Origin of the sequence: Leucothrix arctica (genome assembly GCF_003172895.1) — a bacterium.
Lineage (GTDB): Bacteria > Pseudomonadota > Gammaproteobacteria > Thiotrichales > Thiotrichaceae > Leucothrix > Leucothrix arctica.
Genome location: NZ_QGKL01000009.1, coordinates 57,672 through 171,527, shown reverse-complemented (window position 1 = coordinate 171,527; position 113,856 = coordinate 57,672). Strand labels below are relative to the sequence as shown.

The 113,856-nt window shown below is 42.6% G+C and carries 96 protein-coding genes and 7 tRNA genes (1 of these 103 cut by a window edge); 65 read left to right on the top strand and 38 right to left on the bottom strand.

What is annotated here, in order from left to right:
• A partial coding sequence (locus DKT75_RS02390) for an immunoglobulin-like domain-containing protein (RefSeq protein ID WP_146201308.1) occupies window positions 1–7,302 on the top strand: 7,302 nt, incomplete at its 5' end.
• Between the two features lie 147 nt (window positions 7,303–7,449).
• Here the strand turns inward: DKT75_RS02390 and moaC are convergent.
• Entirely contained in the window at window positions 7,450–7,929 is a 480-nt protein-coding gene (moaC, locus tag DKT75_RS02385) for a cyclic pyranopterin monophosphate synthase MoaC (RefSeq protein WP_109821830.1), read from the bottom strand.
• Window positions 7,930–8,060: 131 nt separating this feature from the next.
• Between moaC and nhaD the strand changes: the two genes are divergently transcribed.
• Both nhaD and DKT75_RS02375 read left to right on the top strand, forming a co-directional pair.
• Window positions 8,061–9,446, top strand: a complete 1,386-nt coding sequence (gene nhaD, locus DKT75_RS02380; protein ID WP_109821837.1) for a sodium:proton antiporter NhaD — start codon at window positions 8,061–8,063, stop codon at window positions 9,444–9,446.
• A gap of 16 nt (window positions 9,447–9,462) precedes the next feature.
• Window positions 9,463–10,185, top strand: coding sequence for a ComF family protein (locus DKT75_RS02375; protein ID WP_109821829.1), 723 nt, complete (start codon window positions 9,463–9,465; stop codon window positions 10,183–10,185).
• Window positions 10,186–10,188: 3 nt separating this feature from the next.
• On the opposite strand, the gene DKT75_RS02370 is transcribed toward DKT75_RS02375, so the two are convergent.
• The 13 genes from DKT75_RS02370 to DKT75_RS02310 form a co-directional block, all read right to left on the bottom strand.
• Window positions 10,189–11,208: an esterase-like activity of phytase family protein gene (locus DKT75_RS02370; RefSeq protein WP_109821828.1), complete on the bottom strand. Its 1,020-nt coding sequence runs from the start codon at window positions 11,206–11,208 to the stop codon at window positions 10,189–10,191.
• 9 nt (window positions 11,209–11,217) lie between these two features.
• The gene (locus DKT75_RS02365; protein ID WP_109821827.1) at window positions 11,218–11,940 is read right to left on the bottom strand and encodes an anti-sigma factor; all 723 of its coding nucleotides are present in this window, start codon (window positions 11,938–11,940) and stop codon (window positions 11,218–11,220) included.
• Window positions 11,928–12,470, bottom strand: a complete 543-nt coding sequence (locus DKT75_RS02360) for a sigma-70 family RNA polymerase sigma factor (protein WP_109821826.1) — start codon at window positions 12,468–12,470, stop codon at window positions 11,928–11,930. Before DKT75_RS02360 ends, DKT75_RS02365 begins: the two co-directional genes overlap by 13 nt.
• A 142-nt stretch (window positions 12,471–12,612) precedes the next feature.
• Window positions 12,613–14,763: a polyribonucleotide nucleotidyltransferase gene (pnp, locus tag DKT75_RS02355; RefSeq protein ID WP_109821825.1), complete on the bottom strand. Its 2,151-nt coding sequence runs from the start codon at window positions 14,761–14,763 to the stop codon at window positions 12,613–12,615.
• Between the two features lie 236 nt (window positions 14,764–14,999).
• Window positions 15,000–15,269 carry a 30S ribosomal protein S15 gene (gene rpsO / locus DKT75_RS02350; RefSeq protein ID WP_109821824.1) on the bottom strand — a complete coding sequence of 90 codons (270 nt, stop codon included), beginning with the start codon at window positions 15,267–15,269 and terminating at the stop codon, window positions 15,000–15,002.
• A gap of 149 nt (window positions 15,270–15,418) precedes the next feature.
• Entirely contained in the window at window positions 15,419–16,327 is a 909-nt protein-coding gene (gene truB, locus DKT75_RS02345; RefSeq protein WP_109821823.1) for a tRNA pseudouridine(55) synthase TruB, read from the bottom strand.
• Window positions 16,328–16,711, bottom strand: a complete 384-nt coding sequence (gene rbfA / locus DKT75_RS02340) for a 30S ribosome-binding factor RbfA (protein ID WP_109821822.1) — start codon at window positions 16,709–16,711, stop codon at window positions 16,328–16,330.
• A complete protein-coding gene (infB, locus tag DKT75_RS02335; protein WP_109821821.1) occupies window positions 16,712–19,699 on the bottom strand; it encodes a translation initiation factor IF-2 in 2,988 nt (995 codons plus the stop codon).
• 20 nt (window positions 19,700–19,719) lie between these two features.
• A complete protein-coding gene (gene nusA, locus DKT75_RS02330) occupies window positions 19,720–21,258 on the bottom strand; it encodes a transcription termination factor NusA (RefSeq protein WP_109821820.1) in 1,539 nt (512 codons plus the stop codon).
• Window positions 21,259–21,300: 42 nt separating this feature from the next.
• Window positions 21,301–21,744, bottom strand: coding sequence for a ribosome maturation factor RimP (gene rimP / locus DKT75_RS02325; protein WP_109821819.1), 444 nt, complete (start codon window positions 21,742–21,744; stop codon window positions 21,301–21,303).
• 127 nt (window positions 21,745–21,871) lie between these two features.
• Window positions 21,872–21,948 (bottom strand) — tRNA-Met (locus DKT75_RS02320).
• 80 nt (window positions 21,949–22,028) lie between these two features.
• A complete protein-coding gene (locus DKT75_RS02315) occupies window positions 22,029–24,407 on the bottom strand; it encodes a protein-disulfide reductase DsbD (RefSeq protein WP_109821818.1) in 2,379 nt (792 codons plus the stop codon).
• Window positions 24,408–24,658: 251 nt separating this feature from the next.
• Complete coding sequence (locus DKT75_RS02310) at window positions 24,659–24,979, bottom strand: H-NS histone family protein (protein WP_109821817.1); 321 nt, start codon at window positions 24,977–24,979, stop codon at window positions 24,659–24,661.
• Between the two features lie 248 nt (window positions 24,980–25,227).
• On the opposite strand from DKT75_RS02310, the gene DKT75_RS02305 reads away from it, so the two are divergent.
• The 6 genes from DKT75_RS02305 to DKT75_RS02280 all read left to right on the top strand — a co-directional run bounded on the left by DKT75_RS02305 (window position 25,228) and on the right by DKT75_RS02280 (window position 31,518).
• Window positions 25,228–27,186 carry a putative bifunctional diguanylate cyclase/phosphodiesterase gene (locus DKT75_RS02305; protein ID WP_109821816.1) on the top strand — a complete coding sequence of 653 codons (1,959 nt, stop codon included), beginning with the start codon at window positions 25,228–25,230 and terminating at the stop codon, window positions 27,184–27,186.
• Between the two features lie 86 nt (window positions 27,187–27,272).
• Window positions 27,273–27,749 carry an FxsA family protein gene (locus tag DKT75_RS02300; RefSeq protein ID WP_211665115.1) on the top strand — a complete coding sequence of 159 codons (477 nt, stop codon included), beginning with the start codon at window positions 27,273–27,275 and terminating at the stop codon, window positions 27,747–27,749.
• A gap of 122 nt (window positions 27,750–27,871) precedes the next feature.
• Window positions 27,872–28,162, top strand: coding sequence for a co-chaperone GroES (groES, locus tag DKT75_RS02295; protein ID WP_109821815.1), 291 nt, complete (start codon window positions 27,872–27,874; stop codon window positions 28,160–28,162).
• Between the two features lie 47 nt (window positions 28,163–28,209).
• The gene (gene groL, locus DKT75_RS02290) at window positions 28,210–29,865 is read left to right on the top strand and encodes a chaperonin GroEL (protein WP_109821814.1); all 1,656 of its coding nucleotides are present in this window, start codon (window positions 28,210–28,212) and stop codon (window positions 29,863–29,865) included.
• A 201-nt stretch (window positions 29,866–30,066) separates the two neighbouring features.
• Entirely contained in the window at window positions 30,067–30,327 is a 261-nt protein-coding gene (gene rpsT, locus DKT75_RS02285) for a 30S ribosomal protein S20 (protein WP_109821813.1), read from the top strand.
• Window positions 30,328–30,489: 162 nt separating this feature from the next.
• Entirely contained in the window at window positions 30,490–31,518 is a 1,029-nt protein-coding gene (locus DKT75_RS02280; protein WP_109821812.1) for a zinc-binding metallopeptidase family protein, read from the top strand.
• Between the two features lie 70 nt (window positions 31,519–31,588).
• On the opposite strand, the gene DKT75_RS02275 is transcribed toward DKT75_RS02280, so the two are convergent.
• The 5 genes from DKT75_RS02275 to DKT75_RS02255 all read right to left on the bottom strand — a co-directional run bounded on the left by DKT75_RS02275 (window position 31,589) and on the right by DKT75_RS02255 (window position 37,990).
• Window positions 31,589–33,298: a proline--tRNA ligase gene (locus DKT75_RS02275; RefSeq protein ID WP_109821811.1), complete on the bottom strand. Its 1,710-nt coding sequence runs from the start codon at window positions 33,296–33,298 to the stop codon at window positions 31,589–31,591.
• 107 nt (window positions 33,299–33,405) lie between these two features.
• Window positions 33,406–33,855, bottom strand: coding sequence for a DUF4124 domain-containing protein (locus DKT75_RS02270; RefSeq protein WP_158278781.1), 450 nt, complete (start codon window positions 33,853–33,855; stop codon window positions 33,406–33,408).
• Window positions 33,856–34,058: 203 nt separating this feature from the next.
• A complete protein-coding gene (locus DKT75_RS02265) occupies window positions 34,059–35,741 on the bottom strand; it encodes a helix-hairpin-helix domain-containing protein (protein WP_109821809.1) in 1,683 nt (560 codons plus the stop codon).
• A 199-nt stretch (window positions 35,742–35,940) separates the two neighbouring features.
• The gene (locus DKT75_RS02260) at window positions 35,941–37,236 is read right to left on the bottom strand and encodes an OmpA family protein (protein WP_109821808.1); all 1,296 of its coding nucleotides are present in this window, start codon (window positions 37,234–37,236) and stop codon (window positions 35,941–35,943) included.
• Window positions 37,237–37,486: 250 nt separating this feature from the next.
• Window positions 37,487–37,990 (bottom strand): paraquat-inducible protein A, encoded by a 504-nt coding sequence (locus DKT75_RS02255; RefSeq protein WP_109821807.1) that lies wholly within the window; start codon window positions 37,988–37,990, stop codon window positions 37,487–37,489.
• A 317-nt stretch (window positions 37,991–38,307) separates the two neighbouring features.
• On the opposite strand from DKT75_RS02255, the gene DKT75_RS02250 reads away from it, so the two are divergent.
• The 5 genes from DKT75_RS02250 (at window position 38,308) to cobC (ending at window position 45,011) form a co-directional block, all read left to right on the top strand.
• Window positions 38,308–39,234 (top strand): hypothetical protein, encoded by a 927-nt coding sequence (locus tag DKT75_RS02250; protein WP_146201307.1) that lies wholly within the window; start codon window positions 38,308–38,310, stop codon window positions 39,232–39,234.
• 262 nt (window positions 39,235–39,496) lie between these two features.
• A complete protein-coding gene (gene carA / locus DKT75_RS02245; RefSeq protein WP_109821835.1) occupies window positions 39,497–40,633 on the top strand; it encodes a glutamine-hydrolyzing carbamoyl-phosphate synthase small subunit in 1,137 nt (378 codons plus the stop codon).
• A gap of 6 nt (window positions 40,634–40,639) precedes the next feature.
• The gene (gene carB, locus DKT75_RS02240) at window positions 40,640–43,867 is read left to right on the top strand and encodes a carbamoyl-phosphate synthase large subunit (protein ID WP_109821805.1); all 3,228 of its coding nucleotides are present in this window, start codon (window positions 40,640–40,642) and stop codon (window positions 43,865–43,867) included.
• On the top strand, window positions 43,867–44,346 hold the full coding sequence (gene greA / locus DKT75_RS02235; protein WP_109821804.1) for a transcription elongation factor GreA: 480 nt from the start codon (window positions 43,867–43,869) through the stop codon (window positions 44,344–44,346). Before carB ends, greA begins: the two co-directional genes overlap by 1 nt.
• 83 nt (window positions 44,347–44,429) lie before the next feature.
• Entirely contained in the window at window positions 44,430–45,011 is a 582-nt protein-coding gene (cobC, locus tag DKT75_RS02230; protein ID WP_158278780.1) for an alpha-ribazole phosphatase, read from the top strand.
• 6 nt (window positions 45,012–45,017) lie between these two features.
• Here the strand turns inward: cobC and DKT75_RS02225 are convergent, their stop codons facing one another.
• Complete coding sequence (locus DKT75_RS02225; protein ID WP_109821802.1) at window positions 45,018–46,079, bottom strand: glycosyltransferase family 4 protein; 1,062 nt, start codon at window positions 46,077–46,079, stop codon at window positions 45,018–45,020.
• A gap of 187 nt (window positions 46,080–46,266) precedes the next feature.
• On the opposite strand from DKT75_RS02225, the gene DKT75_RS02220 reads away from it, so the two are divergent.
• The 8 genes from DKT75_RS02220 to DKT75_RS02185 all read left to right on the top strand — a co-directional run bounded on the left by DKT75_RS02220 (window position 46,267) and on the right by DKT75_RS02185 (window position 57,124).
• Window positions 46,267–47,295, top strand: coding sequence for a Fe(3+) ABC transporter substrate-binding protein (locus DKT75_RS02220; protein ID WP_109821801.1), 1,029 nt, complete (start codon window positions 46,267–46,269; stop codon window positions 47,293–47,295).
• Between the two features lie 81 nt (window positions 47,296–47,376).
• Window positions 47,377–49,008 (top strand): ABC transporter permease, encoded by a 1,632-nt coding sequence (locus DKT75_RS02215; RefSeq protein ID WP_109821834.1) that lies wholly within the window; start codon window positions 47,377–47,379, stop codon window positions 49,006–49,008.
• Window positions 49,005–50,045, top strand: a complete 1,041-nt coding sequence (locus DKT75_RS02210) for an ABC transporter ATP-binding protein (RefSeq protein ID WP_109821800.1) — start codon at window positions 49,005–49,007, stop codon at window positions 50,043–50,045. The genes DKT75_RS02215 and DKT75_RS02210 overlap by 4 nt, the downstream gene beginning before the upstream one ends.
• Before the next feature lie 119 nt (window positions 50,046–50,164).
• Window positions 50,165–52,834 (top strand): DNA gyrase subunit A, encoded by a 2,670-nt coding sequence (gene gyrA, locus DKT75_RS02205; protein WP_109821799.1) that lies wholly within the window; start codon window positions 50,165–50,167, stop codon window positions 52,832–52,834.
• A gap of 27 nt (window positions 52,835–52,861) precedes the next feature.
• Complete coding sequence (gene serC / locus DKT75_RS02200; protein WP_109821798.1) at window positions 52,862–53,947, top strand: 3-phosphoserine/phosphohydroxythreonine transaminase; 1,086 nt, start codon at window positions 52,862–52,864, stop codon at window positions 53,945–53,947.
• Window positions 53,944–55,071 (top strand): prephenate dehydratase, encoded by a 1,128-nt coding sequence (pheA, locus tag DKT75_RS02195; RefSeq protein ID WP_109821797.1) that lies wholly within the window; start codon window positions 53,944–53,946, stop codon window positions 55,069–55,071. The genes serC and pheA overlap by 4 nt, the downstream gene beginning before the upstream one ends.
• Window positions 55,072–55,080: 9 nt before the next feature.
• Window positions 55,081–55,947: a prephenate dehydrogenase gene (locus tag DKT75_RS02190; protein ID WP_109821796.1), complete on the top strand. Its 867-nt coding sequence runs from the start codon at window positions 55,081–55,083 to the stop codon at window positions 55,945–55,947.
• Between the two features lie 181 nt (window positions 55,948–56,128).
• A complete protein-coding gene (locus DKT75_RS02185; protein WP_146201306.1) occupies window positions 56,129–57,124 on the top strand; it encodes a hypothetical protein in 996 nt (331 codons plus the stop codon).
• A 140-nt stretch (window positions 57,125–57,264) separates the two neighbouring features.
• Here DKT75_RS02185 and secF read toward each other — a convergent pair whose 3' ends face one another.
• From secF to efp, 5 genes are all read right to left on the bottom strand, one after another.
• A complete protein-coding gene (gene secF, locus DKT75_RS02180; RefSeq protein ID WP_109821794.1) occupies window positions 57,265–58,200 on the bottom strand; it encodes a protein translocase subunit SecF in 936 nt (311 codons plus the stop codon).
• Between the two features lie 6 nt (window positions 58,201–58,206).
• Window positions 58,207–60,075, bottom strand: a complete 1,869-nt coding sequence (secD, locus tag DKT75_RS02175; RefSeq protein WP_109821793.1) for a protein translocase subunit SecD — start codon at window positions 60,073–60,075, stop codon at window positions 58,207–58,209.
• 68 nt (window positions 60,076–60,143) lie between these two features.
• A complete protein-coding gene (yajC, locus tag DKT75_RS02170; RefSeq protein WP_109821792.1) occupies window positions 60,144–60,473 on the bottom strand; it encodes a preprotein translocase subunit YajC in 330 nt (109 codons plus the stop codon).
• 101 nt (window positions 60,474–60,574) lie between these two features.
• The gene (gene epmA / locus DKT75_RS02165) at window positions 60,575–61,522 is read right to left on the bottom strand and encodes an EF-P lysine aminoacylase EpmA (RefSeq protein ID WP_109821791.1); all 948 of its coding nucleotides are present in this window, start codon (window positions 61,520–61,522) and stop codon (window positions 60,575–60,577) included.
• 5 nt (window positions 61,523–61,527) lie between these two features.
• A complete protein-coding gene (gene efp, locus DKT75_RS02160; RefSeq protein WP_109821790.1) occupies window positions 61,528–62,100 on the bottom strand; it encodes an elongation factor P in 573 nt (190 codons plus the stop codon).
• Between the two features lie 179 nt (window positions 62,101–62,279).
• On the opposite strand from efp, the gene DKT75_RS02155 reads away from it, so the two are divergent.
• From DKT75_RS02155 to aroE, 7 genes are all read left to right on the top strand, one after another.
• Window positions 62,280–63,971 carry a hypothetical protein gene (locus tag DKT75_RS02155; RefSeq protein WP_109821789.1) on the top strand — a complete coding sequence of 564 codons (1,692 nt, stop codon included), beginning with the start codon at window positions 62,280–62,282 and terminating at the stop codon, window positions 63,969–63,971.
• 79 nt (window positions 63,972–64,050) lie between these two features.
• Entirely contained in the window at window positions 64,051–65,673 is a 1,623-nt protein-coding gene (locus tag DKT75_RS02150) for an EAL domain-containing protein (RefSeq protein WP_109821788.1), read from the top strand.
• A gap of 83 nt (window positions 65,674–65,756) precedes the next feature.
• Window positions 65,757–67,337: a glucosamine inositolphosphorylceramide transferase family protein gene (locus DKT75_RS02145; RefSeq protein ID WP_109821787.1), complete on the top strand. Its 1,581-nt coding sequence runs from the start codon at window positions 65,757–65,759 to the stop codon at window positions 67,335–67,337.
• Window positions 67,337–68,515, top strand: a complete 1,179-nt coding sequence (locus DKT75_RS02140; protein ID WP_109821786.1) for a GNAT family N-acetyltransferase — start codon at window positions 67,337–67,339, stop codon at window positions 68,513–68,515. Before DKT75_RS02145 ends, DKT75_RS02140 begins: the two co-directional genes overlap by 1 nt.
• A 3-nt stretch (window positions 68,516–68,518) precedes the next feature.
• Window positions 68,519–69,649, top strand: a complete 1,131-nt coding sequence (locus tag DKT75_RS02135) for a glycosyltransferase (protein WP_109821785.1) — start codon at window positions 68,519–68,521, stop codon at window positions 69,647–69,649.
• An 82-nt stretch (window positions 69,650–69,731) separates the two neighbouring features.
• Window positions 69,732–70,745, top strand: coding sequence for a porphobilinogen synthase (hemB, locus tag DKT75_RS02130; protein WP_109821784.1), 1,014 nt, complete (start codon window positions 69,732–69,734; stop codon window positions 70,743–70,745).
• Entirely contained in the window at window positions 70,742–71,566 is an 825-nt protein-coding gene (gene aroE / locus DKT75_RS02125; RefSeq protein ID WP_109821783.1) for a shikimate dehydrogenase, read from the top strand. The genes hemB and aroE overlap by 4 nt, the downstream gene beginning before the upstream one ends.
• Before the next feature lie 9 nt (window positions 71,567–71,575).
• Here aroE and DKT75_RS02120 read toward each other — a convergent pair whose 3' ends face one another.
• Together DKT75_RS02120 and DKT75_RS21785 are read right to left on the bottom strand one after the other, a co-directional pair.
• Window positions 71,576–73,261 (bottom strand): hypothetical protein, encoded by a 1,686-nt coding sequence (locus DKT75_RS02120; protein WP_109821782.1) that lies wholly within the window; start codon window positions 73,259–73,261, stop codon window positions 71,576–71,578.
• Window positions 73,262–73,368: 107 nt separating this feature from the next.
• Window positions 73,369–75,984, bottom strand: coding sequence for a sugar-binding protein (locus tag DKT75_RS21785; protein ID WP_158278779.1), 2,616 nt, complete (start codon window positions 75,982–75,984; stop codon window positions 73,369–73,371).
• Between the two features lie 338 nt (window positions 75,985–76,322).
• On the opposite strand from DKT75_RS21785, the gene DKT75_RS02110 reads away from it, so the two are divergent.
• From DKT75_RS02110 to DKT75_RS02080, 7 genes are all read left to right on the top strand, one after another.
• Window positions 76,323–76,398: transfer RNA gene (locus DKT75_RS02110), tRNA-Ala, on the top strand.
• 34 nt (window positions 76,399–76,432) lie between these two features.
• Window positions 76,433–76,654, top strand: coding sequence for a hypothetical protein (locus tag DKT75_RS02105; RefSeq protein WP_109821781.1), 222 nt, complete (start codon window positions 76,433–76,435; stop codon window positions 76,652–76,654).
• An 11-nt stretch (window positions 76,655–76,665) separates the two neighbouring features.
• Window positions 76,666–76,740, top strand: a tRNA-Glu gene (locus DKT75_RS02100).
• A 31-nt stretch (window positions 76,741–76,771) separates the two neighbouring features.
• Window positions 76,772–76,847 (top strand) — tRNA-Glu (locus DKT75_RS02095).
• Window positions 76,848–76,867: 20 nt separating this feature from the next.
• Window positions 76,868–76,942, top strand: a tRNA-Glu gene (locus DKT75_RS02090).
• 27 nt (window positions 76,943–76,969) lie between these two features.
• Window positions 76,970–77,044 (top strand) — tRNA-Glu (locus tag DKT75_RS02085).
• Between the two features lie 27 nt (window positions 77,045–77,071).
• Window positions 77,072–77,146 (top strand) — tRNA-Glu (locus DKT75_RS02080).
• 52 nt (window positions 77,147–77,198) lie between these two features.
• On the opposite strand, the gene DKT75_RS02075 is transcribed toward DKT75_RS02080, so the two are convergent.
• The 7 genes from DKT75_RS02075 to nadB form a co-directional block, all read right to left on the bottom strand.
• Window positions 77,199–78,650 (bottom strand): ATP-binding protein, encoded by a 1,452-nt coding sequence (locus tag DKT75_RS02075; protein WP_158278778.1) that lies wholly within the window; start codon window positions 78,648–78,650, stop codon window positions 77,199–77,201.
• 95 nt (window positions 78,651–78,745) lie between these two features.
• Complete coding sequence (locus tag DKT75_RS02070; RefSeq protein WP_109821779.1) at window positions 78,746–79,429, bottom strand: response regulator transcription factor; 684 nt, start codon at window positions 79,427–79,429, stop codon at window positions 78,746–78,748.
• A 127-nt stretch (window positions 79,430–79,556) separates the two neighbouring features.
• Window positions 79,557–79,856, bottom strand: coding sequence for a hypothetical protein (locus DKT75_RS02065; RefSeq protein WP_109821778.1), 300 nt, complete (start codon window positions 79,854–79,856; stop codon window positions 79,557–79,559).
• A gap of 335 nt (window positions 79,857–80,191) precedes the next feature.
• On the bottom strand, window positions 80,192–80,797 hold the full coding sequence (locus tag DKT75_RS02060; protein ID WP_109821777.1) for a DUF1287 domain-containing protein: 606 nt from the start codon (window positions 80,795–80,797) through the stop codon (window positions 80,192–80,194).
• Entirely contained in the window at window positions 80,767–81,954 is a 1,188-nt protein-coding gene (locus DKT75_RS02055; protein WP_109821776.1) for a cupin domain-containing protein, read from the bottom strand. The genes DKT75_RS02060 and DKT75_RS02055 overlap by 31 nt, the downstream gene beginning before the upstream one ends.
• An 8-nt stretch (window positions 81,955–81,962) precedes the next feature.
• A complete protein-coding gene (gene purB, locus DKT75_RS02050) occupies window positions 81,963–83,330 on the bottom strand; it encodes an adenylosuccinate lyase (protein WP_109821775.1) in 1,368 nt (455 codons plus the stop codon).
• 102 nt (window positions 83,331–83,432) lie between these two features.
• Window positions 83,433–85,046 (bottom strand): L-aspartate oxidase, encoded by a 1,614-nt coding sequence (nadB, locus tag DKT75_RS02045; protein WP_109821774.1) that lies wholly within the window; start codon window positions 85,044–85,046, stop codon window positions 83,433–83,435.
• A 345-nt stretch (window positions 85,047–85,391) separates the two neighbouring features.
• Here nadB and rpoE point away from each other — a divergent pair, with 345 nt between their 5' ends.
• The 18 genes from rpoE (at window position 85,392) to folK (ending at window position 100,418) form a co-directional block, all read left to right on the top strand.
• Window positions 85,392–85,964: an RNA polymerase sigma factor RpoE gene (gene rpoE, locus DKT75_RS02040; protein WP_109821773.1), complete on the top strand. Its 573-nt coding sequence runs from the start codon at window positions 85,392–85,394 to the stop codon at window positions 85,962–85,964.
• Between the two features lie 34 nt (window positions 85,965–85,998).
• On the top strand, window positions 85,999–86,625 hold the full coding sequence (locus DKT75_RS02035; RefSeq protein ID WP_109821772.1) for a sigma-E factor negative regulatory protein: 627 nt from the start codon (window positions 85,999–86,001) through the stop codon (window positions 86,623–86,625).
• 2 nt (window positions 86,626–86,627) lie between these two features.
• Window positions 86,628–87,521 (top strand): MucB/RseB C-terminal domain-containing protein, encoded by an 894-nt coding sequence (locus DKT75_RS02030; protein ID WP_109821771.1) that lies wholly within the window; start codon window positions 86,628–86,630, stop codon window positions 87,519–87,521.
• 30 nt (window positions 87,522–87,551) lie between these two features.
• Window positions 87,552–88,028 carry a SoxR reducing system RseC family protein gene (locus DKT75_RS02025; RefSeq protein ID WP_158278777.1) on the top strand — a complete coding sequence of 159 codons (477 nt, stop codon included), beginning with the start codon at window positions 87,552–87,554 and terminating at the stop codon, window positions 88,026–88,028.
• An 84-nt stretch (window positions 88,029–88,112) separates the two neighbouring features.
• Entirely contained in the window at window positions 88,113–89,537 is a 1,425-nt protein-coding gene (locus DKT75_RS02020; RefSeq protein WP_109821769.1) for a Do family serine endopeptidase, read from the top strand.
• A complete protein-coding gene (locus tag DKT75_RS02015; RefSeq protein WP_146201305.1) occupies window positions 89,537–89,791 on the top strand; it encodes a glutaredoxin family protein in 255 nt (84 codons plus the stop codon). The genes DKT75_RS02020 and DKT75_RS02015 overlap by 1 nt, the downstream gene beginning before the upstream one ends.
• Window positions 89,778–91,583: a translation elongation factor 4 gene (lepA, locus tag DKT75_RS02010; protein ID WP_109821767.1), complete on the top strand. Its 1,806-nt coding sequence runs from the start codon at window positions 89,778–89,780 to the stop codon at window positions 91,581–91,583. The genes DKT75_RS02015 and lepA overlap by 14 nt, the downstream gene beginning before the upstream one ends.
• A 1-nt stretch (window position 91,584) precedes the next feature.
• A complete protein-coding gene (gene lepB / locus DKT75_RS02005; RefSeq protein ID WP_109821766.1) occupies window positions 91,585–92,379 on the top strand; it encodes a signal peptidase I in 795 nt (264 codons plus the stop codon).
• A 103-nt stretch (window positions 92,380–92,482) separates the two neighbouring features.
• Window positions 92,483–92,902, top strand: a complete 420-nt coding sequence (locus DKT75_RS02000) for a DUF4845 domain-containing protein (protein WP_109821765.1) — start codon at window positions 92,483–92,485, stop codon at window positions 92,900–92,902.
• Window positions 92,903–92,949: 47 nt separating this feature from the next.
• Entirely contained in the window at window positions 92,950–93,621 is a 672-nt protein-coding gene (gene rnc / locus DKT75_RS01995; protein ID WP_109821764.1) for a ribonuclease III, read from the top strand.
• A complete protein-coding gene (gene era, locus DKT75_RS01990; protein WP_109821763.1) occupies window positions 93,618–94,511 on the top strand; it encodes a GTPase Era in 894 nt (297 codons plus the stop codon). Before rnc ends, era begins: the two co-directional genes overlap by 4 nt.
• Complete coding sequence (recO, locus tag DKT75_RS01985; protein WP_109821762.1) at window positions 94,511–95,203, top strand: DNA repair protein RecO; 693 nt, start codon at window positions 94,511–94,513, stop codon at window positions 95,201–95,203. The genes era and recO overlap by 1 nt, the downstream gene beginning before the upstream one ends.
• 79 nt (window positions 95,204–95,282) lie before the next feature.
• A complete protein-coding gene (acpS, locus tag DKT75_RS01980) occupies window positions 95,283–95,660 on the top strand; it encodes a holo-ACP synthase (protein WP_109821761.1) in 378 nt (125 codons plus the stop codon).
• A 2-nt stretch (window positions 95,661–95,662) separates the two neighbouring features.
• Window positions 95,663–96,556, top strand: a complete 894-nt coding sequence (gene cysM, locus DKT75_RS01975; protein WP_109821760.1) for a cysteine synthase CysM — start codon at window positions 95,663–95,665, stop codon at window positions 96,554–96,556.
• Window positions 96,553–97,293: a hypothetical protein gene (locus DKT75_RS01970; protein WP_109821759.1), complete on the top strand. Its 741-nt coding sequence runs from the start codon at window positions 96,553–96,555 to the stop codon at window positions 97,291–97,293. Before cysM ends, DKT75_RS01970 begins: the two co-directional genes overlap by 4 nt.
• Before the next feature lie 15 nt (window positions 97,294–97,308).
• Window positions 97,309–99,531, top strand: coding sequence for a DNA topoisomerase IV subunit A (gene parC / locus DKT75_RS01965; protein WP_109821758.1), 2,223 nt, complete (start codon window positions 97,309–97,311; stop codon window positions 99,529–99,531).
• A gap of 36 nt (window positions 99,532–99,567) precedes the next feature.
• Window positions 99,568–99,933, top strand: a complete 366-nt coding sequence (folB, locus tag DKT75_RS01960) for a dihydroneopterin aldolase (RefSeq protein WP_109821757.1) — start codon at window positions 99,568–99,570, stop codon at window positions 99,931–99,933.
• Window positions 99,930–100,418, top strand: coding sequence for a 2-amino-4-hydroxy-6-hydroxymethyldihydropteridine diphosphokinase (gene folK, locus DKT75_RS01955; RefSeq protein ID WP_109821756.1), 489 nt, complete (start codon window positions 99,930–99,932; stop codon window positions 100,416–100,418). Before folB ends, folK begins: the two co-directional genes overlap by 4 nt.
• Here the strand turns inward: folK and DKT75_RS01950 are convergent.
• The 3 genes from DKT75_RS01950 to DKT75_RS01940 are packed head-to-tail and all read right to left on the bottom strand — an operon-like array spanning window position 100,415 to window position 102,093.
• Complete coding sequence (locus DKT75_RS01950; protein WP_109821755.1) at window positions 100,415–100,594, bottom strand: DUF2970 domain-containing protein; 180 nt, start codon at window positions 100,592–100,594, stop codon at window positions 100,415–100,417. The genes folK and DKT75_RS01950 overlap by 4 nt on opposite strands.
• 11 nt (window positions 100,595–100,605) lie before the next feature.
• Entirely contained in the window at window positions 100,606–101,505 is a 900-nt protein-coding gene (gene cyoE, locus DKT75_RS01945; RefSeq protein WP_109821754.1) for a heme o synthase, read from the bottom strand.
• A 3-nt stretch (window positions 101,506–101,508) separates the two neighbouring features.
• A complete protein-coding gene (locus tag DKT75_RS01940; protein ID WP_109821753.1) occupies window positions 101,509–102,093 on the bottom strand; it encodes a hypothetical protein in 585 nt (194 codons plus the stop codon).
• Window positions 102,094–102,774: 681 nt separating this feature from the next.
• On the opposite strand from DKT75_RS01940, the gene coxB reads away from it, so the two are divergent.
• The 7 genes from coxB (at window position 102,775) to DKT75_RS01905 (ending at window position 109,006) form a co-directional block, all read left to right on the top strand.
• Window positions 102,775–103,917, top strand: coding sequence for a cytochrome c oxidase subunit II (gene coxB / locus DKT75_RS01935; protein ID WP_109821752.1), 1,143 nt, complete (start codon window positions 102,775–102,777; stop codon window positions 103,915–103,917).
• Between the two features lie 12 nt (window positions 103,918–103,929).
• Complete coding sequence (ctaD, locus tag DKT75_RS01930) at window positions 103,930–105,576, top strand: cytochrome c oxidase subunit I (RefSeq protein WP_109821751.1); 1,647 nt, start codon at window positions 103,930–103,932, stop codon at window positions 105,574–105,576.
• Between the two features lie 119 nt (window positions 105,577–105,695).
• Window positions 105,696–106,232: a cytochrome c oxidase assembly protein gene (locus DKT75_RS01925; RefSeq protein ID WP_109821750.1), complete on the top strand. Its 537-nt coding sequence runs from the start codon at window positions 105,696–105,698 to the stop codon at window positions 106,230–106,232.
• Window positions 106,233–106,264: 32 nt separating this feature from the next.
• On the top strand, window positions 106,265–107,140 hold the full coding sequence (locus DKT75_RS01920) for a cytochrome c oxidase subunit 3 (protein WP_109821749.1): 876 nt from the start codon (window positions 106,265–106,267) through the stop codon (window positions 107,138–107,140).
• A gap of 91 nt (window positions 107,141–107,231) precedes the next feature.
• Entirely contained in the window at window positions 107,232–107,435 is a 204-nt protein-coding gene (locus DKT75_RS01915; RefSeq protein WP_211665114.1) for a twin transmembrane helix small protein, read from the top strand.
• On the top strand, window positions 107,422–108,159 hold the full coding sequence (locus tag DKT75_RS01910) for an SURF1 family protein (RefSeq protein WP_109821748.1): 738 nt from the start codon (window positions 107,422–107,424) through the stop codon (window positions 108,157–108,159). Before DKT75_RS01915 ends, DKT75_RS01910 begins: the two co-directional genes overlap by 14 nt.
• Window positions 108,160–108,205: 46 nt before the next feature.
• Window positions 108,206–109,006, top strand: coding sequence for a c-type cytochrome (locus tag DKT75_RS01905; RefSeq protein ID WP_109821747.1), 801 nt, complete (start codon window positions 108,206–108,208; stop codon window positions 109,004–109,006).
• A gap of 320 nt (window positions 109,007–109,326) precedes the next feature.
• Here the strand turns inward: DKT75_RS01905 and DKT75_RS01900 are convergent, their stop codons facing one another.
• On the bottom strand, window positions 109,327–110,142 hold the full coding sequence (locus DKT75_RS01900; protein WP_109821746.1) for a DUF2189 domain-containing protein: 816 nt from the start codon (window positions 110,140–110,142) through the stop codon (window positions 109,327–109,329).
• Between the two features lie 347 nt (window positions 110,143–110,489).
• On the opposite strand from DKT75_RS01900, the gene petA reads away from it, so the two are divergent.
• From petA to DKT75_RS01880, 4 genes are all read left to right on the top strand, one after another.
• A complete protein-coding gene (gene petA / locus DKT75_RS01895; protein ID WP_109821745.1) occupies window positions 110,490–111,083 on the top strand; it encodes a ubiquinol-cytochrome c reductase iron-sulfur subunit in 594 nt (197 codons plus the stop codon).
• Complete coding sequence (locus DKT75_RS01890) at window positions 111,083–112,471, top strand: cytochrome b (protein WP_109821744.1); 1,389 nt, start codon at window positions 111,083–111,085, stop codon at window positions 112,469–112,471. Before petA ends, DKT75_RS01890 begins: the two co-directional genes overlap by 1 nt.
• Window positions 112,468–113,232, top strand: coding sequence for a cytochrome c1 (locus DKT75_RS01885; RefSeq protein ID WP_109821743.1), 765 nt, complete (start codon window positions 112,468–112,470; stop codon window positions 113,230–113,232). The genes DKT75_RS01890 and DKT75_RS01885 overlap by 4 nt, the downstream gene beginning before the upstream one ends.
• Window positions 113,233–113,312: 80 nt before the next feature.
• Window positions 113,313–113,856, top strand: partial view of a glutathione S-transferase N-terminal domain-containing protein gene (locus DKT75_RS01880; protein WP_109821742.1) — the 5' portion only. Its footprint extends 86 nt past the window's final position; the window shows 544 of its 630 coding nt (coding positions 1–544); the start codon lies at window positions 113,313–113,315; the stop codon falls past the right edge of the window.

Here is a 113,856-nt window from a genome sequence, read left to right as displayed (position 1 = left end):
GAAGTAACTGTTGAGGTAACAGACACGGTTGATACCAATACTGTGGGTAGTTACGAAGTCACTTATGTGGCAATAGATGCTGCAGGGAATGTGACAACTCCAGTAACACGTACTGTACTAGTCACCGATCAAACAGCGCCAGTGATTAGCTTAGTTGGTGAAACGCCACTGACTATTGCACACGGCAGTGTGTATACCGATGCAGGTGCAACAGCTACGGATAACGTTGATACTGAAGTAACTGTTGAGGTAACAAACACGGTTGATACCAATACTGTGGGTAGTTACGAAGTCATTTATGCGGCAAAAGATGCTGTAGGGAATGTGGCAATTTCAGTAACACGTACTGTACTTGTCACCGATCAAACAGAGCCAGTGATTAGCTTAGTCGGTGAAACGCCACTGACCATTGCGCATGGCAGTGTGTATAACGATGCAGGTGCAACAGCTACGGATAACGTTGATACTGAAGTAACTGTTGAGGTAACAGACACGGTTGATACCAATACTGTGGGTAGTTACGAAGTCACTTATGCGGCAATAGATGCTGCAGGGAATGTGGCAACTCCAGTAACACGTACTGTACTAGTCACCGATCAAACAGCGCCAACTATTACACTTCTGGGCGAATCTACAGTGACAGTTGGATATGCCTCGTATTATAACGATGAAGGCGTATCGGTTGTTGATGCCGTCGATGAGTACTTAGAAGCAGAAGTTGAAGGCAACTATGTTGATACCTACAACTTAGGAAGTTATACCGTAACTTACAGTGCTAGAGATGCTGCGGGCAATAGTGCCGAGGCCATATCTAGGACTGTAATTGTTGCCGATATACAAGCACCTGAGATTGAGCTTTATGGTGAAACTGAAGTTAACGTAACACTCAATACTGCTTATATCGATGAAGGTTATAATGCATGGGATGATTTAGATTATTCAGTAGAGGTGGTTGTTACTGGGGAAGTTGATACATCAGAATTAGGAGATTATGAGCTAGTTTATAGTGCCTCTGATAATGCAGGAAATATCTCTGAGCTTACTCGAACAGTTTCCGTTATAGATGACCGTTTAGTCCTCAATTTACCAGAAACTTATTACCACTTTTCTGAGCCTAGTTACATTACTGAGATGGTTGTTGGTTTAGCTGCAATTAATCACCGCTCTGGTAATTTAGAAAGAGGTGAGATTGATTATTATGATAATGACTATGTAATTTCGATACCAAGCCGATTAGTGGATGGAGCCTTCGTTAATGAAGATGAGGTTAATTCATTAGTACTTTCAGAAGATGGTAAGTCAGTTGTCATAGAAGATCTTATTGAAATGAGTCTGTCAAATCAGACAGATATTGAAGGTAAGGCATTTGTGCATGGCATGGACTATCGTCAAATGGTAATGCCAGAAAATGCAAAAGAATACACTGCTAATTATCGATTAATCCAAGACTTGTATGTACTTAATTCGCAAGTTTACGACTATGATTTATCTGTTGGATATACAAGTTTTGATGAGCTTATCGTAAATAATTGTGAAAACAATTCTGCTCAAGGCTTTATATACTTAGATAACGGTTGGAGTGTTCGGTTTAACTGTGACGATGCCTCTCAACAATTTGGTGAGTTAATTGGCTATGATCCATTGCAAGCTTATGACTCAACAACGAATGAAGATATCGGTGTTGTGGTTGGTCAGTGGGAACGATTCATTTTGCCAGATTCTGATGTTGAGGCACTAGCGCTATCTCTCGACTCAGAGTATCAATCGATTAGTGAAATTCAGCGTACACCTATCTTTGTTGTGAAGGATGGTGATGTATGGTCTGGGTATAAGCAAAATGCAGATACTCCCTTTACTGAAAGCCTGCAATACCTTAATGATACTGCTTACCAAGCATTACTTGAAGCTTCTGCAAGTACACCGCCACCAGTAATCGAACTGACTGGGCCAGGCGAGATCAATATTAGCCGCGGTGGTATTTATACAGAGTTTGGTGCAACAGCAGTTGATAACGAGGGGGAGGCAGTTACGCCAGTCGTGACAGGAATAGTAGATACTGCAATTAACGGTACTTACATCATTACTTACGAGGCTCAAGATTCTGAAGGTAATGTGTCTGTCCCTGTAAATCGTACGATCTATGTTGTTGAAAATGCAGGACCTACTGTTTTCCTACTAGGCGGTGGATATCTAGATATTCCAGAAGGTGATAGTTTTGTTGATCCAGGAGTTACCGCATTAGATGGTTTTGGCCAGCCTTTACCTGTTGTCGTTGAAGGTACTGTCGATACCGATACAATTGGAGAATATTTCCTAAACTATTATGTTGAAGATGAGCAAAGTAATCAGTCCTCAAGTGTTTATCGCTATGTAAACGTTACAGATAAAACACCACCTGTTATTCAATTGATAGGCGATGCTAGTGTTACCGTTGCTCATGGCAGTACGTATATAGATGAAGGAGTCACTGTTACAGATAACGTAGATGGTGATGATGTTTACTGGTACTCAGATGATTACGTAGATACCTACAGCGTGGGTACTTCTGTAGTTACTTATTATGCTTATGATTACGCAGGTAATTATGCTGAGGAGGTCACACGTACTGTTGAAGTGGTTGATCAAACACCGCCTGAGTTTATGGTGGTTGGCGAAGAGGTTCAGCAAGTTACGTTAAATACTGTTTTCACAGATCTAGGCGTTGCTCCCAGCGACAATGTAGATGACAACGTTGAGTACACAGTTGAAGGTGAAGTGAATACGTCTGTTGCAGGTGATTATGAGTTGATATACACCGCAACTGATAGTGCTGGAAATACTGCTGAATTTACACGTACGGTTACTGTTGTTGATGATCGCTTGGCGCTTAATTTGCCTGAAACGTTCTATAAGTTTTATGTGCCAAATTATATGACTGAAATGACATTGGGGGTTGATGAAGTCTCATGCCGCTCTGGTGATTTAGATAGTGGGGTCATTAATTATTATGAAGATGACTATGTACTACACATACCTAATAGATTTATAGGTGGTGTATTTGTTGAAAATGATGGCGTACAACCGTTGCTAATTGCAGAAGATGGTAAGTCCGTTATTATCGAAAACCTTATTGAACTTAGTTTATCTAATGAGACAGATATTGAAGGTACAACGTTCAAGCATGGTAATGATTATCGTCCGATGACTATGCCAGCAGCTGCAAAAGAGTTCACTGCTAACTATCGTTTGACTCAAGATCTATATGCACTTAGTTCTCAGTACTACAACTATGACAACTCGGTTGATTCTTATGAGCCTTACACTAGCTTTGAGGAGCTTATTTCAGGCCATTGTGAGAATGAGTCAGTATTAAGTGAGATTTATTTACGTAATAGCATTCGTGTTAGCTTTGATTGTAATGATGTGAATGCAGAATCTGGTGATTTGATTGGTTCTGATCCATATGACTCAGAGCTAGGTACTTCTATTGTTGGACAATGGGAGGAAATTGTACTGCCTGACTCAGATGTGAGTGCTCTATTGTTTATAATAGATCCAGATTACCTTTATTCAAATGAAGGAGATACTCAGCACCTATTTACTCTGAAAGACGCTGTCGTATGGAGAGGTTATAAGCAAAACGCAGGTACAGACTTTAAGGATAGTGATCAGTATCTTAATGAAGTAGCTTATCAAGCCTTATTAGAAGCATCAGCAAGTACGCCACCGCCAGTCATAAAGCTTATTGGTCCTAGTGATATATATGTCAGTCGCGGAGGTGCCTATACTGAGTTTGGTGCGACAGCAGTCGACTCTGAAGGTGTTGCAGTGACGCCGGTAGTGAGTGGCACTGTTGATATAGACACCGATGGAACTTACGTCATAACTTATGAAGCTCAAGACTCAGATGGGAATGTATCTATACCTGTAGAGCGTTATGTTTATGTTGAAGATAACGCGACATCCACTGTTTTCCTTTTAGGAGAGCGTTACATAGATATTCCAGAAGGTGGTAGTTTTGTTGACCCAGGTATAACTGCACTTGATGGCTTTGGTCAGCCACTGTCTGTTGTCGTTGAGGGTACAGTTGATGTCAATACAATTGGCGAATACTACTTAAACTACTACACGTTGGATGATCAGGGTAATCAGTCTTATGCTGAATATCGTTATGTTAGTGTTTCGGACAAAACACCACCCGTTATTCAGTTAATTGGTGATAGCACTGTGACTGTCGCTTATGGCGATAGTTACGTCGATCAAGGTGTTACGGTTACGGATAATGTAGATGGCGATGATGTTTATTGGTATGCAAACGAGTATGTTGATACCTACAATGTTGGAACATACTTTGTTGAGTACTATGCCTATGATGACGCAGGAAACGAAGCCGAAGTTATCAAACGAACAGTTGAGGTAGTTGATCAAAAGTCTCCAGAGATTACCTTAAATGGAGAGGCTGTTCAGCAAGTTTCATTGAATACTGCTTATGTAGACCCCGGTGCCGTTGTGTTTGATGTCGTAGATGACTACATTGACCACACGGTAAGTGGTGAGGTGAATACCTCTATCCTTGGTGATTACGAGTTGGTTTACAGCGCTATTGATAGTGCTGGAAATACCGCGACAGCTACTCGAACTGTCTCCGTTATTGACGATCGCTTGGCACTGAATCTGCCTGAAACTTATTACCACTTCTCTCCACCAGCTTATATGACGGAAATGGTGTTTGGGGTGGATATCCTTTCACTTCGTTCAGGAGACTTAGAGCGAGGTATTATCAATTACTATGACGATAGCTATGCGCTTAATATTCCAGATAATCGATTGGTTGATGGTGTGTTCTCTGAGAACTACTATGAGTTTGAAGACAATAGCATGCCATTGGTGCTGTCTGACGATGGTAAATCCGTTGTGGTGGAAGACCTCGTTGAGATCAGTATTTCAAATGAAACTGATATAGAGGGTTCTACTTGGGAGCATGGTTATGACTATCGCCCAATGGTTATGCCATTTGGTGCGAAGGAATACACAGCTAACTACCGTCTTACACAAGATATTTATGTCCTTCAGTCCCAGTACTATGGTTATAACTACAATGATGGTACGTATGGATACCTCACAAGCTTTAATGAGTTAGTATCAGGAAACTGTGTTGAAGGGGCGTCGATTGATAACTTGTCGTTAATTGATGGCTGGACAGCACGCTTTAATTGCGATGATGCGGAGCAGCAATCAGGGGACTTAGTTGGTACCGATACTTGGGATTGGGACTCAGACGAGAGTAGTCAGACTATTGGTCGTTGGGAAAAGGTAACTTTACCTGACTCTAATATTCAGGCAATCGTCCTCACTATTGACCCTGCTTACTTAGGCTCGAATGAAGTTGTTCGTTCACCAATGTTTATTGAACAAGATGGTCAGCTTTACGAAGGCTACAAGCAGACTGCTGGTTCTGCTTTGAAAAGCAGCGAAGTGTATTTAAACGATACTGCTTATCAAGCGCTACTAGAAGCTTCTGCAAGTACACCGCCACCAGTAATTGAGCTGATTGGTCCGAGTGATATGAGCATTAGTTTGGGTGGTGTTTACACCGAGTTTGGTGCTAAAGCCGTCGATGTCAATGGTGTTGATGTAACAGTGAACGAAAGCGGTATGATTGATACTAGCTTGGAGGGGACGTACGTCATTACCTATGAGGCGCAAGATGCTGAAGGGAATGTATCGATTCCAGTCGAACGTCGTGTGTCTGTGGTTGAAAATGCAGACCCGACAGCCTTCTTAGTAGGGGATCGTAACCTAGATGTTTCACCTGGTGAGAGTTTTGTAGACCCTGGCGTTATTGTACTTGATGGTTATGGACAGCCCATGACGGTTATTGTTGAAGGAGAGGTTGATACTAGTACCCCTGGTGAGTACTACATCACATATTATGCCGAAGATGAGCAAGGTCTCTATTACTTTGAAGAATACCGTTATGTGTATGTCGCTGATAGTACACCACCAGTTATTGAGCTAATTGGTGATAGTACAGTAACTGTTGCATATGGCGGCACTTACGTTGACCAAGGTGTCACAGTGACTGACAACATAGACGGTGATGATGTGTATTGGGATGTAGATGATTATGTTGATACTTATAACGTCGGTACTTACGAGGTCACTTACTATGCTTATGATAATGCTGGTAATGAAGCTTTAGAGGTTGTTAGAATTGTTGAAGTAGTTGATGAGACACCTCCTGTTATTACTTTGTTTGGTGAGCCTACTCAGCAAGTAACACTGAACTCTGTATACGTAGATGCTGGTGTAGAGGTAAGTGATAATTTAGACGGGTCTATTGAATTAGTTAAAGAAGGATCTGTTAATACTTCTATTTCAGGTGAGTATATCCTTACTTATACCGCTACGGATGGCAGTGATAACGTTGCAATGGAAACCAGAACTGTCACAGTTGTTGATGTAAGAGTTGCCTTTGACTTACCGGCCACGTTATATAATTACACCAAACCTGACTCTGTCCAGAAGTTGGTTTTAAGTGCTAATAGTATAGCTAAGAAGTCTGGGGTATTTGATTCTGAAGCTGGAGGTACTATTAACTATTCTCCTTCAGCAATGTTTAATATGTCGGGCCGCTTTGAAAATGGAGCTTTTGTAGATGCCGCGGAGTATGACTTAGAATTATCTTTGGATAGTAAAACTTTAATAATCGATGAGACTTTTTCTGTGACACAAACCTCATCAGATTTATCCGGAGAGACCTACCTTTACGGTTCTGACCCAGACAATGATTTGTTGACCATGCCAAGTGGTGCTAAGCAGTTTGATCTAAAAGTATTGCTACTTAAGGATATATATCAAATACATGGTCAGTTTTTTAGTTACTCGGAATTAGTAACAACATATTCTAGCTTGGAAGGTTTTCTGTCTGGTGAGTGCGAAGGCTCCTCTATGAATTGGCATATAGGTAGTACAAACCATTTACAAGAGATTACATTTGAGTGCGGTCAGGAGAGTCAAGCGTCAGGTACTCTAGTTGGTCGAGATAGCACATATAACAACTTACCAGATGTTGGGACTTGGGAGATTGCAAAGTTACCTAATTCTGATATCGAAGCACTTTTTGTCTCTATCGACCCAACTTTTATCTCAGACACAGATAATGCGTCTAATCGACAGCAAATATTTGCTCTCATGGATGGAGAAGTTAAACAGGCAGTTAGATGGTATTCAGAGGCAGTTCTTGATTATGAAGAGGTTTATATAAACAATATAGCTTATGATGCAGTCTTAACTAGTGAAGGCTTGCATGATACACAATAAGTATTTGTTTAAATTTTAATTATACAGAAGCCATTTTCTACTAGTTTGTTGATGCTTTAAGAACACTTCCCCATTTATTCTTGGGGAAGTGTATATCGTCAGCTTTGTATAGACTTTACTTAAGAGAGGTAGAGTTCTATTCTGATTTTAGGAGGCAACTTTCCAATCCCCAGATTTCCCACCTTTCTTCTCAATCACCTGCACCCCCTCAATCCGCATACCCTTATCCACCGCCTTGCACATGTCATAAATAGTCAGTAACGTAACTTGCACAGCAGTCAGCGCTTCCATCTCCACGCCAGTCTGTCCACGCGTCTCAACTGTAGCCGTACAAAGCACTGCTGGTGGCTCATCTTGTATTTCTAAATCTACCCCAACTTTAGTCAGCGCCAACGGGTGACAAAGCGGCACCAAATCAGCCGTTTTCTTAGCCCCCATAATCCCCGCAATACGCGCAATTCCTAAAACATCGCCTTTTTTGTTAGTACCCTGTTTTATATGTTCTAGTGTATTAGATAGCATCTCAATTCGCCCAACACTGACAGCTACACGGTGCGTGACAGATTTATCGCCAACATCGACCATGTGCGCTTCGCCTTGCTGGTTGAAGTGATTTAAAGTATCCATTTTATCTCTCAGTTTTTAGTAGGTTGCATGATAAACTCCGCGCACTTTTTTGTTCAACGGGTTATCGAATAATAACCTAAACTGAGATTTTTATTGTGTTTAGCTATTCTAAAATAACACTATTTATTGCCATGCTTTTAGCGACGATGTCGTCTGCATTTGCATCAAGTAGTGCACCACTCATTCCTCAAGATTTAACAGCATTACCACTAAGCTGGGTTGCTGTTGGTATCTTTGTTATTGCTTACACGCTGGTTATTCTTGAGGATGTGATTCATCTTCGTAAGTCTAAGCCCGTGATTGTTGCTGCAGGTATTATTTGGGTCATCGTTGCGATTGCCTATGCAGGTATTGGTCAGACTGAGCAGGTTGATGCGTTCTTAGGTCATAACATGTTGGAGTATGCATACTTATTGCTATTCCTACTGGTGGCAATGACTTACATCAACACGATGGAAGAGCGTGGTGTATTTGACGCGTTACGTGGTTGGTTGATTTCTAAAGGCTTTACGCTTCGTGGTATTTTTTGGATTACGGGCGTTCTAGCGTTCGTTATTTCACCACTAGCAGATAACCTGACAACAGCGTTGCTAATGGCTGCCGTAGTTATCTCGGTTGCGGGTGGCCGTGCGGCTATTCTTGCGGATGAGACAACTAAGAAATTTGCGGTCCTTGCCTGTGTAAATATCGTTGTTGCGGCCAATGCGGGTGGTGCGTTTAGCCCATTTGGTGACATCACTACATTGATGGTCTGGCAGGCAGGTAAAGTAAGTTTCGGTGGTTTCATCGGTCTACTACCTTCGGCGCTAGTGAACTGGTTAATCCCTGCAATCATTATGTCGTTCTTCCTACCTAACGGGAAGCCAGAACCTAAGAAAGAAGAAACACGCCTTAAGTATGGTGCGTTTGTTGTAGTTGGTTTATTCATCTTCACCATCTTCTTAGCAGTTTCTTACCATAACTTCTTCCACCTTCCTCCAATGCTTGGAATGATGACCGGACTAGGTTTACTTCAACTTTATGGGCATCACCTAAAAAACAGTGAAAAATCGGCTGTTGATGATAACCGAGTAGGCCGCTTTGATATTTACAACCAGTTACAACGCTCAGAGTGGGACACATTGATGTTCTTCTACGGCGTAATATTATGTGTTGGTGGTCTCGGTGCATTGGGTTACTTAGCGCAGGTGTCTGGTTTACTTTATGGCGTATTAGGTGCTTCAACAGCTAACGTATTAGTCGGCGTACTATCAGCGATTGTCGATAACATTCCGGTGATGTTCGCGGTATTAAGTATGAACCCCGACCTATCTCACGGTCAGTGGTTGCTAGTGACATTAACAGCAGGTGTGGGTGGTTCTTTGCTATCTGTTGGTTCTGCTGCGGGTGTGGCGCTAATGGGGCAGGCTCGTGGTATTTATACGTTTATGTCTCACCTAAAGTGGGCATGGGCTGTGGCACTTGGATACGTTGCTAGTATCTATGTGCATATGTATATTTACGACTTAACGTTTTAAGTTGTAGGACTAAACAATGAAGGTGACGATAAGCATACGTGATTCATTACAACGCTTGTTTACGCCTTCTTGTTTATTGTGTGATGCCAGCTGCTCGGAGACGGGTAATGCTGGCATTTCTTTGTGTATGGGTTGTCAACAGGACTTACCTTGGATTTTGCATAGCTGTAACGGCTGTGCGTTACCGATTGAAAGTACCGAACTAGATTATTGTAGTGCTTGCCAACAATCACCATGGCTGAGTGATCAGGTGATTTGTTTTGTGCATTATGCTTCACCTGTTGACTACCTAATAAAGAAAATGAAGTTTGGTCATAAGCTCAGTGCGGCAAAAGTATTGGGTCGGTTAATGGCACAACAAATAGTTCAGGGTGACTTTGAATTACCCGATGCGATACTGCCTGTTCCATTGCATAAGAAGCGACTGAGGTCACGTGGTTTTAACCAGGCGCAAGAGTTGTATCGTGAGATTAATAAGACTGTCGCTATCCCACTTTTGAAGGGTGTAGAAAGAACTATTTATACGGAGGCGCAGACCTTAGTAAAAGGTGATGAGCGCGCTAAGAATCTAAGAGGCGTCTTTTCAGTGAAGTTGGGTTCAACAGTGCCGAAGCATGTTGTCATCTTGGATGATGTAGTAACAACCGGCGCCACCAGTAATGAGTTATCAAAAGTACTGAAAGCAGCCGGTGTTGAGAAAGTGACGGTGTGGGCTGTTGCCCGAGCGACACCGAATTAAGCGTTATTGCACCACTTCAAACATAACCATAATGGATTGTTGTAGTGGGCTTTTATTGTCATCTGAAACCATCAAATAACGGTTACCAGTAAGCTTAGTTAAACCTTCAAAGTTATCAACGTTCCAGCCTTTGGTACTATCAAATATCGCAATATCTTTTACAGCACACAGGTTTTTCTTGTTGCATTTATTAAGCTGTATTTGTCTTAAACTAATAATTAGCGGACTAAAGATTCCGGAGAAGGCGCGTTCCAAGACTAAAATGTCACCATTTTCCAAAACTTCTAAGGCAGTCACCGAGCTTTCTTTCGCGTTATTAGGGGTAAAATTCCATTCTTTACCGTGTTGAGAGTATAAGGTTTGGATTTTTTTTGAGTTTGCCTTGAGTGGTAACTCTGCTGCGGTAATGACGCCATAACGAGGATGTATGGTGACACTCTCTAGTGCTTTATTATTATTACGGTAGCTTTTCTTCTTGGTGAGTTTTTTAGGTATTTTGACGTCTCCAAGGTACTCACCCTTGGTGTTGTAGCGATCTATGCGGCTACTACCTTCAAATGAGATAATGAGCTCTGCGTCATTCTTGTTGCCGTTTTTATGGTTTTTGATACTCAAACCTTCAGGGTCTTTTTTAGAGCCTTTTAATGGTTTTTTGTTTTTCCCAAGTAGTTTTACCGCATTAGTGATTTTTGCTTGCCTCAACATTCCTTGATTAAGCGTTAGCTTAAGTGTGTAAAGGTAACCATCATCAGAGATGCCGTAGAGAGTCTGTGTGTCATTGTCCCAAGCTAGGTCAGAGACTTCCACAACAGGCAGGCCGTTAACTTTGGCGCCGCTGAGGGCAATGCTACCCATGAGTTTAATATCCATGTAGCGATCGCCTGAAAGGCTATCGGGAGGGAAGTTTACACGGTAGGAGTTTGACTCTGCGGTCGTGGCACAACTGGCTAAAACGAGTGTGCTACATAGTAAAATACCTGCACGAATTTGTGACAGGTATTTTAAAGTTGTTTTGCTCATCATATTTTATTTTTACTTTTCAGAAATAGGGCTTAACTGTCCTCTTAACGTTACGATGTTTTTACGAGATTTGCTATCACTAAGATTACTTGGCTCAGGGCTAATTTCTAATATGCCAATAGTTTGCATATGCTCCCACTGATTAGCATTAATCTTGATAATCGTCTGACCTGTTTTAGATACTTCACCCATCATGCGAGGCTCACCACCATTTTTAGGATGGCACCAAAGTTTCAAAACTTTCCCATCTTCAAGTGGGATGTCTTTAACCATGTCCACAGACACGGACAAATCATCATGTGTGATGCGTGTAATGGCAACGGGTGTATTTTCAAAATCTTCAAGTACTGCAGCGTAAGCAACTGCATCTGGACTAGTGGATAGGGGGTTTACAATCATAAAGGTAGTAACGAGTAGCGCTGCTAAAGCATACGCATAGCCGTTTGAAAGCCAACCAAACCATGACTTTTTAGCGACGTTTCTAGCAGGTGCATCGACTTGAATATTTTCTTCAATATTTTTCCATACTTGATCAGATGGTTTCTCACCTGGAAGTAGTTCAGCTAAGTTGCCAAACTTACTCTCATAGGCATTAGTCGTTGCCTCAAGATAAAAGTGCTGATTCTTGAGTGCTTCAAAGCGCAATCGTGCACGACCATGCAATGTGCCAGCGGCATAAGCCATGGCTAATCTTTCAAAGATTTCAGGGTTTTGGTATCTATTTAGCTTAGACATGGTTTAAGAGACTCCAGCCCACGTCGGATCCACGCTTTCACGGTTCCAAGTGGTTTATTTAGTTTTACGGATAATTCTTGGTGTGTATGTCCGTAATAGTATGAAAGCAATATACATTCTCGTTGAGCAGGTTGTAATTGCTTTAGGCACTCGCGTAGCCTTTGCATTTCTTGGCTCAGATCTTCCTGATGGTCAGGCTCTAAATCATCAGACGCAAAATCTAAACCTTCATATTGTACATTCGTTTCAGCGGCTTTTAGTTTCAAGCTACGTAATTTGTCCAATGACGTGTTACGTGTCACGGTTGCCATCCAGGTAAATGCTTTACCTTTTTGTGAGTTATAAGTGCCAGCTTTTTGCCAGATTTTGATGAATGCCTCTTGGAGTACGTCTTCAGCTAACTCAGGTTTTTGAAGCAAGCGTAATGCTAAGCTATAAAGCTTGGGCGAGGCTTCTTGATATAGCTTTTTAAATGCGCGCTGATCTTGCTCTGCGCATAATTCAAGTAATTCAGCGAAGTTATCTTCCATCCGAAATATCCAAGGGAGTAGTTTATTAGTATTGCTAGTATTAACGTAGTGTAATGCTTTTTAGATGCAAAAAAAAAGGCCTCTAACTAAAGAAGCCTTTTTTCAAGCTTACCCTAAAGTAAGCTTTTGGGCTGTTATGAGATTACTCAGCAGCTGGTGTTTCTTCAGTCTTTACTTCTTCTGCAGCAGGCGCCGCATCTTCAGTGCCAACTTCTTTCATGCTTAGACGCATACGACCTTGACGATCGATTTCTAGCAACTTAACACGAACAGTCTGACCTTCTTTCAGGTGAGCATTAACGTCTTCAACACGCTCATCACTGATTTGTGAGATGTGTACTAGACCGTCTTTACCAGGAAGAATTGTTACGAATGCACCGAAGTCCATAATCTTCGCAACTTTACCTTCGTAGATCTTGCCAACTTCAGCTTCAGCAGTGATCGCTTCGATCATAGCCTTCGCCTTGTTACCAGCAACACCGTCAATAGCAGCAATCTGAATAGTACCGTCATCGCTGATATCAATCTGTGCGCCAGTCTGCTCAGTGATGCTACGAATAGTCTCTCCACCTTTACCGATAACTTCACGGATCTTGTCAGGATTGATCTTCATAGTCACATAGCGAGGAGCGTACTCAGAAAGCTCTTCACGCGGCTTAGAGATTGCATTCTCCATCTCATCTAGGATGTGTAGACGAGCACCGTGTGCTTGAGTGAGTGCAGCTTGCATGATCTCTTTAGTGATACCAGTGATCTTGATATCCATCTGAAGTGCATTGATACCTTCGCGTGTACCAGCAACTTTAAAGTCCATGTCGCCAAGGTGATCTTCGTCGCCCAAGATGTCAGTTAAGACAGCGTACTTGTCGCCTTCCTTAACTAGACCCATTGCGATACCAGCAACAGGTGCCTTGATTGGAACACCAGCGTCCATCAATGCAAGCGATGAACCACAAACAGAAGCCATTGAGCTTGAACCGTTTGATTCTGTGATCTCAGAAACAACACGTACTGTGTACGGGAAGTCTTCTTGCTTAGGCATAACCGCTAAAACACCACGCTTAGCTAAACGGCCGTGACCGATTTCGCGACGCTTAGGTGAACCAACAAAACCAGTCTCACCAACACAATAAGGAGGGAAGTTGTAGTGGAATAAGAAGTGATCTTTGTACTCACCGCTAAGTGCGTCAATGATCTGTGCATCACGTGCAGTACCCAGTGTTGTAACAACCAACGCCTGAGTCTCACCACGTGTGAATAGTGCAGAACCGTGTGTACGAGGTAGAACACCAACACGTACTTCGATAGCACGTACAGTTGTAGTGTCACGACCATCAATACGAGGCTCGCCAGCGATTACACGACCACGAACAACTTTCTTCTCAAGACCTTTAAATGCGTCTTTGATAGCGTCAACGGAAGGTGCATCTTCGCCAGAACCTTCTGGAGCCAAAGTCTCAATGATCTTACTAAGTGATGCAGCAACCTTGTCCTGACGGTCCATCTTGTCAGCAGTTTGGAATGCAGCAGCAACGTCAGCTTCACCGATTTCAGCAACTTTACTTTCTAATGCAGTGTCTTTTACTGGAGCAGTCCAGTCCCAAGCTTCGTTACCTACTTCAGTAGCGAACTCTTTGATTGCTGCAACAGCGTTTTGCATTTGCTCGTGACCAAACACAACAGCGCCTAGCATAACTTCTTCAGAAAGCTCTTGAGCTTCTGATTCAACCATTAGTACTGCGTCATCTGTACCCGCAACCATAAGCTCAAGCTTAGATGTTTCTAGTTGAGTCTTAGTTGGGTTAAGTACGTATGCGCCGTCAATGAAACCAACTTTTGCTGCACCAATTGGGCCAGCGAATGGGATACCAGAAGCAGCAAGTGCAGCTGATGTACCAAGCATTGCAGGAATCGCAGGATCAACTTCTGGGTTGATAGATACGATTGTTACAATAACCTGAACTTCATTCATGAAGCCTGCAGGGAAAAGAGGGCGGATAGGACGATCGATCAGACGTGCTGTCAATGTCTCCGCTTCACTTGGACGGCCTTCACGCTTGAAGAAACCACCAGGGATCTTACCAGCAGCGTATACTTTTTCTTGGTAATTAACTGTCAGTGGGAAAAAGTCGCGACCAGAGTCTGCTTTCTTTTTACCAACGACACTTACTAATGCTACCGTGCCGCCCATATCAACTTTTACAGCAGCGCTTGCTTGACGAGCGATCTCGCCCATTTCTAGTTCTACAGTATGCTCACCATACTGGAATGTTGTATTTACAACAGAAAACATAATTTTTCCTTTCTAATTAGAGCCACCGGCAGGCTGTTCAAAAACAGTCGGTGTAAGATTTACTTGTTGCCCAAACGCTTTTGAACAACCTTCCTGCGTGACAATTTATCTTGCGAATGTGGGGTTACAGCTTTCGCTTCTGTTGCTCTTTATTTATAGCTTTTAAGAGCAATGAGGGAGTTCAGTAATAGCCCAATCAAAAACACCGCCGTGAAGCGGTGTTTCTTGGAATCGATTTAGCGACGTAGACCTAGACGCTTGATCAAAACTTGGTAACGGCCAGAATCTTTGCCGTTTAGGTAGTCCAGCAATTTACGACGCTGGTTTACCATTCTTAGCAAACCACGACGTGAGTGGTGGTCATGCTTGTGCTCTTTGAAGTGTTCAGTAAGGTGCTTGATGTTTGCTGTTAGCAAAGCAACCTGAACTTCACAAGAACCAGTATCACCTTCTTTTACTGCGTAGTCAGCAACGATAGCTGCTTTAATTTCTGCATTTAAAGACATTGTCTTTTATTTCCATACATTGATTCACATGTGTGAATCTATTGATAATCCCAATGCCGAGAGTTAATTACGATGAATTAATACCAAGCGAAGGGTCAAGCGGCGCATCATATCACGCTTTGGTAGCCGCGATAAATAGTGATGAACCTTTAATCTGTTCTCATTAGTCGTTTTCCGGCAAGTGTGCCTGACTCATGACGTTGGCCTATTCCTAAAAAGCGCCCATCTGGGTAGTAAAGTCTTATACCTTCAGCTTCAGGAACGTCTTCTCTCTCTACACGAAGTCCATTACGCAAGCGTATAGCTTCCTCTTCTACAAGGTCTATTCTCGGGTAGTGTGGTATCGCTGAATCTATTGGAAGTAGGGTATCGTTGATTTCGCCCTTTTCAGCAAGTGCTTCAAGTTCTTCCAGCGTATAGATTGGTTGACCGGTAAATGGCGTGACTTCTGTGCGACGTAAGTCATTCAGATGCGAGCCACAGCCCATTGCTTCACCAATATCTTCTAATAAGGTACGGATATAAGTACCTTTGCTGCATCTGACATCTAAAGTAATGGTGTCTGCGGTAAATGCTAGCAAGGTTATATTATAGATAGTGACAGTACGAAGTTTGCGTTCGATCGTTATGCCTTGGCGGGCTAATTTATAAAGCGGAACGCCTTCATGTTTCAATGCTGAATACATGGGTGGAGTTTGCTCTATATCGCCGCGAAACTGCTTAAGGATAGATTCAATGTAGGTTTCATCAAGTGCTGGAACATCTCTGTTCTCAACAATGTCGCCTTCTAAGTCGCCAGTGGTACGCGTAACACCCAATTGAGCGGTAGTGACGTAGCGTTTATCTGAACTGAGGAGGAAGGCGGAAACTTTGGTCGCTTCGCCAAAGCAAATAGGAAGTACACCGGTAGCTAAAGGGTCTAGGCTACCAGTGTGTCCTGCTTTCTGTGCTTGGAAAATCCGCTTTGTTTTCTGAAGTGCTATATTTGAACTTAAGCCTAGTGGCTTATCGATCAATACAATCCCATCAAGGGGATTTCCTTTTCTAGGTTTTGGCATTTAGTCTGTAGAGTCTTCTTTTGTGTCAGCAGTAACATCAGATGCTACTGCTTTATCGATGAGGTGAGAAAGCTGGTTAGCTTTTAGCTCAGTATCATCATAAATAAACTTCAAAGAAGGGGTTGCGCGTAATTTCACTGCGCGACCCAATTCACGACGCAAAAAGCCAGCTGCGCGATTTAATGCTATTTCACACTCTTTGCTATCTTCAGCTTGGAGCATGTCAAAATACACTTTTGCCTGCGCTAAATCTTTAGTGACTTTAACATCTAGAATCCCAACCATGCCGACCCGAGGGTCTTTGACATGGTTGCGAATCAATAATGCTAATTCACGTTTGATCTGCTCCGCGATGCGGTCAGTACGGGAATAATCTGCTGGCATTTACTTTTCCAGTGTTCGTTCGATGATAGTACGCGTGTAGATTTCGATTTGGTCGCCTTCTTGGACGTCATCGTAGTTCTTCACACCGATACCACATTCAGTACCCATACGTACGTCATTAACATCTTCTTGATGGCGACGTAGAGACTCTAGCTCGCCTTCGAAGATAACAACGTTGTCACGTAGGACACGAATTGGGTTACCTTTCTTAACAACACCTTCAGTAACCAAACAACCAGCAATCGCACCGAATCCAGAGCCTTTAAAGACACCCTTAACTTCAGCAAGACCTGTCATCTCTTCACGAAGCTCAGGCTTCAATAGGCCACTTAGTGCATCACGTACATCGTCGATTAGCTCATAGATAATGCTGTAGTAGCGAAGTTCGATACCAGCTTCAGAGGCAATACGTCGAGCACTTACATCAGCACGTACGTTGAAGCCCATCACGACTGCATCAGCTGCCTGTGCCAGTGCGATATCAGTTTCACTGATTCCACCTACACCCGACGATACAATCTTAACAACAACTTCATCCGTAGAAAGCTTATTAAGAGAGTCTCTTAGTGCTTCCAAACTACCGTGTACATCAGTCTTAAGCAGAACGTTCAATGCAGACTTTTCACCGTCACGCATCTTAGAGAACATCTCATCAAGCTTAGCTGCTTGTTGAGCGGCAAAACGAGTTTCACGTTCTTTATTGTGACGCTTCTCAGCAATTTCACGTGCTTTACGCTCGTTGCCCATTACCATTACTGGCTCACCAGCAGAAGGTGTGCCTGAAAGACCTAGTATTTCTACCGGAATAGAAGGGCCTACCTCTTCAACAGGTTTGCCGTCTTCATTAATCATTGCACGAATACGACCGTACTCAGCACCCGCAAGTAGCATGTCACCACGCTTCAAAGTACCTTGCTGAACAAGAACGGTAGATACTGCACCACGTCCTTTTTCTAAACGAGATTCAATAACTAGACCTTGTGCAGGACCATCTGTACGTGCTTTTAGCTCTTGTAGTTCAGCGACTAAAAGAATTGCTTCTAGTAGTTCTGGAACGCCTTGACCTGTTTTAGCAGAAACGTTGCAGAAGATATCTTCGCCACCCCAGTCTTCGCCAATTACGCCGAAGTTAGATAGTTCAGTCTTAACCTTTTCAGGATCAGCACCTTCTTTATCAATCTTATTGATTGCTACGATCAAAGGAACCCCTGAAGCACGTGTGTGCTCAATTGCTTCTTTAGTCTGTGGCATAACGCCATCATCAGCTGCAACTACTAAGATAACGATGTCAGTCGCTTTAGCGCCACGAGCACGCATAGCGGTAAATGCCGCGTGACCAGGTGTATCTAGGAATGACACGATACCGTTGTCAGTTTCAACGTGGTAAGCACCAATATGCTGTGTGATTCCACCTGCTTCACCAGATGCAACACGTGTTGTACGGATGTAATCAAGTAATGATGTTTTACCGTGGTCAACATGACCCATGATAGTTACAACCGGAGGACGAGCGTGTAGTTCGAAATCGCCAAGGTTCTCGATCAAGTCAGCAACTTGTGATTCCTCATCGATAGCTTTAACCGGAACACCTTTGTGACCCATCTCCTCAACAATTAATATTGCTGTGTCTTGGTCAAGTGCTTGGTTGATAGTAGCCATTACGCCCATACCCATCATCGCACGGATGATGTCTGCACCTTTAACAGCAAGCTGTAGTGCTAGTTCAGATACAACAATTGTTTCTGGAATTTCAACTTCACGTATAACTGGTGCAGTCGGTTTCTCGAAACCATGCTCTGTAGACTGGTCAACTGTTGGTTCGTTGCGACGTTGTCCACGTCGGCCTTTACCACCTTTACGGTTTGCTCCACCACGACCACCATTACCACCTTTAATATTTAGTGGTGCAGAGTTTGCGCGACCTTGGAATGGTTTTTTCTTAGCCTTTTCAGCAGGTTTTGCAGGTGTAGCTGGTTTTGCAGGTGCCGCCTTAGCTGCAGCAGGCTTAGCCGCTTCAACTGGTTTTACTGGCGTAGGTGCAACAACTGGCTTGGGCTTAACACGAGATGGACGCTTTTTAAATATAGCAGCTGCTTCGGCACGTGCTTTTGCTGCAACAGCGGCGCGACGAAGTTTAGGATCTTTTGGTAAACCATTTGCGTCAAGCTGATCTTCAGGCTTTGACTTGTTTACTGTCAGTGTTGGTTTTGCTGGAGTATCAGTTGTACTCTCAGTCTTGTCATCAGCTTTAACGTCCACTTTTTCCTCAGATACTTTCGCTTTGGCAGGGGTAGCCTCTAATGGCTTTTCCTCTGTAGGTTTTATGTCCGCTGCTGGCGTTGGCTTAGCTTTTTCTGCTGGCTTTTCAGTTTTCTTTTCAACTGGTTTAGTCGCAACAGGTACTTCGACAACTTTTTCTGGGCTAGGAGTAGCTTCTTTAGCGGGAAGGGGGGTATCAACCGCTTTTGGCGCTTCAGCGACAACTTCAGTTTCTTTTATTGCTTCTTTAGCAGGCGCCGCTTTCTTAGCCGCTTTCTCACGACTAGCGATAACAGCTTGCTCACGAACTTTACGCTCTGCTTCCAATTCTTTACCTAACTCTTCAGCGCGGCTAGTGCCAGCGTTTGTTGGCTCAGCGCTTTCAACTGCTGGTGCATCTGTCGCAATAGGTGCGGCAGTTGTATTCTTGCGAAGAATTGTTTTCTTACGACGAACTTCAACATTTACAGTGCGAGAATCTTTACCCGCGCCGCCTAATTTTAGTTCGTTGTTAGAGCGTTTCTTTAAAGTAATCTTTCCTGTCTTTTGAGTATCTTCAACAGTACCAGTACTTGTTCTGATGTGCTCTAGTAAATCTAATTTTTGTCGGTCAGTAATGCTGTCATCTGCGCCTTTAACGTGAATGCCTGCATCCTGCATCTGCTGCAACAAAGTTTCGACTGGAGCTCCGACCATTTCGGATAGTTTCTTTACTGTAATTTCTGACATATTCTATTTCTCCTGTCGCCTTAAACATCTGACTCAGACTGGTTAGAGGCAGTGCCTGTTTTGTCGCTGTCCGAAGCAGTTTCATCAGCAAACCACGGTGCACGAGCGGTCATGATTAACTCAGCCGCTAGTGTTTCGTCGATGCCTTCGATGACGGTTAACTCGTCAGTAGCCTGCTCGGCTAAATCTTCCATGGTACAAATGCCTGAATTCGCTAGTTTATTAGCAAGTTCTTCGTTCATCCCATCCATTTCTAATAGATCTTTTGCTGGTTTACCGTTGCCACCTGATATTGCTAGGGTCAGTAGGGCGTTACGAGCACGACTTCTTAGTTCTTCAATAATGTCTTCATCAAACTCTTCGATTTGGCTCATTTCCTCAACAGGAACATAAGCAACTTCGTCGAGTGTGGTAAAGCCTTCTTCATGCAGAATAATTGCAACTTCTTCGTCAACATCTAACTGTTCAGCGAATAGCTCAATGATTGCTGCTGTTTCTTGAGCCGCTTTACTTTCTGCATCGTCTTCACTCATTACATTGAGCGTCCAGCCTGTTAGCTCACTTGCTAAGCGTACATTTTGTCCGCCTTTACCAATGGCTTGAGATAGCTTCTCAGGATCAACACCAATGTCCATGCTGTTCTGATCTTCATCTACAACAATAGACGTAACCGTCGCAGGCTGCATTGCGTTGATAGTGAAGCGAGCAACGTCATCATCCCAAGGGATAATATCAACACGCTCATTACTTAACTCATTAGTCACTGTCTGGATACGTGAGCCACGCATACCAACGCAAGCACCGATTGGATCCAAGTTTGGCACGTTTGCACGTACTGCAATTTTCGCTCGTGATCCTGGGTCGCGTGCTGCACCCATGATGTCTATCAATTCCTGACCAATTTCTGGCACTTCTAGCTTCAAAAGCTCGATTAGGAATTTATTATCTGTTCTGCTGACGATCATTTGAGGGCCGCGAATATCTTCACGAATCTCTTTTAGCAGACCACGCATACGGTCACCAACACGTGCATTCTCACGAGGAATCATTTCTTCACGAGGGATAATCGCTTCAGCGTTATCACCCATGTCTAAAACGATGCCACGACGATCTGTACGCTTAACAGTACCAAGTACTAGTTGGCCGATACGATCCATAAAGGCTTCAACAACCTTTTCACGCTCAGCTTGACGAACACGCTGTACGATAACCTGCTTAGCAGTTTGCGCTGCAATACGACCAAATTCAACAGAATCAATCTGTTCTTCAATGAAATCACCGATCTCAGCATCTAAGCCTTTGTCCTTAGCATAGCTAAGAAGGATCTGGCGTTCAGTTGATTCGAATTCTGGATCTTCATCGTCGATAACCTGCCAGCGACGGAATGTTTGATACTCTCCAGACTCACGGTCTATCGTAACGCGAACATCGAATTCCATGCCGTAACGCTTGCGAGTAGCTGTAGCAAGTGCCGTTTCTACTGCATCGAAAATAATTTCAGGGTCAACGTTTTTCTCATTTGAGACTGCGTCAACAACATACAATATTTCTTTGCTCATGAGTCCTTCCTTATAAATTTAGTGGGCATCATTTTCATCACCTTATGCCATCACCAATCTGGCCCGATCTATAACATCGAATGGTATTTCAAACGATTCATTGTCAACATCAACTGTGACATGAGTATCGTGAACTGATACCAGAGAGCCTCTAAAATTGCGTCGTCCATCAATAGGTGTACGAGTTCTAACTTTAAGGTCTTCACCAATGTAAGCTTCGTATTGATCTTTCGAGAATAGAACACGGTCTATACCCGGAGATGATACTTCTAATATATAGGCAACAGGGATCAAATCGTCAACATCAAGAGCAGCACCAACTTGGCGACTTACTTGAGTGCAGTTATCGATTGATACGCCGCCTTCATTTTCGATAAAGATACGCAGCAGGGCACTTTCAGTCTGAGGGCGGTATTCATAGCCCCATAATTGAAAGCCTAAGCCCTCAACAACTGATGTGATTAATTGGTCTAATTGTTCTTGCATGTGTGTCTTTATCCCATAAAGCAGATAATAAAAAAGCCCCGATAACGGGGCCTTTTTATTCTTGTGTAAGCACCCAATGTAGCTAAGCGCTTACAACGAATGTTCTTGAAATCGCTCATTCAAAAATTGGTAGCGGGGGTAGGATTCGAACCTACGACCTTCGGGTTATGAGCCCGACGAGCTGCCTGACTGCTCCACCCCGCACCAGAATGAGCGCAGATTATAGTTGGGGAGGTATCTATATGCAAGATGAATTGAATATATATTTTCCCTAGTCATATAAGCTACAAGCTACTCAAAAACTGCTGAATGTGCTGTTTGAAGGGTTGAAGCTTCATTTCGCCACTAATTCGATAGTCTTTCATTTCTTCGCCATTTTTGTCATAAAAAACTACATGAGGAGGGCCAAAGACGTTAAGAGACTTTAGGAGTTCACCGTCTTCTGCGGTCATGTCTGTTACATCAGCTTGTAGTAGTACAGTATCTTCCAGTGACGTCACAATCGACATGTCACTAAACACACTATGTTCCATCTCTCGGCAAGGCAAACACCAGTAAGCATAAAAATCCAACATGACTGCTTTATTGTTTGACTTGGCTTTTTCTATCTGGCTATTTAAGTCCACCAAACTCGTGATTCTTTGAAATTTGAGTCCTTCGGTAGCCTGGCTCTCATTAGTGCTGCTTGCTCCTTGTCCTGTTGATAGTAAGCCTGATAACGGTGAGAAATAGCTTTTACTTCCAGCTGCTGCGCCTACAATTAAAATGACTCCGAATAGTAGTGCAACAACGCCGCTACTTTTCCATAATCGTTTCCAGCCTGTGGATTGCTCATTTAGCGTATCAGTTGCGCCTAAGTAAATAGCGCTACCAATTAATAGCATGCCCGACAGGAGAAGCGTGAATTGAGGTGCGATAACTCTGTCGAGCATCCAAATCGCCAATGCGAGCATCATTACACCAAAGACGTGTTTAACGGTTTCCATCCATGCGCCAGCACGGGGAAGTATGCTACCAGCAGAGAAGCCAATGACTAATAAGGGCGCACCCATACCCATACCTAACATAAAGAGCGATAGGCCACCTAAGACGACATCCTTTGTATCAGCAATATAGGCAAGTGCCGCAATTAGTGGTGCAGTTACGCAAGGGCCAACTATTAGGGCTGATAAAATACCCATAATACCTGCGCCGAATAAGCTACCACTGCGTTGAGTATTGCTAAGGTTATTTAATCGGTTTTGTATGGCGCTAGGCATTTGTAATTCATAGAAACCAAACATTGAGAATGAAAGTACTACGAATAACATAGCGAAAACACTAATCACCCAAGGGTTTTGTAGTGTGGCTGTTAAGTTGGCACCAGTATAGCCCGCGATGACACCTGCAACTGCGTAGGTTAATGCCATGGGGATTACGTAAGCCAGTGATAGCGCAAATGAGCGACCTCTAGTAAGGCTTTCACCTTGACCAGTGATAATACCTGAAAGAATAGGAATCATCGGGAATACGCAAGGCGTGAAGGTCAATAATAATCCACCTAAAAAGAAAGCGCCGACTACAGTCCAGATGCTTTGATTCTTTAGAATATCACCTAACACACTTTGTTCTGAAACAGGTCCCGAAGGAGTAACTTCACTTATTAGTGATGTTTTGACTGAAGTTAAGCTTTCATCCGTGGAGGTATCGGCTGTATCTTCAGGTGATATTAAATCTTTATCGCTAGGTTCGAAACTAGAAAAATCTACGGTCTGTGTTTTTGTTTGTTCTGGGTAGCAGATCCCAGTTAATTTTGAGCAGCCTTGGTATTTAACTTCGATGTCTAATATTTCTTGGTAACCACGAACAGGTACTACTACATCAAAATCTTTTTCGTAGGTAACGACATCACCAAAGTAAACATCATTAAATGCTTTGCCTTCCGGTAAAGATGGCTTACCAAGTTTAATGTCAGCATCTGTGTTAATTATTTTAAAAGCTACTTTATGCTGATAAATATAATGACCGGGTGTCACATTCCATCTGGCATTTATAGTATTGCTATCAGTCGCAATCACATCGAGTGCAAATGCTTCATCTGGATGAAGTGGTTGGCTTGAATCGTTTTCAAGCGCTGTACTTCCAGAAATAGAGCTTATGCCACCAGTGCTTCCTAACCCTAATTGCTGGGCTAGACTAATAGGGCGCTTGCTAACGCTGCTAGTAATACTTTTTTCAATTTGTTGTGTATCGACTTCTGGTAGGTCGACAGTTACTGTGCGCTTTTGCGGAGGATAGCAAAGACCTATGTCAGCACAGCCTTGTGACTTACTTAGTAGAGTAAGTGTCGATGGTGTGATGGCTGCATGAGTAAGCGGTAGATCGAAAGCGACCGTATCTCGGTATATTTGAACCTCACCGAACGTAGGGTCCTGCTTTGTTTTGCCCGCAGGCTTTGAAAATATTCCTATCGTCGAATCGTCAGTCTCGCTTATGAAGTCGATTTTATCTTTATATAGGTAGTAGCCATCTTCAATCGTCCAAGTCGCACGAATGGTGTTGGCGTTAATGACTTCAGTAGATAGCTTGAATGCTTCGCTAGGGCGAAGGAGAGAGTCTTGAGCTGAAGCTGTGACGGCGCAGGTAATTGTTATTATAAGCGCTGAGAATAAGGCTTTTATCATGATCCGCTAGGTCCAGTTACATTTAAAGAATTCAACGTTTGTTATCTGAATTTATAAGATAAAGAAACGTATTGTTACAACCCTGTCTTACGGCGCTAGCGATGACTTGGATGCTAGTCTGTTGTTATTTATTGTTGTAAGAATGGATTATAAAGAATGTGGTATTAAGTAGCTATAGCGAATCAGTCTTTTTGGGATTAGCTACCGGTCTTAAAAATATTGTTATACCGGTAGCTATATAAGGTTTTATGTTAGTCGATTGCTAGGTCGTCTAATGTAAGACCTGCTTCAAGTGCAGCGATTATCCACAGTGGCTTACGGCCACGTCCTGACCAAGTTAGGTTGTCATCTTCAGGGTTTTGGTACTTAGCTGCTGCTTTTTTTGTAGGCTTGGTTTTGGACTTGTCTAGGATTTCTTCTAGACTGTATCCAGATTCTTCGGCTAATTTATGCATTTTCTCACGCAAATCTTTTTTCAAAGATTTATCGCGCTTTTTTATTTCTAATGGAATTTCTTTCATTATATTTAATAAATCGGATTTACTTAACGTGTCGTAATCAATTGTGCTCATCTTAATCTCACCTTAATAATTAATTAATATCATTTACCGATAAACCCGTATTTAAGTCAAGTAATCAAATATAAATTTGATTAAATAAAAGTTTATATTAATTTATTGTCTTTAAGTTGGCCTGAAATCATTTCGTTTGGCTTTTAAAAGGTTGAGCGCTGTTCGTCGGGTAGTCATAAAAAGTGGTGGTCATTGTAAGTTTTCATGTGTAATTATTAAGGCAATAAAAAAAATAATAAAGTGACGATATGAAAGTCAGTAATGTACCAGTAGGGCAGAGTAATACCATTCCTGTGATGACGTTAGTACTGCTTGTAACCCTGAGTCTAATGCTCGCAGGGCTGCAGTTGTTTAATGTAGCTGATTTAGCAGGAATTCAAGTCTACTTACCAATGATTCAGACTGTATTATTGTTAATTGCAGTCACTCTTGGTGTTGTTTTCTACAAGATAAAGACCCAGTCGCTCGAAAGTCAAGATGTTTTGGGTTTAACCCATGGCGCTTCTCAATTGTCATTTAAAAATACAGAAGCTGTATTGGGGGCAACGGTTGGTGGTGTGATTAGGGTTAATCGCCAATATGAAGCGGAGTATCTTAGTGAGGCTGCCTGTACTTTGACTGGCTGGAATGTTGATGATGCGACAGGTCTTTCTATTGAGAGTGTTGTTTCTTTGCAAGGGCTTCGTGCAGAAGGTTCTTTGCGACAAATTATTGCGGACCAGTTTTTAAATGCAGAGAGTGTATTTGATCTTCACGATGTGAAAATGCTGACGAAAAATTCCGACTCCAAATATGTAAGGTTGAAAACTGTGCCAGTGCAGAGTGGTTCTGGTGAAATTGATTATGTCGCGCTAGTTATTCAAGATGTTACTGATGATCGTGCAGCGATGGAGGATCTTTATCAACAGGCTTCAAGAGATTCAATGACGGGTCTTCTTAACCGTAAAAGCTTTCAAGAAAACTTAAAAGAAGTACTTGCTAGTGGCCAAGAAACCAAAGCAGTAAATGTACTATGTTATTTAGATCTAGATCACTTTAAGACGGTTAATGATGTTTGTGGTCATGCTGCTGGTGATGAATTACTCAAGCAAGTCGCTGACTTATTTTCTAGGCGTGTTCGTAGTACTGATAAGCTAGCCAGAACAGGAGGTGATGAATTTGCGATTTTATTAGTTGGTTGCGGTATACAGCGAGCTCAAAAAGTTTTAGAACGTATATTGCAGGACGTACAGGCTTATCGATTTACGTGGAACCAAAATACTTTTCAAGTAGGTGTAAGTATTGGTGTTATAGAATTTGACTCATCGTCACGTGTGACTGATATGGGTAGGTTGATGCTTCAGGCAGATGAAGCTTGTTATATGGCTAAGAAACTTGGTCGTAATCAGTTGTATATTCAAGATGATAAAGAGGTCTCTTCTGAGGCGGAGAAAGAGAAAAGTACCGATTGGGAGGGGATTCTAAATAGTGCGTTAAAGCATGATGGCTTCTCTTTATATGTACAGCCTATCGTTCCTTTGCAGGGTGTTGATGGTAGTGAGGACTGTCAGTATGAAGTGTTGATTCGCATGCCTCATGAGGGCGAAGTGCTATCTCCTGGTAGCTTTATGCCAGCTGCACAACGCTTAGGACTAATGGGGAGTGTTGATCGTTGGGTTGTGGAGAAAGCGGTTAAAAATATCGCTAGTGGTAACTTTACGTCTAACAAAAAACAAATTTTCACTATTAACCTATCTGCAGATAGCGTGAGTGATGATTCATTTACTGACTACCTTCAAGCAGTCTTAACAGATAATACCGTTCCTGCCTCTATGTTGTGCTTCGAGGTTTCTGAGTCTGTAGTGCTTGCTAATTTCATGAAGGCTCAGGTTTTATTTAATGACTTGGTTGAAATTGGCGCGAGTGGTTCGCTAGATGATTTCGGAAGTGGGATTTCATCATTAAGCTATTTAAGAGATTTACCGGTGAGTTACCTAAAGATTGATGGTGCATTTATTCGTAGTATGAGTAAAAACCGTATTGATGCAGCGATGGTTGATGCTGTGAATAAGGTGGGGCAGGTGATGAATCTTAAGACCATTGCTGAGTCTGTTGAAGACGATATCACTAAGCAGTTATTGAAGCGTATGGGTGTTGATTATGCTCAAGGTTATCATTGTGGTAAGCCGCTAGCATTTGAAAATATTTACCTTTCTGAAGCAAGTTAATATCTAGCTTTTGACTAGTCGTACTTGAATTTGAGAAGTCTGTAGTTATTATCTTAGGATTATCTGCAGACTTTTAGGTTTCCTCCGTGCGCACATTTCCCATATTTGCTTTTCTGTTTCTTGTTGTTCCAATTATTGAAATTTTCCTTCTAATACAGGTTGGGTCAGTTATTGGCGCATGGTGGACTATCTTATGTGTGGTTGGGACTGCTGTTGTTGGTGCTTACTTACTTCGCCAGCAAGGTTTGTCTACGCTTGCTCGCTTTCAAAAAAACATGTCTAGTGGTGTCGTGCCTGCTAAAGAGATACTTGAAGGTATCGCTTTATTAATTGGTGGTGCTTTACTAATGACGCCTGGCTTCTTCACAGACATGGTGGGTTTCCTCTGCCTGATTCCTTTCACTAGAACTATTATTGTTAATAAAGTGCTTTCTCGATCATCATTTTTTGTCGGCGGTATGGGTGGGTTTTCTGGCAGCGCTTCTCAGAATCGGTCACCTGATGGCGATATTATTGATGCTGAATATACGCACAAGGCAGATCAAAAAATAGGGAAAGACTAAAATTTTACTTTTCGTCACTTGAAGTTAGAGTATCTCGTCCCTATTATTAGCAGTCATAGACATAGAGTGCTAATTAACACTCTTTTGTTTAACTTAAAAACCTAACAATTTGGAGTGTGAACATGAATATTCGTCCTTTACATGATCGCGTAGTAGTTCGCCGTACAGAAGAAGAACGTACTACAGCAAGCGGTATCATTATCCCTGATAGCGCAACAGAAAAGCCAAACCGCGGTGAAGTAATTGCTGCCGGAAATGGCAAAATCACTGATTCCGGTGATGTGCGTGCGATGGATGTAAAAGTTGGTGATCAGATTCTATTCGGCCAATATGCAGGTACTACCGTTAAAGTTGATGGTGAAGAGCTTCTTATGATGAAAGAAGATGACATCCTTGCGGTAATAGAAGCATAAAATTGACCCCTACTACTTAAAATTAAAGAATTTCTAAGGTATATAGCATGAGTGCAAAAGAAGTACGTTTTGGTGATGATGCGCGTTCACGTATGGTGAATGGTGTAAATATTCTAGCTAACGCTGTAAAGGTAACACTAGGTCCTAAGGGTCGTAATGTTGTTTTGGATAAAGCGTTTGGTGCTCCAACAGTAACTAAAGATGGTGTTTCAGTTGCTAAAGAAATCGAACTAGAAGACAAGTTCGAGAACATGGGCGCACAGATGGTTAAAGAGGTTTCTTCACAAACTTCTGATACTGCTGGTGATGGTACAACTACTGCTACAGTTTTGGCTCAAGCTATCGTTCGCGAAGGCATGAAGTCTGTTGCTGCGGGCATGAACCCAATGGATCTTAAGCGCGGTATCGACAAAGCCGTTATTGTTGCTGTTGAATCATTGAAAGAGCAGTCAAAGCCTTGTACAGATTCTGCTGCAATCGCACAAGTTGGAACGATCTCTGCCAACTCTGATGAGACTATCGGTGGCATCATTGCTGAAGCAATGGATAAGGTTGGTAAAGAAGGTGTTATTACTGTTGAGGAAGGTACTTCTCTACAGGATGAGCTAGGTGTAGTTGAAGGAATGCAGTTTGACCGTGGTTACCTGTCTCCTTACTTCATCAACAATCAACAAAGTATGGCTGCTGAGCAAGAAGCTCCTTTCATCTTGTTGCATGATAAGAAAATTTCAAACATTCGTGACCTGCTACCTACATTGGAAGCTGTTGCAAAGGCAAGTCGTCCATTGTTGATCATTGCTGAAGATATTGAAGGCGAAGCGTTAGCAACTCTAGTTGTTAACAATATGCGTGGTATCGTTAAAGTAACTGCTGTTAAGGCACCTGGTTTTGGTGATCGCCGTAAGGCGATGCTAGAAGATATCGCTGTATTAACTGGCGGTAAGGTAATTTCTGAAGAAGTTGGTTTGAGTCTTGAAGCTGTAACTTTGGAAGATCTTGGTCAAGCTAAGCGTATTACTGTTACTAAAGATGACACAACTATCATTGACGGTGCTGGTGTTGCTGCTGATATTAAGGCTCGCGTTGACCAAATTCGCGGTCAAGCTGAATTGTCTACTTCTGACTATGATACTGAAAAGTTACAAGAGCGTGTTGCTAAGCTTGCCGGTGGTGTTGCAGTAATCAAAGTTGGTGCTGCTACTGAAGTTGAGATGAAAGAGAAGAAAGCGCGCGTTGAAGATGCGCTTCATGCTACTCGTGCAGCTGTTGAAGAAGGTGTTGTACCGGGTGGTGGTGTAGCTTTGGTTCGTGCGCTTAACTCTTTAGCTAAGCTTAAAGGTGAGAATCATGATCAAGATATGGGTATCAGTATCCTACGTCGTGCAATGGAAGAGCCTTTGCGTCAAATCTGCACGAACGCAGGTGACGAGGCTTCTGTTGTCCTGAATGCTGTTAAAGGTGGTGAAGGTAGTTTTGGTTACAACGCACGTACTTCAGAGTATGGCGATATGATTGAAATGGGTATCTTAGATCCAACTAAAGTAACTCGCGCAGCATTGCAAAATGCAGCATCAGTTGCTAGTTTGATTATTACTACTGAAGCGATGATCGCTGATGCTCCTGCTTCAGAAGGTGTAGCTGGTGGCGGAATGCCAGACATGGGTGGAATGGGCGGCATGGGTGGAATGGGCGGCATGATGTAATTGCTGCTCGTCTATCTGATGAGTCAAAGCCAGTTACTTAGGTAGCTGGCTAGTTTTTATGGGTACCGATTAGGGCTATATATAGCTCAATCGGTACTTGAGTTTGTGGCGCGTTAAAAAAATGAAGAATCACCTTGCCGAGTTAATCGATATGCGGCACAATACGCGTCTTATTTAGGAAGTCCGGTTCGGAGATTAGCTTTGCCTAACATTAAATCAGCGAAAAAACGTGTACGTCTTTCAGAAGATCGTCGTATTCACAAGAAACATTACATGACTACAATGCGCACACAGATTAAGCGTGTTATTTCTGCTATAGATGCAGGCGACAAAGAAGCGGCAGTTGCTGCTTATGCTGTTGCAGTTCCTGAGATTGACTCTGGTGTAACTAAGGGTTTGATCCACAAGAATAAAGCAGCTCGTCATAAGAGTCGTTTGAATTCTCGTATTCGCGCACTTTAATTAGTCGTGTGAGTTCAAAAAAAGCCGGCTTCTAGCCGGTTTTTTTGTGCCAGCGATAAACATAAAATTAAACAGTTGGTTATCTCTTTGTATATATTATGTGCCTAAAATAGCATTGAGGTATCATAGAAAAAATGACGTTTGATAAAGGATGTTGCATTCATGTTAGATAGAATGATTGCCCGCTTGTTGGATTGGCTGATCGCCACTTTAATAGTGTGTCTGCTGCTGTGGTTTTTTATTACTCAGCCGTTGCTACCTACAGCAGTATCTAATGACCTGCCTGAGGTTAGTGAAACAAACCTACGAAATCACTTAACAAACTTGAAAAACATTGAGTCTACTAGGGAAGTATCCAAAAGTACTTCGCTGACAGCGGACGATTATATATTTAACTACTTCTCTCGGTTAGGAGAACCTTCGTTACAAGGTTTTGCTACCGCAACAGGAAGATATAATAATGTTCGTCTTAGGTTGGGGCCGAAGACTAAAGAAAGGATTGTAATTGGTGTAAGGTATTTGGTGTTACCAGGAGCCATTAAAAGACAGAGTAATAATAGTGGCCTAGCGGTAATGTTAGAGACGGCGCGACTGTTCTCCAAGGAAGTTGGTGAATTACCTATGTCGGTAGAGTTTGTCGCTTATGGTGACTCAAATGCTGATACTGCAGGTGCAGGTAGTTTTCATCACGCTAAGGCGCTCAGTAACGCAAAGATACCTGTTAGAGTAATGCTTGAGCTTCAAAGTGTCGGTTATTATCGTAAGGTAAGTGACTCACAATCGTACCCATTCTCGTTTATGGCTGTCTTATATCCTGATAAAGGTAACTTTATTGCGCTTTCGAGTCGTTTAAATGATTTCATGAAGCTGCGCTCTGTGAAGCATAGCTTTAGTAGTGTTCCCGACTTATTGGTTGAGTCATTTAGTACGCCTGAGAATATCTCTGTCGTCAGTGGTGTTGACCATATCAATTATTGGCTAAATGACTATTCTGCTATTCAGATAGGGGATTTACTGCCCTTGAGAGTAGAAGGTGGTGAAAATGAGCTGGTGATGGATTATGAGCGAATGTCTCAAGTGGTAAAGGCTCTTTACCAAGTAGCTGTTAGTCAAGAAGTAGCAACAGATAATAAAAATGAAGGTTACTTTAGTGGTGTCGTTGCCGGTATATCCGGTTTCTTCGGAGGATAATGGTCTTTATAAGGTTCTTAAGATCAAAAAAAAGCAGCCTTTAAAGGCTGCTTTTTAATTTCGGCAATTATTAACTACTCAGTTTATTCTTTATGAAGTTAATAGCATCTTCAAGTTCTACGCTTTCAGCGTCGGCAGCAGTACGAGATTTATACTCGAGTTTTTGTTCCTTTAAGCCGCGGTCTGAAATGACGATTCTGTGTGGTATACCAATTAACTCAAGATCAGCAAACATTGCGCCCGGGCGAATATTGCGGTCATCTAGAAGTACTTCGATATTTAGATCACGAAGCTCTTGATATAGCTTATCAGCTACGGCTTTAACTTCAGCGGACTTGTTATAATTCAAAGGCGCTAGGGCGACCTGAAAAGGCGCCATTGCTGCTGGCCAAATAATACCGTTCTCATCGTTATTCTGCTCTATGCAAGAGGCTACGATACGAGATACACCAATACCATAACAACCCATTGTCATTACTTGGCTCTTACCGTTTTCATTTAGTACTTTTGCATTCATTGATTCTGAATACTTGGTGCCTAACTGGAAGATATGGCCTACTTCGATACCACGACGAATCTGCAGTGTGCCTTTGCCGTCTGGGCTCGGGTCACCATTAATTACATTTCTTATATCCTGAAACTCTGGTTCAGGAAGGTCACGCACCCAATTAACACCTTTAAGATGAACGCCTTCCTTATTAGCGCCACAAACAAAGTCTGCCATAGGTTGTGTTGCATAGTCTGCGATAATGCGTAACTCGAGGCCTACAGGTCCAAGTGAGCCAGGTTTACTTCCTGTAACAGCTTCTATTTTTTCTTCAGTAGCAAATGTTAATGGTACGATCACGCCATCAATTTTTTCTGCTTTGATCTCGTTAAGATTATGATCACCACGAATCAATAAAACAACGGTACTATCGTCTTCACCTTCAACAATTAACGTTTTAATTTGTTGAGTAGCAGGGATATCCATTACCTGAGCAAGATCATCGATGGTCTTGATGTTAGGAGTATCAAAGCTTTCCATAGTTTGACTAGCTTCAGGTCTAACTAGTGTACTTGGTAGGGTTGCTGCCTTTTCGATATTAGCGGCATAGTCACTGCTATCTGAAAATGCAATATCATCTTCGCCAGACTCAGCCAGTACATGGAACTCGTGAGAAGCATTACCACCAATTGAGCCATTGTCAGCTTCTACAGGGCGGAAGTTTAATCCAAGTCGAGTAAATACTTTTTGATAAGCCGCAAACATGTCCTCATAGGTTGACTGAAGGCACTCAGGTGTCAAGTGGAATGAGTATGCATCTTTCATTAAAAACTCACGTGAACGCATCACACCAAAGCGAGGGCGAACTTCATCACGGAATTTTGTTTGAATTTGAAAGTAATTAACAGGTAGTTGCTTGTAACTACTTACTTCTGTACGAATGTAGTCAGTTATAACTTCTTCGTGAGTAGGGCCAAAGCAAAATTCACGATTATTGCGGTCTGAAATACGAAGTAACTCTGGGCCATATTCGTCCCAGCGACCAGATTCATGCCATAGGTCAGCAGGCTGTACGGCAGGCATTGAAATTTCTACCGCGCCAGCATTGTTCATTTCTTCTCGAACAACGTTCTCAACCTTTCTCAATACACGAAGTCCTAGTGGTCCCCAAGTGTATAGTCCAGATGCAAGGCGTTTGATCATGCCCGCTTTAAGCATGAGTTGGTGGCTGATTACTTCTGCGTCAGCAGGTGTGTCACGCAGTGTCGAAATAGGGAACTGGGATACTTTCATAAGAGTCTGTAGGCTTCTTAAAGTTGATTTAGCAGAGCAGTATACTGCTAAATCAACGGTGCAGAAAGTGCCCTATATGAATGTATCTATAACGGTGCCTAGTTAGCTTAAATATCTTTACAGTTTTTGTCTAAGTCACTCTGGTACTTATTCATACGTTCGTCTATCTGTGTACTAGACAGAGCAGAAGGTTTTCCTTCAATAACGATATTAACGTTTTTGTTGTTTTGAAGTGTGGTGATATTATTTTTTAAGTTAGTACAGTATTTTATTCTTGCTGCAGACCGATCATTTTTATAAGGGTCATTTACCTTTTTAGTGTTCTTTGCAGGTTTCGCAGTATCTGTCGTTGATTTGTAGGTAGTTGTCGGTTGGACCTTGCCGATATTGGCTTTTATTTTATCACCAATTAACTGAGCTTTTTTTGGGTCTTCTTTTGGAGGGGTGGATGAGTAATGTACTTTACCTTCTTTGTCTGTCCATTTATAAATTTCAGCGCTTAGCGTCTGGCTAAAGCCTATCGTTACAAGGAGAAGAGGCAGTATAATTTTTCTCATTTTCAGTACCATGCTTATTGTAATTATTAATGTCAAAACCGTTGGGGATAGGTAATGACTTATTACTCAAATTTTAGCATGCCTTGAGGTTTAAAGTAGGGCCAGACTTGTCAGTTCGTCGTTTTTGTTGTTTTAAACTAACCACTTATCCATAAAAAAGCCCCCGACGTATCGGAGGCTTTGTTTACTTATATGGTGGTATCTTAAGAGCGGCCAGTCATAAAGTGGATGTAGTCTTGAAGCTTTTTCCATTCACCACGGTCAGCAAGTCCAGCTTGATAAGGCCAAGTTTCGGGCTCATGAAGTCGGTAATCAGGTCCAGCAGCGTCGATGATTTCTTTTAGTGTATCTCTATCACTCTCTTTAAGTTGAGCGTAAGTAGTGATACCCGCTTTGTTTAGCAAGCTTTCAAAGAATGGTCCGATACCTTCAATTTTCTTCAAATCATCTTTATTAGTCACTTCTTCAACAGCAGGTGTTGCTGTTGCAGCTGTGCCAGATAGAAAAGACTGATACTCCGCTAATTTGCCCCAATTTTGGCTGGCACAAAGTTTAGCTTGATGAGGCCAACTTGCCGGCTCTGCAGCACTGATAGAAGCTTTGTCTGAGTCGCTAAGGTAGCTTTTCAGAGTGTCACTATCTGTGCTTTCTAGAGCCTGGAATGAATTAATTCCGTGAGTAGAAAGTAGGGTTGCAGTATCTGCATCGATGCCACTAATGCGCGTCAAATCATCTGTTGAGCTACTTAAGCTTGCTTTCGGCGTTTTAATAGCAGCTTCAAGTTCAGTACTTCGAGGCAAATCAGGAGGAGTAAGTGTTGTACTTTCAACGACATCACCTTTATCAGTGACCTTGTCTTTAAGGGACGAAGCGCTTGTACTCAATGTGTCTACACCTGATGTAACACCATCAACAGCTTTGTCTTTTAGTGAGCCAGCACCAGCGGCAATAGCGCTTAAACCTGCTGTGGCAGCACCAAAACCTTTGCCTAGTCCACTTTTTCCAGCTTCAATACCAGCATCTAGTTTATCTTTGACATCAAGGTCTGGTAAGTCCATGTCTGGAAGGCTATCCATTGCCTTGTCTTTAAGTGATCCAGCACCAGCTGTTATGCCGCCTAAGCCAGATTTAACGGTATCAAGTCCTGCATCGATTCCGCCTTTCCCAAGATCCACTCCTGCATCTAGTTTTCCTTTAAGATCAAGGTCTGGAAGTTCCATGTCTGAAACACTGTCCATTGCTTTATCTTTAAGTGAACCAATGCCACCAGTTACGTTATCTAGGCCGGCTTTAGCAGCGTCAAGGCCGGTATCTAGCTTGCCTTTAAGATCAATATCCGGCAACTCGACATCAGGAATGCTATCGACAGCTTTGTCTTTCATTGCACTAGCGCCAGCCGCAATACCACCTAGTCCAACGGCAGCAGCGCCAAGGCCTTTCTTTAACCCGCCTTTACCCAAGTCCATGCCCGCACTTAGTTTCCCTTTCAGGTCAGGCTCTGGCATGTTTAAGTCGGGTAAATCTATTCTCGGTCTGTTTGCCGCAGCATCAAAATCAAGTTCATCAACGCTTAGATCACTTGTTTCGATTGTTGGAATAGAAGCATCGAGTGTGTCTTTAGTTAATCCATGTTCAGGGTCATAAAGGCGTTCGCGACTACTCGCTGATAGGCCTGAACGTTCCTGAGGTTGCGAAGCTTGCTGGCTAATGTCAGCTGATACACCAGTCGTCATTCCTTTTAGTTCAGCGTTTTCAGCTGTTTCAAGGTTACGACCGCCAAATAGCTTTTTAATAATCCAGCAAAATAACCAACCTAGTAAAAAAGCTGCTAGTAACATCAGCAAGATTTCTAGAGTGGCATCCATAAGTGTGTAATCTGTAGGCATTATTGGATTTCCTTCAGTTTACTAGAACGTTTACGAGAGCTAAGTGCCCAACAAAAAAGGCAACCTAGTAGGAAGGCGCCGCCAAGCATTATTAATAACGCTAGGCTGGCATCCTTTAGTTCGTGTGTCATTGTTACAGCGTGTTCAAACATTTTTTATCCTCAAGCACGATAATCTTTGAAATACATCATGTGGTCGCTTATTTTTTAACGGTTGGTATCAGCTCTACGCGTCGGTTTTGATGGCGGCCAGCTTCTGTTTTGTTACTAGCGATAGGTTGTGTCTCACCCATTGAAGCAACATCTATTTGAGCTGATTTAGCACCAAGCTTAACCATTAAGTCTTTGATCTCGATTGCTCGTTTAAGACCTAAGTTAAGGTTACTCTTTGCTTTACCGATACTATCCGTATGTCCTGTTAGCACAATGCTATTGCTTGGGCTTTGATTTAGCCAAAGTGATACTTCTTCAAAGTACTCTTTAGCAGCACCAGACAAGCGTGGGTTTGCAGAACGGAATGGGAAGTACAAGCGACTCTTCTGAATAGGGATATCCATATCAGCAGGGCTGTCATCCGCACTTTCCACGGTATCAATCGTTACTTCGTCTTTAGCATCACCTTGTTCAGGTGTCGCAGGAGTAGCGGTATCAGTAATATCGGTGGTACTCGGAGTGTCGTTGCTGTCATCCACTAGATCTAAAATACCATCACCATCAGTATCCATAGGCTGATCTAAATCTTTACCTACTTCTTCTTTGTCACTGATGCCATCACCGTCACTGTCCACAGATAATGGGTCACTGCTGAGCTTAGACTCAAGTAATGTTGGAAGGCCATCATCATCATCATCACTGTCTAGCGCGTCGATAGTGCCGTCGTTATCAGTATCAATGGGTTGGCTAATATTAGAGCCGATTTCAATACCATCTGAAATGCCGTCAGCATCACTATCTGGATTCATTGGGTCAGTACCCAGCTTTCCACTTACTTCAGTTGGGTCATCTAAACCATCAGCATCACTATCTACTGATAATGGATCGGTACCGTTTTTCAACTCGTCTACACTTAGTAGCGTGTCGTTATCATCATCATCATCTAATGCATTAATGATGCCGTCACCATCGGTGTCGGTTGGATTCTGTAAGTCAGTACCAAGTTCTTCATTATCTTTTATGCCATCAGAGTCGCTGTCGTCGTTGCTAGGGTCTGTTCCTAGGCTACGCTCATCTTCGTCTGATATTGCATCGTTATCTTGGTCGATAAAGTCTGTTGCGGCAACTTGTTGGTCATCTTCCTTAGGGGTGTTAGCGCCAGCAGCGACAACTATTCCTGTAGCGGCAGCAGTGGTTATCGCTGCGCCCTTAGCACGTTCGGCCGCGCTTGTGAATGTACCATTAGTGCGGCAAAAGCCTTTGATCATGCAGGTGTAGTACCACCAGCTACCAAAAGCCCAAACTGCAGCTAATAGCAACAGTAGCAATGCTTTTTTTATCATGACTTATATTATCTCCTGTGATGTTTCGATCTGCACCCGTCCCGGGGTGGCTATTTAAAGATGTTTTAGAGTCTTTATTGTCGAGTCTCGCGACTTGTATTCCAGTGAATCATACGATATTAACTGATTCAGAAAAACTTAAAGGTATGTATTTGTTGTAATCAACACATGCCATTTATCACTTAGTGGTTGCTATGACAAAAAGGTCCGCTAAATTTACGTGATTAGTTGAAATTTATTCAATTTGTATTCACTCTGCCTTTTTGTGGGTCAAGCTGTAAATCCAAAAGCTTAATATCATTGTCAACATTACCGATGCCGTAAAAATATAAAGACCATAATGCACTTCTACCTTAGCGAGTGCGCCGAGCTTCACGGATACAAGTAAAAGGGCGACGACGAACACATCTAGCATAGACCACTTCCCAAGGGTCTCAATAAGCGAAAGCGACTTGTCTAAGAATGAGCCTGTTTTATATTCAACATTAGTGATCAGCAGCAAGCTAATGATTTTGATGACAGGTATACACAGGCTAAAAATGGCAATAACAAAAAATAGTAACCACTCCTTATCTATATAAAGTGTTTGTATTGTTGATATCAGGGAGATGGTGTTTTCAATAAAATATAGCTTTTGAAGTGTAATCAAAGGTGCAGTGACACCAATGACTAGCGCGACAAGGCTACATAATAGAAGTAAGTTGATTGCAATACCTTGTGCGGTAAATCGTCTTATTAGTGATGAATTTGTCATGCTTGTTTTTTGATGCTCTCTCTATTTAATAGCAAATTTTTCTCTATTCTAGCAAATACAGCACAGTACGGCTCCGTTGCTCTTTATCTGATGAGATTAACGAGACATAAATCTTAATATTACCGCTTGTCGATTCTTTGCATACGCTTAGTTTCGATAATTAATCCTGTTTTCCTACCCAGCATTCAGTTGTGTTATTTCGTCAGGGTGGGAGTGGGACTTTTACATTACCTGCTCTAATCTATTTCCAATAGTTCAATGACTTAGTCAGCATGCTTTTACTGGTGTGGCTACGATATTACGAAATAGGTGCTAGGTTGAAAGTAAATATAAAAAATATATTAATAGGTCTGCTAGTAGTGGGCTTCTTTGGGTTGCTATATGCCATTTTAGGTTCAAAGCCTGAGATGGTTGCGGATAGTAATCTCCGAGTAGTGGAACCACCTCTACGCTCACCAAGTGCAGTATTGCAAAGTGCTAACTTAGGTAAGGTCGATTCAATACCTGCTCCTGAGTTAAACAACGAAGTGCTGTTGTATGAGGGGGAAGAATTTGTAACTGATAATTCAGTTCAAGAAGTTGAGCCTGAATCATTAGTAGAGTCGGCGCCAGTGAATGAGTCGGCGACTTTGGCCGACGTTGCTGAAGAGGACGAGTATTTAAGTCCGATCCCATTATTAGAGACTATTGTCGTTTTGGATGATGATGCTGGGATGCAGTTGGATATGACGGAAGATGAGATAACGCAGTCCGTGAGTGAGTTATCAACAACGGATGTGTCTGTTATTGCTGGATCTGATGAGTTTATAAATCTGAATCTTGTTGAGACCAAGCCTATCGAGATGGTGCTAATAGAAGGTGATGACTTAATTTTGGATGATGTCAACGAAGGGCTTAGTAAATTTACTGCTGTTGTTGATACGTTTGCTGAGAAACCAGCATTAGAGCCTGTAGCTACTATTACTTTCTATTCAGTGAGTGTTACGGCTGATGATGTTGCTGTTTCTTCAGTTGTTATGCCAGACATAGATAGAGAGTTAATAACTGGTAGCGACAAGGTTAGTCTTGAGTATCAGGCGACGATGAAAAAGCTATTTAGCGTGAAGCAGCAAATGGCCGAAGCGGATGCTGAAAATGCGAGATTGAAAGCCAAGTTTAGTTCAGTTGTGGATCAAAATCGTGAGTTGGCAATATTGATTAGAGATATTGATGTAAAGATCAAAACACTTACTGCTTCGAATTGAGTAACTTAGCTACAAAACTCCACGAGGCTTTTTACTGTTTAGCGTAGATCTTATTCTTGGATTCGATTAGAATAGCGAAGGTTTACAAAAACAAAAAACACGGGATGGGCTTTCTATAAGGAAAACCTGTCCCGTGTCGTATGTGGAGTATAGAACACATACAAGAGGGATGGATTCCCTACATTTAGTTCTAGCGATTAGAATCAAATTGTCAACAGCCGTTACGAGCAAACTCTGGATTTAGTCTACTGTGGAGGCAACGTTGAAAAAACGTGCACTTTTAGTCTTGGAAGATGGAAATATCTTTCAGGGCGAGTCAATTGGAAGCGATGGAACAAGCATCGGTGAAGTAGTATTTAATACGTCGATGAGCGGCTATCAAGAGATCCTAACGGATCCTTCTTATGCGCAGCAAATTGTGACGCTTACTTACCCTCACATCGGTAACGTCGGTGTTAATGAAGAAGATGAAGAGTGTGATCGTATCTTCTCAACTGGTTTAGTTGTTAAAGATGTTCCACGTCTTTATAGCAATTTCCGCGGTAAAGAAAGTCTTCCAGATTATCTTGCACGTAAAGGCATTGTTGCTATTGCTGATATTGATACGCGTCGTTTGACTCGTATCTTGCGTGAAAAAGGCGCACAGCGTGGTTGTATCATGGCAGGTGATAACTTGTCAGAAGCAGAGGCGCTAGCAGCCGCTAAAGGTTTTGCAGGTCTGAAAGGTATGGACCTAGCAAAAGAAGTGACTACTGAAAAACAGTATGAGTGGACTGAAGGTAGCTGGCAGTTGCCGCCTGAACCACAGATTACGCTTAAGTCAGGTGAAGGCCGCTTTAATGTTGTTGCTTATGACTTTGGTGTTAAGACCAATATCCTTCGTATGCTTGTTGACCGTGGTTGTAACGTAACAGTCGTACCTGCAAAGACAAGTGCTGCAGATGTATTAGCAATGAAGCCAGACGGTGTATTCCTGTCTAATGGTCCAGGTGATCCAGAGCCTTGTGACTACGCAATTACAGCGATTCAACAAATTCTAGAGAAAAAAGTACCTACCTTCGGTATTTGTTTAGGTCATCAGCTACTTGGTTTAGCAAGTGGTGCAAAGACTGCAAAAATGAAGTTTGGTCATCACGGTGCTAATCACCCTGTTCAAGACTTAGCAACAAACAAAGTACTTATTACTAGTCAAAACCACGGTTTTGCAGTAGATGAGGCATCTTTGCCAGCTACATTGAAAGCAACGCATCGCTCATTATTTGACGATAGCTTGCAAGGTATTGAGCGTACAGATTGTCCAGCATTTAGTTTCCAGGGTCACCCTGAAGCAAGTCCTGGACCTCACGACATTGCCCCAATTTTTGATAAGTTCATTGCGCTCATGGATACACAAGGTTAATTAGTCATGGCTAAACGTACAGATATAAAGAGTATTTTGATCGTCGGCGCAGGTCCAATCGTAATTGGTCAGGCATGTGAATTTGATTATTCTGGCGCACAGGCGTGTAAAGCGCTTCGTGAAGAAGGTTATCGTGTCATCTTGGTTAACTCTAACCCAGCAACGATAATGACTGACCCAGAGATGGCAGATGCGATATACATCGAGCCGATTCAATGGGAGACCGTTGCAAAGATCATTGAAAAAGAACGTCCAGATGCGATCTTGCCAACAATGGGTGGCCAGACAGCACTAAACTGCGCACTTGAACTAGATGCTGAAGGTATTCTAGAAAAGTACAACGTTGAAATGATCGGCGCGAAGAAAGAAGCTATCGAAATGGCTGAAGATCGCGAAAAATTCCGTGTTGCAATGGGAGAGATCGGTCTTAATTCTGCTCGCTCTGGTGTTGCACACACTATGGAAGAAGCGCGTGCTGCTCAAAAAGAATTAGGTTTTCCGACAATCATTCGTCCTTCATTCACTATGGGTGGATCTGGCGGTGGTATTGCTTACAACCGTGAAGAGTTTGAAGAAATCGTCGAGCGCGGTTTGGATATGTCTCCAACAACGGAAATTCTTCTTGAAGAGTCTCTACTGGGTTGGAAAGAATATGAGATGGAAGTGGTACGTGATACTGCTGACAACTGCATCATCATCTGTGCGATTGAAAACATTGATCCAATGGGTATCCATACCGGTGATTCAATTACCGTTGCACCTGCTCAAACATTGACTGATAAAGAATATCAGATCATGCGTAACGCATCGATTGATGTATTGCGTAAGATTGGTGTTGATACCGGTGGATCAAACGTACAGTTCTCGGTAAACCCGAAAGATGGTCGTTTGATTGTTATCGAAATGAATCCTCGTGTATCTCGTTCATCTGCATTGGCATCTAAAGCAACTGGTTTCCCAATTGCTAAGATCGCAGCCAAGCTTGCGGTAGGTTACACACTTGATGAGCTTCGTAATGAAATCACGGGTGGTGCTACACCTGCATCTTTCGAGCCGACGATTGATTACGTTGTCACGAAAATCCCAAGATTTACATTCGAAAAATTCCCTAAAGCAGACAAGCGCCTGACTACACAGATGAAGTCTGTTGGTGAAGTAATGGCGATTGGCCGTACGTTCCAAGAGTCTTTCCAAAAAGCATTGCGTGGTCTAGAGACTGGCATTGATGGTTTGGATGAGCGCTTAGACCTTACTGCTGAATACCCTAAAGATGAGCTACGTCGTGAGCTTACTGAAGCAGGTCCAGAGCGTATTTTGTACGTGGCTGATGGTTTCCGTTTTGGTTTGACTGCTGAAGAGTTATTCGAACTAACGTCAATTGATCCTTGGTTCCTTGATCAGATGCAAGAATTGGTCGAAATGGAGCAGGGGCTTGATGGTAAGTTCCTAGGTGACTTAGATAAAGCAGCGATGTTTGAGCTGAAGCGTAAAGGTTTCTCTGATCGCCGTTTGGCTAAACTAATAAACGTTAGCGAAAAAGCATTCAGCAAACACCGTCGTGACTTAAATGTACGCCCAATCTACAAGCGTGTAGATACTTGTGCTGCTGAGTTCTCAACTGATACTGCTTATATGTATTCTTCATATGATGAAGAGTGTGAGTCAGCACCAACAGACCGTGAGAAAATCATGGTATTAGGTGGTGGTCCAAACCGTATCGGTCAAGGTATTGAGTTTGACTACTGCTGTGTTCACGCGGCATTAGCGATGCGTGAAGATGGTTACGAAACAATCATGGTTAACTGTAACCCTGAGACTGTTTCAACAGATTATGATACTTCAGATCGTCTATATTTCGAGCCGTTAACGCTTGAAGATGTCATGGAAATCGTTGATCTTGAAAAGCCAAAAGGTGTAATTGTACAGTACGGTGGCCAAACACCACTTAAGCTTGCAGAAGCACTAGAAGCTAGCGGCACACCAATTATTGGTACAAGCCCGGATGCAATCGACTTGGCAGAAGATCGTGAGCGCTTCCAGCAAATGATCGAGCGTTTAGGTCTTAAACAGCCACCAAACAGAACAGCACGTAACCCAGAGCAGGCAGTGTTATTAGCTGCTGAAATCGGTTACCCACTAGTTGTTCGTCCATCGTATGTATTAGGTGGCCGTGCGATGGAAATTGTATATAACGAAGAAGATCTACGTTATTACATGCATAACGCTGTTCAAGTTTCAAATGACTCTCCTGTACTACTAGATCGTTTCCTTGATGATGCGATTGAAGTGGACATGGATGCGATTTGTGACGGTCAAAATGTATTGATCGGTGGAATCATGCAGCACATTGAGCAAGCAGGTGTTCACTCTGGTGACTCAGCATGTTCATTACCTCCGTACTCATTGAGCCAAGAAGTTCAAGATGAGATGCGTGATCAGTGTGTGAAAATGGGTAAAGCAATCAACGTAATTGGTTTGATGAATATCCAGTTTGCGATTAAGGGCGATGATATTTACGTTCTTGAAGTAAACCCACGTGCTTCTCGTACAGTGCCGTTTGTTTCTAAAGCGATTGGTCAGCCATTAGCTAAGATTGCAGCACGTTGTATGGCGGGTGTATCACTTGTAGAACAGGGTAAAACGAAGGAAATTATTCCTGAGTATTATTCTGTTAAAGAAGCGGTGTTCCCATTCATCAAGTTCCCTGGTGTAGATACTATTCTTGGCCCTGAGATGAAGTCGACGGGTGAAGTAATGGGTGTTGGCCGTAGTTTTGCTGAAGCATTTGGTAAATCACAACGTGGCGCGAATATTGACTTCCCTAAGAGTGGTGGTAAAGCCTTCATTAGTGTCCGTGAAACTGACCGTAAGCATGTTTTGGATATCGGTAGTCGATTGATTGCTCAAGGTTTTACCTTAATCGCGACACGTGGCACCGCCCGTTTATTAAACGACGCTGGCGTTGAGTGTACGGTGGTCAATAAGGTTCATGAAGGTCGCCCACATATTGTAGATATGATTAAGAATGACGAAGTTCACTTGATTGTTAATACGACAGAAGGTAAAAAGGCTATTAATGACTCGTACGAAATTCGTCGTGAAGCATTGCAGCGTAAGGTGACTTACACTACAACAATCACTGGCGCATGGGCTTTATGCGAGGCGATGGCATTTACAGCCAATGAGCAAGTTTACCGTCTACAAGACCTACATGAAGGGATTAACAAAGCATAATGAATAGAGCTCCCATAACAGCAAAAGGTGCAGAATTACTTTCAGCAGAATTACTGCGTTTAAAGACTGAAGTTCGTCCTCAAATAATTCAAGATATATCTACTGCGCGCGAGCACGGTGATTTGAAAGAAAATGCTGAATATCACGCGGCGCGTGAGCAGCAAAGTTTCACCGAAGGTAGAATCCAAGAGTTGGAGTCAGTATTATCTTCTGGTCAGATTATCGATGTTCAATCGCTAAATGTTCAAGGGCGTGTTGTGTTCGGCGCCAAAGTTGAACTTGAAGATCTTGAGACGGAAGAGATAGTTATTTACCAGATCGTTGGTGATATTGAAGCAGACATTAAGCTAAATAAGATTGCTGTGTCGTCACCAATTGCTCGTGCCTTAATTGGTAAAGAGGAAGGGGATGTTGCTGTTGTGAAAGCTCCAAGTGGTTTGCGCGAGTATGAAATTATCGCGGCAACTTATACAGATTGATATAAGTCGGTCATCGAATAACCTTTTAGGATGAAGGTGCTGTTTGGCACCTTCATAAAATTATAATTATGTCCGAAACTACCATGATTACTCTACTTCGCCACGGTGAAGTGGAGTTGGGTAATGTCTTTTGTGGAAGTACCGATCCAGCTCTAAGTGATACGGGTTGGTCGCAAATGCAAAAGTCGATCGAAGACGAAGAAAGTTGGGATAAAGTTATTTCGTCACCCTTGCAACGTTGTGCTGAGTTTGCAGAATCTTTAGCTGCTCAAGAAGAGTTGGAATTTATTACTGATGAACGTTTTCAAGAAATAGATTTTGGTGACTGGGATGGCACTTCTCCGCAAGATATTTTAGAAGAAGACCCAGATACGTTAAATGCATGGTGGAAATCACCAACAAGAGTTGTTCCACCAAATGGTGAGGCATTTTTGGATTTTCGTAGCCGTGTATTAAAGGCTTTTCATGAAATCTCTGAAAATAACAAAGGCGGTAATGTCCTACTAGTGACTCACGCAGGCGTTATTCGTGTTGTTCTAATGTATATCTTGGGTATGCAGGATGAGAATCTATTTAGACTCAATGTCGACTATGCAAGTATTAGTCGTATTCGTTTATATAGTGATGAAACAGGTGAGTGGGGAACTTTAATCTCTCACACCTAAGTCGTTCTAGCTATTGTTCGAGAGTGTAATCCATTCTCGACAGATGTTTTCTACCGAGAGGTGACTAACTGACTCTTGAGCATTTTTACTAAATTGCTCGCGTAGGTTCTTATCATAAAAGAGCTTATCTATAGAGTCTGTTAGTACCTGTTGGTTGTCCATTTCGATTAGTAAGCCGTTTACGCCTTCTTTAACAATCTCCCGTGGTCCTGTTGGGCAATCCGTCGAAATCACTGGGCAAGTTAAAGATAGCGCTTCAATCAAGACCATAGGGAAGCCTTCCGCGCGACTCGATAACGTCATAAACTCCGCATTTTTCATATAAACAAACGGGTTTTTTAATCTACCAAGTAAGTGGACTTTCCCTTCCATGCCTAGCGCTATGACTAGTGCTTCTAGTTCTTCGCGTAACTCACCATCGCCTAAAATAATTAAATCACATTCTTGCTGTGTTTTTGACTTAGCAAATGCAGTGATCATCAGGTCAAAGTGTTTTTGGTAAGTTAAGCGACCGACTGCAATAATAAACTTTCTAGGGTGCTCAAATGGCACTGATGCAAGTTGGCGAAGTTCTTCAAACGGAACAGGGTTGTAAATTCTTCCCACATTAGTCAGTTTGAGTTGGGTACGCAGTGTTTCTGCAATGTCGTCTGACACTGGTGCGACTAATTTTGCTCGTGGATAAATCCAACGTACAAGTTTTTGTTCTGTAGGGCTAAGGAAGTTAAAGTCGATATGTAGTGACGCAATGGTTTTTCTAGATGCGAGAACGGCAGGATAGTTCGCGGACTCCATGAAACCAAAAATATGGTCAAACTTACTTTCTTTAAATAACTGTTTAAGTTTGTAAGCACGCTTTAATAAGTTAAAAGACTTACCAATAAACCCATTTTTACTAGGGCAATTCAGGTCGACTAATTTCCCACCAAATTCATAGTCAATATCATTACCCTCAAACACAATAACGGAGACGTCATAATCCTTAGCAAACCCCTGCGATAGCGTTGCTACAACACGTTCCCCACCGCCGGAGCTAAGCGAGTTGATTATTAGAGCTATTTTTTGCATTAAGTGGGCCTGCGATTTGCTTATGTTTATTTTGGGTTTATAGGAGCTTAATCTAATGTATTTTTGTCAGTGACGCACCTTTTGGCTGATAGATGACACTTATGAATTGATAGAGTGATAAAGTTATTGCGAATCCTTTGCATTTACATTAGCATTAACTCAATCGAAAATTAATGGACTACCCAATATGAAGTTCTTCACGCTTACAGCGATTGCTGGTTTATTGCTTGCTAGTGCAGTTAGTGTTTCTGCAGATGAAAAGGAAGTAAATCTTTATTCGGCACGAAAAGAAAACCTGATTAAGCCTTTACTAGAAAAGTTTACAACCGAAACGGGCGTAAAGGTTAATTTAGTGACTGGTGGCGCTGATACATTATTAAAGCGTTTAAAGTCTGAAGGTGTAAATAGTCCCGCTGACTTATTAATTACTACAGACGCAGGTCGTTTGTATCGTGCTAAAGAAGCAGGTGTGATCCGCGCTGTTGAGTCTGACGTGCTAGATAAAATTGTACCGACTAACTTGCGTGACCCAGAGTCTTATTGGTTTGGTCTGTCTATGCGTGCACGCCCAATCTTTTATGTGAAAGGTAAGGTAGATCCATCTGAGTTATCTACTTATGAAGCATTAAATGATGATAAGTGGGAAGGGCGTGTTTGTATTCGTTCTTCAAGTAATATCTACAATCAGTCTCTTGTGGCGTCAATGATTGCGTCTGATGGTCTTGAAAAGACTCAAGAGTGGGCGAATGGTTTTGTAAAAACGTTTGCTCAACCACCAAAAGGCGGTGATCGTGACCAGATCAAAGCAGCAGCAGCTGGAATTTGTGATGTAGCCATTGCTAATACTTACTACTACGGTGGTATGCTAAATAGTAATGACGAAGAACAAATTGAAGCGGCTAATAAGCTTGCCATTTTTTGGCCAAACCAAGGTGAAAATGATCGTGGTGTCCATGTAAATGTTAGTGGTATTGCGATGACTAAAGCGGCAAAAAATGTTGATAACGCGAAGTTGTTAATGGAGTTTTTAGTTGGAGTAGAAGCTCAGGCCTTCTACGCTCAAGTCAATAATGAGTACCCTGTTAGAGAAGGTGCTGAGAGTACTGAAACCCTGAAAAGTTGGGGTGAATTTAAAGCTGATGAATTAAATCTATCAGTATTAGGTGAAAACAACTCTGATGCAGTAAAATTGATGGATCGCGCTGGCTGGAAGTAATCTGGCAAGCTATATAAGCCCTCCAAAGAGATTTGGAGGGCTTTTGTTTATTTAAAGGTTAGGCTTTTAGTGGGCTCTTTGATGGGTATAAGAACATGGTGGGTTGTCGGTATCGCATTAATCATGGCGTTACCTGTCCTCGTGGTCGCTTCTTTTGTACTTGAGCCTTTTAACGATAATTGGCAGCACCTGCTAGATAACCTTCTAGCTGACTACATAACTAACTCATTACTCCTTATGTTAGGTGTGACTGTTGGTGTGCTTAGTATGGGAATTATCTGCGCTTGGTTAACGTCTACCTGTGAATTCCCAGGGCGTCGTGCTTTGTCTTGGCTATTACTCCTGCCATTGGCAATTCCTGCTTATATTATCGCCTACACCTATACGGGTATTTTAGACTTTGCTGGTCCAGTGCAAAGTCAACTACGTGATTGGTTTGGTTGGCGTTACGGAGACTATTGGTTTCCTGAGATTCGCTCACTAACCGGTGCGATAGCAATGCTATCTCTGGTGCTTTATCCCTATGTTTATATGATGTCTAGGGCTGCTTTTTTGGAGCAGTCGGTTGCTGTTTTAGAAGCGAGTCGAACATTAGGGTGTACACCATTTCAAGGCTTCCAGCGTGTCGCGTTACCTCTAGCAAGACCTGCAATCATTACCGGTTTATCGTTAGCACTAATGGAAACACTGGCCGACTACGGTACGGTGCAATACTTTGGTGTAAATACATTTACCACAGGGATTTTCAAGTCATGGTATGGCTTGGATGACAGTGTCACTGCTGCACAATTATCAACATTGCTGCTGAGTTTTGTCGTCGTTTTGATTTTCATGGAGCGCTATTCAAGACGTCATGCACGTTTTCATAGTACTTCTAATACTGAAAATCGTGGTCAGCGTTATAAGCTAAAAGGGTGGAGTGCTTTTTGGGCAACATTTGCCTGTGTGTTACCCGTATTATTTGGTTTTATTGTGCCTGCTGTGCAGCTTTTATATTGGACATTGAACAATGCCGACTACGCATTAGGTAGTGAATTCTTTTCACTGGTCTTAAATAGTCTTTTATTGGCAATAGCAGCTGCATTTGTTGCAGTGAGTTTGGCATTACTATTGAGTTACGCTAAGCGTCTGTTAAAAACACCCACCGTTAAAGCGAGTGTCGCTGTTGCATCAATAGGTTATGCCGTGCCGGGTACTGTTATTGCAGTTGGTGTGTTATTACCATTCGCATGGATAGATAACACATTGGATGCTTGGATGCGTTCTACGTTTGATGTTTCGACGGGTTTGCTACTTTCAGGGACCATCTTCGCCTTAATATTTGCTTACACAGTGCGTTTTTTATCCGTGTCTGTTCAAGCGGTTGATGCGGGTTTGAGTAAGATAAAACCGTCAATGGATGATGCGGGACGTAGTTTGGGGCTTTCGCCTTTCGGAGTGCTAAGAAAAATACATCTGCCTTTAATGAAAGGAACGGTATTAACTGCGTTGTTGTTGGTGTTTGTGGATGTATTAAAAGAGTTACCTGCAACACTAATACTGAGGCCTTTCAACTTTAATACCTTGGCGGTAAGATCTTATGAAATGGCATCAGATGAGCGCCTTGCAGATGCGGGAGCACCATCGTTGATGATTGTACTGGCCGGAATTATTCCCGTTATATTATTGAGCCGAGCGATTGCTCAAGCACGTCCTCAGGGAGCTAAAAAATGAGCGTACTAACGCTAGATAAAGTGTGTGTCGCTTTCGATAGTAAAAGAGTATTGGAAGATATTTCACTACGTTTGGATGACGGTGAAATTGCCTGTTTGTTAGGGCCTAGTGGTTGCGGAAAAACGACTTTATTACGTTCTATCGCGGGCTTTCAAGTATTGCAATCGGGTGAGATTCATTCAGGCGCTACGGTATTAAGTACTTCTAACTTCACTGCACCGACTGAGAATCGTCAAATTGGAATGGTGTTTCAAGACTTCGCTTTGTTTCCACATTTAACGATTGGGGATAACATTTGTTTTGGTATTCGTCACCAGTCTAAGTCTGATAAGCGTCAGCGTTTAGCTGAGTTGCTTGAGTTGATAGGTCTCGTCGGTTTTGACGGCCGCTACCCTCATGAGCTTTCGGGTGGTCAACAGCAACGAGTTGCACTTGCTAGGGCGATGGCTTCGAAGCCGCGTTTGCTGCTGCTGGATGAGCCATTCTCTAGTATGGATGTTGAGTTGAGAAGTTCATTGGCGAAAGAGATTCGTTCGATTTTGAAGCATGAAGGAATTACTAGTGTCATGGTGACGCATGATCAGCATGAAGCGTTTAATATGGCAGACCGTATTGGAGTATTGAGTGCGGGTAAGTTATTGCAGTGGGACGATGCACAAACGCTTTATCATCAGCCTAAAACAGCCTTTGTGGCGCACTTTGTGGGACGAAGTGATTTTCTTCAGGGTGAAATAGTTGAGCAGGGTGTGAAGACAGCACTTGGCGTTTCACCATTGCGTGAGCAACAAGCTTTTAAACTGGGGCAGCAAGTGAATGCGTTGATTCGCCCTGAATACCTCAAAATTGATAAGCAGTCACCGATAAAAGCAGCGCTTATCTCAAGACAGTTTAGGGGTGGTTTCTATTTGTATGTGCTGCGTTTGACTTCTGGTGAATCTGTGCAGTTATTACTGTCCTCATTGATGCAATATGAGTTAGGCGATACCGTTGGATTGGCCTTATCTGCTGAACATTTAAGTGTCTTTGAAAGTGAGTGAAAAACAAGTCTAAAAAGTATCTTGTCAGGCGTCTATAATAGCCATCAAAATGCGCCTTTTTGTCACAGTTCTGTTATAATTATAGAGATATAATTTAGGAAGAGTCGTCGACAAAAATTATGGCTGAATTCGCGAAAGAAATAATACCAATTAATCTTGTAGATGAGATGCGTAAATCCTATTTGGATTATGCAATGAGCGTTATCGTTGGGCGTGCTTTGCCTGATGTACGTGATGGTCTCAAGCCAGTTCACCGTCGTGTTTTATACGCAATGAGCGTGTTGAATAATGACTGGAACAAGCCTTATAAAAAATCTGCACGTGTTGTCGGTGACGTAATCGGTAAATATCACCCGCATGGTGATACCGCTGTTTACGACACGATGGTTCGAATGGCCCAGCCATTTTCGATGCGTTATACGCTCATCGATGGTCAGGGTAACTTTGGTTCGGTTGACGGTGATTCTCCTGCCGCGATGCGTTACACCGAAGTGCGCATGTCTAAAATTGCACATGAGCTTCAAGCTGACCTAGATAAAGAAACGGTTGATTTCATTGAGAACTATGATGGTTCTGAATCTGAGCCAGCAGTTTTCCCTACACGCCTTCCGAACCTATTAGTTAACGGTTCTTCTGGAATTGCGGTAGGTATGGCGACGAATATTCCGCCACACAACATTACTGAAATCATTAACGGCACACTAGCCTTAGTTGATAACCCAGAAATGGATATTAATGACCTAATGGAATACATTCCAGGTCCTGATTTTCCAACAGCAGGTGTCATTAATGGTGCTGCGGGTATCACGTCTGCTTATCACACAGGTCGAGGTAGTATTCGTATCCGTGGTGTCGCTGATTTCCAGCAAGATAAAAATGGTCGTGACCAAATTGTTGTGACTGAACTTCCTTATCAAGTTAACAAAGCCCGTCTGATTGAAAAGATTGCTGAGCTAGTTAAAGATAAAAAGATGGAAGGGATTTCTGAACTTCGCGATGAGTCTGATAAAGACGGAATGCGCATGGTTGTTGACTTGAAGCGTGGTGAAGTACCTGAAGTGGTATTGAACAACCTTTACAAGCACACTCAAATGCAGGCGAGTTTTGGTATTAATATGGTTGCGCTGATTGATGGCCTACCAAAACTATTAAACCTTAAAGAAATCCTTGCAGCATTTATTCGTCACCGTCGTGAAGTAGTGACTCGTCGTACGATATTCTTGTTAAGAAAAGCGCGTGAACGTGCGCATCTTTTAGAAGGTTTGGCGGTTGCGCTAGGCAGTATTGATGAGATCATTAAGACCATCAAAGCTTCTGCTACGCCAGCAGACGCACGTGTGGCGCTATTAGCTAAAGCATGGTCTCCTGAAATCGTTCTTGAGATGTTATCTCGTGGTAACTCGACGGATGCAAGACCCGAAGATTTACACGTTCGTTTTGGTCTAAAAGATGATGGATATTGGTTGTCTGAAGCTCAGGTAACGGCGATATTAGAGTTACGTTTACACCGTTTAACAGGTCTTGAAAAAGACAAGATTCTTGATGAGTACCGCGAGATATTGGTGCGCATCATCGACTTCTTGGATATCCTTGGAAGTCCTGAGCGTTTGTTAGATGTTATTCGTAATGAGCTCATCGAAACACGTGACCAATACGGTGACGAGCGTCTGACTCAGATCAATGCGATAGGTGAAAACCTAGGCATGCAAGATCTTGTACCTGAAGAAGATGTTGTTGTTACGCTATCTCATTCTGGTTACGCAAAAGCACAATCGGTTGATGTTTATCACGCACAGCGTCGTGGTGGTCGTGGTAAGGCAGCAACTAAGATGAAAGATGAAGACTTCATTGAGAAGTTATTCATTGCGAGTACGCACGATACGATTCTGTGCTTCTCAAGTCGAGGTCGCTTGTACTGGTTGAAAGTTTATCAGCTACCGATGGCTAGTCGTACTTCACGTGGTTTGCCAATGGTTAATTTATTACCGTTGCAAGAGGATGAGCATATCCAAGCGATATTGCCGATTCGTGAATATGAAGATAATCGTTTCATCTTTATGGCTACGCAAAACGGTACCGTTAAGAAGACAGATCTTAAGGCATTCTCAAATCAACGTGCTTCAGGAATCATTGCAATCGACTTGCGTGATGATAACCAACTAGTTGACGTAGCGATTACTGATGGTAATAGCGACGTGATGATGTTTACCAGCAATGGTAAGGCGATTCGCTTCAACGAAAATGACGTGCGTGGCATGGGTCGTACAGCGGCTGGTGTTCGTGGTATCAAGTTGGAAGAGGGTGCGACAGTTAACGCACTGATTATTCTAGATGAAGGTCGTCTATTGATGGCAACAGAGCACGGCTTCGGAAAGCGTACTGAAGTTGACCAATTTACCCCGCAGAAGCGTGGTGGAATGGGTGTCATTGCTATCCAAACGTCTGATCGTAACGGTAATGCTATCGGTGCGGTACAGGTTAAGGATGATGACGAAATCATGATGATTTCTGACGGTGGCACACTGGTTCGTACATCGGTTAAAGATGTGTCAGTGACTGGTCGTAATACACAAGGTGTTACCTTGATTAAGTTGGGTAAGGGCGAATTACTTACTCAGGTTGAGCGTATTGCAAAGATGGCCGGTGAAGATGATGAAGAGCTACTGGACGAAGACGGAAATGTCATCGAAGTGCCTGAGTCGGAAGAAGGTGATGCTGAAGTAACGACTGAAACGTTGCCAGAATCATCCTCTGACACACCTGAGCAACCTTCTGATATTGAAGAATAAGCATCGAGATACCCGAAAGGATTAGTTATGAGTCGTTGTTACAATTTTAGCCCTGGGCCTGCTGCTTTGCCTGAGTCGGTTCTTGAGCAGGCACGTGATGAAATGCTGGATTGGCGTGGCTCTGGCATGTCAGTTATGGAAATGAGTCATCGCGGTAAGGATTTCACCGCGATTTCTGAAAAAGCAGAGGCTGACTTTCGTCAGCTGATGCAAATTCCAGATAATTACAAAGTGTTGTTTATGCAAGGTGGTGCAACGGCTCAAACGGCAATGGTTCCGATGAACTTATTGCGGTCTGGGCAAAGTGCTGACTATATAGATACGGGTATTTGGGCGCAGAAGGCGATTAAAGAAGCGAACAAACTAGGCGCGAATATTCGTATTGCGGCGACTAGTGAATCAGATAACTTCATGAAAGTACCAAGTTTCGACACTTGGGAATGTGATAGTGATGCGGCCTACTTGCACTATGTTTCAAATGAAACGATTGCAGGTGTTGGTTTTAACTGGATACCTGAAACGGGTGGTGTGCCACTCGTTTGCGATATGTCATCAGACATTATGTCACGACCTATTGATGTATCGAAGTTTGGTGTCATCTATGGCGGTGCACAGAAAAATATTGGACCAGCAGGTATTACATTAGCGGTTGTTCGCGATGACCTCATTGGCCATGCTGATCAAGCGATTCCATCGGTGATGGACTACGCTGTTGCAGCTAAAAGTGGCTCTATGTACAACACGCCACCGACTTACAGTTGGTATCTAGCAGGTTTGGTGTTTGAGTGGGCATTAGCAAAAGGTGGCCTAGCGGCTATTGATGCTTTAAACCAAAAGAAAGCAGCTAAGTTGTACGACTATATTGATAACTCATCTTTTTATAGTAATGTGGTTAGCCCAGAAAGTCGTTCGTTAATGAATGTTACTTTTCTATTGGCAGATGACTCATTAGAGAGTGAGTTTATTAAGCAAGCTGTTGATAACCAATTGGTTAATCTAAACGGTCATCGCCTATTAGGCGGTATGCGAGCAAGTATTTACAATGCGATGCCAGAAGCAGGTGTAGATGCACTGATTGCATTTATGAAAGAATTTGAGCGAGCTAAAGTATGAGTGATCAAGGTGACACGCCGAGTGCAAATGCCGGTAAGACAGTTATTGAAAAATTAGGCGGTATTCGCGACCGTATAGATGCAATCGATAACAAAATTCTGTCATTACTCAGTGACCGTGCAGCATGCGCGGAAGAGGTTGGCGAAATTAAGCGCGGCGCGGGTGAGGAGAACATTAAGTTCTATCGTCCAGAGCGAGAAGCACAAATTTTACGTCGTTTAAAAGGTTTGAATAAAGGGCCTTTAGCTGATGAGCGTATTACTGCAATCTTTCGCGAAGTAATCTCTTCTTGCTTGGCACTAGAGCAGCAAATTAATGTTGCTTACCTTGGTCCTAAGGGTACCTTCACTGAGACTGCTGTGCATAAGCACTTTGGTCAAGGAGTAGGTAGTTCACCATTTAATCAAATCACTGATGTGTTCCGTGAAGTTGAAGCAGGTACCGCCGATTATGGTGTTGTACCTATTGAAAACTCTACCGGTGGAATTGTTTCTCACACATTAGATAGATTTGTAAGCTCATCATTAAAAATCTGTGGCGAAATCCACTTGATGATTCATCAGAATTTGATGTGTAAAAATCAAGATATGTCTGGTGTGACTCGAATTTATTCTCACGAACAGTCATTAATGCAATGTCGTGATTGGCTTGCGCGTCACTATCCTGACGTGGTTAAAGTGCCGGTTGCTAGTAATGCTGAAGCGGCACGTTTAGCATCAGAAGATCCTCATTCCGCTGCTATTGGTGGTGAAAATGCGGCTAAACAGTACGCGTTGAATATTGTCTCGCCACACATTCAAGACTCTGCAAACAACATGACTCGTTTTTTGGTCATTGGTAAAGAAGAGATCCCAGCAAGCGGTAATGACAGAACATCTTTATTGATATCGACTAAAAACCGCGCAGGTGCTTTGTACAAGTTGCTTGAACCGCTAGAGCGTCATCACTTAGATATGACTAATATTGAGTCACGTCCTGCGCCAGATACACATTGGGGTTACTTCTTCTTTATGGATATTGATGGTCATGTAAGTGATGCAGATATGCAGCTAGCATTAGCTGAACTTGAAGGCGAAGCTGAGTTAGTGCGTGTATTGGGTTCTTATGCAAAAGCTATTCTGTAATAACTGGATATGATTAATAAACTGGTTATATTTGGGGTGGGTTTGATTGGTGGATCACTAGCGTTAGCGTTACGTGAAGCCAATTACTGCAAAACGGTAGTCGGCTGTAGCCGAAATATTCAAAATTTGGACAAGGCCGTTGAGTTAGGTGTCATTGATAGCTATTCACTTGACCCTGTCGAAGCGGTGAAAGGGGCTGATATGATTTTATTAGCAGTCCCAATGGGTGCAATGGCATCTGTACTCGCCTCGATTCATGGTCACCTTGAGCCTGGTGCAGTAGTTACTGATGCGGGTAGTGCAAAAGGGAGTGTGGTTTTAGCCGCTAAATCGGTATTTGGGACAATCCCAGATTATTTTGTCCCTGCTCACCCTATTGCAGGACGTGAAAAAAGTGGTGTCGAAGCAGCGATTGTTGATCTATATGTCGATCACAAAGTTATCGTTACACCACTGCCTGAAACTAGTGCTGAAGCAGAGTTAAAAGTCACTGAAATGTGGCAGGCTGCTGGGGCAAAAGTTGAAAGTATGGATGTAGAGACGCACGATCAAGTGCTTGCTGCTACCAGTCATTTACCCCATGTTGTAGCGTATTCTCTAGTCGATACCCTGTCAAAATCAGATGCTTCAGATGCTATTTTCCAATATGCGGCTGGTGGCTTTAGAGACTTCACTCGTATAGCTTCAAGCGACCCGACCATGTGGCGCGATATCTGTTTAGAAAATCGTGACGCGATATTGACCTCACTTGAAGAGTTGCAGGAAAACCTGCAAACACTACATGAGCAGATTTCAAGCTCAGATAGTGATGGCATTATGAAAACATTTACACACGCAAAATCCGTTCGTGATGCGTATATGAAGAACCAATCTTAAAAAAGCATAAACATAAAACTATGCTAATCTAGGTACTCATTACCTAATTAAGTGTCATCCGTGTCAGTTATCTTACTGCGAATCTAGCGCTGCTTAAGTTGAGTAGCTGTTAGTTCGTGTAGGGTTTAATTGATTCTGATAGCCTTCAAATATTATGAAATCATTGATCAGGCAGATTTTTTTGTTAATGTGGTTAGGCGGGTTTATTATCGGCTTGCTTAGTATTGCAGATTATTGGGAGTATGAATTTAAAGCGCCTGATGTCGATGCGATGTTAACTAATCGCTTGAATACTGAAACCCTAAAAACGTCACTAGAAGCAGCAATTGCCTCGGAAGACTATGACGAAGCGCGTTCTCTTATCGAGATTGGCCAAAATTATAATCACGCGTTAAATTACCCAGCTTACCAGCAAGTTATTAATCAAAGAGATACTGCTTCTTCACGCTTAACTAAGCAAGTAAGTGGTTTTGCTGGAGGCTTTTTATCAGGTAAAGCTGAAACTGCGGCGGGTGTCGCAGGTGCATTAACTTCCGACTTTACAGTTGTCGGTGATCTACGTGACTTAAACGAGCAGTACTCACGTTATCAGCAAGGCTTACCGGTTAATGAGTTGGTCGCAACATTAGCTGGGGTAGGGGTGGGTTTGACAGCTGCAACGGTCGGTACTCTAGGTGTCGCGGCACCTGTTAAGGTTGGAACATCAACGTTAAAATTGGCTACTAGAATGAATCGATTAACTCGAAGTTTTCGCAATGAGTTAATGACGGTAGGAAGTCGTGTATTCAACTGGAAGGACTTTTTAAAACAAGCAAAAAACGCTGATTTATCGAGTATCTCTCGTATTGCAAAGCAGTCTTATAATCCAGCAGCTGCTCGTCAGATTGGAGTAATCGCGGAGCAAGCAAATGGTATCCGTAAAAATACGTCGATGGCTGACAGTATTCAACTACTAAAATATGTAGAGAATACGCGTGACTTGAATCGTGTACACCGACTCAGTCAACGCTATGGTATTCATACACGAGGCGTACTTCGTTTATTGGGTAAGACAGCGGTAAGAGGCGTTAAAGCATTAAGGATAACCTTAGAGCTTCTTATCAGTATTCTGGCGACTTTCTTTTCTGCTATGTTCTTTGTTGGCACAATCGGTGGTAGTAAAAAACCTACTACGTAATTGTAATAAGTTATGTTAAATAATATGTCCAAGCTGTTTCTTCTATAGTTTTATTTCTAAGATGATATTTTAAGCAAAAAAATAGGGCGCTCTGTGAAGAGTGCCCTATTAGTTTCTAAGCTTTAAGTAGAAGAGGGATGTTATGGAATAGCATCCAACTCTTCATCAATTTCATCATCCTTAGCAGGTGGTAGAAGCGCTTCACGCGTCACACCCATAACTAATAGTGAGCTACTTGCCACATAGATAGATGAGTAAGTACCAATCACGATACCAACAAGCATAGCGATAGAGAAGCCATGAATAATCTCGCCACCAAATATAAACAGTGAAATTACAACAATCAACGTTGTTAATGATGTTACCAATGTTCTTGATAGTGTCTCATTGATTGAAGTATCAATTGATTCTTCGGTATTTACCTTCCTAAGTTTCAAGAAGTTCTCACGAATACGATCAAATACAACAATTGTATCATTCAGTGAGTAACCGATAATCGCTAGAACAGCCGCCAATATGGTCAGATCAAACTCAATACCTGTTATCGAGAAGAAACCAATCGTCACAATGACATCATGTACCAGTGCGATAATGGAGCCAACTGAGAAACGTAATTCAAAACGTAGTGCGATATAGATCAAGATACCAGCCAGAGCCAGTAACATTGCAATACCACCTTGGTCTCGTAGTTCATCACCAATTTGAGGACCTACCGACTCTACACGACGCATTTCAACGTTAGGTTCTACTGCGCGTAAAGCCTCAAGTACGTTGACGCTTACCTCAGCAACCTTATTAGTACCTTCTTGCTCTGGTAGACGAATCAATACGTCCTGAGCAGTACCAAAAGGTTGAACCGCAGCATCAAAACCTGCTTTAGTCAGTGTGTCACGAATATTAGTGATATCCGCTGCTTTTGGATAAGCAACTTGGATAACCGTACCACCCGTGAAATCAACACCAAGGTTAAGGCCACGTGTCAACAGAGAGCCAAGTGAGACTAAGATTAAAAAGGCTGAGAAGACGATCGCAATCTTCCGCTTGGCCATGAAGTTAATATGCTTTTTTAAGAACATTGGCCCTTACCCTATGTTTAGTTTTTCAACACGGCGTTTGCCGTATATCAAGTTGATAAGTACACGTGTACCGAAGATAGCGGTAAACATCGATGACAAAATACCGATTGCTAACGTGATCGCAAAGCCCTTAATTGGGCCTGTTCCCATACCGTAAAGTACGATTGCCGCAATAAAGGTTGTGATGTTCGCATCAGTGATTGTAGAGAAAGCTTTCTCATAACCTGCATAAATAGCACTTTGCGGTGCAGTTCCATCACGCATTTCTTCTTTAATGCGCTCATAGATCAGTACATTGGCATCAACAGCCATACCAACAGTCAGTACGATACCCGCAATACCCGGTAACGTTAGTGTTGCCTGTAGTAATGAAAGTACAGCAACAATAACCACGAGGTTAAGTGTCAATGCAAGGTTCGCCACGATACCAAAGGTACGATAGTAAACAAGCATGAAAATCAGAACTGCAATAAAGCCGTAAATAACTGAGTTGAAACCATCGTTGATGTTATCTGCACCAAGGCTGGGTCCAATTGTACGTTCTTCTACGATGTAGATAGGAGCAGCAAGTGCACCCGCACGCAGTAACAATGCCAAGCTACTAGCTTCTTTCGCAGAGTCTAAGCCAGTAATTTGGAAGTTAGAACTAAGCTGCTCTTGGATACGAGCAACGTTAATCACTTCTTGCTTCTTAACCGTGTTCTTAACAATCTCGCCATCAGCGTCACGACTAATTTCAGTTTTGTTCTCAATGAACACAACACCCATTAGTTTTTGAACATTAGCACCAGTAGCACGCTCAAACATGCGAGCACCTTTACCATCTAGCGTAATACTTACAGCGGGTTGCTGGTTTTGGTCAAATGTAGCTGATGCATCAGTAATGAAGTCACCCGTAAGCATCACTTGACGCTTTAGAAGGATAGGGTTTCCGTCGCGCTCTTTGTAAAGCACATCACCGATAGGTACACGTTTATTTGCTTCAGCGTCAAAGGCATTATTGTCTTCATCAACTAAGCGGAATTCTAGAGTCGCAGTAGCACCCAGAATTTTCTTAGCTTCAGTAGGGTCTTGTACGCCCGGTAATTGGACAACAATACGTTCTAAACCTTGCTGTTGAATTATTGGCTCAGATACACCAATTTCATTCACACGATTACGTAAGGTCGTGATATTTTGCTGGAGTGCTAATTTCTTAACACCTGCAAGGTTATCTACCGTAATCTCAGCCTTTAGCGCAGTACCTTTTTCAACATCTACTTGAGTGAACTCAAGTTGGTTTAGGTATTGCGTATTTAGTTCTTTCAGACCTGCATCTAACGTTGCTTGGTCTTTAAATTTAATGGTCAAGCTGTTATCAGCTTCGCGAGTCACACCAAGATATTTGATGTTCTCTTCACGCAGTTGGACTTTAAATCCTTCCTTGTAGCGCTCTACTGCCTTATCAATTGCTTCGTCCATATCCACTTCCATCAAGAAGTGAACACCACCACGAAGGTCAAGACCTAGGTACATTGGTTCTGCACCAAAGCCTGCTAACCAAGACGGAGTCGTTGGTGCGAGGTTTAATGCAACCGTGTATCTTTTACCTAATGTCGCTTTTACTGGGTCAACCGCTGCAAACTGAGCGCTAGTATCAGCAAAGTGAACCATTAGCTCGTTGTCTAGTGTCTCCACCTTTTTGATTGCGATGTCCGCATCGTTTAGGCTTTTAGTAATATTTTCAACTTCAGAACCAGTAAATGTTTCATTGGTATCAACAAGCGTAATTTGGAGTGCTGGGTTCGATGGGTATAAATTAGGTACGGCGTAAACCATACTAATTACACACACTGCAAGCAGTAGTAAGTACTTCCAGGTTGGATTTTGATTCATTGTTATAATCCGCTTATGCAAAAGCACTGAGAAATATCAGTGCTTCGTGTGATCGTTAATTGAAGAGCTTAAAGGCCTTTCATTGTGCCTTTTGGTAATACAGAAACAATCGCTTGACGCTGTACTTTCAATGTTGTGTTCTCAGAAACAGTAATTTCAACAAGGTTGTCACCTAGGTCAACTACTTTTCCAACAAGACCACCAGCAGCAACAACTTCATCGCCTTTACCGATTGATGAGATTAGCTCTCTATGTTCTTTGGCACGTTTTTGCTGTGGACGAATGATCATGAAATACATGATACCGAAGAAGATCGCCATCATGATGATCATCTGTAGTCCGCCGCCTTGTGGTGCAGCTGCGCCTTCTGCCATTGCATCAGATATAAAAAAGTTCATAGTGTTCTCCAAGGTTAAATAATGTCTGTTATAGATTCGTATAGCCGTATCGGCCTAGCCCAGAATAGCGGCACATTATGCCACATTATTAAGGGATATTTTTAAGCATTTTCCCAGCTGAAATTCAATACTTTTTTGATGGTGTCAGCATCGGTTTTAAGCATCAATAAACGATCAAGTCCAATCGCTATTCCAGCACATTCAGGTAGTCCGGCTTGTATAGCGCTTAAAAAACGCTGATCAATTGGGACTGCCTCGTGATTCATTTGTTGTCTTACAGACGACTCATTCTCGAGTACCGCTGCATTATCCTCATAAGAGGTGAGTTCTTGGTAACCATTTCCGAGCTCTAAGTTACCAACATAAACCTCAAAACGTTTAGCAACGTTATAATCTGCTACTTGCTCTGTCTTTGCCAGTGCACTTTGAGTTGCAGGATAATCGTAGATAAAGCTTATACGGTCGTTAGGCAGTTTTGGTTCAATGCAGTGTGTCAGCAGTAAATCCAAACAACCTTGATGGTCTAGCTCGCCCCGAAATTCAGGCACATACTTGTCTACACAAGCCTTTAAAGTGTCTTCTGCTATTGTATGGGGGTTGAAGCCCAGTTTATCAAGGAATAGAGAAGCATAAGTATGGAAATTGCTGTGTTTTTTCAATGAGGGCAGCAGTTGCGATAATAGCTCGTCTACTTCTGTCATGAGTGTTTGCATGTTGTAATCAAGACGATAGAACTCAAGCATTGTGAATTCTGCGTTGTGATGCTTGGCACTTGGCTCAGCACGCCATACTTTACATATTTGATAAATATCGCCACTGCCCGAAGCGAGTAGTCGTTTCATCGCGTACTCGGGAGAGGTGTGTAAGTAGCGTGTTTGATTCGTCACTAAAGCGAAAGAATCAATATAAGGGTCTGTATTTGCCGCTTGGGAAAGGGCAGGGGTTTCGACTTCAAGCACCTGACGCTGATAAAAAAACTCACGTATGTCACGTAACATCTCTGCACGTGCAAGCCGGCTTTGTTGGTCACCGTCAGGTTGCCATTGCATTTGTCTTAAGATTCTTTCGCGCGAGAAATATAGTCACCAGTACGCGTATCGATCTTAACCCACTCACCATTTTCAACAAATAAAGGTACTTTAATAGAGGCACCTGTTTGTACGATGGCAGGCTTAGTTGCACCTTGAGCGGTGTTACCTTGAACGCCAGGGTCACATTCAGTGATCTGTAGCTCAATAAAGTTTGGCGGTGTAAACGTTAATGGCTCATTATCCCAAAGAGTAACAATGTAACTTTCTTGATCTTTCAGCCAGTTCTTTACATCAGCAATGGCTGTTTCAGATGCTTGAAATTGCTCGAACGATACAGGCTCCATAAAGTGCCAATACTCACCATCTGTGTAAAGGTATTCACAAGTGATTTCCATCACATCAGCGGCTTCAACTTTCTCGCCAGACTTAAATGTTTTGTCGACAACACGGCCAGTTTTAAGGTTGCGAATCTTCACACGGCTAAACGCCTGACCCTTACCCGGCTTAACGAATTCATTTTCGATGATGTTGTAAGGATCGCCATCCATCATGAACTTAAGTCCACTTTTGAATTCGCTGGTGTTGTAACTAGCCATTTAAAGTACTCCTGAAAAATCAATCGCAATATGATAACCGCAAAGTGTGTTTGAACATAAGCTTTTCAAGTATTAAGACTAAGTAATATCAATAAGCATTTCCGTCGGACGGTCAACGCAGCACCCAGCGTTGGTGCTATAGTTGAAGCAACCAATAATAAAAATAGCGGAGGTGACTTATGGGTCAGCTTTCAAGTCCCGAAAAAAAGAAGTTGGACGCAGTACTACTGTCGTCAGTATCCCAAGCGAAAAGCTGGGCGCAAACACTCCCTTTAACCAATATGGGCGAAGTAACGCGTGTTTTGTATCAAAGCTTAGTCGCTATTAATCAGCACCCTTTAGCGCCTTCCGTTCGTATTGATATTACTGAAGTTATTTTGCCTTATGTAAATATGGCGTTGGATAACTTAGATAGACACTTTTCTACACGAGCATTTCCGCTGCCTGAGCGTAGTCAGAAAGTATTCGATTTGAAACAAGCTTTACAGCTTGAGCTTGCTGGCTCTTATCAGTTAGCTGCTTTAGATATGCTAACCCGCGGCAGTATTAATCAAAAGCGCCTAACAATTGCGATAGGGCGTGCCATCAAATATATGGGACGTACCTTAGTCAATAGTTACAGTGTCTATGTAAAAAGTAAGCGAAATATTTGGCATGACGTACATCACCTTTACTTACTGGCTTGCGAAAATAAAATACAAGATAAGACTATCCCTAAAAGTGTGGATGGTGAGTCCGATAGTTTTACCATTGAGGCCTACTACAAGCTGTTCAATTTAGTTGCCCTAGGTGTGCCGAATAGTTTGAGACAGGGAGAGGCTGACCGAGTTGAAAAGTTCTTTTCTAGTGTCGTTAATAGCGTTGCTATTTTAACGGATGCTGATTTGATTTCTGGTGATTATGCTCATATCGCGCTACTGAACAGCGATGAGCCAGCGGCATTAATGCCTGTCAGTGAAGTTCTGAATTCTGCCACTAGCCGTATATTTGATGTATCAAAAGTTGAGGATATCCTACGAGACTTTATAACGATTACGCAGGATGCAAGTTTCGGTCTGCATGATGATCAACCAATGCTTAACCGTGGTTTAGCACAACGTCTACTGACGCGCTTAACGAAGTCGAGTAGTCGTAAAAATAAACGTTTTGATCGAGAAGAAACTGCAGGCGTAGTCATGAGAATGACCGATGTCGTCGCTGTCGTTGCAGCAACTAACCAAGTTGATGAAGACGAAGAGGATGCTTCAAGCGCAGAAGACAATCTCTATGAAAAAATGGCACTCGGTGAGTCACCATCAAGCCCTTGGGTTGATATTGAAGTTGGTAGCTCTTTAGAAGAGTGTGATGCTGAAATAAAGCCATGGTTTATTGATAATAGTAGCTCTAAAGGTTATGGCCTGAGACAGAAAGTCGTTGAGCAATCAGCCGCTCGAGTCGGTGAGCTTATTGCGATTAAAGATCCTGCTGATGATAGTGACCACTGGCAAATCGCCGTTATTCGTTGGATGGACTTTTATAGAGACAAAGGTTTATGTTTCGGTTCTGAGTTGCTGTCACCTAAAGGTGTAACAGTGACTGCGACTGAAGTAACTAATCGTAAAGTTACCCAAAGATTACCGGTTAAAGGTCTGCAGCTTCCTATTGTTCAAGAAATGAGGGATGAGCCGGCGCTTATTTTTCCGGGGCATATTTTTAAGGTAGAAGATGTCTTAACGGTAGAATTAGCAGGGAACAAGATTCAGAGCATTCAGATTACTAAAATAGATGAGTGCTTAGGTAGCTTTGCTTATTGCGAATACATTACTTTAGATCAAACTGAAGATACCCCAGAGCAAGAAAGTGACTTTAGTAGTCTCTGGGATGTTCTCTAATACACAGCTAGTCATCTAACTAGCTTCGATAGTCTGCGAATCAGCTGCGGGGTTTACTAAATCCCGTTAGTTTGATGGCATGACTATATCCCCGTTAGAAATTATGCTGATTGGTTTTACCGATGAGCAGCATCAATTAGTACTCGATGAGTTACTAAGCACAGGTGTGCCCGCTAAACTAAATCTGTTAGATACAGTTAAAAGCGGTGGTCATTCTGAGGTTGATGTAGTCAATGACGTTGCTTTTCTCTATCGCAAGAGTATCGAGCAACCGCTACCACTTTTTAAGTACTTACATAAACGTAACCCTGATTGTATTGCGGTTGAAGTACTGCCGCCTGATCATAAATATTTTGGTGATTCATCTCAGGATTTATTGCAGAGTTGCCGTATTATTTATGCGCCAGAGCGTGAAGAGTTCCAGCTTGCGTTACAGTTTGTACTTCAGTACAGCCTCTTAAAAAGAGATTTTCGGCACTGTAAATCACTACTAAATCTATCAGAGAAACGTGTGTTGAAACTTGTTAATACAAGTACTCATGCTGTTGCTTACTTATCAAAAGGTCAGTTTGTTCATGCCAATATTGCGTTCTTGGCATTATTTGGCGCTGACTCAATAGATGAGCTTTCCCGTTTTCCACTATTAAAGTTAATTGATAAGGAAGAAAAAGGCCTATTAGCAGACTATTTAGCGATGGCGAACAAGAGTGGTGGTCTTGATGTAGGGTTGACGTTATCGATGAAAAAAGTCTCAGGTATTCCGTTTAACTCGACAGTGTCAGTTGCACCAGTGGTTTATCAGGGCCAGCGTTGTTATCAAATGTGGGTAGCACCGACTACTTTATCCCCTAAATTTGATGTCATACCAGTTGCTCAAGCGTTGAATGTTTGGGAGTTACCGGGTGAAGAAAAAGAGGGCGTTGTTAAAAACCCATTTGATAAAGTTATTGGCGTATCTAGTCAGGATGAAGCTGAAAAAAGATTAGATGCTTTACTGAAGGGGATACAACATGATGACGTTGCTAAGTTAGGTTTGAGAGAGCTCTATGACTTAAAAAAAGGCCCTTTAAATAGTACTTGGGTGGTACTTGATGTAAACCCTGAAGAGTTTAATAAGATAAATTTACTATTAGCGCCTATGACCAGCAGTAATAAGTCTAAGCATTCGTTAGAGAACTTTTGGGACCAGCTATTATTTCGTTTGGTTTTTGATGCACTAGTTCATGAAAGACAGTCTAGGCGTTTTTACTATATGGAGCTTAGTGTTAGCGCGATACGCAATGAAGCACTAATGGCACAGCTTGTGACGTTGGCATCTGCTTTAGAGCAAAAAAGTAGTCAGTTAAGAATTGTTTTCGATGCTGCAGTGTCGATGGATGTGATTCCACAGTTAGCTGCCGTTGCAGGATCTCTTCGTGCGCTGAACTGCGGTATCGTCTTGGATAACTTTTCTGTTGAGACAACACCGTTGTATCTTTATCGGAAGTTACAGCCTGACTGTGTTTTCTTCGATAAGTATTGGTTGGAAAGTTTGAAAGAGAAGCAGGACGGATGGGTGTTCTTATCTCGCTTTGTACAGCAGCTAGAGAGCAAGGATGTTTCTGTAATGCTTCCTCAAACGTTGCAGAAAAGACAAGATAGGCTGCTGGTGTTGTCAGGTACTTCCTTTGGTCAGGAAAAAACTACTAAGCACCGTGCTTAGTTCGTAGAATGTAATAGTCGGTTTCATAATAAAAAAAATAATTAAACTAACTTAGGCTAAGACTGCGCAAGCGGTTCTATCATATGACTCAATTATCCACTGCTCTCTCTGCAAATGTCTTTGTGTCTTCTGGCAAGGTTTGGCGATGGCAGTTGGAATTAATTCAAGCACTGGAAACGTCAGGCTCGATAAAAGTATGTCAGGTTATATCGAGTGATAACACCGCATTAATAGCTAACAAGTCTATTACGCTCTTGCATCAATGTGACGCAACCATCTTTCGTTCTCCTTTAGATAGTTTTGATGTTGTTAATGCTGACCTAGTTTTAACAAGTCAATCTGTAGTGGGCGCACCAAATACTATAGATATTTTAATCAATCTATCAGAGTCTTCGTTAGATCCAGAGCTACTTAAAGAGTACAAGCTAGGTGCGATTGAAGCTCATTTTTCTGAAGTAGGTGGACTTGTATCCCAAGAGTTAGCTATTGCAGAGTATTTAGATAAGTCGAGCCAGATCTACATTTCGATTGTAGGTTTTGACTCAGATGGTCATACCCGTATTTTAAGCGAGTTACGTCCTAGTCTTGATACAGGGTCGCTGTGCCGTAACTTAAATCAATATTTTCAGTTGATTGAAGCAGTATGGTTGAGAGTATTGAATAAGGTGTCTGACAAGAAAAGCTCTACTGGTTTGTCTAATAATTCATTGGATAAAGACTCTGAGTTACATACGACCAGTAATGTACTTTCAATCACAGATGTTCCAAGACTGTTTCAGCGCTTTAGTGGTCACGTGGTCGATAAGTTACTGCAAAAATATAGACAAAATGAGCAATGGATTTTGTTATTACAATTTAGAGATAAGGCTGGCGCTGAAGAAATACCGCTGAATTTTAGTGAATATATTGAGCTAGTACCACCTGAAGATGTTTTTTGGGCCGACCCTTTTGTAGTGAGTGAAGACGGCCGCCATTTTGTTTTCTTTGAAGAGCTTCCATTTTACACCGAACGGGGTCACTTATCCTGTATGGAAGTCTTTCAAAACGGTACATACAGCAGTCCCAAAATTATCCTGAAGCAGCCTTACCATTTATCATTTCCGAATGTGTTTAAGCATGAATCAACGTACTACATGATTCCTGAGACCGGTGATAATGGCGCTATTGAGTTATATCACAGTACTGAGTTTCCTTATCAATGGGAGCGAGTGCATACACTGATTGATGAGCTGAATGCTTACGACTCAACACTATTAGAGCACGATGAACGTTGGTGGTTATTTGCAACGGTCGCTGCCGAAAAAGGAATGTCGGGTAACGAGGAGCTACATATTTTTCATGCAGACTCACCGATTAGTACGGAGTGGCAAGCGCATAACGCTAACCCTGTGATTAGTGATGCTTCAACAGCGCGTCCTGCTGGGCAATTTTTCAAAGTTGGTGATGATTGGTTCAGACCTTCGCAGGATTGTGCAGGTTCTTATGGTGCAGGTTTAAATATCAATAAAGTTATAAAACTAGATACGAATGAGTACATAGAGCAGCGGGTGCAAACCAGTCGGCCAGATTGGAAAGATAACTTAACTGCACTGCACACATTAAACTTTAATAACGATGTAGCAGTAGCGGATGCGCTCCGAGTTACTTCAAAAGGTGTTTTCTGATGTCTTCTAAACTACTAACTACTCGCGTCGTTAATAACCCTAAAGAATTCGAAAGTTTAGCGCCAGCTTGGAATGAATTATACGAGGCCTGTGACAATACAACTATTTTTTGCAGTTGGGATTGGTTATTTACTTGGTGGAATACTTTTGGCGGTTGTGATGATCGGGATCTGTTTATTTTGTGTTTCTACGATGGTAAAAAACTGGTCTCTATCGCACCCTTTCAGATAGAAAGAAAGTATCCTCATACTTATATTCAAGGACGAACGCTCCGTTTTATCGCATCTGGTGAGCGTAGAGAGGACTGTATAGCAACCCCTTTTGTGGATCTATTGGTGCTTGAAGGGTATGAGCAACAAACAATTAAAGCGGTTGAAGATGCAGTCAGGCTCAACCAAAAGCGTTGGAGTTTTGCAGAGTTTGATTATTTGCTCGAAGACTCACTAATTTTTAAATGTTTTAAAGATAGTAAGTCGTCAATTAACCAGCAAGTCTACGCTAATGGGTTTCGCTATGAAGTACCGAAAGTGGAGACCAAAGTTGAGTACCTTGAAACTTTGCCTCGACGTTGGCAGAAAGACTATCGAAAGAAAGACCGTTTATTTCAAAAGGATGGTGTTCTGTCGGTTAAGCAGGTTGAGCTAGAAACTTTGGATGCGTTTGTTGATACTTTAAAAGACATGCACAAAGATCGTTGGCAGAACAGGGCTGACTTTTTAGTATTTGAATCTAGCTACTTCAACGACTTCCATCGTTCACTGTTGAAACGACTCATTCCTCAGGGAAAAGCTTATATTCGCACGTTGTATTTGGATGATATTCCGATGAGTTGTTACTACGCGTTCGAAGACAAAGGTCAGGTACATTATTACCAAAGTGCTTTCTATAAAGAAAATGCTAATAGATATATGCCTTTGTTCTATTTGGTCTGCAATGAAATAGGTGCGGCTATGGAGCAGGGTAAGCGATTTGATTTCATGTTTGATAGCAGCGATAGCTCATATAAAGAACAACAATACGCTGCGGCAAAGACACCCATGTATCGCTTAGTTTGGACATCAAACAGGTATCGATTAGGAATATTTAATCTTTATAAGTCAGTAAAACAAAATAAAGTAGCGGATAAGGCAATGGCTTTATTGGCTAGCAAAACAAGCCATTTGGCAAATAGGAAATAAATAATGAAAATCGTACATGTAATAGAGCCAATGTCTCATGGTGTGTTTATTTGGGTTATCGATATGGCTAATAACCTTGCTCAAAATGGCTATGATGTGACGATTCTTCATTCATTGAGAGATGAGACGCCTGAAAACTGGCGTGAGTTATTTGACCCAAAAGTTAAATTGATTCATATACAAATGGGTCGTGCTATTAACCCTATTACTGATATTAAAGCACTGTACAAAATTACACGTGAGCTACGCCGCATCAAGCCTGATGCTATTCATGGTCATTCATCAAAAAGTGGTGTTCTGGCGCGTGTTGCTGGTTTCTTATTGGGGCAAAATAAGCGGACGCTTTATACATCCCACGCGATTCATTACCCGTTGATAGAGCAGCCTGTTAAGCGAATGATTTATAAATCATTAGAGCTTGTGTCTTATTGGATGGGTGGGACGATCATTGCCTGTTCAAAGCGTGAATACGATATCATTCTCAAAGAAATTACTAAGGGTAATACTGACCGTCTAGAGTGTATTAGCAATGGTATTGATCTCGCTCAGGTCGTTGAGAAAGATTACACGCAGAAGTCTGAAAAAATCAAAATTGGTGTACTCGGACGTATATCAAATCAAAAAGCACCATGGGTGTTTGCAGCAATAGCTAAAAAGATTTTGTCTAAGCACGATAACGTTGAGTTTGTTTGGGTAGGTGCTGGTGACGAGGAGTATGAAAAGGTTTTAACAGAATCAGGTGTTTCAATTACCGGTTTTCTTGATCGTGATAGCGCACTAAAAGCTGTTGCGACGTTAGACATCTTTTTACAAACGTCTTTGTACGAGGGCTTATCTCTTGCATTACTAGAGGCTCAAGCAGCGGGTATTCCAGCAGTGGTAAGTAATATCCCTGGTAATGATGAAGTGGTGCAGCACGAACAGTGTGGCTTTGTGGGTGATAATGAAGAAGAACTTGCAGCTTTTACTGAGAAACTTATTCTATCTGCGGCGCTACGTGAAGAGCTAGGGCACGGTGCGCGAAGTTATGTTGAGCAGCACTTTTCTTTTGATGCGATGGGAGATAAGTACAAGTCTCTGTATGACAAAGCTGCTTCTGCTTACCCAAGTAAGAGAGTTTCAGCGAATAGTTAAATCCCTTTCAGTTTCGTGGTGACATAACGCTAATGCTGTGGCCTAATTCAAGCTCTTTTTGATGTTCGAATAGGTGATTATTATGTCAATTGTTACAGGAAGCTTTCCATTCTCGCGCATGCGTCGTATGCGCAAAGATGACTTTTCACGTCGTTTAATGCGTGAGAATGTTGTTACTACAAATGACTTAATTTTACCCGTATTTGTTCTAGAGGGTGAAAATCAGCGTCAAGCGATTCCTTCTATGCCAGGCGTGGAGCGTCTAAGTATCGATCTACTGATTGAGCAGGCGACAGAGGCTTATGCGTTAGGCATTCCCGCTTTGGCTATTTTCCCAGTAGTAGAGGCCGACGGAAAATCAGATGATGCAGCCGAAGCTTACAATCCAAATGGCTTGGTACAGCGTTGCGTCTCAGCACTAAAGCAAGCATTACCTGAGTTAGGCATTATTACTGATGTTGCCTTAGATCCCTATACCTCTCATGGCCAAGATGGTCTTATGGATAAAAGCGGCTATATCCTAAACGACGAAACTGTCGATGCTTTAGTTAAGCAGGCTTTGTCACATGCGGAAGCGGGAGCGGATGTTGTTGCTCCGTCAGACATGATGGATGGGCGTATCGGAAGTGTTCGTGAAGCACTAGAAAATAATGGTTTTACCAATACTCGCATTCTTGCTTATGCCGCTAAATATGCGTCGAGCTTTTATGGCCCGTTCAGAGACGCGGTGGGCTCTTCAGGCAATATCGGTGGTGGCAATAAGTATAGCTATCAAATGGATCCTGCAAACTCAGATGAGGCGCTCTATGAAGTGGCTTTAGATCTAGAAGAGGGTGCGGATATGATTATGGTAAAGCCTGGTATGCCGTACTTAGATATTGTTCGTCGGGTTAAAGATGAATTTAAAGCGCCAACGTATGTCTATCAAGTGAGTGGTGAATACGCGATGTTAAAAGCGGCATCACAAAATGGTTGGATAGATGAAAAAGCCTGTGTCATGGAAGCGTTGTTAAGCATGAAGCGTGCAGGTGCTGATGGTATTCTTAGCTACTTCTCAATGGATGTGGCGCGTTGGTTAAAAGAGGAAAAAATATGACTGATCAATATGCTGTTATAGGGCATCCAATACAACACAGTAAATCCCCTTGGATACATACTGAGTTTGCCAAACAGTGTGGTGAAGCGCTTGAGTACTCTTTACTCGAGTCGCCAATTGATGGTTTTGAAAGCACGGTAAAGCAATTTATCCGTGATGGGGGGAAAGGGCTGAATGTCACGATGCCATTTAAGCAAGAAGCATGGAATATGGCGGATCAGTTATCCGAATATGCCAAGCTTTCAGGTGCAGTGAATACGTTAACGTTTAACGCTGACGGTAGTATTCATGGTGATAATACTGACGGTCCCGGTTTGGTTTATGACCTAACCGAAAACCAGCAGACAAGCCTTGAAGGTAAGCGCATCTTGCTACTTGGCGCGGGTGGTGCAGTACGGGGTGTTATTCGTCCGTTTTTAGACCAAAAGCCTTCGCATGTTCATATCGTTAACAGGACAGCTTCAAAGGCTGAAGATTTGGCACAGCTGTTTGCACAGTATGGCGATATTTCTGGTGGTGGGTATGATGATTTAAGCGAGCAGGGTGCTTTTGACGTTATTGTAAACGGAACAGCTTCTAGCATTACGGGTGATTTACCACCTATTCCTAAATCTGTTTTAGCAGAAAATTGCCATGCATATGACATGATGTATGGTGCTGAGCCAACCGTGTTTGAGCGCTGGTGCTCTGAAAATGGAGCAGGTTCTGTCAGTGGTGGCTTAGGCATGTTGGTTGAGCAGGCAGCAGTCTCGTTTAATATCTGGCGATCAAAAAAACCAGATACAGCACCTGTATTAGATGCATTGATGAAGAGTCTTTAAATAGTCTTTTTATTTATCGATATATCGAAGTAATGCATCATATTTTGGTGCTTTACTTCTTTTCTGAGTGACGAACTCTTTTGCTCCCCAGCTTCCGTACCAGCTGTAAATACGGGGTGCGCTAAAGTGAACGAAGCTTTTTCCGCCCGCCTTATTCCAAGCAGTTAAGTATTCACTGTAAGCAGCGCCCATGCGTTTATCACGGTTCGCAGCATATAACAGTGGATTAGGGTGTTGCTCTGCAGTTCTCGTTTCCCAGTCAACTAAATGTTGTCCGCCCTCATAAGCAACAAGTTCAACGCCAAACTCTTCAGTAATAGCGACCTGCTTTTTTATCTGCTTTATGATTGCAGGCAAGCCATAACGAGAGCTGTTATCCGTGATTTCTTCAAAAATGTCATCCACATTCTTCGCTTCACGCATGGACTCCAAGCTTGCATAAAAATACGGTGCGACTGCAAAGACATCAACGTGTTTGTGTGTGCCGTTGTAAGACAGAAGTTGACTCGTTAAACGATGGTTGGCAGACCATCCTGAAAGAACCCTTACTAGCCTTTCTTTGCTGTTAAAGGCGTTTTCCCAGAGTTTGAAGGTCTCTGTGCTGCGTTTGGCATAAAACTTAATACCGGCGGTTTCAGGGTGCTGATCAAGCTTCTGAGCGATGCCTTGGTTAATCGTATATCTACGATGGATAAAAATATTGTTCCATACCTCATTGCTGTATTCGATATAAACTTTGAGTGAAGGGTTTAAGTGCTTGGCGGTATATTCTGCGAACTGTTTAATGTAGTCGTTGCTAGCTTGATACGGCATAGAAAACCACGCATCAGCCTTGAGTTGATTAGCAAGTGAAACCATCACCTCTACAGGAGTGCCTCGTGTTCCTTCTTTACCTGCCCAAGTAGACTTTTCGGGACGATTTCTATCTTCCCATTGGTTAATAGGGTTACGCGTCATTCCTGCCATATTCATAAAGCGGATAAGGCGAAAGTCTTTCATGAAATTAAGGTAGTCAGGATTAAATAAAATAGCCTGATAGTTATTTTCAAAGGCTAAGTAAGGCGTTTGACACTTACTCGCGTTGTTCACGTGTTGATAAGGGTTACCTTGGCAAATACCACCTGAGGGTAGTATCCGTATATTCCTCAGTGGGTTTGCTAGATTAGTTTTTCGGATGATTACAGATGCATTCAGGATCTTATCTTTTCCAGCTTGAATGCTAATAATATGTTTCCCATTGCTAGTTTTGACTAACTTAGCATCGTTACCATACTGGAGTTCACCTTCACCATCGTAGAGCACTGTGTACTGACCGTTTGCGACTGTGCCTTCAGGAAGTCGGTTTAAAAACTTAGTTCCTGCTACACCCCCTTTCAGGTCTGTCGGCCAGCCATGAGCGTCATAAATAACATCTTTGCTACTTAGCCACGGGTGGGTGTCAGGAAATGGAATGGATGACTTGAAAAGGTCTAAGAACGGAATGCTCGCGTTGTCTTCTCTGATTTCATTGGTATTGCTTCCCAGTAAATATCGAGCGTGTTGTTTTTGCTGTATTAGTTGGGCTTTCTCGGCAGGTGAGGGCGGAGTGTGGGGGATACGGTTAGGTTTTAATATACGGGTATAAGCGTAGTAAGCACCTAAAACTATTGCGGCGATTACAAATAAGGTGAGTATTAATTTGAATAAAGTACGCAACGGTTATACCTGAGATTAGCAGTGATTTACATTATCAGGGTGGTTGCTAGAGATATCAAGAAACAAGCGGCACTCCGTAGAAAACAGAGTGCCGCTGTTAATCAGATTTAGTTGCCTAGTAGCATGCGACCAAAGTTTTGAGGGTTTTTCCAGGCACTGTCATTACGAGAGAACCAAGCCAGCTTGCCATCTCGGTCACTACCAGTGTCATCATCATTCACCTGAACTTCTAGTCCGATGATTGAACCTTGCTGAGGAATAACGCCCAAGGTAGCCCATGGAATAGATGCCTCCAAAGTGTAGCCATTGCTTGTGCGGTTCATCGTTTGCAATATGCCAATGTTAGGACGTCTAGGAGAGCTTTGACTCAAGTTCACCTTGTCGTCACGCCAGCGGAAAATGAAGTGAAAATCATTTTGTCCGTCATAGCTACTATTACGAGAGCCATCAGCATCAACAAATATTTCTATCGAGTCATCACTCCAAGGAGCACTTGAGTCACGAACGAATCGGTCGTCAATAGTATCTACTCGGATGTGAAGGTGGTTTCTATCCCAGCTAGTTTGCCAGTTAGCCGCCAAATCTTGGCCGCCGTTAATATTGCCACCCACGATATTCTTTAATTGATTAGCGTGCGCCTTGTTCCAACCTTGGCCGCGTCGTTGTTTGATAACACCATCATGCTTATTTATAACAGCACGAGACTGTACCTGAGGTGCCCAAGCAATCTGTGGACGAGGTTTAGCCTGTGCAACCGGCTTTCGCGCAGGTGCAATTACTCTTTTAGGAGGCACGGCTTTCCTAGGGGCTGTTACTCGAGCTTGCTGTCTTTTTTGTTGAACAACAGGTGCTCTTTTTGCAACAGAGGTAGGTATGATAACAACAAGCTTTGGCTTAGCTGCTAGCACAGGCTTTCTTACAACTTTAGCCTTAGCTTGTACTGTAGCCTTCTGTCTAGCTCTTTGAGCAAGTACTGCTGCTCTGTTAGTATTTTTGTTGTCAGGTACGATAGAAAAAATTTTCGGATCAGGGTTGCGCGCTGGTTTTTGTAAGCGAGCGATCTGAGCACTAGAGCAATTTTTCCACCAGCAGCGGTTATTCTTTATATAGCCAAGAATTGCGCGGTGCTTTGGTGCTTTTCTATCTGGTTGTGTAATGTACTCTTTTGTTCCCCAGCTTCCCCAACGTTGAGAAGTACGAGGCGCAGAAAAGTTAACGAGTAGTTGGCCACCAGCGTCTTTCCATGCTTTGAAAAAATCACCATAGGCCTTCGCCATTCTCCAGTCGCGATTTGCCTGAATATAGTAATTAGTGGGTGGTTTACGAATATCTTTATTTTTATGATCTACTAAATGCTGGCCGCCTTCATAGGCAACTAAGCTAACACCGTAGTTTTTAGCAACGGCAGCATGAGATGCAACCAACCGTCCAAGGTTTGGAATAGAGTATGGTTGCTTTTTGTCATAGATCATTTTGAAAACGTCATTAGCAGACCGCAGTTTTTTACTCGCAGCTTTTGTTCCGTAAAAATAAGGAGCGATAGCAAGTGCATCGGTATGCTTATAGGCATCCCGGTAGCTAAGTAACATCTTTGTTAACTTGGTATAGCCTGTCCAGCTTCCCATTACTCGAACTAAGCGTTGCGTTCCACCAAACTCTTGTTCAAAAATCTTGAACATTTGAACCGAGCGCATTGAAAAGTAGCGGTAACCGGCTTTGTCTACGTCGATATCCAAATTCATCTTTAGACCCATTTGTTTCACATATTGAGCTTGTGTGAAAATAGGGTTCCAAGCCTCATTGGTATATTCGATGTATGCCTTTAGGTTTGGTTTTAGGTTTTGTCGCACATACTTGGCAAACTGACGCATATAATAATCGTCAGCTGCATGTGGCAGGGTAAACCAAGCATCAGCATTGCTTTGGTTGGCTAGCTCAACCATTACTTCAATTGGGGCGCCTCGCGTACCTTCTTTACCACCCCAAGTGGACTTCTCCATTGTCGGTCGCTGATTCCAGCTAGTAATAGGGTTACGTGTAATTCCAGACATATTCATGAATCGAATAACTTTGAAGTCCTTCATGTAATTCAAATAGTCAGGATTGAAAATTATTCTCGAATAATGCTTCTCGAACGATAAAAACTGACTACCACGACACGACGTTTTGCTGAACACGCGTTTAAGCGGGTTATTGCTACAAATACCACCTGGCATAAGTATGCGAATGTTCTTGATCGGGTTGCGTTCATTCGTTTCAGTAATAAATAAGGTTGCTTGAAGCTCCTTGTCAGCGCCTGCTTTGATCGAGATAACATCGCGATTGGGGGATGCAGAAACTAACTTAGCGTCATTAGCGTACCTAAGCTTACCCTGACCTTCATAGAGTACAGTGTAATTTCCATCAGGAATTGTACCTACTGGAAGATGATTAATGAATCTAGACCCTGCCTGACCGCCATTAAGGCGTGTTGGCCAGCCATTCTTGTCGTAACGAACATCGCCCTTTGTAAGCCATGGTCTAGCTTCTTCAAAAGGAAGGCTGTTACGGAATATATTTACGAATGGAGCGCTCGAATCAAATTCGACAACTTCATTAGTGTTAATGCCAAGAGGGGAGAGAGCATTGTAAGACTTCGCCATTGATGGGGATGACGGTAAAAGTAGCAAGCAGGACAGGCAGAAAAGACCTGCCTTACCTAGCGGCTTTGATATGTTTATCATTTTTATTTACCAGAGCAAGGGGGACTTGTACCTAGAGCAACAATGGGTATACAGCTCGGGACTGTATGAATAAGCGCGACGTAAATCGTGCTCCCCGTATCAAACCATTGTTAACTAAGTCTTCTGACCCGTTTTTATTATTATGCAGCTCAAGTATAACTACTCCCCTTTATCTTTCCTGTGCTTTCAGATTAAAGGTGGGGCACCGTGTGTTTTTTGTAAAATAGTTGCTTGGTATCCTGTTGATTTCCGTCAACAGAATAAATCATAACTTTTTTAGCTAATCGGCTTGACAGATTTACGCTGATCCCTCAGAATTCGCGCTTCTTCGGCAGTTGGGGGCTATAGCTCAGCTGGGAGAGCGCTGCAATGGCATTGCAGAGGTCAGCGGTTCGATCCCGCTTAGCTCCACCAACGCTACTGTTTAGCACGTTATTGAGGTGTTAAGATGGCCGCTAAAGTAGGTCGATTTTTGTTTATTTTAGGCTTGATCATTACCGTTATCGGTTTAATTGCTGGTTTCACGTTAATGTTTAAAGACTATGATGAATTGGCAAAGGTATTTTTAATGATTATACCGATAGGTTTTATTATCGGTTTTGCTGGGTTAACAGCAACATTAATTACTTCGCCAGATAGTAAAAGAGAAAGATTCAACGATTCGTTGTAAGTTGTAAAATTGTCCCTATCGTCTAACGGTTAGGACATCGCCCTTTCACGGCGGTAATCGGGGTTCGAATCCCCGTAGGGACACCACAACTTCTCTTGTTAGAAAGCACTTTACGATGTCCCCATCGTCTAGTGGCCTAGGACACCACCCTTTCACGGTGGTAACCGGGGTTCGAGTCCCCGTGGGGACGCCAGTAGTAAAATGATATTTATTGTCCCTATCGTCTAACGGTTAGGACATCGCCCTTTCACGGCGGTAATCGGGGTTCGAATCCCCGTAGGGACACCATATCATTGTAAGTTTAAAGTTATTAAGGTCCCTATCGTCTAACGGTTAGGACATCGCCCTTTCACGGCGGTAATCGGGGTTCGAATCCCCGTAGGGACACCATCTTAATAATTAGAAAGTCTATATGTGGTCCCTATCGTCTAACGGTTAGGACATCGCCCTTTCACGGCGGTAATCGGGGTTCGAATCCCCGTAGGGACACCATCTTTACTGCATTCGCAGAATTAACTACCTTATTAATTTTTTAGTCTATACCTTATACAGGTAGATGTAGTCTTACGCGTGCGCCAACGAATGGTGACATTAGTAGGGTGATCTTTCCGCCAGCGTTCTGCACTATTTCCGCACTAACCGCTAAGCCAATACCTTGACCTTCAGTCTTGCTATCAGCACGCATGCCTCTTTTTAATAGTTGTGAAGGGTTGTTGTCTGGGAAGCCCATTCCATCATCGTCAATATCAACAATTAAAAAGTTTACATCGAGTGTTGATGTGACTGTTATTTTTGATTCGCAGAATCGGCAGGCGTTATTCAGCAAGTTGCCAAACACTTCCATTATGTCATCGTACTCGACGCGGCACTCTGCAAACTCGTCGATATCAATATCCATATCAAATAGCTTGTCATAATGTACCTTGATCAATGACTCACGCAGTCGGAATACAATAGGGCGTAGCTTTTCGAGTTTTATAATCGCATTGTGATCGCTGACGACGGCACGACGAAGGTGGTAATCAACTAGTGCGCTCATTCGTTGAATCTGCTCGTCTATATGGGCTTGTTGGTTTTCTTTCCCATCCTCACTTGCGCGAATGGATGCACCTTGTAGTGCTGCTAAAGGTGTTTTTAGTGCATGTGCGAGGTTATCAAGTGCATCTCGGTATCGCTTCTTTTGGCCTTTTTCTGAATTTATAAGTGTATTGACTGCACTCTTGATCGGAGTCAATTCGCTTGGGTAGCTGTGTTCTATGCGTTGCTTGTTACCAGACTCGATAAGTTTTATTTCTTTTTCAATGCGTCTAATTGGGGCAAGTACGATGTAGCTACCAACAAATTGAGCGATTAGTACAAAGAGGGTGGTCATTAGCACAAGCCCGCCGATACCTTTTGCTAATTCGTTTTTAACTTTTTTATAGCCTTCAGCAGATTTTGCGATCACGATTCTAAAGCGTTGGTCCTGGTCGTAGCCAAAATCTTGAGAGTAGACAATGTACTCAGTGTCTTTATCGGTGAATTTTTTGTTTCGCGGGTTACGACCCTTGGATTCAATTGGTTTTGTTATTACGACGGTGTGTTCGTCGGTAGGTATTTGTTGTGGGAATTTAAACGTAGAAAAGTCCCGTTTTGCCAATGAATTATACGGTGATATATCATTAATAGGTCTTTCATTGGGGTGTTTGCTAGACCATGAAATGCTTTGAGTCTTTATGTCTTGAATATAAGCATAATACTCTTTTTCTTTGATGTCGTTAAACGGGTCGGTAAATCCAAGGTCTTTTAAGCGATTTCTAAAGTCGGATTCTTTAACGTGTTCGCCTAAAACAAAAAGATCTAGGCTGCCATCGCGCTCAATAGAATCAAGAATCATAGAGGCGTCAGAGTTCATTCTGGCGCCTTGATTACTTAGTGATGAGTGGCTTTTGAAAAAGTAATAAACAAGCCCACTTACAGCAACACCTGTAGCAATAATAACTAACGATGATGCCATTTGGCGCCATCGTAAAGAATTAATCAGATTTGATAGGACCGTCTTGTTTTTCTGCCCAGCTGACATAATTCCGTTATCTTGCATGTATCCCTACATTATTGGTTATTCCTTGGGAGTGTGAAACGGTAGCCTCTGCCACGCAATGTTTCAATAGGTCCCAAAGTGTTGTCTTTATCGAGTTTCATTCTAAGTCGACGAATGAATACTTCAATTACGTTACTGTCACGATCAGAGTCGTCATCGTACATGCTTTCAGTAAGATCAGTCTTAGAAATCACTTCGCCTGCATGTAGCATTAAGTGCTGTAGAACTTTATATTCGTACGCCGTTAATGAAACTTCTTCGTCGTTTAAATAAACGCGTTGCTCTGAAGTGTTTAAGCGAATAGGGCCGCAATCAAATTCGGTTTGTGCCCAACGCCCAGTACGTCTCAGAAGTGCTCTTAGTCGCGCTAGGAGTTCTTCATGATGGCAAGGTTTATCTAGGTAGTCATCTGCGCCTGCTTCAAGTCCTTCTACTCGGTCTTGCCAGCGATTTCTTGCTGTAAGAATAAGCACGGGGTAATCAAGGTTCTTTGTGCGAATGTTCTTGATTATATCCATGCCGCTCACTTCGGGCAAGCCTAAGTCAATAATGGCAATATCGATTGGATATTCTAGGGCGTAATATAGGCCTTGTGAGCCATCTGCTGCAGCATCAACTACGAAGCCTGCTTTCTTAAGAATTCGGGTGAGATCTTCACGAATTTCGGTGTTGTCTTCGACTATTAGCGCTCTCATAATCACCCCTGATGTTGTTAAATTATTAATTTTTAGTCGTATTTTTACTCAGAAGTCTAATATAGATACTATGCCGTATGAATACTAGGTCTATGTATAAAAATTGTAAAATCTTACTTCTGAGTAACTACTGACAGTTTATTTTTAAAATTGTGATAATACCTTCGTGCGTCATCAATCTAACAATGTAGCAATCAGGAAAACCTTCTTTTGGGGATTTGTGGAAGCCAACGCCGCGCCCTTTGTTTGCATATTTTGTTTTAACAAAGTTCACGACTTGTAAAGAGCTAACCTCTCTACCGATTTCAGCTCTATCCAATTTATCATAGATAATACCTGATCCTGCTAGAGCAGTGCCTGATAGTGTCACCAGTGCAGATGCAGCGCTTATTTTCAGTTTTAATATGGCATGAGTTATATTAGCCATGTCCTTTCCCCAATGTATTAGTACTACTGAGCGCTCCTTGGTTCATAAGGTTGCTCAAATCATTTCCATTTAAATAAAATACATCGAAATGTATATTTTTATAGCAATATACTATTTTGAGATTTCATTACAATGCTCGTGCGGTGTTTATATAAGTCCACTCATATAAGCACACAGGAAACGACTTCTTAATTATTGGTTCTTAAGTTTCCCTAAAGCCAAATGGGCGCGCCCTACGCCACATTTGATGTTTGGATCAATTATTGAATTTTTATTCTGAATATAAGCTGAATGAATGGTTTTATAATTATTCGTATGTGTCTTATTTTACGGTGCTATTGGGCTGGTTGGTATCTGAAGTGGCCAGTTATATCCATATCAAACAGTGTATTACTGTACTCTGGTCCATTACTTATGTTGTGAATAATGAGCGGTGTGATGCCGTCGGTTGAAAGTTTATCTGAGACAATACCAATATGAGGCAGGCCTGGGCGGATGTTCCACGTTACTAAATCACCTGGTCGGTAATTTCTTGGGTTATAGCTAATTGGAAGGCTTTGTCCTGCGCGAGCGAAGAATACCTGTAAGTTGAGCACGCGACGGTGGTCAATGTTGGAGTCAGGTTTTCGAAGGCGCCATTGAGTGAAGCTAGGGTAGGCATGGAAGTTAATCGACATGTCGTGATTTACAAGGTGTTGTAAGTCGATATCTAGCTTTCTATAGGCCCGTATAACGACGTCACTACACACGCCGATATTGTCAGGGACATCTCCCCAAGGGAAACCTATAGGCTCATAGCGGCCGTTATAGGTAACCACGTGTTTAGTACGCTCATCTGCAGCATTAGCTAAAAGTTGGCCAAAATGGTTATTAGCTAATGCGGATTGAGAGCTGGCAAGTAAACCTGCCGCTAAGATAATTGCTCTTGATAGGGGGTGCATGGGGATGGCTCCATTAATACTATGTTATTATTTTTTATTAGTGTATTAATTAGCTCCCGAATATCGCTATCGCGACAAACTGAGGCTAGTGCATCGGCTTTATATTCTAGCTCGTTGCAAAGATACTGTATCGCTTCAAGCTTGTTTGAGTCTAGTGAATACTCGGTTCCTCCGACGAATAGCTGTAATGAGTCATCAGTTAAGGTGTAGGCTAGTCTCATGCCAGGGAAGCGTTGATAGTCATGCTCAGCAAGTAGCTCTTCTACGAGCTGATCTTCCATTGATTCAACGAGTTTAGGGTCAGGTCGCTTACCCTCAGTTAGGTACTTTCCAAGCCATGTATCTAAGTCACCCGTTGAGTTCTCAATGCCATCTAGTAGTATTTTACGCAAGGCTGCTAAGTCGCCTTGTTTAATTTCACCAGGGCTTTTCTGAGGCTTTCTTCTAGCATCACTAAAACGTTTTTTGAATGCTGGCGTTTCACCAATATCATCAAGCCATGCCTGAACGAGTTCACCACTAGCGGGTGCTCTAAAGCCAATTGAAAGTGTCATGCATTCACCATCTGCTACGCCATGATGTGGCAGATTCGGCGGTAGATATAACATGTCGCCCGGTTCGAGTGTCCAGTCCTGAGTCGGTTTGAAATTTTTGAGTATCTTAAGCTCCGGTCCTTCCAGTGCTGTTTCATCAAAGTAAGGTGAATCATCGATTGACCAATGTCGCTTGCCTTCAAGTTGAATCAAGAAAACGTCATAATCATCAACGTGAGCACCAACAGAGCCTTTGTCGCTTGCAAAGCTGATCATAAGATCATCAATGCGCCAGTCTGGAATGAAGCGAAATGCTTGTAGATATTCCTGCAATTCAGGAAGATACGTTTCGATGTCATTAACTAACAAGGTCCAATTAGTTTTTGGAAGGCTTGTAAAGTCAGACTCTTTGAAAGGGCCCTGTTTAAGTTGCCACGGTTTTTCACCGTGCTCAATCAAAAGGCGTGCCGGTGCTTCAGTATCAAGGGCTATTCCCGCAAGTTCTCCTGCATCAAAGCCAAGCTCTGGTGTATCAAATGCACCACGAATACATAGTGGTTTTTGTTGCCAATGCTCTTGTAAGAAGCTCTCAATAGAAACTGAACCAAACACGCCTTTAGACATAACTACCTTTAAATACTTTTAGCTTGATCAACTGCATTACCGATGTAATTTGCAGGTGTTAATGTGTGAAGCTGTTGCTTCACTTCTTCTGGTAGCTCAAGTGTGTCAATGAACTCAGCCATGTCAGCTGCGTTTATACGACGACCACGTGTCAGTGCTTTTAGCTTCTCGTACGGCTTTTCGATACCGTGGCGACGCATTACCGTCTGAACGGCTTCACCTAGAACTTCCCAGTTACCATCTAGCTCATTGGCAATACTTTCTTGGTTTAGCTCTAACTTGCTAATACCTTTCAGTGCTGAGTTGTAAGCAATCATGCCGTGACCCATGCCTAGACCAAGCGCACGTAAAACAGTTGAATCTGTTAGGTCGCGCTGTAGTCGAGATACAGGAAGCTTTTGAGAGAGGTGTGTCATCAGTGCATTAGCGATGCCTAAGTTACCTTCGGCATTTTCAAAGTCAATTGGGTTAACTTTGTGAGGCATTGTTGATGATCCAACTTCACCCGCGATAACTTTCTGCTTAAAGTGGCCGAATGAGATATAGCTCCAAACGTCACGGCAGAAGTCGATCATGATGGTGTTGTAACGACACTGCGCGTCAAATAACTCAGCAATATAGTCGTGAGGTTCGATTTGAGTTGTATACGGGTTCCAAGTTAAACCTAGAGACTCAACAAAGTTTTGAGCGAATGCTTGCCAGTCAACTTCTGGGTAAGCGCAAATGTGAGCGTTGTAATTACCAACAGCACCATTGATTTTACCAAGGATGACCGTTGATTTAACTTGTTCGATTTGGCGGCGAAGGCGAGCCACAACGTTTGCCATTTCTTTACCAATAGTACTTGGTGAAGCGGGTTGGCCATGTGTTCTACTTAAAAGTGGATCACTTGCGTGGTTGTGTGCAAGGCCGGTAATAGCCGTTTCAAGCTCTTCTAATTTTGGTACTAGAATATCATCACGTCCACCTTTTAGCATCAGGCCATAAGATAGGTTGTTGATGTCTTCTGAGGTGCACGCAAAGTGAATGAATTCACTGACCGCATTAATCTCAGTATTATCCGCAATCGCTTCTTTTAAGAAGTACTCAACGGCTTTAACGTCATGGTTCGTCGTTCTTTCGATTTCTTTAACACGTGCAGCGTTTTCTTCATTGAAGTTATCAACGATGTTGTTTAGTACAGTCGTTGCTTCTGCTGAAAAAGCAGGTACTTCTTTAATTAGCTCGTGAGCCGCAAGTGCTTGCAACCAACGCACTTCAACTAACACTCTGTGCCGGATTAAACCGTATTCGCTGAAATAAGGGCGAAGGCCCTGAGTGTGACGCTCATAGCGTCCATCAACCGGAGAAAGGGCGGTAAGGCTAGAAAGATTCATGCGGGGTTCCGTGTATTGGATAACAGGTAAAAATAGGGGCATAGTATATGACGAATACCACACCCCTGACAAAGTATCTTATGTTTTAACCGCGTTGCTAAATTAGTGAGGGCGCCTGATTGGGTCAAGAATGCTGTTTACTTGATCAAGTTCTGGATTGGTGTCGGGAAAGTCGAGGGTGTAATGTAATCCACGGCTTTCTTTACGTTCCTGTGCTGAACGAATGATGAGTCGGGCGACTTCTGCAAGATTACGCAATTCGATTAAATCTGCGGTGATGTTAAAGTTGACGTAGTACTCATCAATTTCTTTAAGCAATAACTCAATACGGTTACGCGCTCTGGCAAGGCGTTTAGAGGTGCGCACTATACCTACATAGTCCCACATGAAGCGTCGAACCTCATCCCAGTTATGGTTGATGACAACACGTTCGTCAGAGTCTGTGACTCGACTAGCGTCCCAGCTTGGAATGTCTACTTCTGGGAAAGGTGTGTCGAAGTTCTTTTCAATGTCTTCAGCGCACGCTTTGCCATAAACAATGCATTCTAGTAGGGAGTTGCTAGCCAGTCGGTTTGCACCGTGTAAACCAGTGAAGCTAGTTTCGCCAATGGCATACAAATTGTTAACGTCGGTATGTCCGTTGCTATCTACCATGATTCCGCCACAAGTGTAGTGTGCTGCTGGAACGACAGGGACAGGTTGCTTACTCATGTCATAACCAAAGCTGTAGCAAGTTTCGAAGACATTAGGAAAATGTTTGAGAATAAAGTCTTTTGGTTTATGACTGATATCCAAGAAAACAGAGTCAATACCGAGGCGTTTCATCTCGTGATCAATGGTACGGGCGACGATATCACGCGGAGCTAGTTCGCCTCGTGGGTCATAGTTTTGCATAAAGCGGGTGCCATCAGGAAGGAGTAGTCTTCCACCTTCGCCACGAACCGCTTCAGTAATCAGGTTGGACTTTGCATGAGGGTGGTAAAGACAGGTCGGATGAAATTGCATGAATTCCATATTCGCGACTCGGCAACCAGCTCGCCAGCCCATCGCTATGCCATCACCGCTAGCGCCGTCTGGGTTGCTGGTATAAAGATAAACTTTGCTGGCACCGCCAGTGGCTAGTATTGTGTACTTTGCAGAAAAAGTTGAGACATTTTTCTTTTTACGGTTGAGTACATAAGTACCTAAACAACGGTTTTCCCTTGTCATACCAAGGCGTCGAGTTGTGATTAGGTCAATGGCGATGTGGTGTTCAAATAATGTAATGTTTGTCTTGGCTTTGACTTGAGCGAGTAGGGTTGTTTCTATTGCTTTACCACTGGCGTCATCGGCATGAGCGACTCGTCTATTTGAGTGTCCACCTTCACGAGTAAGGTGAAGGTCACTAGCTTTGTCTGAGTTTGGTGCGTCACTATTGCGCGTGAACGGGACGCCTTTATCAAGTAGCCACTGTATCGCTTCGCCACCATTGCTTACTACGTGTTCGACGGCTTCTTTGTCGCAAAGTCCAGCACCAGCAATTAGTGTGTCAGAGATGTGTGACTCTATGGTGTCTGATTCGTCTATGACCGCTGAAATCCCTCCTTGTGCGTAATAAGTACTGCCTTCTTGAAGCTCATCTTTACTTAGGACAGCGACACTCATTGTATCGGGAAGGCTGACTGCTAAGCTAAGGCCAGCCGCACCACTACCTATTATTAGAACATCATGTTGCATAGCTGATTTACCTTCTTAGTTAAGTGAGCGCTCCAATGTTGCAATTCATTATAGTGGAACTTTCTTTAAAACATAATGGCATTACATTTTCTTGGCGAAGTAGCGCTTGTCAATTAGCACTAGTTCAATTCAGTGTGTATCTGTAGTATGTTCTCGCCTCCGAAGTAAAGGCAGTTTAACTCGCTTAGTTGGTGGCCATTTGTCAGTCATTTGCAAAACAGTTGAACTATCGCCTGATTCAGCTCTCTTAAGGGTAGTTGGGATGGTTTATACTTCACGTGGCAATAATGTTACTATCCATGCAGTCCAAATGGATGGTTTATATAACTAAGGAGTACAGCCCTAATGGGCGTGAACCAAACCGATCTAGAACTGGTCAAACGTGTGCAGGCAGGCGACAAGTCGGCGTTTGATATATTGGTTCTTAAGTACCAGCAAAAGGTCATCAATTTGGTGAACCGCTACGTTCGCGACCCTCACATGTCGATGGATGTAGCGCAAGAAGCGTTTATCAAGGCTTATCGAGGTCTTGGGAATTTTCGTGGTGACAGTGCTTTCTATACATGGCTTTACCGTATAGCGATTAATACAGCCAAAAATTACTTGGTATCTAAGAATCGTCGTATGCCAGATAGCGATATTGATGCGCAAGAAGCGGAGCAATATGGTAGCGCGGATGCGTTACGCGAAGTGGCAACACCAGAAAACGAATTATTAAAAGATGAAATACACGTCACTGTGATGGATGCGATAAGTGCGCTTCCGGAAGATTTACGAGTAGCTATTAGTCTACGGGAGCTAGAGGCGATGAGTTATGAAGAAATTGCAGAAGTGATGGAGTGTCCGATTGGGACTGTTCGTTCGCGAATTTTCCGGGCACGAGAAGCAATAGAAAAGGAGCTAAAGCCTTTGTTATAAGGTTTTAGTCTATTGGGCATAATGGGTTGATTTTATGAGTCATATCACTAAAGAAGAATATTTGTCAGCGTTTCTAGATGGCGAGTCAGGTTCTTTTGAGCAACAACGATTGAGTGATCAGTTGGGTACTGATGATTTGATGCAAGAAAAACTATCGGACTTTGCGTTAATCGGTGAGTCAATGAGAAATCAGGCGCAGCCATTGGTGGCTGGTCCGTCTTTTCTTTCGGGTATTCAAGATGCAATCGCTGAAGATGAGTGTGTTGTAATTACTGACACTGAAGAGCCTCAGGTTAAGGCAGCTGAAGTTATCGATAAGAAGCATTTTTTTCCTCGTCAAGTAGTGGGTTATGCTGTTGCAGCATCAGTTGCTGCTATCGCTGCTGTTAGTTTGCAAAGCTACCTAGCGCCTATTTCATCTGATGTGACGATGGCTAAGGCAACATCATCTGTAGAGCGAGCGAGTACTGCTAAGGTTGCAGTAATGAGTGCTTCTATGGCGGTTGAGCCGAAGCGTTTAGCTGAAAGTATTAGCTATGCGACACCTGATGCTGAGACTCGTGGGTTAATGAATCAGTATGTTGCGCATCACTTGCAATATGCTAGTACCAGTACTTTGATGCCGCGCGTTAGAGCTGTTAGTTATTCAACGGACTTTTAAGTATGAATTGTCGGATTGCCGTAATGCTAGTGTCTGCTTTTCTTGTTTCGCCGGTTGTGGCTGCGGACTCAGGGTCAGATCTTCTAATAAAAATGAATAATGCATTACACCGAATGAATTACAGTGGAACGCTGGTTCATATCAAAGGTAATGGTATAAATACTTTGCGTGTAGATCATGAAGTCATTAATGGTGTTGAAAACGAAACAATTTCTAGTTTAAATGACGGGAAAGATTCGGTTTCATCTCAAAGCCAAGGCTTTAGTCTTGCGATGGTGCCAGACTCTATCGAGCAAATGCGAAATGTGTATTCGTTAGATGTTGGTGCGATGAAGAAAGTCGCAAAGCGTGACTGTCAAATAGTGGTTGCGCGACCAAAAGATAAGATGCGTTACTTGCAAAAATATTGCATAGATAAGTTGACCGGCTTGCCGCTCGCTTATTCTTTAATAGATAATAAGCACCAGACGGTTGAGCGATTTACGTTCACAGAAGTTACTATTTCTGTCGCTGAAGCGGGTAATGCTGTTGATTCTGCAAGTACAATGTCACCACCACAGACATGGATCCCTGATACCCTACCTTCGGGCAAATGGTCTATTTCAGAGTTGCCTAAAGGTTTTCACTTTGGTCAGCATATTGCTTCACAGCAGGCTGAGACACAGAAGGGGCTCAATACAGAGCACTTTGTTTTAACGGATGGTTTGAGTTCGATTTCAGTATTTATTTCGCCAATTACTACCGCTAAGCCGAAACCTATCAGTTCATTAAGCTCTGGCGCATTGAATGTATTGACCTCGCAGAAGAATAATCACAGAATAACATTAGTTGGTGAAGTACCTCGTGCAACCATGCAGAGCATTCTTTCCAATCTAAAGTACCAAGAGAATCCTTAAGGTATTAATAATTTACGCATAGGGGGCATGATGATTGAAGAAAAAGCTGTTGTGGTTAGTAGCAATGCACAATACGCGTGGATCGCTCCGCTCGAATCATCAAAATGCTCCGGCTGTACTTCTGCGTCATCATGCTCAACATCCTTTCTAAGTAGTATTCTCGAACGAAAAGCTCAACGCACTATACGTATTGATAATTTAGACAACGTTTCTGCGGGTGATAACGTCATTGTAGGTATTCACTCTGTGAACTTGCTTTGGGGAACTATAATCGCTTATCTGTTACCCATACTTTGTTTGATTGTTTTTGCACTAATCGGTCAAGTCTTCTTTAGCGAAGTGGCCAGTATTTTACTTGGTTTTTTTGGTTTGTTTTTTGGCTTAGTTGCTGCGAATAAAACGGCTGCTAATGCATCTGTTTGCGGTAAGTTAGAGCCTGTTATGCTGGGCAAAACTAACGAAAAAGTCATTGAATTTACTCAGGATGTAAATTTACTTAGGTTATAATAGCGCCACTTTACTCGCGCCAAGCGCTATAAAATAATAATTTATATGGCCTAGTCGCAGATACTTCCTTGGAGATTTATTCTAATGCGTATGTGGGCTTCATTTCTTACTACCTTATTACTCTTTCTTTCTTCATTAGCAGCAGCTAATGATTTTCCTGACTTTACTACTCTGGTCAAGCAGCAAAGTGCATCCGTTGTAAATATTAGCACTGAGCGTCGTCTACCTAATCGATCGAAACTTCCTCCCGGAATTGAAATACCTGAGGGTGGTACTGGTAATGAAGCATTAGATGAGTTTTTAAAGCGCTTCTTTGAGTATGGTGAGGAAGAAGACGATAGCGGTAATGATTCACTAGGTTCAGGTTTTATAGTTTCTGCTGATGGCTACATTATTACTAATCATCATGTTGTTGATGGCGCTGATGAAATTATGGTGAATCTAAATGATCGCCGTGAGCTCTCTGCTTCAGTAATTGGAACGGATAAGCGAAGTGATTTGGCGCTGTTAAAAATTGATGCGAAAGATTTACCTGTTGTGACTTTCGGGAGCTCTGAGGATTTGGAGGTTGGCGAGTGGGTAATTGCGATTGGCTCACCGTTCGGGTTTGATCATAGTGTAACTGCAGGTATCGTGTCTGCTAAAGAACGTAATTTACCCGCTGAAAGTTATATTCCCTTTATTCAAACTGATGTTGCAATAAATCCGGGTAATTCTGGTGGTCCACTATTTAACCTTAAGGGTGAAGTAGTCGGTATTAATTCTCAAATTTATAGTCGCACAGGTGGTTTTATGGGGTTGTCATTTTCGATCCCAGTTGATGTGGCTAAGAATGTAATTGATCAGCTTAAAGAGACGGGTGAGGTTCGCCGTGGTTGGTTAGGTGTTTATATTCAAGAAGTGACACGACAATTGGCGACAACCTTTGGTCTAGATCATCCAGTAGGGGCCTTAGTTGCTCAAGTAATGCCCGGTGGGCCTGCTGATGGGGTTTTAAAACCAGGTGATGTGATTTTGGAGTTTGCTGGGAAGTCTGTTGATAGCTCAGCAACACTGCCTTTTCATGTTGGCTCTGCATCCATTGATAAAGATGTTGATGTTTTAGTGAAGCGCAATGGTTCTAACTTATTGGTTAGTCTGAGGTTGGGCGAGCTAAGGCAGCAAGATCTTAAAGAGCAAGAAGAAGAGGTTGAAGAAAAAGAAGAACAAACCTCAGATATCGTAGTAGGCCTAGCAGTAGAAAATATTGATGATGATATTCGCGAGTCTGTTGGTATTGATGAAGGCGGAGTTTTAGTCCAGCGTGTTCTTAGTGACGCGGCGATGTCTGCAGAGGTTGAACGTGGTGATATTATTACGCGTTTCGATGGTCAGCTTGTTGAGGATGTGCAGGGCTTGCTCAAATTAAGTAAGTTAGTAAATACTGATAAGCCGGTCGCTATTTTGGTGATTCGTGATGGTGCTGCACGCTTCTTAGTGTACAAACCTGAAGAGCGCTCCGAAAAATAGTGGCATACGAAAATGAGCTGATAGTGTATTATCGCCAAGGCTGTCACCTCTGTGAGGAGATGGGCGCACATCTACATCAGCACCAATCTGAGTTTAAATATCATTTAAACTGGGTGGACATTGATAAAGATCCTGAGCTAAAACGCATCTATGATGTGGACGTACCTGTTGTACGGTACAAGGGTGAAGTGATTTTTTATCATTTTTTTGACGAAGAACAACTAAGACTATCGTTTGCCAATGGCCCAAGCTAATCAAAATATCCGAAATTTCTCGATCATTGCTCACATTGATCATGGTAAATCAACACTTTCAGATCGCTTCATTCAGCACTGTGAAGGTTTGTCAGAGCGTGAGATGTCAGCTCAAGTACTTGATTCTATGGATCTTGAGCGTGAGCGTGGTATCACAATCAAAGCGCAGAGTGTCTCACTAGATTATAAGGCAAGAAATGGTGAGACTTACCGTCTAAACTTCATCGATACACCGGGGCACGTTGACTTCTCTTATGAAGTATCGCGTTCTCTTTCTGCGTGTGAAGGTGCTTTGTTGGTTGTTGATGCCTCTCAAGGTGTTGAGGCGCAGAGTGTTGCAAACTGTTACACGGCAATCAATCTTGATTTAGAAGTTGTGCCAGTACTTAATAAAATAGATTTGCCGGCTGCTGACCCTGATAGAGTTTGTCAAGAAATTGAAGATATCATTGGTATTGATGCGCTAGATGCTGTGCATTGTAGTGCAAAAACGGGTATCGGTATCGAAGATATATTGGAGGAATTGGTTAAACGTATTCCTCCACCACAAGGTGAGGTAGATGCACCACTGAAAGCGCTAATTATCGATTCTTGGTTTGATAACTACCTAGGTGTTGTTTCGTTAGTACGTGTTATGCAGGGACGTGTTGCGAAGAAGCAAAAAATTCGCGCGATGCATACTAGTATGGATTTTCAGGTTGACCGTGTTGGTATTTTTACGCCAAAAATGAAAGACCGTGATTACTTAGAGGCAGGAGAAGTAGGTTTCATCATTGCTGGCATTAAAGAAATTGATGCCGCTAAAGTGGGTGACACTTTTACTGATGCAAGTAATCCTGCGCAAACGGCATTAGAAGGCTTCCAAGAAGTACAGCCTCGCGTATTTGCCGGTATTTTCCCTGTCAGCTCTGATGACTACGAAGGGCTTCGTGATGCACTGAGTAAACTTAACTTGAATGATGCATCGTTAAGTTATGAGCCTGAGACATCTCAAGCGCTTGGTTTTGGTTTCCGTTGTGGTTTCTTAGGCATGCTCCACATGGAGATTGTTCAAGAGCGTCTTGAGCGTGAGTATGACCTAGATTTGATCACAACTGCGCCTACGGTGATTTATGAGGTTGAGCAGACGGATGGTGAAGTCATTCGAATGCATAACCCATCACAGATGCCACCAATTAACAAAATTTCTGAAATTCGTGAGCCAATTATTAAGGCGAATATTCTGGTACCTCAGGATTACCTTGGTAATGTTATTACGCTTTGTATTGAAAAGCGTGGTGTGCAAACGAATATGCAATATATGGGTACTCAGGTTAATTTGAGCTATGAGATGCCTTTGAGTGAAGTTGTTTTAGACTTTTTTGACCGGCTGAAGTCAGTGAGTCGCGGTTACGCCTCATTTGATTACGAATTAAGTCATTTCTCAGCGGCTAAGCTGGTGCGTGTTGATATTTTGATTAACGGTGATCGAGTGGATGCGTTGGCTGTTATTGTCCATGCTGATTTTGCTCAAGCACGCGGTCGTGATCTTGCCGAGCGAATGAAAGAAATTATTCCAAGACAGATGTTTGATGTTGCTATTCAGGCTTCAATTGGTACCAATATCATTGCTAGAACTAACGTGAGAGCGCTGCGTAAGAACGTTATTGCTAAGTGCTATGGTGGTGATGTGTCGCGTAAAAGAAAGCTGCTAGACAAGCAGAAGAAAGGTAAGAAGCGTATGAAGCAGGTTGGTAACGTGGAAATACCTCAAGAAGCATTTTTAGCCGTACTTAGAGTGGATGATAAGTAACATGGAAATTTTTTACGGTATTGAGTTTTGGTTAGTACTGGCGACAATTGTTTGTGGTTTGATTATGTTTATTTATCGCTGTGTCATGGGACGAAAGCGAGCTGAATATAAAGATCCAATGTTGATTGATTACGCACGTTCATTTCTTCCAGTGTTATTGGTTGTTGTGTTCTTAAGGTCATTTATCATTGAACCATTTCGTATTCCGTCAGGCTCAATGATCCCAACGCTAGAGATTGGTGATTTTGTAGTAGTTAAGAAGTATGCCTACGGGATTAAACTACCCGTTATCAATAAAAAGATATTTGATGTCGGTGAGCCAGAGCGTGGCGATGTAGTGGTATTTAAGTACCCTAACAATCCAAGTATTAATTATATCAAGCGTTTAGTGGGTTTGCCTGGTGATCATATTCAATGGACATCGGACAAAAGATTATTGGTCAATGGTGAGGTTGTTGCTCAGAAGTCTCTAGCAGCCTATCCTTATACATCGTCTGCTGGTGTTAAGTTTGACGTGCCGCATATTACTGAGTCGATGAAGTCAGGTGATGGTGAGCGCGAATATAATATTGTTTACTCTCGTGATACTGCAAATGGTGTCGGTGAGTGGGTCGTTCCTCAGGGGCAGTTCTTCATGATGGGTGATAACCGTGATAATAGTAATGACGGGCGCTTCTGGGGATTTGTTCCAGAGAAGTACCTTGTTGGGCAAGCGTCGCTTGTCTGGTTACATTGGAATTGGCAGAGCGGTGGAGATGGCTTTGAATTCTCTCGTATAGGTACATCACTGAATTAAAGTTGTACAGCCGCCCGTCAACTGTGTTTGACAGGGTGGCTTTCAGGCAAACACAATAGCAATAAGAAAAACTCCTGAAACTCAAAATAAAGATAATAATAAAATGAAAAAATCACAGCATAAACAGCAGGGTGCAACACTCATTTCTTGGTTGATTGGTATTTCTGTCGGTATTTTAATTATCAGTGCGGGTTTAAAAGTCGGCCCGAGTTATTTAGAGTTCAACTCAGTTAGGTCTTTAATGAATAACATTGCAGCTGATGCCGGTTCTGAAAAAGCTAACCGACGTGAGTTAATGGCTAAGGTTGAAAAGCACTTAAACATTAATAACTTGGCAGACCTTGAGAAAGCTTATTACAGCAGTAAAGGCTCTAAAGATAACCCATTTCAAATCGTTAAGCTTAAAAAGAGTAATAAACGTGAATTAACGGTAGAATACGAAGTTAAGAAGACTTGGCTTGGAAATTTATCGTTTTTAATAGACCATAAGTATGCTGTTGAGCTAGGTAGTAGCGGAAAATAAGTAGGTCGGGTGTCTTCAGTCGGCTGTAAATTGGAAAGAGTAATCGATTGTCGAAACAACTAAAAAAATTATTGGGTACTGAGTTCTTAAACAGCTCAGTATTCAAGCGCGCGATGACGCATCGCAGCGTCAGCGGTAAAAATAACAACGAGAGAATGGAGTTTCTCGGTGATAGTGTTTTGGGTGTAGTAATCACTGAAGCGCTGTATCATGGTATGCCCGATGCAACAGAGGGTTACTTGAGTCGTTTACGCGCTTCACTAGTCAATGAGTCTGTACTGGCTGAGATTAGTATTGAGTTAAAGCTAGGTGATCTCTTAAAGCTAGGTTCTGGAGAATTAAAAAGTGGTGGCTTTCGACGCTCATCTATTCTTGCAGATGCCTTAGAGGCACTTATTGCTAGTGTCTTCCTTGATCAAGGAATGGAAGCAGCTAAGGCATTAGTACTTAGCTTGTTTGACGTTCGTTTGAAAAACTTACCTGCTGAAGATGAGCTAAAAGATCCTAAAAGTCGTTTGCAAGAGTTCCTTCAGTCTCGTGGTCATGATATTCCTAGTTACACTCTTCTTTCGACGACTGGCGATGCCCACCGTCAAACATTCACAACTGAGTGTTTTATTGAAAGTCTAAATATTCGTACGCAAGGCGCTTCAACAAGTCGCCGAAAAGCTGAACAAGAATGTGCTGCATCAGCATATCAAAAGGTAATTTCAAAATGAATAAACGATGTGGTTCTGTCTCAATTATCGGCCGTCCTAATGTTGGAAAATCAACGCTACTTAACCTATTAGTTGGTTATAAAATCTCAGCGATTGCTAATAAGCCTCAAACAACTCGAACAAATATTCGTGGGATTGTTACGAAGGATAACTATCAGCTGATTTTTACCGATACGCCTGGGATCCACCAGCAAGCTAAAAACCTACTTAATATGACATTAAATAGTGAGGCAGTAGCCGCGCTTGAGTCGGTTGATGCGGTTGTTATGATTGTAGAAGCGCTTAAGTGGACAGATGAAGATGAGTTGGCGCTAAAGCGTCTTAAGCATATTAAAGTGCCAGTATTTTTGTTGGTCAATAAAGTTGATCGCGTTCAGCAAAAAGAACGTCTTTTCCCGTATTTGGAAAAAGTGGCTGCTAAGTATGATTTTAAAGAAATTATCCCGGCTTCTGCTACGAGTGAAATTAATATAGATCGTTTGCTTGAGGTGCTTGTAGAAGCAGTGCCAGAAGGTGAGTGGTCTTATGATGAAGACAGTATTACTGATCAACCAGTTCGCTCTATATGTGCTGAGTTAATTCGTGAGCAGCTAGTGTTGAATCTGCATCAAGAGTTACCTTACTTCACTGCGGTTAATATCGAACGTTATGAAGAAACTGATCGTCATGTTGAAATTGACGCTGTCCTTTGGGTGGCGCGTGAAAGTCAGAAAGGAATTATCATCGGTAAAAAAGGTGAGACTCTAAAGCGCATTGGAACAGATGCTCGTCGCTCGATTGAAGAATTTGTCGATAAAAAAGTAGTGCTTAAGCAGTGGGTTAAGCTAGAAGAAGATTGGCATAATAATCCACGACACTTGCAAGAGCTTGGGATTATGTCTAACCGCTAATGGCGAGTTCTACTGGCTATATTCTCCGAACACGGCCTTATACCGAGTCAAATGTGATCGTGGACTTATTCACACACGAACAGGGTCGTCTGACCTGTATGGCACGACCTGCAAAGGTTCGAGGGAAAGTACAGAAAGGGCATTTACAAGCATTTCGCCTACTTCAGTTTGAATGGCAGGGGCGTGGCGAAATGGGTAAGCTCACTCAGACAGATGAGCGTTACCGGCACCGCATACCAGCAGGGCACTTACTCTATGGTTTGTATCTCAATGAGTTATTACTCAAGTGCTTAAAGCCACACACATCTTTGGATGGCTTGTATGAGAACTACCAGCGGTGTTTATCATTATTGGTGGACTCTGAAATCCCCATGATTGTATTGATGCGCTTCGAACTTCTTCTGCTTGAAGGTTTGGGGCACATAATCAACTTGTGGCAGTTGGAATCAAGTGATGCTGATATATTGGTGACTGAACGTTATATTTATCGTTTAGGTATCGGTATGTCGCTGTTTAATCGTAATCAACAGCAAATGGGTGGTATCCCTGTATCAGGAGAGCTACTTGTAGCGCTTCGTTCGCCTGAGTTGATGGATATGTCACAATACTCCGAGCTACGCGTTTTTCTAGACCACCTCTGGTTGAGGGTTTTAGGGAAGCCGCTAAATAGTCGAAAGTTGTTAATCTTTTGAAACCACAACAATACTTAGAGTTTTGGTATTCCTTTTAAAAAAAAGAGATAATCATTCTTTTGTATTAGTGGGCTAGTCGATGATTATTGGGATAGGGGTAGATATAGCCAAAGTATCGCGCTTCGAAAAAGTGTTAGAGCGTCACGGCGAACGCTTCGTGGAGCGTATACTGCATCCTAATGAGCAAAATCGATACCAAACGCACGGTCAGCCTTTGTCATTCTTTGCTAAACGTTATGCAGCAAAAGAAGCACTGTCAAAAGCTTTGGGAACAGGGATCGCTAAAGGCGTTAACTTTAATGAAATCGAAGTTCGCCAAGATGAAAATGGTCGCCCATTTCTTGTTTTGCATGAGTCGACACTCGAAGTCGCTAATAAATTGGGCGTGAAAAATCTGTTTCTATCGCTTTCAGATGAGCAGGAATACGCGATCGCAAACGTAGTACTTGAGGGGTAAGTATGGACTATCAGACGATAGAGTCATTAGTTGGTAACACGCCATTAGTGCGCCTACAAAGAATCCCAGGTCACACTAATAACACGCTACTAGTTAAGTTAGAAGGCAATAATCCGGGTGGCTCAGTCAAAGATCGAGCAGCATTGAGTATGATTAAACAAGCTGAGGCTCGCGGTGAAATTAAACCGGGTGATAGCTTGATTGAAGCGACTAGCGGAAATACTGGAATTGCTTTGGCAATGGTTGCGGCAATTCGCGGCTATAAGATGAAGCTCATCATGTCTGAAAGCATGAGTGAGGAACGTCGTGCCTCCATGAAAGCTTATGGCGCAGAAATTATTTCTGTATCTGCCAAAGAAGGCATTGAAGGCGCGCGCGATCTTGCAATGACTATGCAGGCAGCTGGTGAAGGTAAAGTGTTAAATCAGTTTGCAAATACCGATAATCCTTTGAGTCATTTTGAGTCCACAGGGCCAGAAATTTGGCGAGACACCCAAGGTCAAGTGACTCATTTCGTTAGTGCAATGGGAACAACGGGGACCATTATGGGTAATTCTCGTTATCTCAAACAGCAAAATCCAAATGTACAAATTGTTGGTGTGCAGCCTGCAACTGATAAGGATTCTATTCCGGGGATACGCCGTTGGCATAGTGATTACTTACCAGAGATATATGCCCCATCAAGAGTGGATATGTTGTTGGATGTTACACAGCTTGAGTCTGAGATAATGATGCGTCGATTGGCGACAGAAGAAGGTATCTTTTGTGGTGTCTCATCGGGCGGTGGTGTTGTAGCTGCTTTGAAGTTATCTGAGCAGGTGGAAAACGCCACAATCGTAAGTATTATTTGTGATCGAGGCGATCGTTATATTTCAACAGGAGTTTTTCCTTCATGACACGTTTAGCATTAGCTATTGCAGCTGTACCCGATGTAGAAGCAGGGCGCGCAATTTATAATTTGGGCGACCTCGCTGATGAAGGGGTTTATAAGGCCATGGTGCACCTGCATAATCAACAGCGTGGTACTGAGCGTTTGCCACTGTATCAATACCAAATTGTTTCAGCATCTGTTGTGGTAGAGGCTGATAATGGTGAAGTAAGCGTTATCTCTATTTCCGAAGGTACTGAGCATGAGTTGTTAGTGCGCCTTGCTGAGTTGATGGAGACTGCCTCAGAGTTGGTGTCATGGGATGGTGATAATTTTGACCGTCCGGTATTGGCTTACCGATATTTGAAACATGGCATTACTTGCCCAGCAATATTTGATCAATTGTCAATTGATTCAATTGTTCATACAACCTTGAGTACTGAGTTATCTGGCTATCATGAAGCTAGACGATTACCTTTGTCAGAGCTGGCCTCAGTACTAAGTTTGCCGAGTGCCATTGGTTTAGAGCGTATTAATATTTTGGAGTGTTATCAGCACGGAGAGTTGACTGAGCTAAGTCATGCCTGTGATGCGGATGCATTAAATAGCTTCTTGATTAGTAAGCGTTTAGAGCTAACAAAAGGCGAACTAAATAATAGTGAGTATCAGAAAGGTTGTGATACATTGCATGACTACCTGAGTGAATCTAAAAAAACTCACCTTAGCCAATTCGCAATGGCGTGGCTACCGAATAACAACAAGTAAGAAGCTGTATAGATTATGGGTGAAAAGTTAGCGTTACAAGATTATACAGAGAAAGCGTATTTGGACTATTCCATGTACGTTATTTTGGACCGAGCCTTACCAAATATTGGTGATGGGCTTAAGCCTGTTCAGCGACGTATTATTTACGCGATGTCTGAGCTTGGTCTATCGGCTGCCTCTAAGCATAAAAAGTCTGCCCGTACGGTCGGTGACGTGTTGGGTAAATTCCACCCGCATGGCGACAGTGCTTGCTATGAAGCAATGGTATTGATGGCTCAGCCGTTTTCATACCGTTATCCGCTAGTTGACGGTCAGGGTAACTGGGGTTCTTCAGATGACCCGAAGTCTTTCGCAGCGATGCGTTATACCGAGTCACGTCTAACGCCTTACGCTAAAGTATTATTACAAGAGTTGGGTCAAGGGACGGTTGATTGGAATCCAAACTTTGATGGAACTCTGTCTGAGCCAGCGTTATTGCCAGCAAGATTACCTAATATTTTATTGAATGGTGGCTCTGGAATCGCAGTGGGTATGGCGACAGATATTCCACCTCATAACTTACGTGAAGTTGTATCTGCTTGTTTACACCTGTTAGACCATCCTGATGCTGATTTAGAAGAAGTTTGTGAATTCATTCAGGGGCCTGACTATCCAACGGCTGCAGAAATAATAACGCCTCGTGAAGACTTGATGGCGATGTATGAAAAGGGCGGTGGTAGTGTCCGCATGCGTGCACGTTGGGAGAAGGAAGGGAGTGATGTCATCATCACCGATCTTCCCTATCAAACATCGGGTAGTAAAGTACTTGAGCAAATTGCACAACAAATGCGTGCCAAAAAGCTGCCAATGGTTTCTGACTTAAGAGATGAGTCTGATCATGAAAACCCGACTCGTTTAGTGGTGACGCCGCGTTCTAATCGTGTGGATATAGCTCAGCTTATGTTACACCTATTTGCTAGTACTGATCTTGAACGAAGCTACCGCGTCAATATGAACATGATTGGCACGGATGGTCGCCCACGTGTTCGCAATCTTCGTGAAACGTTGGTTGAGTGGTTGTCGTTTAGACGAGATACAGTAACTAAACGTCTAGAGTGGCGTTTAGCGAAAGTGTTAGATCGTTTACATATTTTGGAAGGTTTGTTAGTCGCCTATCTAAATATTGATGAAGTAATCGAGATCATTCGTACAGAAGATGAGCCAAAGCCAGTGATGATGGCTCGCTTTAATATCTCAGAGATTCAAGCGGAAGCTATCCTTAATATTCGCCTACGTAATTTGGCGAAACTGGAAGAGTTTACACTTCGAGCTGAGCAGGATGAGCTTGAAGATGAGCGTGATTACCTTGAGGGTTTACTAGGTTCGCCAGAGCTACTGTCTGACTTAATCCGTACTGAGTTACGAGAAGATGCAGAAACGTATGGTGATGATCGTCGTTCACCACTGAAGCAGCGTGAAGCAGCTCAACAAATTGATCAAGCAGCATTAATGCCGAGTGAGCCGATTACGGTTGTTTTATCTAAAATGGGTTGGATACGAGCGGCAAAAGGTCATGAGATTGATGCTGAATCATTAAGTTATAAAACGGGTGATAGTTTCTGTGACTCTGCTTACGGGCGCTCAAATCAGCAAGTTGTACTGATGGATAGTACCGGACGAAGTTACTCTCTACCTGCTCATGCTTTACCTTCGGCGAGAGGTCAGGGTGACCCATTGAGTAGTCACTTTACGCCACCTGCAAATGCCTTGTTTGAGAAAGCACTGATGTGTCCGGACAAGCAGTATCTATTAATGGCAAGTACCATGGGGTACGGGTTTGTTTGTCAATTTGATGGCTTAATTAGCCGTACCAAAACTGGTAAGGCGATTGTTACCTTAGCTAAGGGTGCTAAATTATTAGATCCAAGTCCAATTGCTTCTGTTGAAAATGGTTATATTGCTGCGGTTACAAGTGCTGGTTATTTGCTAGTTGTTAATGTGGCTGAGATACCTCAATTAGCGCGTGGTAAGGGTAATAAAATTATCAATATCCCAGCAGCGAAGTTGAAGGCTGGCGAAGAGTCGGTTGTGTCAGTGGTTGCCTTGGCTGCAGATGCGAAATTGATTATTCACGTTGGTAAGAAGCATAAAGCAATCTCTGGCGAAGAGCTCCAAGAGTACGTTGCTGAGCGTGGTAAGCGCGGTAAAATGTTACCGAAAGGCTACCAAAATGTAACTCGTTTAGAAGCGCAGACTTAAGTGCTTTTGTTGTTATTACTTAACTAGGAATTTCACGTGGATATTGTTTACATTCGTGACTTGCGGGTTGATGCTTGTATTGGGATTTATGACTGGGAACGTAAGATTCGCCAGCAGATTCGAATTGATTTAGATATGGGGTGGGACAATCGTCCTGCCGCAGAAACGGATGATATTCAATACACCCTAAATTACAAAGAAGCAGCAAAGTTAGTAGAAACTTTCGTAATGAATAGTGAGTTTCAATTAGTTGAAACGTTGGCTGAGCAGATTGCGGCACTACTACTATCAGATATGAAACTGCCTTGGGTGAAAGTCAGTTTGGGTAAGCCAGTAGCGGTCAGTGGCTCCCAAGAAGTCGGCGTAATTATTGAGCGTTTAGCTAAAGGGAGTGCGGAATGACTAAGGTATATGTAGATATTGGTAGTAACATCGACCGTGATACTCATATCTGTGCATGCGTTCAGCAGTTACGTAAGGATTTTCCAGATATCGTTTTTTCAAAAGCTTATGAGTCAAAGGCGGAAGGTTTTGTCGGAGATGATTTTATCAATCTTTCTGCAGGCTTCGATACAGTGATGCCTTATGACGAATTGAGGGCTTACTTGAAGAACTTAGAGCGTAAGCAAAATAGAGTACGCAATGGCGAGAAGTTTGTGTCCCGCACTGTAGACGTAGACATACTCTTATTTGGTGATGAGATATTAAAACCTAAAAGGGATGTGCCTCGCGCAGAGATTCTGAAGTTTCCTTTTGTGCTTTACCCATTAGCTGAAATAGCTGCGGATGTGATACACCCTGAATTGAAGAAAACCATTGCTGAAATAGCTCAAGATTCTGAGCTAGATCGCAGCAGTATTTGGAGTGCAAAGCTGACTTGCCTTTAAGGTAAAATTAGCTGAACTACTGTGTAAATAGAAACAACAAAAATAATAGCCATTAGCACCCCTGCCACAATGAAAGGGGTTGCGCTCTTCTTCGTAAAGTCATCCTCTAAATTTTTCTTTTTCTGTACGCCTACAAAAGCGGCCATGACACTTTTTATCGCATTGAAAAATTCCATGAGGTTAACTCCTAAAGTATTTGACTAAGGTGTAAAGGGAAGTAGTGATCAACCAATAAAATCACAAATAGCACCATCAAATAATTGATTGAGTAGCCAAATGTTTTCATTGGAAGCTTTTCATCATTAGGTTTTCTAAGCATTTCAACGGCGTAATATAGAAAACCAATACCCAGTACTACAGCGCCGACTAAGTAAATAAGTCCACACATGCCGACTAAGTAAGGGACTAAAGTAACGATAAACAAAATGATGGTGTAAAGCAGTATCTGTAAGCGAGTAAACGCGCGGCCATGTGTCACTGGTAGCATCGGTACATCAACTTTAGAGTACTCAGCATGTCTGTGTATCGCTAGCGCCCAAAAGTGTGGTGGTGTCCAAATAAAGATAATCAAAAAGAGTAGCAACGCATCAAGCTCTACTTGATTGGTTATAGATGTCCAGCCCAACACTGGTGGAGCCGCGCCTGCTGCACCACCAATGACGATATTTTGTGGTGTGGCACGTTTAAGATACATGGTGTAAACAACTGCATAACCTATCAACGCAAAGAAGGTTAGCGTTGCGGTCAGCACATTAACCCAAAGCGCCAATATACCTAAGCCTATTACTCCGATAATGACACCGAATATAATTGCTTGCTTAGTGTTTACTTTGCCTTCTGGCATTGGGCGGTTTTTAGTGCGCTTCATGATAGTATCAATACGCTGATCAACGACATGGTTGAAAACAGCGGCTGAGCAAGAAGCTAAAGCGATACCAATTGATGCGAGTATTACCAATTGTATTGGTGGCAACGCATCTGTTGCCATATACATGCCGACAATTGCCGTCAGCATAATGAGTGCAACCACCTTCAATTTACAGAGCTTGAGAAAGTCGTTGAGTGTTGGGAGTGTTGAATTAGTCATTAATTAACCGATCTGAGAGTATTTAAGTATGCGCTTGAAATCTTTCATAATGCGCTTAATGTCTGGAGAGTCACCCGTGTAATACATCATCAGGTTACCTAAAGGGTCAATGACATAGATTGGGTGCTCATCAAACTTAGGGAACTGTTTCAAAAACTCACTAGCTTTCTCGTCTGCAATGGCAATCTTCATCTTAGAATAATTGCTGGTTAGTTCTGCGGTATTTGATGGTGCTTGAGGGTAAACGCTTACGGTCTGTAGTCGTCGCATGTCTTCATTGGTTAAAAGTCGCATACGCTTCATTAGTGCTTGTCTAGCTTCACAGGCTTCACCGCAGTCACTTGGTGTAATGTACAGCAGGGTCCATTTGTTTCTAACTAATGCTTCAACGTCTGCGGGTGACTGGTTGACTAAAACGCCTTCAACAGAAAGATTGACGGGAGGTTTGACAAGTGTGCCGTAGTTAGTGGTTTCAACGCTTAAGCCAAGGCGGTCAGCGTTTAAAAACACCAAGCTGCCAAGTATTATCGGTGCAACAAATACTGCAATGAGACCAATTAGTGTTTTCTTCCCTGAAGCCATAGCCATAAGTTTATTTCCCCTCTCTATTAATTGAGTGATTGATACTAGCGCAGATGCTTTTCAGTTCCTATTGTTAATAGTTTTGTGTCTCTCCGCACTTTGCTGTGTTTTCACGGTCTTTTAAGTAAAATAGGGTCCTGTTGATCTGGCACGCAAAGTGGGTGTCCATAATATTCTAGTCAGGCAGGGTATCTCAATCTCATATGCAACAAACAGGTATAAGGTTTAAGTATTATTAAGACTTGGGTCAAAAAAATGCGACTTTTAGTGGTGTTGTGTATTCGGGATGGGCAGAGTTAATGTAAGTATATCTAAGTTTTTCACGGGGTCTTCATCAAGGGTCATGAGCTTATACCGAAGTTTGTTACCCTACTAAAATAACCATTTTGGCCGCATTATTACTTCGACTAATTGAAGTTTTTTATAAGGGTTTAGTTTTTGTAATAGGTGCTAGTAAATTTTCTAACTTGACTGTAGACTGTGAAAATATTAGAGAATTATTTGCGCAAATTATTGTCTTAATGCTTCTTTTAGCTATAGGTCGTAATTGGTTTACTTCGTCTTTTTATCCGGGTAGGTCGCGCAAGTAATACTCACAAAAGTTTTGAAATCTCAACTTACGAAACTTTCGATATATTAATCCGTATAGAACGGATTTTTTTATGAGTCGATACTGGAGGAGGCTATATGTTGAACAACCGATTCTTCGCGACCTTATTCAAAATTTTGATTTTGCCACTGCTTGCAGTGCCAGGGTCAGCATTTGCTGAATATGGTTTGAATCTCCCTAAAGGGGTAACACCAATAAGTCGTGATATATACGGCTTACACATGACCATATTTTGGGTCTGTGTGGGGATAGCGGTTATCGTGTTCGGTGTCATGATCTATTCAATGATCTACCATCGTAAGTCTAAAGGAGCAGTTGCTTCTAACTTCCATGAAAGCACTACCATTGAGTTAATCTGGACCGCAGTGCCGCTGGCTATATTGATAGCGATTGCAGTACCTGCAACTAGGGTTTTGATTGACCTCGAAAATACTGATAAAGCGGACATGACAGTCAAAATTACTGGCTATCAATGGAAGTGGCAGTATGAATATCTCGATAATGGCGTGAGCTTCTTTAGTAACTTAAGTAAGAAGAGTCGTGACGGTATTAAAAATGCTGAAATTCGTAATACAGATGATCACTACCTACAAGACGTAGATAAGCGATTGGTTCTTCCTGTTAACACCCGTGTTCGTTTCTTAATGACTTCTAATGACGTAATTCACTCTTGGTGGGTGCGTGAGTTGGGGGTTAAGCAAGATGCAAACCCTGGTTTCATTAATGACTCATGGGCTTATATAGAAGAAGAGGGTGTTTACCGAGGTAAATGTACTGAGCTTTGCGGTAAAGATCATGGCTTTATGCCCGTCGTCGTTGAAGTGGTGTCTAAAGAAAACTATGCAATATGGGTTGATGAGCAGAAAGCAGAGATAGCCGCTGCTGCCGCTTCGGGTGACCGAGAGTGGAGTATGGATGAGCTAATGACTCGAGGGCAGGAAGTTTATAGTACTAACTGTGCAGCATGTCACGGTACGACAGGTGCCGGTGTGCCAGGTGCGTTCCCAGCAATGGCAGGCAGTGCGATTACTACTCAGCCAGAAAACTTAGAAGCGCATATCGCCATTATTCTAAATGGTCAAGCAGGGACTGCGATGCAAGCATTTGGTAAGCAGTTAAGCGATAGTGATATTGCGGCAGTCGTCACCTATGAGCGTAACGCGTTCGGTAATAATACAGGTGATATCACTCAACCCGCACAGATTAAGTCTGCACGATAAGGAGGCACTGACATGGCAACAACGACAACTGATATTGATGCTGATACGCACCATGATCACGAAGATCATCACCATGGGCCTGAGCCGGGCTTAATGCGTTGGGTCAAAACGACCAATCACAAAGACATTGGCTATCTCTACCTTTGGTTTGCATTTGGAATGCTGCTGATTGGTGGTGCGATGGCGATGGTTATTCGTGCAGAGCTATTTATGCCGGGCCTACAGTTTGTAGAGCCACAGTTCTTTAACCAAATGACGACCATGCACGGTTTGATTATGGTGTTTGGGGCGATCATGCCAGCGTTTGTTGGTTTGGCTAATATCCAGATTCCAACGATGGTTGGAGCGCCAGATATGGCACTGCCTCGTATGAATAACTGGAGCTTCTGGATCTTGCCTTTTGCGGGTGCGATGCTATTAAGCACGATGTTTATGGAGGGTGGTGGACCAGCGTTTGGTTGGACTTTCTACGCACCGTTATCAACAACGTTTGCGCCAGATAGTACTGACTACTTCATCTTCGCGATTCACATGTTAGGTTTCTCATCTATCATGGGTGCAATCAACATCATTGCGACAGTAATGAATATGCGTGCTAGCGGCATGAAGTTGATGGATATGCCGTTGTTCGTATGGACATGGTTTATTACAGCGTTCTTGCTGATTGCAGCGATGCCAGTACTAGCCGGTGCGGTAACAATGATGCTAACTGACCGTAACTTCGGTACTAGTTTCTTTGATGCGGCAGGTGGTGGTGATCCAGTTATGTTCCAGCATATATTCTGGTTCTTTGGTCATCCTGAAGTTTACATCATGATTTTGCCAGCATTTGGTATTGTCTCGCAGATCATCCCGACCTTTGCCCGTAAGCCGCTATTTGGTTATAGCTCAATGGTTTATGCAACAGGTTCTATCGCTATTTTGTCATTTGTCGTTTGGGCGCATCACATGTTCCTAACCGGTATGCCTGTAGCGGGCCAGATGTACTTTATGTATGCGACTATACTGATCTCTGTGCCAACGGGGGTGAAAGTCTTTAACTGGGTTTCAACCATGTGGCGCGGTTCGATGTCATTTGAGATCCCCATGATGTGGGCGGTCGCGTTCGTCATTCTCTTCACTATCGGTGGTTTATCAGGGCTTATGTTGGGAATCGTTCCAGCAGATATTCAATACCATGATACGTACTTCGTTGTTGCTCACTTCCACTATGTATTAGTTAGTGGGGCGCTATTCTCAATTATTGCGGGTGTTTACTACTGGTTACCTAAGTGGTGTGGTCGCATGTTTAATGAGAAATTAGCGACGATTCATTTTTGGTGGGCAGTTATCTCGGTCAACGTTTTGTTCTTCCCAATGCACTTCTTAGGTCTTGCAGGTATGCCTCGTCGTATCCCTGATTATGGTCTTCAGTTTGCGGACTTTAACTTGATCGCAAGTTTAGGTGGTTTCGCATTCGGTCTGTCTTTCTTGCTATTGGCTTACATCGTTGTTGATTGTATTCGTAATGGCAAAGTCGTGAAGGAAGCGCGTGTTTGGGAAAGTGCAAAAGGGTTGGAGTGGACACTTCCAACGCCAGCGCCTTACCACACATTTAACGAAGAGCCATCACGTGAGTTGATTCTTAAAGAGTCTAGTCACACTGGCGATAATCACTAAGTGAGGACTGTAATGTCTGATACTAAACGGAAACAACGCGGTGCAGCGATAACGGCAGTGATTTTCTTTGCTGTTGTTGCTGGCATATTTACGATGACTTTGATGCTTTCAGGACGTTAATGGCCCAGACAAAACCAGTAACAAAAAGTTTTTGGATTAAGTTGGTGATGATACCGCTGGCCATGTTTGGTTTTGCGTTCGCATTAGTCCCGCTCTATGACATCCTCTGTGATGTTACTGGTTTTAATGGTCGGACGACGAATAGTAGTTATCAAAATACGTCAGTCTACGAGGTAGATGAATCCCGCATCGTAACGGTTGGCTTTACAGCGTCTGTTGCTGCTGGTTTCCCAGTGAGCTTCAAGCCTAAAGTCAGTCATATGGATGTTGTTCCTGGGAAGGTCTACACCATGATGTTCTTGGCAGAAAACCGTTCCAACGAGTTTGTTGTGGGTCAAGCGGTGCCAAGTGTTGCGCCAAGTCAGGCTGCAACACATTTCAAAAAATTGGAATGTTTCTGCTTTACTCGTCAAGAGTTTAAGGCGCATGAGCCAGTAGAAATGCCGGTTCGGTTTGTGGTTGAGCCAGACTTGGATGGCAATGTTCAGAACATCACACTTTCGTACAACTTTTTCAGAATAAAACCAGATGCATAACGTATAAGCATTGATGAGTGTAGGAGAAATAAATGCAGTCTAAAGATCAGTATTACGTACCAGAAGGTAGTTATTGGCCAATAGTGGGGTCAGTGGGGATGGCCGCTATGCTTGGTGGTTTTGCGAGCTCGCTGCACGGCGGAATTATGGGTACGGGTATTATGATACTCGGCTTAGTCATAATTTTATTCATGGTGTTTGGTTGGATGGGGCAGGTGGTTCATGAAAGTGAATCTGGTCTCTATAACAAACAAGTAGACAAGTCTTTCCGTATCGGTATGGCTTGGTTTATTTTCTCTGAAGTTATGTTTTTTGCTGCATTCTTCGGCGCGTTATTTTACGCAAGAGAATTCTCCGTGCCTTGGTTGGCCGGTGAAGGCAATAACATGTGGACGGGGAAGTTGCTCTGGCCTGAGTTTAAAGCCGTATGGCCTCTCATTGAAATGCCTAAACCAGAAGCATTCGTTGTTCCAAAGGCTGTTATTCATGCGTGGGAAATCCCTGCACTAAATACGATGCTGTTACTAGCTAGTGGTGCGACGCTAACGTGGGCGCATTGGGCGCTTTATAATGGTAAGCGTGATCAAATTATTTACGGTTTGATGGCTACGATTGCTTTAGGGGTTCTGTTCCTGGGTTTGCAGGTTGCAGAGTACGCCGAAGGTTATGGTCACCTTGACCTAAAGATGACCTCTGGGATTTATGGTAGTACCTTCTATATGCTGACTGGTTTCCACGGGTTGCACGTCACCTTGGGTACCATCATGCTGATCTGTATATTGATGCGCGTTATTCGCGGTCATTTTGATGCAGATAATCATTTCGGATTTGAGGCTGTCGCATGGTACTGGCACTTTGTAGATGTCGTATGGCTTGGTTTGTTCATCTACGTTTACTGGTTCGTCTAAGTTAAATTGCTGTTGTAAAACGCTAAAGTGCTGGTAGAGTTCAGCTTACTTTGGCGTTTTACTTATTGAATAAGATTTTGGGAGCATTATCTTGATAAAAGTTGTGGTGCTGTGCTTCTTTGTATTTATCTTGTATAGCCTTGGTTCTGCAGGGTATTACATGATGAAAGACCCATCGGGTTCACGTCGAATGCTTAAGGCATTAACAATGCGGATTGGAGCGTCAATCTTACTGTTTATGTTTCTGATGTTTTCATATTGGATGGGGTGGATACAGCCAGATGGCGCGCTTTAATTTTGTATTCAAACCAGCACTTATTCCATCGCTAGCTTTCCTTGTTGTTTTTCCTGTGTTGATAATGCTCGGTAACTGGCAGTTAAATCGAGCAGATGAAAAGCGTGGTATTGAGCAGGGCGTTGTTAATGCTATTGCTAAACCGCCGCTGTTGATCAACGAATCAGATCTCAGCACACTTAAAGATGAAGTGTATCGACCAGCGCGGTTGGTGGGGCGATTTGATAATGGTCGTCAGTACCTTTGGGATAATAAAACGAATAAGGGACGGTCAGGTTATCAAGTGTTAACGCCTTTTTTTCTTGATGGTTTGCAGCAGGTCGTCATGATAAATCGTGGTTGGATACCGATTTTAGGGCGTCGCGATGAGTTTCAAGATATTGCTGTCACTGAAGCAGTGGCTAGTATTGATGGAGTGATTAAAACGCCATCCAATGCGATTCAGTTAGCTGAGCGCATTGAAGAAGATGAAATTAATTACCCGTCGGTTATTCAAGCATTTGAACCGTCGGTTTTTGCCACTCAACTAGGTGTAGAGATACTGCCTATTATGATTGAACTGTCACCTGAATCGCCTCAAGGTTATGTTCGGGAGTGGCAGCCGTATTTTGGCAAGATTGGTAAGCATATGGGTTATGCAATGCAGTGGTTTATCATGGCCTTTATTGCATTTTTTTTATATATAAAACTGAATACTAAACGTCGGCAAGATAACCTGACGTAGGTGCTCTTCGTTATACCGAAAACTAATATTTTAACTGGAGGAAGCCATGGCTGGTTCTCACGAAAAATTACCCCGAGTCTTTTGGGTGCAGATCGCTTTAGTCTTGATTGTTGGGTTGTTCTATATCTTTAGTCCATCGCCAAAGTCACATGGTGTCGCTGAGGCAACGCCCGCTCAAAAGCAGATGATAGTTGCGCTAGAGCCTATCGGTAATGTTGAGATCAAAAAAGAAGCTGCGGAGCCTGGTGCTGCAAGAGCAGGTGGCGATACGGTTAAGCGTGTTTGTGCAGTTTGTCACTCCATTGGTTTGGCGAATGCGCCTAAGTTAGAAGCTAGTGCCAAAGCAGATTGGGAAACTAGAATGGCGGGTGATATGAATTCCCTAGTTCAGAGCGCCATAACAGGTAAGGGTGGTATGCCTGCTCGTGGTGGTGATCCAAGTCTGACAGATGAAGAAATGTATGCGGCGGTAGCAGATATGCTTAGTACCGCTGGGATCGAGGTTGCTGCAACCGCTGAAGTGGCTGATACGACAGCTGCAGTTACTGATGTAGAAGCTCCTGTGGTAGAGGTTGCTGCAATTAAGCTTGATACCGTGGTTGCCTCAGCATTGGGTGAGTCTACTTACAAATCATCATGCTTCGCTTGTCACGATACTGGTGCTGCTAATTCACCAATAATTGGAGATAAAATTGCATGGGCGCCTCGCTTAGAAACAGGTGTAGTTGCATTGCATGCCTCGGCTCTAAAGGGTAAAGGCGCTATGCCGGCAAAGGGTGGTAACCCTACACTGTCAGATGAAGAAGTTATTGAGGCTGTTAACTATATTATTGCTAATAGTAAGTAGTTATTGAAATAACTTAATTTGTTAATGCCAAAAGGCCAGTTGTGTAATGCAACTGGCCTTTTTTGTTTGTGGCTTTGTGGGTTGTTGTTGTTGTTGTTGCTCTGGGATAAGTGCTTCAGATCCTGCTAGGGTCGATCTATGTTGTATAGCGGATATTAAGAGGCTTCTGGTATGGCTTGTTTGGGTCGATGCCTTCTGATGGGTGTATGAGGATGAGGTATGTAAGTAGTTGTTTGGCTGGCCTAGGTGTTAGTAAATATCTATAAATAATAGGCAATAAAAAGGCCCCCAAAGTGGAGGCCTAATAAGATCCTTAAATATTACTCACTGACTAGTGGGCCGTTTTCTTCAATGCGATGCTCAGGACGTTCAACTAACTCACGGTAAGCGTGCCAGCTTGCATGTCCGACGATAGGGAATACAACAATCAATCCAATGAAGCCCGTTGCAATGCCAATCAGCATTAGCGTGCCAATCATGGCAGCCCATGTGAACATCTTACGTGGGTTCTTTTTCACAACTCTGATGCTCGTAATGGCGGCACTAACGATGTCTACATTACGATGCATAATCATTGGGATGGAGATAACAGTGACAGCAAACGTAAAGCTGACGATAACTGCTCCAATAAGGAGAAATATTCCAAGAAATAGGATTGTCTGAGGCTCGCTCAATATTTCCATTAAGTTACCTCTGGAAATGTTTAAGTCTTGGAAAAACAAACCTATTAGGAGACCGGTTAGTCGAGTCCACACGGTATGTAGGAAGCCGAGTGCTAGTGCGAAAGTCAGTAGCGTTCCTGTGTTGTTTCTTAATGCAGATAGTGCGTGATGAAGTTTTGGCTCTCGACCAAATTCCATTTCTCGACTCATGTCATACAGACCGATCGCCACAAAGGGACCAACGATCACGAAACCAGTAATTGAACCAAGAATAACACTGGGAGATAGCTCTACAGAAAAGGTCATTATTAAACCAATAGCTGCAATAAAAGCGCCGTACAATAAACTAAGTGTTAGATTGTTTTTAAAGTCATTGTAGCCTTTCTCGAGCCACCTCATAGGTGCCTCGTTATCCACATGATTGACAACGACTTCAGAAAGTCCTTGGTAACCTGTTTGCTCTAATGTAGCCATACATCCTCCAATATATTTAGTGCAGATTTTAGCATATCAGAAAGAGTTGGCTTTTGGTGTGGATGTCCTTAAATAAACACAAAAAGTGGTTGTTTTTTAAGGATTCATTGGATTATGTAATGATATAAGAGTTGTCAGGGACTTATGTAGCCTAAAAGAGTTCAACGAATGTAGTTGGCTAGCTGATTATGACTTGACCTGAATTGCAAGTTGGGCGAGTATACTCCGATTTGCAGCGTGCATTGTTAGCTATCAGCCACGCCTGTTCGAGACGATCGTGCCTTCCACGCGTCTCCGCCGAATGACAATTATCGGCACAGTTACTTAAGATCTGGGAGTAGATTAAAATGGCAGATACCGGAGTGGATAAGAAGCGTAGACGTTTTCTTATTGGTGCTACCTCAGCCGTCGGCGCTGTAGGCGTTGGCGCGATTGCAGTTCCTTTCATTGGCTCATTAACACCTAGTGCACGTGCTTTAGCGGCCGGCGCACCTGTTGAAGTAGATATCGACAAGGTGGAAGCGGGGCAACTGATTCGTGTTATTTGGCGAGGTAAACCAGTTTGGGTGGTTAACCGTACTGACGAAATGCTTACTGCATTACCGACGGTAAATCCAAAACTTAAAGATCCAACGTCACTGGCTTCTATTCAGCCGGAGTACGCAACTAACGAAAATCGTTCCCGCAAAGATCAGTATTTGATAATGGTAGGTATTTGTACTCACCTTGGTTGCTCTCCAACGTACCGTCCAGAAGTTGCGGCAGCTGATCTTGGTGCTGACTGGGTAGGTGGATTCTATTGTCCATGTCACGGTTCGCGTTTTGACCTTGCTGGGCGAGTAATTAAAGGCTCACCTGCTGGAACAAACATGACAGTGCCACCTCATTATTATAAGACTGATTCTTTAATTCGAATTGGCGAAGATGGAGTAGCTGCATAATGAACGGTTTACTGAATTGGATTGATGCTCGATTTCCACTGACAGATACGTGGAATAAGCATATTGCAGAATATTACGCGCCAAAGAACTTTAACTTTTTCTACTTCTTTGGTTCGCTTGCTATGCTGGTTTTGGTATTGCAAATCGTTACAGGTGTTTTCCTGACGATGCATTATAAGCCTGACATTGAATTGGCTTTTGCATCTGTCGAACATATTATGCGTGACGTGCCAGGCGGTTGGTTTATTCGCTATATGCACTCAACTGGCGCATCGATGTTCTTCATTGTTGTTTACTTGCATATGTTCCGTGGTTTGATCTACGGCTCATTTAAAGGACCACGTGAGTTGGTTTGGTTGATCGGAATGCTAATTTACCTAGCGTTGATGGCCGAAGCATTCATGGGCTACATGCTACCTTGGGGACAGATGTCTTTCTGGGGTGCACAGGTAATCATCAATCTATTTAATACGATTCCGTATGTTGGTGAGATTGTCTCTCAGACAATTCGTGGAGACTTTGTTATCTCCGATCCAACATTGAACCGTTTCTTCGCATTCCACGTTATTGCAGTACCATTGATCCTTGTTGGTTTGGTATTTGTACATATCGTTGCGCTTCATCAGGTTGGTTCCAATAACCCTGATGGCGTTGATATCAAGCAACACAAAGATGAAAATGGTATTCCATTAGATGGTATTCCATTCCACCCTTACTACACGGTTAAAGATATTGTAGGTGTTGTCGGTTTTTTCATCGTCTTCTTTGCAATATTGTTCTTTATGCCAGAAGGTGGTGGTTACTTCTTAGAGTACCCTAACTTTGAACCAGCAAATCCATTAAAGACGCCTGAGCACATTGCGCCTGTTTGGTACTTCACACCTTTTTATACAGTGCTTAGAGCTGTGCCTGACCCATTCTTGGGTACGTTGGCAATGTTCGCTGCTATCGCGGTGTTGTTTGTATTACCTTGGCTCGATAAGAACCCAATCAAATCAATTCGCTACCGTAACAAGGCGCATTACATTAATTTGGTTTGGTTCTGTGTTGCTTTCGTAGTTTTGGGTGTTTTGGGTGTTAAGGCAGTTACACCATTCTTAGGTGAGCTGGGTATTCGTTGTACTCAAGTGTACTTCTTATTCTTTGCTGTGACTCACGCACACAGTCGCCCTATGAAAGTTAACTACGTTGTTTGGTTTGCAGTTTTGTTTGGCATTACTATCATTTGGGATTTAACGCGTTACGCTGATCTTAGTGGTGAGAGTGTTGCTATTTTCTGGCAGCTATTAACAGTTCCATTTGTTTATTTATTGTCTACCTTGATCCTACCAATGTTCGTATCAAGTTTTAATAAAGAGAAAGAAGTACCAACGAGGGTGACAGGATGAAATTGAAGTCATTGAAATTACTGCTTGCTACTCTGACGCTAGGACTTGCAACGGCATTTCCAGTGGCAAATGCTGCTGGTAGTTCAGTTGAGTTAAAAGATGCTCAGGTAGATCTTGATAATAAGTTGAGTATGGCGCGTGGTGCAAAGTACTACGCTAATTATTGCATGGGTTGTCATTCTTTAAAGTTTAGTCGTTACAATCGAGTGGCTACTGATTTAGGCTTAGACGATGAGTCTATTAAGTCAATTATCTTTACGCGTGACGAAGATGATGTCATGAGTAAATCAGGTTCACTAATGATTAGTGCAATCCCTAGTAAGGATGCGGCAAATTGGTTTGGTACCGCACCACCAGATTTATCGCTAGTTGCACGTTCACGTAAGAGTGGTGATTGGATTTATAGTTACCTTACAAGTTTCTATAAAGATGATAGTCGTCCATTTGGCGTTAACAACTTAGTGTTTGAAAATGTGGGTATGCCACATGTACTCCAAGAGTTGCAAGGTATGCAAGAGCTTGAAGTTCATGATGACGGTCATGGCCATGTTACAAAAACATTGAAGTTAGCAGAGCCGGGTAAGATGTCTGTTGGTGAATTTGACCAACTCGCTAAAGACCTAACTAACTTTTTAGTTTATGTAGGTGAGCCTGCTCAACTACACCGTACTTATTATGGTATTTTGACGTTATTATTCTTGTTCGTTTTCTTCATAGTAGCTTATCTACTTAAGAAAGAATTCTGGAAGGATATTCATTAATCACGTTTTGCTGTAGTATTCCGAGGCTACCTCAGTTTTGAGGTAGCCTTTTTTGTATTCTGGATCTAGGAGATATTTGAATGAGTTCAGTTTCTAATCGACGTTCTGTGATGACATTATTTACACTACCTGACTGTGCAGACTGTCATCGTGTAAGAATAGTGTTAGCAGAGAAAGACATCACTGTAGACATTATAGAAATTGATCCGGATAACAAACCCGAAGATCTCGCAGAGTTAAATCCGTATAACACTGCACCAACATTGATAGACAGAGATCTTGTGCTGTATGACGCACGAGTGATTATGGAGTATCTGGATGAGCGTTTTCCTCACCCACCATTGATGCCTGTTGATCCTGTTACACGTGCGCATTCACGTCTTGCTTTGTACCGCATTGAAAAAGATTGGTATAGTCTATTACGTGATATGGAAGGTACTGATCAAGCAAGAGCTGACGAAGCACGTCGTATTTTACGCGAAGGCGTATTATCTGCAGTTGACGTATTTGCGATTAAGCCTTACTTCTTAAGTAATGATTTCTCTTTGGTGGATTGCACAATCGCACCAGTATTATGGCGTTTGCCTAAGTACGGTATCGACTTGCCTGCTACTGACGTAAAGC

Excerpts from the sequence above, each read along its gene's own strand:
- truB (WP_109821823.1), bottom strand. The coding sequence starts at position 16,327 with ATGCCAAAACCTAGAAAAGGAAATCCCCTTGATGGGATTGTATTGATC.
- DKT75_RS02030 (WP_109821771.1), top strand. The coding sequence starts at position 86,628 with ATGAATTGTCGGATTGCCGTAATGCTAGTGTCTGCTTTTCTTGTTTCG.
- DKT75_RS02145 (WP_109821787.1), top strand. The coding sequence starts at position 65,757 with ATGACTCAATTATCCACTGCTCTCTCTGCAAATGTCTTTGTGTCTTCT.
- infB (WP_109821821.1), bottom strand. The coding sequence starts at position 19,699 with ATGTCAGAAATTACAGTAAAGAAACTATCCGAAATGGTCGGAGCTCCA.
- lepB (WP_109821766.1), top strand. The coding sequence starts at position 91,585 with ATGGAAATTTTTTACGGTATTGAGTTTTGGTTAGTACTGGCGACAATT.
- DKT75_RS02190 (WP_109821796.1), top strand. The coding sequence starts at position 55,081 with ATGATTAATAAACTGGTTATATTTGGGGTGGGTTTGATTGGTGGATCA.
- DKT75_RS02310 (WP_109821817.1), bottom strand. The coding sequence starts at position 24,979 with ATGAGCACAATTGATTACGACACGTTAAGTAAATCCGATTTATTAAAT.
- DKT75_RS01900 (WP_109821746.1), bottom strand. The coding sequence starts at position 110,142 with ATGGCTACATTAGAGCAAACAGGTTACCAAGGACTTTCTGAAGTCGTT.
- DKT75_RS02060 (WP_109821777.1), bottom strand. The coding sequence starts at position 80,797 with ATGCACCCCCTATCAAGAGCAATTATCTTAGCGGCAGGTTTACTTGCC.
- DKT75_RS02225 (WP_109821802.1), bottom strand. The coding sequence starts at position 46,079 with ATGCAAAAAATAGCTCTAATAATCAACTCGCTTAGCTCCGGCGGTGGG.
- era (WP_109821763.1), top strand. The coding sequence starts at position 93,618 with ATGAATAAACGATGTGGTTCTGTCTCAATTATCGGCCGTCCTAATGTT.
- DKT75_RS02260 (WP_109821808.1), bottom strand. The coding sequence starts at position 37,236 with ATGATAAAAAAAGCATTGCTACTGTTGCTATTAGCTGCAGTTTGGGCT.
- purB (WP_109821775.1), bottom strand. The coding sequence starts at position 83,330 with ATGAATCTTTCTAGCCTTACCGCCCTTTCTCCGGTTGATGGACGCTAT.
- DKT75_RS02150 (WP_109821788.1), top strand. The coding sequence starts at position 64,051 with ATGACTATATCCCCGTTAGAAATTATGCTGATTGGTTTTACCGATGAG.
- gyrA (WP_109821799.1), top strand. The coding sequence starts at position 50,165 with ATGGCTGAATTCGCGAAAGAAATAATACCAATTAATCTTGTAGATGAG.
- DKT75_RS02155 (WP_109821789.1), top strand. The coding sequence starts at position 62,280 with ATGGGTCAGCTTTCAAGTCCCGAAAAAAAGAAGTTGGACGCAGTACTA.
- ctaD (WP_109821751.1), top strand. The coding sequence starts at position 103,930 with ATGGCAACAACGACAACTGATATTGATGCTGATACGCACCATGATCAC.
- rpsO (WP_109821824.1), bottom strand. The coding sequence starts at position 15,269 with ATGTCTTTAAATGCAGAAATTAAAGCAGCTATCGTTGCTGACTACGCA.
- DKT75_RS02000 (WP_109821765.1), top strand. The coding sequence starts at position 92,483 with ATGAAAAAATCACAGCATAAACAGCAGGGTGCAACACTCATTTCTTGG.
- hemB (WP_109821784.1), top strand. The coding sequence starts at position 69,732 with ATGTCAATTGTTACAGGAAGCTTTCCATTCTCGCGCATGCGTCGTATG.
- pnp (WP_109821825.1), bottom strand. The coding sequence starts at position 14,763 with ATGTTTTCTGTTGTAAATACAACATTCCAGTATGGTGAGCATACTGTA.
- lepA (WP_109821767.1), top strand. The coding sequence starts at position 89,778 with ATGGCCCAAGCTAATCAAAATATCCGAAATTTCTCGATCATTGCTCAC.
- DKT75_RS02255 (WP_109821807.1), bottom strand. The coding sequence starts at position 37,990 with ATGACAAATTCATCACTAATAAGACGATTTACCGCACAAGGTATTGCA.
- DKT75_RS02365 (WP_109821827.1), bottom strand. The coding sequence starts at position 11,940 with ATGTCTAAGCTAAATAGATACCAAAACCCTGAAATCTTTGAAAGATTA.
- DKT75_RS02215 (WP_109821834.1), top strand. The coding sequence starts at position 47,377 with ATGGGTATAAGAACATGGTGGGTTGTCGGTATCGCATTAATCATGGCG.
- DKT75_RS01910 (WP_109821748.1), top strand. The coding sequence starts at position 107,422 with ATGGCGCGCTTTAATTTTGTATTCAAACCAGCACTTATTCCATCGCTA.
- nhaD (WP_109821837.1), top strand. The coding sequence starts at position 8,061 with ATGCTTTTAGCGACGATGTCGTCTGCATTTGCATCAAGTAGTGCACCA.
- DKT75_RS01940 (WP_109821753.1), bottom strand. The coding sequence starts at position 102,093 with ATGGCTATGGCTTCAGGGAAGAAAACACTAATTGGTCTCATTGCAGTA.
- DKT75_RS02265 (WP_109821809.1), bottom strand. The coding sequence starts at position 35,741 with ATGCCTACAGATTACACACTTATGGATGCCACTCTAGAAATCTTGCTG.
- nadB (WP_109821774.1), bottom strand. The coding sequence starts at position 85,046 with ATGCAACATGATGTTCTAATAATAGGTAGTGGTGCGGCTGGCCTTAGC.
- coxB (WP_109821752.1), top strand. The coding sequence starts at position 102,775 with ATGTTGAACAACCGATTCTTCGCGACCTTATTCAAAATTTTGATTTTG.
- cyoE (WP_109821754.1), bottom strand. The coding sequence starts at position 101,505 with ATGACTAATTCAACACTCCCAACACTCAACGACTTTCTCAAGCTCTGT.
- DKT75_RS02315 (WP_109821818.1), bottom strand. The coding sequence starts at position 24,407 with ATGATAAAAGCCTTATTCTCAGCGCTTATAATAACAATTACCTGCGCC.
- parC (WP_109821758.1), top strand. The coding sequence starts at position 97,309 with ATGGGTGAAAAGTTAGCGTTACAAGATTATACAGAGAAAGCGTATTTG.
- DKT75_RS21785 (WP_158278779.1), bottom strand. The coding sequence starts at position 75,984 with ATGATAAACATATCAAAGCCGCTAGGTAAGGCAGGTCTTTTCTGCCTG.
- DKT75_RS02075 (WP_158278778.1), bottom strand. The coding sequence starts at position 78,650 with ATGGCATCATCGTTAGTTATTATTGCTACAGGTGTTGCTGTAAGTGGG.
- petA (WP_109821745.1), top strand. The coding sequence starts at position 110,490 with ATGGCAGATACCGGAGTGGATAAGAAGCGTAGACGTTTTCTTATTGGT.
- DKT75_RS01920 (WP_109821749.1), top strand. The coding sequence starts at position 106,265 with ATGCAGTCTAAAGATCAGTATTACGTACCAGAAGGTAGTTATTGGCCA.
- efp (WP_109821790.1), bottom strand. The coding sequence starts at position 62,100 with ATGGCTAGTTACAACACCAGCGAATTCAAAAGTGGACTTAAGTTCATG.
- moaC (WP_109821830.1), bottom strand. The coding sequence starts at position 7,929 with ATGGATACTTTAAATCACTTCAACCAGCAAGGCGAAGCGCACATGGTC.
- DKT75_RS02360 (WP_109821826.1), bottom strand. The coding sequence starts at position 12,470 with ATGGAAGATAACTTCGCTGAATTACTTGAATTATGCGCAGAGCAAGAT.
- secF (WP_109821794.1), bottom strand. The coding sequence starts at position 58,200 with ATGTTCTTAAAAAAGCATATTAACTTCATGGCCAAGCGGAAGATTGCG.
- DKT75_RS02275 (WP_109821811.1), bottom strand. The coding sequence starts at position 33,298 with ATGAAAGTATCCCAGTTCCCTATTTCGACACTGCGTGACACACCTGCT.
- recO (WP_109821762.1), top strand. The coding sequence starts at position 94,511 with ATGGCGAGTTCTACTGGCTATATTCTCCGAACACGGCCTTATACCGAG.
- rimP (WP_109821819.1), bottom strand. The coding sequence starts at position 21,744 with ATGCAAGAACAATTAGACCAATTAATCACATCAGTTGTTGAGGGCTTA.
- DKT75_RS02375 (WP_109821829.1), top strand. The coding sequence starts at position 9,463 with ATGAAGGTGACGATAAGCATACGTGATTCATTACAACGCTTGTTTACG.
- carB (WP_109821805.1), top strand. The coding sequence starts at position 40,640 with ATGGCTAAACGTACAGATATAAAGAGTATTTTGATCGTCGGCGCAGGT.
- folK (WP_109821756.1), top strand. The coding sequence starts at position 99,930 with ATGACTAAGGTATATGTAGATATTGGTAGTAACATCGACCGTGATACT.
- secD (WP_109821793.1), bottom strand. The coding sequence starts at position 60,075 with ATGAATCAAAATCCAACCTGGAAGTACTTACTACTGCTTGCAGTGTGT.
- DKT75_RS02065 (WP_109821778.1), bottom strand. The coding sequence starts at position 79,856 with ATGGCTAATATAACTCATGCCATATTAAAACTGAAAATAAGCGCTGCA.
- nusA (WP_109821820.1), bottom strand. The coding sequence starts at position 21,258 with ATGAGCAAAGAAATATTGTATGTTGTTGACGCAGTCTCAAATGAGAAA.
- yajC (WP_109821792.1), bottom strand. The coding sequence starts at position 60,473 with ATGAACTTTTTTATATCTGATGCAATGGCAGAAGGCGCAGCTGCACCA.
- epmA (WP_109821791.1), bottom strand. The coding sequence starts at position 61,522 with ATGCAATGGCAACCTGACGGTGACCAACAAAGCCGGCTTGCACGTGCA.
- DKT75_RS01905 (WP_109821747.1), top strand. The coding sequence starts at position 108,206 with ATGGCTGGTTCTCACGAAAAATTACCCCGAGTCTTTTGGGTGCAGATC.
- DKT75_RS02020 (WP_109821769.1), top strand. The coding sequence starts at position 88,113 with ATGCGTATGTGGGCTTCATTTCTTACTACCTTATTACTCTTTCTTTCT.
- DKT75_RS02210 (WP_109821800.1), top strand. The coding sequence starts at position 49,005 with ATGAGCGTACTAACGCTAGATAAAGTGTGTGTCGCTTTCGATAGTAAA.
- DKT75_RS01950 (WP_109821755.1), bottom strand. The coding sequence starts at position 100,594 with ATGGAATTTTTCAATGCGATAAAAAGTGTCATGGCCGCTTTTGTAGGC.
- groES (WP_109821815.1), top strand. The coding sequence starts at position 27,872 with ATGAATATTCGTCCTTTACATGATCGCGTAGTAGTTCGCCGTACAGAA.
- DKT75_RS02070 (WP_109821779.1), bottom strand. The coding sequence starts at position 79,429 with ATGAGAGCGCTAATAGTCGAAGACAACACCGAAATTCGTGAAGATCTC.
- DKT75_RS02280 (WP_109821812.1), top strand. The coding sequence starts at position 30,490 with ATGTTAGATAGAATGATTGCCCGCTTGTTGGATTGGCTGATCGCCACT.
- cysM (WP_109821760.1), top strand. The coding sequence starts at position 95,663 with ATGGACTATCAGACGATAGAGTCATTAGTTGGTAACACGCCATTAGTG.
- serC (WP_109821798.1), top strand. The coding sequence starts at position 52,862 with ATGAGTCGTTGTTACAATTTTAGCCCTGGGCCTGCTGCTTTGCCTGAG.
- greA (WP_109821804.1), top strand. The coding sequence starts at position 43,867 with ATGAATAGAGCTCCCATAACAGCAAAAGGTGCAGAATTACTTTCAGCA.
- DKT75_RS01890 (WP_109821744.1), top strand. The coding sequence starts at position 111,083 with ATGAACGGTTTACTGAATTGGATTGATGCTCGATTTCCACTGACAGAT.
- DKT75_RS02270 (WP_158278781.1), bottom strand. The coding sequence starts at position 33,855 with ATGAGAAAAATTATACTGCCTCTTCTCCTTGTAACGATAGGCTTTAGC.
- acpS (WP_109821761.1), top strand. The coding sequence starts at position 95,283 with ATGATTATTGGGATAGGGGTAGATATAGCCAAAGTATCGCGCTTCGAA.
- DKT75_RS02025 (WP_158278777.1), top strand. The coding sequence starts at position 87,552 with ATGATTGAAGAAAAAGCTGTTGTGGTTAGTAGCAATGCACAATACGCG.
- DKT75_RS02035 (WP_109821772.1), top strand. The coding sequence starts at position 85,999 with ATGAGTCATATCACTAAAGAAGAATATTTGTCAGCGTTTCTAGATGGC.
- DKT75_RS01885 (WP_109821743.1), top strand. The coding sequence starts at position 112,468 with ATGAAATTGAAGTCATTGAAATTACTGCTTGCTACTCTGACGCTAGGA.
- DKT75_RS02220 (WP_109821801.1), top strand. The coding sequence starts at position 46,267 with ATGAAGTTCTTCACGCTTACAGCGATTGCTGGTTTATTGCTTGCTAGT.
- DKT75_RS02055 (WP_109821776.1), bottom strand. The coding sequence starts at position 81,954 with ATGTCTAAAGGCGTGTTTGGTTCAGTTTCTATTGAGAGCTTCTTACAA.
- groL (WP_109821814.1), top strand. The coding sequence starts at position 28,210 with ATGAGTGCAAAAGAAGTACGTTTTGGTGATGATGCGCGTTCACGTATG.
- DKT75_RS02105 (WP_109821781.1), top strand. The coding sequence starts at position 76,433 with ATGGCCGCTAAAGTAGGTCGATTTTTGTTTATTTTAGGCTTGATCATT.
- rpoE (WP_109821773.1), top strand. The coding sequence starts at position 85,392 with ATGGGCGTGAACCAAACCGATCTAGAACTGGTCAAACGTGTGCAGGCA.
- aroE (WP_109821783.1), top strand. The coding sequence starts at position 70,742 with ATGACTGATCAATATGCTGTTATAGGGCATCCAATACAACACAGTAAA.
- cobC (WP_158278780.1), top strand. The coding sequence starts at position 44,430 with ATGATTACTCTACTTCGCCACGGTGAAGTGGAGTTGGGTAATGTCTTT.
- DKT75_RS02140 (WP_109821786.1), top strand. The coding sequence starts at position 67,337 with ATGTCTTCTAAACTACTAACTACTCGCGTCGTTAATAACCCTAAAGAA.
- DKT75_RS02370 (WP_109821828.1), bottom strand. The coding sequence starts at position 11,208 with ATGATGAGCAAAACAACTTTAAAATACCTGTCACAAATTCGTGCAGGT.
- DKT75_RS02135 (WP_109821785.1), top strand. The coding sequence starts at position 68,519 with ATGAAAATCGTACATGTAATAGAGCCAATGTCTCATGGTGTGTTTATT.
- rbfA (WP_109821822.1), bottom strand. The coding sequence starts at position 16,711 with ATGCCAGCAGATTATTCCCGTACTGACCGCATCGCGGAGCAGATCAAA.
- pheA (WP_109821797.1), top strand. The coding sequence starts at position 53,944 with ATGAGTGATCAAGGTGACACGCCGAGTGCAAATGCCGGTAAGACAGTT.
- DKT75_RS01925 (WP_109821750.1), top strand. The coding sequence starts at position 105,696 with ATGGCCCAGACAAAACCAGTAACAAAAAGTTTTTGGATTAAGTTGGTG.
- DKT75_RS02305 (WP_109821816.1), top strand. The coding sequence starts at position 25,228 with ATGAAAGTCAGTAATGTACCAGTAGGGCAGAGTAATACCATTCCTGTG.
- DKT75_RS01970 (WP_109821759.1), top strand. The coding sequence starts at position 96,553 with ATGACACGTTTAGCATTAGCTATTGCAGCTGTACCCGATGTAGAAGCA.